General features: G+C 47.7%; 117 protein-coding genes, 1 tRNA gene and 1 other annotated feature (1 of these 119 running past the window's edge). Of the genes, 12 read left to right on the top strand and 106 right to left on the bottom strand.

Annotation, left to right across the window (positions count from 1 at the left end; genetic code table 11):
* From DWZ56_RS03000 to DWZ56_RS02935, 13 genes are all read right to left on the bottom strand, one after another.
* On the bottom strand, positions 1-262 hold the 5' end (the start) of the coding sequence (locus tag DWZ56_RS03000) for a PDDEXK nuclease domain-containing protein (RefSeq protein WP_118554916.1). It extends 794 nt beyond the left edge of the window; the window shows 262 of its 1,056 coding nt (coding positions 1-262); it begins with the start codon at positions 260-262; its stop codon lies beyond the left edge, outside the window.
* The gene (locus DWZ56_RS22655) at positions 259-1,395 is read right to left on the bottom strand and encodes a restriction endonuclease subunit S (protein ID WP_158584419.1); all 1,137 of its coding nucleotides are present in this window, start codon (positions 1,393-1,395) and stop codon (positions 259-261) included. The genes DWZ56_RS03000 and DWZ56_RS22655 overlap by 4 nt, the downstream gene beginning before the upstream one ends.
* 11 nt (positions 1,396-1,406) lie before the next feature.
* Positions 1,407-4,145, bottom strand: coding sequence for a type I restriction endonuclease subunit R (locus tag DWZ56_RS02990; protein WP_118554915.1), 2,739 nt, complete (start codon positions 4,143-4,145; stop codon positions 1,407-1,409).
* 1 nt (position 4,146) lies between these two features.
* Positions 4,147-4,359, bottom strand: coding sequence for a helix-turn-helix domain-containing protein (locus DWZ56_RS02985; RefSeq protein WP_118554914.1), 213 nt, complete (start codon positions 4,357-4,359; stop codon positions 4,147-4,149).
* 219 nt (positions 4,360-4,578) lie between these two features.
* A complete protein-coding gene (locus tag DWZ56_RS02980) occupies positions 4,579-5,046 on the bottom strand; it encodes a BRO-N domain-containing protein (RefSeq protein ID WP_118554913.1) in 468 nt (155 codons plus the stop codon).
* Between the two features lie 15 nt (positions 5,047-5,061).
* Entirely contained in the window at positions 5,062-5,439 is a 378-nt protein-coding gene (locus DWZ56_RS02975) for a TnpV protein (protein ID WP_118554912.1), read from the bottom strand.
* Positions 5,440-5,571: 132 nt separating this feature from the next.
* Positions 5,572-5,751, bottom strand: a complete 180-nt coding sequence (locus DWZ56_RS02970) for a hypothetical protein (RefSeq protein WP_118554911.1) — start codon at positions 5,749-5,751, stop codon at positions 5,572-5,574.
* A gap of 454 nt (positions 5,752-6,205) precedes the next feature.
* Entirely contained in the window at positions 6,206-7,741 is a 1,536-nt protein-coding gene (gene guaA, locus DWZ56_RS02960) for a glutamine-hydrolyzing GMP synthase (protein WP_118554910.1), read from the bottom strand.
* A 15-nt stretch (positions 7,742-7,756) separates the two neighbouring features.
* On the bottom strand, positions 7,757-8,275 hold the full coding sequence (locus tag DWZ56_RS02955) for a zinc ribbon domain-containing protein (protein WP_158584418.1): 519 nt from the start codon (positions 8,273-8,275) through the stop codon (positions 7,757-7,759).
* A 163-nt stretch (positions 8,276-8,438) separates the two neighbouring features.
* Positions 8,439-8,915, bottom strand: coding sequence for a methylglyoxal synthase (locus DWZ56_RS02950; RefSeq protein WP_118554908.1), 477 nt, complete (start codon positions 8,913-8,915; stop codon positions 8,439-8,441).
* A gap of 204 nt (positions 8,916-9,119) precedes the next feature.
* Positions 9,120-9,731 (bottom strand): hypothetical protein, encoded by a 612-nt coding sequence (locus tag DWZ56_RS02945; protein ID WP_118554907.1) that lies wholly within the window; start codon positions 9,729-9,731, stop codon positions 9,120-9,122.
* Positions 9,732-10,665: 934 nt separating this feature from the next.
* Positions 10,666-12,267 carry an O-antigen ligase family protein gene (locus DWZ56_RS02940; protein WP_118554906.1) on the bottom strand — a complete coding sequence of 534 codons (1,602 nt, stop codon included), beginning with the start codon at positions 12,265-12,267 and terminating at the stop codon, positions 10,666-10,668.
* 210 nt (positions 12,268-12,477) lie between these two features.
* Positions 12,478-12,786, bottom strand: coding sequence for a hypothetical protein (locus DWZ56_RS02935; protein ID WP_118554905.1), 309 nt, complete (start codon positions 12,784-12,786; stop codon positions 12,478-12,480).
* 467 nt (positions 12,787-13,253) lie between these two features.
* Here DWZ56_RS02935 and DWZ56_RS02930 point away from each other — a divergent pair, with 467 nt between their 5' ends.
* Positions 13,254-14,330, top strand: a complete 1,077-nt coding sequence (locus tag DWZ56_RS02930; RefSeq protein WP_158584417.1) for a helix-turn-helix domain-containing protein — start codon at positions 13,254-13,256, stop codon at positions 14,328-14,330.
* A gap of 90 nt (positions 14,331-14,420) precedes the next feature.
* Here the strand turns inward: DWZ56_RS02930 and DWZ56_RS02925 are convergent, their stop codons facing one another.
* The gene (locus DWZ56_RS02925; protein ID WP_118554903.1) at positions 14,421-14,951 is read right to left on the bottom strand and encodes a phosphatase PAP2 family protein; all 531 of its coding nucleotides are present in this window, start codon (positions 14,949-14,951) and stop codon (positions 14,421-14,423) included.
* Positions 14,952-15,151: 200 nt separating this feature from the next.
* Here DWZ56_RS02925 and truA point away from each other — a divergent pair, with 200 nt between their 5' ends.
* Positions 15,152-15,889, top strand: a complete 738-nt coding sequence (truA, locus tag DWZ56_RS02920; RefSeq protein ID WP_118554902.1) for a tRNA pseudouridine(38-40) synthase TruA — start codon at positions 15,152-15,154, stop codon at positions 15,887-15,889.
* Between the two features lie 7 nt (positions 15,890-15,896).
* Here truA and DWZ56_RS02915 read toward each other — a convergent pair whose 3' ends face one another.
* From DWZ56_RS02915 to DWZ56_RS02760, 29 genes are all read right to left on the bottom strand, one after another.
* A complete protein-coding gene (locus DWZ56_RS02915; RefSeq protein WP_118554901.1) occupies positions 15,897-16,148 on the bottom strand; it encodes a DUF6171 family protein in 252 nt (83 codons plus the stop codon).
* 1 nt (position 16,149) lies between these two features.
* Positions 16,150-17,118, bottom strand: coding sequence for a GTP 3',8-cyclase MoaA (moaA, locus tag DWZ56_RS02910; protein ID WP_118554900.1), 969 nt, complete (start codon positions 17,116-17,118; stop codon positions 16,150-16,152).
* 10 nt (positions 17,119-17,128) lie between these two features.
* Positions 17,129-17,626, bottom strand: a complete 498-nt coding sequence (gene ilvN / locus DWZ56_RS02905; RefSeq protein ID WP_118554899.1) for an acetolactate synthase small subunit — start codon at positions 17,624-17,626, stop codon at positions 17,129-17,131.
* A gap of 13 nt (positions 17,627-17,639) precedes the next feature.
* On the bottom strand, positions 17,640-19,364 hold the full coding sequence (gene ilvB / locus DWZ56_RS02900; protein WP_118554898.1) for a biosynthetic-type acetolactate synthase large subunit: 1,725 nt from the start codon (positions 19,362-19,364) through the stop codon (positions 17,640-17,642).
* 59 nt (positions 19,365-19,423) lie between these two features.
* Positions 19,424-19,739 (bottom strand) — a binding site (T-box leader).
* Between the two features lie 105 nt (positions 19,740-19,844).
* Positions 19,845-21,395, bottom strand: coding sequence for a BCCT family transporter (locus DWZ56_RS02890; RefSeq protein WP_118554896.1), 1,551 nt, complete (start codon positions 21,393-21,395; stop codon positions 19,845-19,847).
* Positions 21,396-21,476: 81 nt separating this feature from the next.
* Entirely contained in the window at positions 21,477-23,243 is a 1,767-nt protein-coding gene (locus DWZ56_RS02885) for an NTP transferase domain-containing protein (protein ID WP_118554895.1), read from the bottom strand.
* 117 nt (positions 23,244-23,360) lie between these two features.
* A complete protein-coding gene (locus DWZ56_RS02880) occupies positions 23,361-24,239 on the bottom strand; it encodes an NTP transferase domain-containing protein (RefSeq protein WP_118554894.1) in 879 nt (292 codons plus the stop codon).
* Between the two features lie 26 nt (positions 24,240-24,265).
* Complete coding sequence (locus DWZ56_RS02875; protein WP_158584416.1) at positions 24,266-25,198, bottom strand: acyltransferase family protein; 933 nt, start codon at positions 25,196-25,198, stop codon at positions 24,266-24,268.
* An 88-nt stretch (positions 25,199-25,286) separates the two neighbouring features.
* Complete coding sequence (locus DWZ56_RS02870; RefSeq protein WP_118554892.1) at positions 25,287-26,114, bottom strand: LicD family protein; 828 nt, start codon at positions 26,112-26,114, stop codon at positions 25,287-25,289.
* The gene (locus tag DWZ56_RS02865) at positions 26,107-27,219 is read right to left on the bottom strand and encodes a glycosyltransferase family 4 protein (protein WP_118554891.1); all 1,113 of its coding nucleotides are present in this window, start codon (positions 27,217-27,219) and stop codon (positions 26,107-26,109) included. The genes DWZ56_RS02870 and DWZ56_RS02865 overlap by 8 nt, the downstream gene beginning before the upstream one ends.
* Positions 27,220-27,426: 207 nt before the next feature.
* The gene (locus DWZ56_RS02860) at positions 27,427-29,169 is read right to left on the bottom strand and encodes an ABC transporter ATP-binding protein (RefSeq protein ID WP_118554890.1); all 1,743 of its coding nucleotides are present in this window, start codon (positions 29,167-29,169) and stop codon (positions 27,427-27,429) included.
* 2 nt (positions 29,170-29,171) lie between these two features.
* Positions 29,172-30,137 (bottom strand): hypothetical protein, encoded by a 966-nt coding sequence (locus tag DWZ56_RS02855; protein ID WP_118554889.1) that lies wholly within the window; start codon positions 30,135-30,137, stop codon positions 29,172-29,174.
* A complete protein-coding gene (locus DWZ56_RS02850) occupies positions 30,118-31,038 on the bottom strand; it encodes a glycosyltransferase family 4 protein (protein ID WP_147369376.1) in 921 nt (306 codons plus the stop codon). Before DWZ56_RS02850 ends, DWZ56_RS02855 begins: the two co-directional genes overlap by 20 nt.
* 272 nt (positions 31,039-31,310) lie before the next feature.
* Entirely contained in the window at positions 31,311-32,357 is a 1,047-nt protein-coding gene (locus DWZ56_RS02840; RefSeq protein WP_118554886.1) for a glycosyltransferase family 10 domain-containing protein, read from the bottom strand.
* A gap of 30 nt (positions 32,358-32,387) precedes the next feature.
* The gene (locus tag DWZ56_RS02835) at positions 32,388-33,536 is read right to left on the bottom strand and encodes a polysaccharide pyruvyl transferase family protein (RefSeq protein ID WP_158584415.1); all 1,149 of its coding nucleotides are present in this window, start codon (positions 33,534-33,536) and stop codon (positions 32,388-32,390) included.
* Entirely contained in the window at positions 33,533-34,519 is a 987-nt protein-coding gene (locus tag DWZ56_RS02830; protein ID WP_118554884.1) for a glycosyltransferase family 2 protein, read from the bottom strand. The genes DWZ56_RS02835 and DWZ56_RS02830 overlap by 4 nt, the downstream gene beginning before the upstream one ends.
* Positions 34,512-35,747, bottom strand: a complete 1,236-nt coding sequence (locus tag DWZ56_RS02825) for an O-antigen ligase family protein (RefSeq protein ID WP_118554883.1) — start codon at positions 35,745-35,747, stop codon at positions 34,512-34,514. The genes DWZ56_RS02830 and DWZ56_RS02825 overlap by 8 nt, the downstream gene beginning before the upstream one ends.
* Positions 35,744-36,937 carry a radical SAM protein gene (locus DWZ56_RS02820; RefSeq protein ID WP_118554882.1) on the bottom strand — a complete coding sequence of 398 codons (1,194 nt, stop codon included), beginning with the start codon at positions 36,935-36,937 and terminating at the stop codon, positions 35,744-35,746. The genes DWZ56_RS02825 and DWZ56_RS02820 overlap by 4 nt, the downstream gene beginning before the upstream one ends.
* A gap of 22 nt (positions 36,938-36,959) precedes the next feature.
* Positions 36,960-38,159, bottom strand: a complete 1,200-nt coding sequence (locus DWZ56_RS02815) for a glycosyltransferase (RefSeq protein WP_118554881.1) — start codon at positions 38,157-38,159, stop codon at positions 36,960-36,962.
* Between the two features lie 40 nt (positions 38,160-38,199).
* Positions 38,200-39,348 (bottom strand): glycosyltransferase family 4 protein, encoded by a 1,149-nt coding sequence (locus DWZ56_RS02810; RefSeq protein WP_243095038.1) that lies wholly within the window; start codon positions 39,346-39,348, stop codon positions 38,200-38,202.
* Entirely contained in the window at positions 39,332-40,180 is an 849-nt protein-coding gene (locus DWZ56_RS02805; RefSeq protein WP_118554880.1) for a tyrosine-type recombinase/integrase, read from the bottom strand. The genes DWZ56_RS02810 and DWZ56_RS02805 overlap by 17 nt, the downstream gene beginning before the upstream one ends.
* A 654-nt stretch (positions 40,181-40,834) precedes the next feature.
* Positions 40,835-41,461 (bottom strand): DUF4317 family protein, encoded by a 627-nt coding sequence (locus DWZ56_RS02795; protein ID WP_118554878.1) that lies wholly within the window; start codon positions 41,459-41,461, stop codon positions 40,835-40,837.
* Between the two features lie 119 nt (positions 41,462-41,580).
* On the bottom strand, positions 41,581-42,024 hold the full coding sequence (locus tag DWZ56_RS02790; protein ID WP_118554877.1) for a hypothetical protein: 444 nt from the start codon (positions 42,022-42,024) through the stop codon (positions 41,581-41,583).
* A 10-nt stretch (positions 42,025-42,034) separates the two neighbouring features.
* Positions 42,035-42,673, bottom strand: coding sequence for a flavin reductase (locus DWZ56_RS02785; RefSeq protein ID WP_158584414.1), 639 nt, complete (start codon positions 42,671-42,673; stop codon positions 42,035-42,037).
* Positions 42,674-42,767: 94 nt separating this feature from the next.
* Positions 42,768-43,187, bottom strand: coding sequence for a threonine/serine exporter family protein (locus DWZ56_RS02780; protein ID WP_118554875.1), 420 nt, complete (start codon positions 43,185-43,187; stop codon positions 42,768-42,770).
* Positions 43,187-43,957, bottom strand: a complete 771-nt coding sequence (locus tag DWZ56_RS02775; RefSeq protein ID WP_118554874.1) for a threonine/serine ThrE exporter family protein — start codon at positions 43,955-43,957, stop codon at positions 43,187-43,189. Before DWZ56_RS02775 ends, DWZ56_RS02780 begins: the two co-directional genes overlap by 1 nt.
* Before the next feature lie 139 nt (positions 43,958-44,096).
* A complete protein-coding gene (gene feoB / locus DWZ56_RS02770; protein WP_118554873.1) occupies positions 44,097-46,088 on the bottom strand; it encodes a ferrous iron transport protein B in 1,992 nt (663 codons plus the stop codon).
* Positions 46,078-46,317 (bottom strand): FeoA family protein, encoded by a 240-nt coding sequence (locus DWZ56_RS02765; RefSeq protein WP_118554872.1) that lies wholly within the window; start codon positions 46,315-46,317, stop codon positions 46,078-46,080. The genes feoB and DWZ56_RS02765 overlap by 11 nt, the downstream gene beginning before the upstream one ends.
* A gap of 207 nt (positions 46,318-46,524) precedes the next feature.
* On the bottom strand, positions 46,525-47,928 hold the full coding sequence (locus DWZ56_RS02760; RefSeq protein ID WP_118555209.1) for a spore germination protein: 1,404 nt from the start codon (positions 47,926-47,928) through the stop codon (positions 46,525-46,527).
* Positions 47,929-48,130: 202 nt separating this feature from the next.
* On the opposite strand from DWZ56_RS02760, the gene DWZ56_RS02755 reads away from it, so the two are divergent.
* On the top strand, positions 48,131-48,697 hold the full coding sequence (locus DWZ56_RS02755; protein ID WP_118554871.1) for a hydrolase: 567 nt from the start codon (positions 48,131-48,133) through the stop codon (positions 48,695-48,697).
* On the opposite strand, the gene DWZ56_RS02750 is transcribed toward DWZ56_RS02755, so the two are convergent.
* The 6 genes from DWZ56_RS02750 to DWZ56_RS02720 all read right to left on the bottom strand — a co-directional run bounded on the left by DWZ56_RS02750 (position 48,694) and on the right by DWZ56_RS02720 (position 54,930).
* Positions 48,694-49,428, bottom strand: a complete 735-nt coding sequence (locus tag DWZ56_RS02750) for a peptidoglycan recognition protein family protein (RefSeq protein WP_243095033.1) — start codon at positions 49,426-49,428, stop codon at positions 48,694-48,696. The genes DWZ56_RS02755 and DWZ56_RS02750 overlap by 4 nt on opposite strands.
* 229 nt (positions 49,429-49,657) lie before the next feature.
* Positions 49,658-51,112 (bottom strand): IMP dehydrogenase, encoded by a 1,455-nt coding sequence (gene guaB, locus DWZ56_RS02740; RefSeq protein WP_118554869.1) that lies wholly within the window; start codon positions 51,110-51,112, stop codon positions 49,658-49,660.
* Between the two features lie 80 nt (positions 51,113-51,192).
* Positions 51,193-51,693: a DUF6106 family protein gene (locus tag DWZ56_RS02735; RefSeq protein ID WP_118554868.1), complete on the bottom strand. Its 501-nt coding sequence runs from the start codon at positions 51,691-51,693 to the stop codon at positions 51,193-51,195.
* Positions 51,694-51,978: 285 nt separating this feature from the next.
* On the bottom strand, positions 51,979-53,598 hold the full coding sequence (gene groL / locus DWZ56_RS02730; protein ID WP_118554867.1) for a chaperonin GroEL: 1,620 nt from the start codon (positions 53,596-53,598) through the stop codon (positions 51,979-51,981).
* 49 nt (positions 53,599-53,647) lie between these two features.
* A complete protein-coding gene (locus DWZ56_RS02725; RefSeq protein WP_118554866.1) occupies positions 53,648-53,935 on the bottom strand; it encodes a co-chaperone GroES in 288 nt (95 codons plus the stop codon).
* 197 nt (positions 53,936-54,132) lie between these two features.
* Positions 54,133-54,930, bottom strand: a complete 798-nt coding sequence (locus DWZ56_RS02720) for a Cof-type HAD-IIB family hydrolase (RefSeq protein ID WP_158584413.1) — start codon at positions 54,928-54,930, stop codon at positions 54,133-54,135.
* A 201-nt stretch (positions 54,931-55,131) separates the two neighbouring features.
* On the opposite strand from DWZ56_RS02720, the gene DWZ56_RS22600 reads away from it, so the two are divergent.
* A complete protein-coding gene (locus tag DWZ56_RS22600; protein WP_147369374.1) occupies positions 55,132-55,500 on the top strand; it encodes a hypothetical protein in 369 nt (122 codons plus the stop codon).
* 62 nt (positions 55,501-55,562) lie between these two features.
* Here DWZ56_RS22600 and DWZ56_RS02710 read toward each other — a convergent pair whose 3' ends face one another.
* The 3 genes from DWZ56_RS02710 to DWZ56_RS02700 form a co-directional block, all read right to left on the bottom strand.
* Positions 55,563-56,288, bottom strand: coding sequence for a DUF6062 family protein (locus DWZ56_RS02710; protein WP_118554863.1), 726 nt, complete (start codon positions 56,286-56,288; stop codon positions 55,563-55,565).
* 63 nt (positions 56,289-56,351) lie between these two features.
* Positions 56,352-57,755, bottom strand: a complete 1,404-nt coding sequence (gene pdxR / locus DWZ56_RS02705) for a MocR-like pyridoxine biosynthesis transcription factor PdxR (RefSeq protein ID WP_118554862.1) — start codon at positions 57,753-57,755, stop codon at positions 56,352-56,354.
* A 100-nt stretch (positions 57,756-57,855) separates the two neighbouring features.
* Positions 57,856-59,514 (bottom strand): glutamine--tRNA ligase/YqeY domain fusion protein, encoded by a 1,659-nt coding sequence (locus DWZ56_RS02700; protein WP_118554861.1) that lies wholly within the window; start codon positions 59,512-59,514, stop codon positions 57,856-57,858.
* A gap of 289 nt (positions 59,515-59,803) precedes the next feature.
* On the opposite strand from DWZ56_RS02700, the gene DWZ56_RS02695 reads away from it, so the two are divergent.
* Together DWZ56_RS02695 and sigE are read left to right on the top strand one after the other, a co-directional pair.
* Positions 59,804-60,628, top strand: a complete 825-nt coding sequence (locus DWZ56_RS02695) for a sigma-E processing peptidase SpoIIGA (RefSeq protein WP_118554860.1) — start codon at positions 59,804-59,806, stop codon at positions 60,626-60,628.
* A gap of 86 nt (positions 60,629-60,714) precedes the next feature.
* Positions 60,715-61,455, top strand: a complete 741-nt coding sequence (sigE, locus tag DWZ56_RS02690; RefSeq protein ID WP_118554859.1) for an RNA polymerase sporulation sigma factor SigE — start codon at positions 60,715-60,717, stop codon at positions 61,453-61,455.
* Between the two features lie 38 nt (positions 61,456-61,493).
* On the opposite strand, the gene DWZ56_RS02685 is transcribed toward sigE, so the two are convergent.
* Together DWZ56_RS02685 and DWZ56_RS02680 are read right to left on the bottom strand one after the other, a co-directional pair.
* A complete protein-coding gene (locus DWZ56_RS02685) occupies positions 61,494-61,724 on the bottom strand; it encodes a hypothetical protein (protein ID WP_118554858.1) in 231 nt (76 codons plus the stop codon).
* A 39-nt stretch (positions 61,725-61,763) separates the two neighbouring features.
* Positions 61,764-62,369, bottom strand: coding sequence for a type IV toxin-antitoxin system AbiEi family antitoxin domain-containing protein (locus tag DWZ56_RS02680; protein ID WP_118554857.1), 606 nt, complete (start codon positions 62,367-62,369; stop codon positions 61,764-61,766).
* A 216-nt stretch (positions 62,370-62,585) separates the two neighbouring features.
* Here DWZ56_RS02680 and DWZ56_RS02675 point away from each other — a divergent pair.
* Positions 62,586-62,658, top strand: a tRNA-Thr gene (locus DWZ56_RS02675).
* A 41-nt stretch (positions 62,659-62,699) separates the two neighbouring features.
* Positions 62,700-63,305, top strand: coding sequence for a GNAT family N-acetyltransferase (locus DWZ56_RS02670; protein ID WP_147369373.1), 606 nt, complete (start codon positions 62,700-62,702; stop codon positions 63,303-63,305).
* Positions 63,306-63,436: 131 nt separating this feature from the next.
* On the opposite strand, the gene ftsZ is transcribed toward DWZ56_RS02670, so the two are convergent.
* From ftsZ to lgt, 13 genes are all read right to left on the bottom strand, one after another.
* On the bottom strand, positions 63,437-64,600 hold the full coding sequence (gene ftsZ, locus DWZ56_RS02665; protein ID WP_118554855.1) for a cell division protein FtsZ: 1,164 nt from the start codon (positions 64,598-64,600) through the stop codon (positions 63,437-63,439).
* Positions 64,601-64,730: 130 nt separating this feature from the next.
* Positions 64,731-65,480, bottom strand: coding sequence for a cell division protein FtsQ/DivIB (locus DWZ56_RS02660; protein WP_118554854.1), 750 nt, complete (start codon positions 65,478-65,480; stop codon positions 64,731-64,733).
* Positions 65,474-66,721 carry a UDP-N-acetylglucosamine 1-carboxyvinyltransferase gene (gene murA, locus DWZ56_RS02655; protein WP_118554853.1) on the bottom strand — a complete coding sequence of 416 codons (1,248 nt, stop codon included), beginning with the start codon at positions 66,719-66,721 and terminating at the stop codon, positions 65,474-65,476. Before murA ends, DWZ56_RS02660 begins: the two co-directional genes overlap by 7 nt.
* Positions 66,722-66,788: 67 nt before the next feature.
* A complete protein-coding gene (locus tag DWZ56_RS02650; protein WP_118554852.1) occupies positions 66,789-67,955 on the bottom strand; it encodes an FtsW/RodA/SpoVE family cell cycle protein in 1,167 nt (388 codons plus the stop codon).
* A 46-nt stretch (positions 67,956-68,001) separates the two neighbouring features.
* On the bottom strand, positions 68,002-69,354 hold the full coding sequence (gene murD / locus DWZ56_RS02645; RefSeq protein WP_118554851.1) for a UDP-N-acetylmuramoyl-L-alanine--D-glutamate ligase: 1,353 nt from the start codon (positions 69,352-69,354) through the stop codon (positions 68,002-68,004).
* Positions 69,355-69,458: 104 nt separating this feature from the next.
* Positions 69,459-70,415 (bottom strand): phospho-N-acetylmuramoyl-pentapeptide-transferase, encoded by a 957-nt coding sequence (gene mraY, locus DWZ56_RS02640; protein ID WP_118554850.1) that lies wholly within the window; start codon positions 70,413-70,415, stop codon positions 69,459-69,461.
* Positions 70,416-70,570: 155 nt separating this feature from the next.
* Positions 70,571-72,535, bottom strand: a complete 1,965-nt coding sequence (locus DWZ56_RS02635; RefSeq protein ID WP_118554849.1) for a penicillin-binding transpeptidase domain-containing protein — start codon at positions 72,533-72,535, stop codon at positions 70,571-70,573.
* A gap of 71 nt (positions 72,536-72,606) precedes the next feature.
* Positions 72,607-74,685, bottom strand: a complete 2,079-nt coding sequence (locus DWZ56_RS02630; RefSeq protein ID WP_158584412.1) for a peptidoglycan D,D-transpeptidase FtsI family protein — start codon at positions 74,683-74,685, stop codon at positions 72,607-72,609.
* Positions 74,654-75,109, bottom strand: coding sequence for a cell division protein FtsL (locus DWZ56_RS02625; protein WP_118554847.1), 456 nt, complete (start codon positions 75,107-75,109; stop codon positions 74,654-74,656). The genes DWZ56_RS02630 and DWZ56_RS02625 overlap by 32 nt, the downstream gene beginning before the upstream one ends.
* A 14-nt stretch (positions 75,110-75,123) precedes the next feature.
* Positions 75,124-76,059: a 16S rRNA (cytosine(1402)-N(4))-methyltransferase RsmH gene (gene rsmH / locus DWZ56_RS02620; protein ID WP_118554846.1), complete on the bottom strand. Its 936-nt coding sequence runs from the start codon at positions 76,057-76,059 to the stop codon at positions 75,124-75,126.
* On the bottom strand, positions 76,059-76,478 hold the full coding sequence (mraZ, locus tag DWZ56_RS02615; protein ID WP_243095064.1) for a division/cell wall cluster transcriptional repressor MraZ: 420 nt from the start codon (positions 76,476-76,478) through the stop codon (positions 76,059-76,061). Before mraZ ends, rsmH begins: the two co-directional genes overlap by 1 nt.
* A 276-nt stretch (positions 76,479-76,754) precedes the next feature.
* Positions 76,755-76,895, bottom strand: a complete 141-nt coding sequence (locus DWZ56_RS02610; RefSeq protein WP_158584411.1) for a Spo0E family sporulation regulatory protein-aspartic acid phosphatase — start codon at positions 76,893-76,895, stop codon at positions 76,755-76,757.
* Between the two features lie 21 nt (positions 76,896-76,916).
* Positions 76,917-77,777 (bottom strand): prolipoprotein diacylglyceryl transferase, encoded by an 861-nt coding sequence (gene lgt, locus DWZ56_RS02605; protein ID WP_243095029.1) that lies wholly within the window; start codon positions 77,775-77,777, stop codon positions 76,917-76,919.
* Positions 77,778-78,002: 225 nt separating this feature from the next.
* Here lgt and ychF point away from each other — a divergent pair, with 225 nt between their 5' ends.
* Complete coding sequence (gene ychF, locus DWZ56_RS02600; RefSeq protein ID WP_118554843.1) at positions 78,003-79,100, top strand: redox-regulated ATPase YchF; 1,098 nt, start codon at positions 78,003-78,005, stop codon at positions 79,098-79,100.
* A 210-nt stretch (positions 79,101-79,310) separates the two neighbouring features.
* Here the strand turns inward: ychF and DWZ56_RS02595 are convergent, their stop codons facing one another.
* From DWZ56_RS02595 to DWZ56_RS02585, 3 genes are all read right to left on the bottom strand, one after another.
* Positions 79,311-79,502, bottom strand: coding sequence for a heavy-metal-associated domain-containing protein (locus DWZ56_RS02595; protein WP_118554842.1), 192 nt, complete (start codon positions 79,500-79,502; stop codon positions 79,311-79,313).
* Between the two features lie 94 nt (positions 79,503-79,596).
* Positions 79,597-79,893, bottom strand: coding sequence for a metal-sensing transcriptional repressor (locus DWZ56_RS02590; RefSeq protein WP_118554841.1), 297 nt, complete (start codon positions 79,891-79,893; stop codon positions 79,597-79,599).
* 157 nt (positions 79,894-80,050) lie between these two features.
* Entirely contained in the window at positions 80,051-82,309 is a 2,259-nt protein-coding gene (locus DWZ56_RS02585) for a heavy metal translocating P-type ATPase (RefSeq protein WP_118554840.1), read from the bottom strand.
* Between the two features lie 600 nt (positions 82,310-82,909).
* Between DWZ56_RS02585 and DWZ56_RS02580 the strand changes: the two genes are divergently transcribed.
* Positions 82,910-83,257 carry a DUF1292 domain-containing protein gene (locus DWZ56_RS02580; RefSeq protein ID WP_118554839.1) on the top strand — a complete coding sequence of 116 codons (348 nt, stop codon included), beginning with the start codon at positions 82,910-82,912 and terminating at the stop codon, positions 83,255-83,257.
* A gap of 275 nt (positions 83,258-83,532) precedes the next feature.
* Here DWZ56_RS02580 and DWZ56_RS02575 read toward each other — a convergent pair whose 3' ends face one another.
* From DWZ56_RS02575 to DWZ56_RS02500, 16 genes are all read right to left on the bottom strand, one after another.
* Positions 83,533-85,356, bottom strand: a complete 1,824-nt coding sequence (locus DWZ56_RS02575) for an ATP-dependent helicase (RefSeq protein ID WP_199679540.1) — start codon at positions 85,354-85,356, stop codon at positions 83,533-83,535.
* 149 nt (positions 85,357-85,505) lie between these two features.
* A complete protein-coding gene (gene gltX / locus DWZ56_RS02570; RefSeq protein WP_118554837.1) occupies positions 85,506-86,960 on the bottom strand; it encodes a glutamate--tRNA ligase in 1,455 nt (484 codons plus the stop codon).
* A gap of 67 nt (positions 86,961-87,027) precedes the next feature.
* Positions 87,028-87,462 carry an RrF2 family transcriptional regulator gene (locus DWZ56_RS02565; RefSeq protein WP_118554836.1) on the bottom strand — a complete coding sequence of 145 codons (435 nt, stop codon included), beginning with the start codon at positions 87,460-87,462 and terminating at the stop codon, positions 87,028-87,030.
* A 39-nt stretch (positions 87,463-87,501) separates the two neighbouring features.
* Positions 87,502-88,428 carry a cysteine synthase A gene (gene cysK / locus DWZ56_RS02560; protein WP_118554835.1) on the bottom strand — a complete coding sequence of 309 codons (927 nt, stop codon included), beginning with the start codon at positions 88,426-88,428 and terminating at the stop codon, positions 87,502-87,504.
* Complete coding sequence (locus tag DWZ56_RS02555; RefSeq protein WP_118554834.1) at positions 88,428-89,726, bottom strand: O-acetylhomoserine aminocarboxypropyltransferase/cysteine synthase family protein; 1,299 nt, start codon at positions 89,724-89,726, stop codon at positions 88,428-88,430. Before DWZ56_RS02555 ends, cysK begins: the two co-directional genes overlap by 1 nt.
* 223 nt (positions 89,727-89,949) lie before the next feature.
* The gene (locus DWZ56_RS02550; RefSeq protein WP_118554833.1) at positions 89,950-90,501 is read right to left on the bottom strand and encodes a GNAT family N-acetyltransferase; all 552 of its coding nucleotides are present in this window, start codon (positions 90,499-90,501) and stop codon (positions 89,950-89,952) included.
* Between the two features lie 81 nt (positions 90,502-90,582).
* On the bottom strand, positions 90,583-90,792 hold the full coding sequence (locus DWZ56_RS02545) for a zinc ribbon domain-containing protein (RefSeq protein WP_118554832.1): 210 nt from the start codon (positions 90,790-90,792) through the stop codon (positions 90,583-90,585).
* Positions 90,793-90,851: 59 nt separating this feature from the next.
* A complete protein-coding gene (locus DWZ56_RS02540; RefSeq protein WP_118554831.1) occupies positions 90,852-91,979 on the bottom strand; it encodes a M20/M25/M40 family metallo-hydrolase in 1,128 nt (375 codons plus the stop codon).
* A 141-nt stretch (positions 91,980-92,120) separates the two neighbouring features.
* Positions 92,121-92,735, bottom strand: a complete 615-nt coding sequence (locus DWZ56_RS02535; RefSeq protein WP_118554830.1) for an ABC-2 transporter permease — start codon at positions 92,733-92,735, stop codon at positions 92,121-92,123.
* 49 nt (positions 92,736-92,784) lie between these two features.
* Entirely contained in the window at positions 92,785-93,633 is an 849-nt protein-coding gene (locus tag DWZ56_RS02530) for an ABC transporter ATP-binding protein (protein ID WP_118554829.1), read from the bottom strand.
* Between the two features lie 28 nt (positions 93,634-93,661).
* The gene (locus DWZ56_RS02525; protein WP_118554828.1) at positions 93,662-94,039 is read right to left on the bottom strand and encodes a GntR family transcriptional regulator; all 378 of its coding nucleotides are present in this window, start codon (positions 94,037-94,039) and stop codon (positions 93,662-93,664) included.
* 228 nt (positions 94,040-94,267) lie between these two features.
* Entirely contained in the window at positions 94,268-95,635 is a 1,368-nt protein-coding gene (locus DWZ56_RS02520; protein ID WP_118554827.1) for an MATE family efflux transporter, read from the bottom strand.
* Positions 95,636-95,823: 188 nt separating this feature from the next.
* Positions 95,824-96,153, bottom strand: a complete 330-nt coding sequence (locus DWZ56_RS02515) for a hypothetical protein (RefSeq protein ID WP_118554826.1) — start codon at positions 96,151-96,153, stop codon at positions 95,824-95,826.
* A 43-nt stretch (positions 96,154-96,196) separates the two neighbouring features.
* Positions 96,197-96,604: a hypothetical protein gene (locus tag DWZ56_RS02510; RefSeq protein WP_118554825.1), complete on the bottom strand. Its 408-nt coding sequence runs from the start codon at positions 96,602-96,604 to the stop codon at positions 96,197-96,199.
* Positions 96,605-96,659: 55 nt separating this feature from the next.
* A complete protein-coding gene (locus DWZ56_RS02505) occupies positions 96,660-96,986 on the bottom strand; it encodes an L-rhamnose mutarotase (RefSeq protein ID WP_118554824.1) in 327 nt (108 codons plus the stop codon).
* Positions 96,987-97,144: 158 nt separating this feature from the next.
* Positions 97,145-99,271, bottom strand: coding sequence for a DNA topoisomerase III (locus tag DWZ56_RS02500; protein ID WP_118554823.1), 2,127 nt, complete (start codon positions 99,269-99,271; stop codon positions 97,145-97,147).
* Between the two features lie 317 nt (positions 99,272-99,588).
* Here DWZ56_RS02500 and DWZ56_RS02495 point away from each other — a divergent pair, with 317 nt between their 5' ends.
* Positions 99,589-100,776, top strand: coding sequence for a ribose-phosphate pyrophosphokinase (locus DWZ56_RS02495; RefSeq protein ID WP_118554822.1), 1,188 nt, complete (start codon positions 99,589-99,591; stop codon positions 100,774-100,776).
* 18 nt (positions 100,777-100,794) lie between these two features.
* On the opposite strand, the gene DWZ56_RS02490 is transcribed toward DWZ56_RS02495, so the two are convergent.
* The 20 genes from DWZ56_RS02490 to DWZ56_RS02395 form a co-directional block, all read right to left on the bottom strand.
* Positions 100,795-101,304: a DUF1653 domain-containing protein gene (locus tag DWZ56_RS02490; RefSeq protein WP_118554821.1), complete on the bottom strand. Its 510-nt coding sequence runs from the start codon at positions 101,302-101,304 to the stop codon at positions 100,795-100,797.
* 82 nt (positions 101,305-101,386) lie between these two features.
* On the bottom strand, positions 101,387-102,244 hold the full coding sequence (pgeF, locus tag DWZ56_RS02485; RefSeq protein ID WP_118554820.1) for a peptidoglycan editing factor PgeF: 858 nt from the start codon (positions 102,242-102,244) through the stop codon (positions 101,387-101,389).
* A gap of 4 nt (positions 102,245-102,248) precedes the next feature.
* Positions 102,249-102,602 (bottom strand): YraN family protein, encoded by a 354-nt coding sequence (locus tag DWZ56_RS02480; protein WP_118554819.1) that lies wholly within the window; start codon positions 102,600-102,602, stop codon positions 102,249-102,251.
* On the bottom strand, positions 102,595-103,371 hold the full coding sequence (locus DWZ56_RS02475) for a ribonuclease HII (protein ID WP_118554818.1): 777 nt from the start codon (positions 103,369-103,371) through the stop codon (positions 102,595-102,597). The genes DWZ56_RS02480 and DWZ56_RS02475 overlap by 8 nt, the downstream gene beginning before the upstream one ends.
* A gap of 10 nt (positions 103,372-103,381) precedes the next feature.
* Positions 103,382-103,966, bottom strand: coding sequence for a signal peptidase I (lepB, locus tag DWZ56_RS02470; RefSeq protein WP_118554817.1), 585 nt, complete (start codon positions 103,964-103,966; stop codon positions 103,382-103,384).
* A 21-nt stretch (positions 103,967-103,987) separates the two neighbouring features.
* Positions 103,988-104,827 (bottom strand): ribosome biogenesis GTPase YlqF, encoded by an 840-nt coding sequence (gene ylqF / locus DWZ56_RS02465; protein ID WP_118554816.1) that lies wholly within the window; start codon positions 104,825-104,827, stop codon positions 103,988-103,990.
* A gap of 70 nt (positions 104,828-104,897) precedes the next feature.
* Positions 104,898-105,461, bottom strand: a complete 564-nt coding sequence (lepB, locus tag DWZ56_RS02460; RefSeq protein ID WP_243095028.1) for a signal peptidase I — start codon at positions 105,459-105,461, stop codon at positions 104,898-104,900.
* Between the two features lie 121 nt (positions 105,462-105,582).
* Entirely contained in the window at positions 105,583-105,930 is a 348-nt protein-coding gene (rplS, locus tag DWZ56_RS02455; protein WP_118554815.1) for a 50S ribosomal protein L19, read from the bottom strand.
* 97 nt (positions 105,931-106,027) lie between these two features.
* Complete coding sequence (trmD, locus tag DWZ56_RS02450; protein WP_118554814.1) at positions 106,028-106,765, bottom strand: tRNA (guanosine(37)-N1)-methyltransferase TrmD; 738 nt, start codon at positions 106,763-106,765, stop codon at positions 106,028-106,030.
* Positions 106,762-107,274, bottom strand: coding sequence for a ribosome maturation factor RimM (gene rimM, locus DWZ56_RS02445; RefSeq protein WP_118554813.1), 513 nt, complete (start codon positions 107,272-107,274; stop codon positions 106,762-106,764). The genes trmD and rimM overlap by 4 nt, the downstream gene beginning before the upstream one ends.
* A 130-nt stretch (positions 107,275-107,404) precedes the next feature.
* On the bottom strand, positions 107,405-107,632 hold the full coding sequence (locus DWZ56_RS02440) for a KH domain-containing protein (RefSeq protein ID WP_118554812.1): 228 nt from the start codon (positions 107,630-107,632) through the stop codon (positions 107,405-107,407).
* 17 nt (positions 107,633-107,649) lie between these two features.
* Positions 107,650-107,895 carry a 30S ribosomal protein S16 gene (gene rpsP, locus DWZ56_RS02435; RefSeq protein ID WP_118554811.1) on the bottom strand — a complete coding sequence of 82 codons (246 nt, stop codon included), beginning with the start codon at positions 107,893-107,895 and terminating at the stop codon, positions 107,650-107,652.
* Positions 107,896-107,933: 38 nt separating this feature from the next.
* Positions 107,934-109,277 carry a signal recognition particle protein gene (gene ffh, locus DWZ56_RS02430; protein WP_118554810.1) on the bottom strand — a complete coding sequence of 448 codons (1,344 nt, stop codon included), beginning with the start codon at positions 109,275-109,277 and terminating at the stop codon, positions 107,934-107,936.
* 23 nt (positions 109,278-109,300) lie between these two features.
* Entirely contained in the window at positions 109,301-109,642 is a 342-nt protein-coding gene (ylxM, locus tag DWZ56_RS02425) for a YlxM family DNA-binding protein (RefSeq protein ID WP_199679539.1), read from the bottom strand.
* A gap of 228 nt (positions 109,643-109,870) precedes the next feature.
* The gene (locus DWZ56_RS02420) at positions 109,871-110,683 is read right to left on the bottom strand and encodes a carbohydrate-binding protein (RefSeq protein ID WP_118554809.1); all 813 of its coding nucleotides are present in this window, start codon (positions 110,681-110,683) and stop codon (positions 109,871-109,873) included.
* 70 nt (positions 110,684-110,753) lie between these two features.
* Positions 110,754-111,581 (bottom strand): undecaprenyl-diphosphate phosphatase, encoded by an 828-nt coding sequence (locus DWZ56_RS02415; RefSeq protein ID WP_176928539.1) that lies wholly within the window; start codon positions 111,579-111,581, stop codon positions 110,754-110,756.
* A gap of 100 nt (positions 111,582-111,681) precedes the next feature.
* Positions 111,682-112,356: a uracil-DNA glycosylase gene (locus DWZ56_RS02410; RefSeq protein WP_118554808.1), complete on the bottom strand. Its 675-nt coding sequence runs from the start codon at positions 112,354-112,356 to the stop codon at positions 111,682-111,684.
* Positions 112,357-112,397: 41 nt separating this feature from the next.
* The gene (hisF, locus tag DWZ56_RS02405) at positions 112,398-113,159 is read right to left on the bottom strand and encodes an imidazole glycerol phosphate synthase subunit HisF (protein ID WP_118554807.1); all 762 of its coding nucleotides are present in this window, start codon (positions 113,157-113,159) and stop codon (positions 112,398-112,400) included.
* Positions 113,160-113,236: 77 nt separating this feature from the next.
* Positions 113,237-113,842 (bottom strand): imidazole glycerol phosphate synthase subunit HisH, encoded by a 606-nt coding sequence (gene hisH / locus DWZ56_RS02400; RefSeq protein WP_118554806.1) that lies wholly within the window; start codon positions 113,840-113,842, stop codon positions 113,237-113,239.
* A 29-nt stretch (positions 113,843-113,871) separates the two neighbouring features.
* On the bottom strand, positions 113,872-114,342 hold the full coding sequence (locus tag DWZ56_RS02395; protein WP_243095027.1) for a hypothetical protein: 471 nt from the start codon (positions 114,340-114,342) through the stop codon (positions 113,872-113,874).
* Positions 114,343-114,930: 588 nt separating this feature from the next.
* On the opposite strand from DWZ56_RS02395, the gene DWZ56_RS02390 reads away from it, so the two are divergent.
* A complete protein-coding gene (locus DWZ56_RS02390) occupies positions 114,931-115,326 on the top strand; it encodes a hypothetical protein (RefSeq protein WP_118554804.1) in 396 nt (131 codons plus the stop codon).
* Positions 115,327-115,343 lie beyond the last annotated feature (17 nt).

Genomic DNA, 115,343 nt, shown 5'->3' with positions numbered 1-115,343 from the left:
AGCGAGAAAAACCTTTCCCAAATTCTCTTGTCAACGTCTTTGAAAACTGACGCAATGTCTCTTCCCCATAAACTGCACGTATCTGTTCGTTCTGTTCATAACGGACAATAATCTCGCCAATACGCCAATAAGTAGACAGCAATTCCTGATTCACCTGTGTTGCTACATTCTGACGGGACTTATTCAGCAGTTCACGGATTTCTGATATGGCAGTGCTTAATATGGTTCCATCCGCCGAAAGTAGTTTAGACTGTTCACTCATGGATTCACTCCTCCTTCAAAGGCTTGTTTTAGTATGCTCTGTCGCATGGCATCAGCCTGTACCAATGCGGTGTCCACAATCTGCTCGATACTTTCGCAGACGGATAGACGGGATTCGATAATTTGTACTGCTTGATTCTGTTCATTTATGTCGGGAACTGGAATCAAGAATTTCTTTATATCGCCTACATTAATATGTGGTGATGCAGACCCACCAATATTTTCTGTAATGACACTGTTTAGATATGGTGAGTTCAAATAATGCATCAGAAATCTATTGTTCACATCTGTGCCAGTTCTTAACAGCATCATTCGTTGTCCCAAGCATACTTCAAGTCCTTTTGGAATGATACAAGCTATTCCTAATATGGCTCCCTCACGGCTATATAAAACATCTCCCGGCAAAGGGCGGAGACGTACTATTCGGCTTTCAAATGTACTATCGGAAACATAGTTTGGTTTGGACAAATCTAAAAATCCCTTACGGAAGTTCGTTGTTCGTAAGCAAAGTTTCCCTTCTTCTACCCATTTGGGAGTTGAATGCGGGCAATCCACAATACAATCGCATATATCATCAATATGTCTTTCGGGTATGCTTTTCCGTTTGAACGATTCAAACACCTCTTTCAGCACCGCCTGCCGATACACCGCCAACTGCTGCTTAGTAGTCTGCAAGGTTTCCACAGCCTTATCCAGTTCGGAGAATAGTTCCTCAATGCGGTCGACGATGCGTTCTTGTTCGGGCAACGGCGGAATAGCAACTTTTAGCTTGGAATACTGCTGAATCCAGTATCGTTTGTGTGTGCTGTGTTCAATATGAATGATCTGCATCCTGTAAAAAATGTACTTTGGCAATACCAATTCAATGTTTATGTTCAAAATCTTCATTGCCGAAGATTTTACCTTAAATTTGAAGTTGACATACTGCGTGGCAGTAGTAAAATCGTCAAATATTATGACGGGCAATTTATCAAATATTCCTTCGGTTTCATTTGTATATCCGAGAATAAATGATTTTCCTGCTGTCAATACAGGTGTTTTATAGGAGTCATTATAATCTGTTGTTTCTACAATATAAGCTGATGGCTGCTCGTATGGAAGCAATTCTCCCAATTCGTATTCTTTGAGTTCCACTTGAAACCTCCTTACGCTACCAATTCTGTGTTCATCTCATTTAATATCTCCTCGTACCCATCCCCAAAAGAATCGTAGAACCCCAGCAGACCACCTTTGCGGTCAAAGGGTGTCAAGTCCAAATCCTCCAACAGAATACTGAGAGATGTTGCAATGTGGTCTTTAATCAGACGCAGCCATTCCATCTGACTTTCGGTAAACTGAATATTTCCGGCGTTGCGCTTGAATGTCCATTGCATAAAGTTGTAATTCACCTTATCCGCAAAAGGGGTAAGGCTATCGTAATATCCTATTTCAAAGCGAATGATGGAAATCAAGTCGGTCAGCTGTGCCACCGTGCCGCGCTTTACCTTATCCGGCTTCTTGATGGCATAGCAGTCCCATAGGCGTACCACGGTGATGCCTTTGCCTTTTAGTTTTTCATAAAGTGCCTTTAGCTGCTCAATTGCCATTGGGCGGTCTTTGTAGCTTTCGTTATAGATGATACGCAAAGCAAGTATCTCGTCCTTGTTTTCTTCTATGAATTCATGGAAGGTGGCGATAATACGGTCTGCATTTTCCTCCTGCTTTGCATCAAAGCCTGCGAACACAACCGAGTCTATATTCACATTATCAATAATCTGGTCATGACTGCGGCGCACATTTTCGATGTAATCGCGGACATCCGGGTCATGGAACGGAGCAACGGCAGTCTGTACTAATTCTTTCTGCGCCTGCTTCAATTGTTCTTCCGTAACTTCTGCAGAGCCTGTATCCGCTTGCGCCTTTGCCCGCAGTACATCCTCGTCAAAAGCATTCAGCAGATTTTCCGCAACTGTTCCGGCAGCTGTGCCGACTGTGGCTTCAAACTGTTTGCGCTCTGCCGGAGACATCTGACTGTTCAAACGAATCACACGGTTTGCAAGCGAGGTCAGAGTATCCTCGTCCTTTGCACCAAGCGCCACATTCATCATGAGTTCTTTCATGCTGACGGTTGGTTTGCGTTCCAGCGGTCTGGTATCCGATTTCTTGGATTTCGTTACGCCAACGGCATCCACAATAACAAAATGGTCTTTATTTTCTGTGGCAGACGGGGTGACCTTCTGCAAGTCATCCTTGCTGAGTACACGAGTGCCTCTGCCTTTCATCTGCTCAAAATAGTTCTTGCTGCGTACATCACGCATGAAGATCAAGCACTCAATCGGCTTGACATCGGTACCGGTGGCAATCATATCCACAGTAACGGCAATACGAGGGTTGTAATCGTTACGGAAGGAACTTAAGACCGATTCCGGGTTATCCGCAGAATAGGTGATTTTTCGGCAGAAGTCATTGCCCTCGCCAAATTCCTCACGGACGATTTGAATAATGTCATCCGCATGGCTGTCTGTCTTTGCAAAAATCAGTGTTTTTGGCACTTCTTTTCTGCGTGGGAACAGTGTGGTAAACAAATTTTCCTTAAACGAGCGAATGACCGTGCGAATCTGGCTCGGGTTGACAATATCCCGGTCAAGCTGGGTCGGCTTGTAATCCACATCCTCATCAAGCTGTTTCCAGCGTTTGGCTCTGGACAAGCGATCACGGTATTCAATTAATTGCTTCATCAGATGTGCACCATTTTTTCCCACCCGTGTTTCGATAAGGAATATATCCTCACCAACATTCACGCCATCAATAATGGCTTGTTCACGGGGATACTCGCTGACGATATTCTCATTAAAAAACGCAAAGGTGCGATTATCCGGGGTAGCGGTCAAGCCAATAATAAACGCATCAAAATAAGTCAGCACTTGGCTCCACACATTATAAATGGAGCGGTGGCATTCATCGACTATGATGCAATCAAAGAATTCCGGCGGATATTTTTCGTTATAAACCACTTCTTTTGGCGCTTTGCTTTCCGCCGTTACAAATTCCGCAAAGGATTTTTCTTCGGTGGATTCATCCAGCTCCTCACCCTTTAAGATAGAGTACATTCTCTGAATGGTGCAGATGCAAATTTGAATATCATTGGGTATGTAGGAATTTTTCAATCTGCGAACGCCATAAAGCTGAGAAAAAGAGCGCGGATCATCATTAGGTGTGTAGGCCAGAAACTCACGTTCTGCCTGTTCACCAAGACCTCTGGTATCTACAAGAAAAAGAATGCGGTTCATTTTTCCGTATTTCAGTAAACGGTAGGCGGCAGTAATTGCAGTAAAAGTTTTTCCTGCGCCTGTTGCCATTTGCACCAGTGCTTTTGGACGGTTCTCTGCAAAAGAACGGTCTAAATTCTTGATAGCGTTCACCTGACATTTGCGAAATCCCGTTTCATCCAACACAGGAAAATGCTTCATATTATTACGAATGGTATCCGGCTGTTCCAAAAGTGCAAGCAGGGTTTCCGGTCGATGGAATGAGAATACGGTTCGGGAACGGTATTTAATATCGTTATAGTCGGTAAATCGAATCAGTTTGTCTGTTGCTTCATAGGCAAAGCGAATTTGATAATTATTCTTTATCCACTTGAATCTGCTGTTCGCATAACGTCCGGACTGTACCTCAACATCGGTAATGGATTCGCCTTTTTCTTCACGCTTTGCTTCGGCAACACCCACAGGCTTACTGTCAATAAAAAGAGCATAGTCTACTTCGCCTGTACTTGTAGGAAATTCACGGACAGCAACGCCAAGTGCAACAGAAAGATTCAACTTTTTCATGTCTTGAATAACCCAGCCGGACTGGCGAAGTTTCTCGTCAATCACAAGCCGCGCTTTTTCTTCGGGCGTCATATCACGTGTCCTCCTCATCAATGTATTCCACAATATCTCCAAAATCGCATTTCAGTGATTTGCAAATTCTGCTCAGTACTGCAAGCGTAACTTCTTCATCTTTTCGCATACGTGTTAATGTATTAGGAGCAATTTCTGCCGCCTTACGCATATCGGCCTGACTCATTTTTTTATCTATCAATAGTTTCCATAAACGATTATATGATACAGCCATGTGGCTCCTCCTTGATGAATACAGCAAACTCATCTATCCTTAAAAGACTTGTCTATAGAAACAATATCACACTTTTTATATTTAAACAATCATTATTCGCATCTCAATGCGAATCGCTCTCTTTACAATGCTACGTTTTATAAGTAGTTGAGCAGAGGCTCTGCTCCAAAAAAACCTGCAAAAACCCCTGCACTTGCAAGACTCTCCGAAGCAAAACCATTACATATGATCAGCTATTTCTCCCACAATTCTCTCCGCAATCTCATAAATCAATTCCGAATTTTCCTTCACCTCTTCCATCATCCGATCTGTCATATAACCTCCGTTCCTACGAATCGCCGGAATAACCTCATGAGTAATCCACCGTCTAAACCTTCTGACCATCTCCATCCGTTCCTCCACCTTTCCATTATCATGTGACACACCCTTCGCTTTCTGTGGTTGCATGGCAAAGAGCAGGGAATAAAGACCACTCTCATTAATTACGGTCACGGGTTGTTTCCCACCTGCCGTTTCTATTTGTGACACACCCTTTTTATCCGCATCCAGTCGTCCCAGAGATCGCCGATAATTGGTATCTCCAAAAGCAGCACACACATCCTTCCCGACAAACCACGGCTCACCCCCTATCGTTACTGTCCTGATTTTTCCAAACTGCTCATCATTGAAAATCTGCATTTTCTCCATCAAATACTTCCCCCTTCAAACATAAATCATCTCATGCAAGATGATCTCTTCTGCACGGTTTACGATGCTCTGCATAGAGCGCACCCACTCCAACCAGGAACGGCGCTTCAATTCCTCATTCACTTTTTCTGCTTCCGTCATCTGCTGAATAATCCTCTCATATCGCCTCTGTGCCTGCTCATTCAGGTCAGCAAGATAGGAATACAACCTGTCCGTCAGAATCAATTCGTTCAAAAGCAGCGTGTTGGTCTCCTTCAGGTACTCCCTGTGCATCCATCCCCACTTCCCAATAGGATGTTTTTCCGTCGAACACACGATGTCCGGGAGATAATAATCTCCGTGTAAAGTATAGTGAATGCCATTTTCAACGATCTCTTTTTTCAGTTCTGTCATGATAAAATGCTCCTCTCTTGTGTTGGTGTGTTTTTCTTTCTGACTGTCTTAGCAAGCAATGGAAAAATATATATTTTCCCTGCTTGCTGGTGATACCCCAGACCCCCTGACGTCCGTTTTTACGTCCGTCCATCATCGGTCAAGACCTCGATGCTTTTCTTTCTCTGCCCGGTTGAGTGCCGAGTCCAGATTCTGTTTGACCGCCTGCCAGTTTTGCATTTCTGTCCGCGTCTCTCTGTATTTCTGATACTGTTTTTTCTGCTCGGTCATCAGTTCCTGAATCAGGGAAGTCAGATCCTTTACCTTTGGCAAGGTCTTCAATCCGTATCCATCAAAACACCATCTTTCAAATGTTGGAGGACTGGCAAAACCAGAAAGCAAAGCTTCTCGCAGGGGAAATCTCCAAAGAAGAATATGATGAATGGAGATACCACTATCCCGCATCCGGCAGCACAGCTTTTCATTCCACCGGGAATGGTAACTTGGCAGATGCCATTGCTCATACTGCTGCGGACGAGCAGACGGAATAAATCTGCGAGCATGTTCGTTCGGCTCGTTGCACGCAAAAAAACGGCTTTACCGACTTCCAATCAGGAATCAGTAAAACCGTTTTCTTTTTGTTCTAAAAGTCATCCACCTGCAAACCACCGGAGCGGTTCACTAAAGTAAACAAATCTATTTAGAACTTCTGTTATCAAATTGTTATAAAATGCACCCACAGATGCTGAAAAATCCAGTAAATAAGTCACTTTCCATGCATCTTTACTTACTCGAATTCAATCGTCGCCGGCGGCTTCCCCGTACAGTCATACAGCACCCGGTTCACATGCTTCACTTCGTTCACAATCCTGTTGGACACCTTTCCCAGCAACTCCCAGGGAAGCTCCGCAAATTCCGCGGTCATGAAATCCGTTGTTGTAACTGCACGCAGCGCGATCGCGTAATCATAGGTTCTCTCATCCCCCATGACACCGACCGAGCGCATATTGGTCAGCGCGGCAAAATACTGGTTTACCTTTTTATCCAGGCCGGCGTTCGCTATCTCCTCGCGGAAGATCGCATCGGCATCCTGGAGCATCTGAATCTTTTCCTCCGTCACCTCACCGATGATGCGGATCGCGAGACCCGGACCCGGGAACGGCTGGCGTCTGACCAATTTTTCAGGTATGCCCAGCTCCAGGCCGGCTTTTCTCACCTCATCTTTAAACAGATCCCGCAAGGGTTCGATGATTTCTTTGAAATCCACATAGTCCGGAAGGCCGCCCACGTTGTGGTGGCTCTTGATCACGGCGGATTTGCCAAGGCCGCTCTCAATCACATCCGGATAGATGGTTCCCTGAACGAGATAATCCACGGCGCCGATCTTTTTGGCCTCCGCTTCAAAGACACGGATGAACTCTTCGCCGATGATCTTGCGTTTATCCTCCGGTTCCTCAGCACCGGCCAGCTTGTCGTAGAACTGTTTCTGAGCGTTTACACGGATGAAATTTAAGTCAAACTGTTTGGTAAAGACCTCTTCCACCTCATCGCCTTCGTTTTTGCGAAGCAGGCCATGATCCACGAAGATACAGGTCAGCTGCTTGCCTACAGCTTTGCTGATAAGCACGGCGGCCACGGAGGAATCCACGCCGCCGGACAGGGCACAGAGCACCTTTTTATCGCCGATCTTTTCGCGCAGAGCGCGGATGGAGGTTTCCACAAAGGAATCCATCTTCCAGTCGCCCTTGCAGCCGCAGACCTTAAATAAAAAGTTGCTTAACATCTTTGTGCCTTCCACGGTGTGGACTACCTCCGGATGGAACTGCACGGCATATAAATTCTTTTCAGGATTCTGCACGGCCGCGACCGGGCAGGACTTGGAATGGGCCGCGATCTCAAATCCCGGCGCCATCTCTGCGATATAATCGGTGTGGCTCATCCAGCAGACGGTATTGCCGTTCACTCCGTCGAACAGTTTACAGCTGTTGTTCACTTCCACTTCCGTCCTGCCGTATTCTCTGACAGGCGCTTGCTCCACGCGGCCTCCCAGCAGATATGTCATGAGCTGTGCTCCATAACAGATTCCTAAAACCGGCACCCCAAGCTGAAAGATTTCCTTCGGACACTTCGGTGAATCCTCTGCGTAAACGCTGGCCGGCCCCCCGGTAAAGATGATTCCCTTCGGATTTTTCCCCCTGATCTCCTCCAAACTGGTGAAATACGGAAGTACTTCACAGTAAACATTGCACTCTCTCACTCTTCTGGCAATAAGCTGATTATATTGTCCGCCAAAGTCCAGAACAATTACCGATTCTCTCTCCACTGAAGCTCCCCCTGATTATTCTGCTGTTTTTTCTGCTTCTGACGCGTCCTCTGCAGCTTCTGCGCCCGCTTCTTCGGAGTTCTCCGCAGCTGCCTCGTTTGCAGCTTCCTCTGCCATCTCTTCGTCAGTCTGAGGCTCCTTTACGCCTTCTTCCATATCATGTACGACTTCCGGATCCGCTTTCTCTATCTTCGCGCCGCAGCTTGCACAAAAGCTTGCGTCCGCAGGGACTTCCGCGCCGCAGTTGATGCAGACAGTGGTTCCTTTGATCTTATGGATATCGGATTTACATTTCTCAAGAGCCGCCTTTTCATTTGATACGGCTTCCATCAGCGGCACATACGCTTCCGCCACCTCTCCGTCCGCGTTTTCATAGAACAGACGGCCGATCTCCGTATAAGCATTCTTAATCTTGCCTTCATGTGCAGCGATTTCCGCTTTTAATCTGGTGATCTCCGCAACATCTTTGGCCTTGGAAGCTACATCTTTACCTGTAGAAGCAATTTTCTCACCTAATCCATCAAAAAATCCCATAGCTGATTCTCCTTTTCGCATGTATTATCTGGCTGATTTTTCTCCCGTCTGCCGGCAGAAAACCGCCTGGTTCCGTTGACTTTCTAACTACATTATACGGACTTGACGTAAAATGTCAATTGATTTGGGCCTGCGGACCGGTTCTTTCCCGGTTATTTAACATTTACTTCATATTTTCTATACGGTTTTCAATCACTTTTCCATAATTTACCACGTTGTGGTCATAGGTCTCATTCATATATTTCGAATTGAGAAGAAAATCCGCCGTGGCTTTATTGGTGGCAATCGGAATATCATAGACAACGGCAATGCGCAACAGGGCGCGCACATCCGGATCATGGGGCTGTGATGCCAGCGGATCCCAAAAAAACACGACAAAATCCACTTTCCCCTCCACGATTCGGGCGCCCACCTGCTGGTCACCGCCTAACGGGCCGCTGTTATAGCCTCTTACGGGAAGCCCTGTTTTCTCCGTAATCAGACGGGCCGTCGTGCCCGTTCCGCATAAAAAATGATTTTTCAATATTTCTTTGTTGGCTTCGGCCCACTCCATCATCTGCTGCTTTTTGCTGTCATGAGCAATTAAAGCGATATTTTTCTGTTTGCCAATCGTAAAGGTTACATAATCATCCTGCAGCATATTCCGCCTCCTGGTATATTATATGTATTTATTTTCACGTTTTTTCAGACAGATGTCAACCAGATTTTGCAAACAGGACACAGGAACCGTAAACAGCCTCTAACATATAAATGGACTCCCGCCCGGCAGTACCAATCACCTGCCGGGCGGGAATCCATATCATCTGCCAAAAACTGTTTTCCGATTTCCTGTTATAGCGTTTCATCAATCGCCTTCTGTTATCACGAAGTTATAATCTGCATATCCCTGCTCCCATTCCCCATGAATATTATAGATATATCCGCCCTCCGTCAAATCAATCCTGTAATTCCCGGAACTTACGTTTTCGCAATCTCCGTCATGCTCCAATGCCATTCCGGCATATTCCACCGGCCAGCGGCTGACCGAGTATTCTTTAGGCTCTGCCTGAAACTGCAATTCTACTGTAAGGATTCCGGTTTCCCATTGGATTTCCGGCACCTTGCCGATCAGATCCAGCGGATGAGGCGCGTCGGCTATACTGCCCTGCTTCGTACCGTCCCCATTGTCATACATCCAATTAAAGCTTCCGGACTTCAGTTCCAGCTTTCGTGCATTGCCGTCTTTCTCATATATAAGATACAGCAAGGGCGCCTCCCGCAGGTTTTCCAAACTTCCGGTTCCAGTTTCTTTTACCGCAGTTTCTCGTTCTGCGGTATCTCTTTCCATCGTTTCGTTCTCGTTAGATTCGTTTTCCCTGCTAATGCTTTCCTGCTTTTTGCAGCCTGCCAGTGCTGTCATGAGGATCACAAGGACTACGCAGACAACAAACATTCGTTTCTGTTTCTTTTCTTTCATCCGTTCCAACCTCCGTTTCTCCGCCGATGAATCATCTTTTGATTTTCTTACCTACTAAACGGAGCCGGATAAAGAAATGCTACAACACAGTTTGGCATCTTAACCATTTTTTCATTACATAGGAGAGTTCGAAGAACTTTCCTATGTAATGAAAAAGTGATTGAAAAATTATAAGTGCGACAGCCCCTCTTCCTGCGGCGTGTCGCCCTGGCGACAGAATACCTTCCCGCCGCGGTGCGATCCTAAGCGGAGCTTTTTTGTTCAATAGGGCATAATTTTCTATTGAATAAAACAAATAGGAAGGGACATCGACTTTTACTTTTCGATGTCCCTTCCTACACTACCTGATCCATTGGACTAGTCCTCTTTTCTATCCAATTTCTTTCCTCTGATCCTTAAACTCCACTCTCTACTAAGATTCTATTGTTTGAATTTGTAATACTTATTTCATCAGCCGAACATTTCATAAAATCTACTACTTACTTCCAAAGTTGATAACCTGTACTTTTTATTTATCCGATTGACATCTTTTAAATAACTTCCGTAACACTTTACTAACTTCTGATTTTCGTTTCTTTTATTAATTATTCTTTTATCTTCCGACCAACTTCATTAAGCTGTTATGAAATAAGCTGCCTCAAATTCCTCCAAATTCCCTCCTTTCGATCATTTTGTACATTCTCTTTTGGAAAGAAATTTTCAATTCTTTTTTTCCTGTTTCGGGTATACCGAAACTCAATTTAATTTGCTGGTGGTCTGTACCTCTCTTTCTTAAGATGGTTTTATCATACACCTTGTCCGCATATTTGTCAATACTTTTTCAAAATATTTTTCATTTTATCTATTTTAATTTGTTTAAATTGTATTAATTTTACGAATTAATCATATTATTTATTATTTTCAGACATTTATTTCAACAAACTCTTTAACAAAACTATACAGCATCCCCGGCAATCAGGTTTCTGCCGATTCCAAACAGAATAAATATCGTGGCGGTACAGATCACCTGCTGGTAGCAGAACAGGTTATGCCCCATATATGCCAGCGTACAAGCCCCTAGGGCGATCAGGAACGGCCGTTTTCTGCATTTACTAAAAAATGTGGCGGCCGCGGTGACAAAGGTTCCCATATAGGCAATAAACCCAAAGATACCCAGGTTTAAAAGACAGTTCAGCCATTCATTGTGGGCATTTGTCAGAGTGCTGTTTCCCCATTTCGATTTAAGCAGCTCAGCATGAAACTCATAGGAATACGCAGAAAAGCAGTCCGGCCCGCAGCCGAAGAGCTTATTTTTTAACGAATATTCCCCATACATGGAAGCCGCGTATTTCCAGGTAAAGCCTCTTCCGTTTCCCCATTGGTCATCAAAATTAAGGTACCCGATACTGTCCAGGAAACGGAGGCCTGCAGGCAGATGTCCAGTTGTCCGCAGGCAGATCAGCAGCAGAACAAGCGGTATTGCCGCGATCAGCAGGCCCATACAGACATTTCTCACCCTTTTTGCCTCTGTGATCCGCATACGCCCACGCCGGTTCTGCAGGTAAAGCGCCAGATATAACAGCAGCACAGCGGCAAATACTGCCCACAGAAACAGATTCTGTGATAAGAACAGGGACAGCGGCTCCAGGGGAACCGTCTGTTTCGGAAACAGCATCTGCAAAATTCCAACCACACGCATGGAGCCCAGGCACAGAAGAACCAGTTCCAGGAACCGCAGGAACCTTTCATTGGACCGGAACGAAAACCAGAAGTACACAAAGAAGGCCAGCCCCATTCCGATAAATGCGCTGTCGCTGTTCTGCGTACCAAGACTGGCAAAACCGACCATCAGATAGACCGCAAATATGGGAGTCTTCCAGCTTCTCCTGCCATACCAGTAAAAAAACATCGCAATCGGCAGCACCGTGCACAGAAAGCTGGAGTACCAGGTTGCCTGTCCCAGAGTGGATAAGAACAGTACCTTATAGCGCTCTGCGAGCCCGCTGTAAAATCCCAGCGGATCCACATTAAATCGGTTTAATACCCCCAGCAGAAACACCAGAAAGGAGGAGACTCCCAACGCCCACAGATATACTTTTCTAAACTTCAGAAATCTGGAGAGCAGAAAATAGACAGCAATAAAGAAAAGCTGCGGATACAGGCCCATATACCATCCTCCGGAGCCTTTGATTCCGGCTGCTTTATAATCGCTGAATGCAAAGGAAATGAGCAGGGAAACCATATAGGCCAGAACAAACAGATCCAGCAGCGATACTTTACGGGCAGCCGCTTTCAGATCCGGCGTGTTCTCCCTGGTCAGAATAAAGAATATAAGCACGATCAGGCTTACCGCGACAAATAAAAGTGTCGCTGTCCAGAAAAAAGAGAATTTCGCCGGCCCCATATCATAATATTTGTTATGATAATATAGAGGAAATATACCCAGCATGCAGATCAAGTACATGCCCGAAAGCATGTGCAGCATCCGTGCCGGGACGGTTCTCCACGGAAATTTTCCTTTAACCGCATCCTTTTTCTCATCCAAATGTAATTTCATCCTTCTATCCCCTGTATCCGTACCTGCTGATCCGAACGAAACCGGTCGGCCGGTCCCTTTTCCCCATATCGTCAGGTCAGTTTTTAATTTGATTATACCAATTCACCTTGTGATGTCAAGCGAACGTAGTCAAGGGGCGGCAGATTTGACTCTGCCGCCCCTTTGATCATCTGTACATTTTGTATTGTAATTGATCGCCGCGAAGTTCTATTATTTTGCTGCTGTCGTGGACTCGCCAGTGGTTTCTTCACCGGTTGCATCCTCTGTGCCTTCCGTACCTTCGGTCGTATCCTCTTCTGCACCGCTTGTGCTCTCCGCTTCGCTGGTCTCAGCATCGGATGCGTCCGCAGATCCTGTCTCCGGTTCTGTAACCGCTTCCGTAGTGGGAGCTGTCGCTTCAGTCGTTGTGGTAGGGGCGGTCGTAGTCGGCGCCTGGGTTTGTTTATCATCGCTGCCGCAGGCTGTCAGACCGAATACCAGTACTAATGCCAATGTAGCTACAAGAATCTTGTTTTTCATAATTTTCCTCTCCTTCATTATGTAGTAAGATTAGTTTACAGGTTGCACCAGCCGGCAGTTCGCTGCCTTCTGATCACTTATTTCTAAGTTGTGCATATTTTCTCACGGGCGCTATAAAATGTCAATTCAAATAAAATTACTTTTTTCTTACGCAAACTTTACCTGTTTCTGAAAGAAGTGTGAATATTATGTGTTTTTTATAAAGCATATAGATATTTTGTGCAACTATTTTTTCAGATAACTTCCATTTTCATCGTTTCGCCCATTGACTCACCCATGAATCTTGGCTTTGGGTTTTCCTTTCATGCAATCTGTCAGTCGGGCGTTCACAAAAGATTCACACTTAAGGCTAACCACAAGTTAATTTATCTTACCTATAATTAATAACTGCTCAATTGTATAAATACGGCGCCTCTGCTAGAATGTATTTACAGATACGTAATTTTATAGATCAGGAGATGAATTTTATGCCGATTAATCAAGTCATTCGTGAAAAGAGGAAGGAACACGGGTTTACTCAGGAACAGGTCGCGGATTATCTGGGTGTTTCCGCTCCTGCCGTAAACAAATGGGAAAGCGGCGCTTCCTTTCCGGATATCGCCCTGCTGTCCCCTTTGGCCCGGCTGCTTGGAACAGACTTAAATACACTGCTATGTTTCCGGGAAGGCCCCTCCCAACAGGAAATCCACGCCATGATAACCGACCTGGACACTAATGTAAAAGCCCATGGCATCGATGAAGGATTCGCCGCCGCAATCCGATATGTACATCAGTATCCGGCCAACGGACCGATGATCCACCAAATCGCGATGCTGCTGGATGCGAAACTGCTCATGTCCGGCATGAAACCGGAAGAAAAGCGGGCCTATGAGGACCGGGTTCTCGCCCTGTACAAACAGGCTTCCGAATGTGAAGACAGCCAGACACAGGTCAATGCACGCTTTATGCTGGCTTCGAAGTATATGCTGCGTACGGAATATGAAAAAGCACAGAACATGCTGGATCTGCTGCCGGAAAGAAATGAAATCGATAAGAAAAAGCTGCAGGCGGATCTCTATATCAGACAGGGCCGGCTGGAAGATGCCGCGCTGCTGTTAGAGAGAAAGCTGCAGACGGTTCTCTTTGAAATTCTGAATCTTTTGACCGGTCTGACAGACATTGAACTGAAAGAAGGTAATATAAATAACGCCGCTTATATCGCAGAGATTTCCGCTTCAGCGGCAAAGCTGTTTGACCAGTGGGACTACAGCGCTTATATCATCCCCCTCCAGGTAGCGGCAGCCCGGGAAGACCGCGAAGAAAGCCTGTCCATCATCAAATCTATCCTGCAGGCACTGATTACGCCGTGGGACGCGCAGTCCTCCCCTCTGTACAGCCGAATCCCCGCATCTAACGAGGTAAGCCGGGAACAGCTTCAGGAAACGCTGTCCAAAAAGGCTCTGCCGCCCCTCTTATCAGAGCTGGAACACAACCAAAAATACGCATTTCTCTGGCCGGACAAAGAATTTCAGCAGATTATCAAGCATTACCGTTCCCTTTGCTGACCGGTACGCCAATACCGGTGCGGCAATGCTTCACGGAGCGAGAGCGCGTCACTATGAGGACTGTACTCTGCCCCGCTATGCGCGGGGCGTTTACGACAGCCGCGAACAGTGACCTTTTCTCTCCATATGCAGCCAGAACCTGGTCACGCAGTAAGCGATGAGCAGTCCTAAAATCATGCCGGCCAGCACATCTGTCGGATAGTGCACATACAGATACATCCTTGAAAATCCGATCAGGCCGGCCAGGATCAGCGCGGCGGTTCCGATCCTGCGGTTCATAAACCACAGCACTCCGGCAGCCTCAAAGGAACACAGCGTATGCCCGGAGGGAAAAGAATAATCCCATGGCTGCTTTACGAGCAAAATCAGATCCGGACGCATCGTATAAGGCCTGGGCCTGGCGATCAGGTTTTTCAGCATCAGATTGCCGATCAGCAGCCCGCAGAGCAGCGATGCCCATATCATGAGACCGTATTTACGGTATTTCTCCATGCATACCAGAACCAGCCCCACCAGTATCCAAAATATCCCCGACTCTCCCAGCGCGGTTATCAGAACCATCATGCGGTCGAGAAGATCTGTATGAATAGTCTGAATCCAATCCAATATCTGCAGTTCCATCCGTTCCTCCTACTTCATTTTATTCAAATACGGTGCCGCCTGAAACAAAGACTTAGCCCACAGCCGCCCGCGGCAGAACCGCCATGCTCTTGACTCTTTGCGCAATACTGCCTATAATAAACTAAACCCGCGGCGCATCCGCTCCCGCCGGTACACCTGGCGGCCGCATGCCGCACGTCTAAGCAAAGGAAATCATGAGCATGAACTATAAAATCACCCTGCAGTACGACGGCACCCGTTATGACGGATGGCAGAAACAGGGCAACACCCATAACACCATCCAGGAAAAGCTGGAGACCATCCTAGGGAAAATGTGCCAGACCCCCATAGAGGTGCACGGAAGCGGGCGCACAGACGCCGGCGTCCATGCCCTGGCACAGACTGCCAATTTCCATCTGGAGCCCGGCTATGACGCCGCGGACATCATGTCCTGCCTGAACCGGTACCTTCCTGCCGATATCGCTGTAACGGATATCTGCGAGGTCCCCGAACGCTTTCACAGCCGTCTGAACGCTGTCCGCAAAACGTACCGGTACCGCATACATGCCGGCGCTGTAAAAAATGTATTCGGGCGCAATTACATTTATTCCATAGAAGAAATGCCGGATGCAGAGCTGATGCGTCAGGCCGCCGCCCATCTGGTGGGCGAACACGATTTTAAGAGCTTTTGCAGCAACCGTCATATGAAAAAATCCACGGTGCGGCATCTATACGAAATAACGATTAATCAATACGGCCCGGAACTTAGCATGGAATTCAGCGGAAACGGCTTTCTCTACAACATGGTCCGCATCCTGGCAGGCACCCTGTTGGAGGCCGGCCTGGGGCACATTGCGCCTGACCGTATGACGGATATTCTCTCAAAGCAGGACAGACAGGCCGCCGGTCCCACGCTTCCCGCACAGGGACTTTTTCTGGTAAAGGTGGATTACGGCTGATCCTCCTTTACCAGATCTCCTCCGATCTGGCGCAGTGATTCCTGCGCTTTAGGGCCCGCACCTCCACAAAACAGCCGCACAGGCCGCACATCCCGTTGATCAGGCTGTCACAGCCCCGGCATTTGGAAAGCCTTTCCTCATAAATTTCCTGTTCTGCCCGCTCTTCCCGGGGCAGATTCTGTATATAATCGTAGACACCCTTATAGTATTCGCTATCCGTCATGTCTTTTAAAAGGCAGCGTCTGCATACTGTGTCCATCTCATCCTCCGATCTGCACCATGGATCTGGTTTCTTTCCCGTCTTCGTCCTGAAAGCAGTGCGCTTTGGGCTTCTGTGCGATGGCATCTTCCATGATGCCGCGGATTTTTTCATCGTCCGCGCAGTTTCTTAACAGCGCCCGCAAATCATAGCCTCTCTCATAGGACAGGCACGGCTTTAGCATACCGTCACAGGTCAGCCGAACCCGGTTGCAGCGATCGCAGAAACGGTGGCTGATCGCATCGATAAAACCGATGCTTCCCCGGAAATCCGGAAATCTGCAGTATACGGCGGGCCCGTTTCCCCGGGCGCCTTCCACAGGCTGCTCCTCTCCATAAGCCGCCCTTAACGCCTCAAGGACTTCCTCCCCGCGCATCCCCACATAATCTGTTCCGTTTCCCAAAGGCATCAGCTCGATAAAACGTACGTCTACAGGAAACTGTCTGGCCAGTCCGGCCATCTTTATAAGCTCCGTATCATTCAGGCCGCGCAGGGATACACAGTTGATTTTGGTGCGGATGCCGCTGTCCACAGCAGCTTTCAGCCCCTCCATCACCTGTTCCAGACTGCCGCCCCGGGTAATCCTGGCATAGAGTCTGGGATCCAGCGTATCCAGACTGATATTGATTCCGTCTGTTCCCGCCGCCACAAGCTTCGGAAGCTGTCCGGCAAGCAGCTGGCCATTGGTGGTGACGGTCACAGACTGTGTCTGCGGCAGCGCTTTCAGCATCGCGATCAGACGGTCGCAGCCCCGGCGGACCAGGGGCTCTCCGCCGGTGATTTTATACTTGCGGATGCCCAGCTCCCCGGCGATCCTGCAGATTCTTACGATCTCTTCATAGCTTAGTACGTCTTCATGACACATCGGAGATACGCCCTCCGGCGGCATGCAGTACACGCAGCGAAGGTTGCATTTATCGGTGACGGACACGCGCAGGTAGTCTATCTTTCGTTTCTGGTTATCAAACACATCTCCACCTCTAACGGTCTCTCATGCTGATGGACTCAATGGCCACACTTCCGCCGCGCACCACTTCGATATATTTAAAACATTTGGAGGCCAGAGCGATCAGGTCATTATTTCTGTCCTCTGTCTGCACGCATTCCAGCAGCACGCTGTCAGGGCCGTAATCCACAATAGATACGCCGATTACCTGTGCCACGCGGAACGCCTCGGCTTTGTCCTCCGGCGTGCAGTTTTTGATTTTAATAAACAGAATCTCCTTCATGTGGATGGCGCTGTTGGTCAGGTCCACCACCTTAATCACTTCCACACAGCGGTTCAGCTGTTTCTTTATCTGTTCAAAGGTTGCGTCATCGCCCGCCAGCCCTATGGTAATTCTGGATACGGTGGGATCTTCGGTTGTGCCTACGGTGAGGCTCTCCAGGTTATAGCATTTCCCGGAAAAAAGGCCTGATATTTTGGCCAGAACACCCACATCGTTTTCCACATATAATGAAAGCCATCTTTTTTTCATCTTCCTCTACCTCCTAACAATCCAGAATCATATGATCCAGGGCCTGGCCGCTCTGTATCATGGGAAGCACGATCTCGCTGCTGTCTATGATAAACTCGATGATTGTAGGTCCGTCCTTATGTTCCATCGCCTGTTGGAAGGCCGGCCCGATCTCCTCTTTCTTCCATACCCTGATTCCCTGACCGCCGTAGCTTTCCGCCAGCTTCACAAAGTCCGGGGAATAGGGCGGGCAGCACTGGGAAGGATCGCTGCAGCGCTTCTCGCAGCTCTTCCTCCTGCGCAGGCATGTGCTGGAATAGCGTTTGTCATAGAACAGCTGCTGCCACTGCCTTACCATGCCCAGATAGCTGTTATTAAACACACAGAGAATCAAAGGCAGTTCCTGTGTTACCGCGGTTGCCATCTCCTGTATATTCATCTGCATGCCGCCGTCTCCGCTGATGCAGATGACCGGCACATCCGGATTGCCGATTTTAGCACCGATAGCCGCAGGGAATCCATAACCCATGGTGCCGAGACCGCCCGATGTCAGCAGCTTTTTCCTGCGGTCCATCTCCAGATACTGAGTGGTCCACATCTGATGCTGTCCTACGTCGGTCACCACAATGACTTCCGTAAACATCTCATTGATGGCGCCGATAATATTTTCCGGTGTCAGCCCTTCCTGATCCCCATGAGAAATCGGATGCTCCTCTTTCCAGGCATTAATCTGTGCCGTCCAGTCCTCTCTGCCATAGTTTCCTGCCTCATCCAGCATCCTGCCGATGGCCTTGGCCGCATCCCCGACGATGGGAATATCCACCTTGATATTTCTGGAAATAGCGGCGGAATCAATATCCACATGGATGATCTTCGCGTTCTTGGCAAACTCGCTGATCTTGCCCGTGATCCGATCGTTAAATCTGGTTCCGATGGAAAACAGCACATCGCAGTGATTCACCGCCATATTGGCCGCATAGCAGCCGTGCATGCCAACATTGCCCACATAGAGCGGATGGGCGGTGGGCAGAACGCCCCTTCCCATGATGGTTGTCACTACCGGCACCTGTGTCAGCTCCGCAAGCTTTGTCATATTTTCGCCAGCGCCCGCGATGTTCACACCTCCGCCGATCAAAAACAGCGGTCTCTTGGAACGTTTGAGCAGATCCATGGCTTTTCTTAGCTGGCCCACATGCACCTCGGTGTTGGGCTTATAGCCGCGGATCGATACATCCGCCGGATATATGTCATCCCCTTCTTCCAGCATCACATCCTTAGGAAGATCTATTACAACCGGACCCGGCTTGCCGCTGGACGCTATGTAAAATGCTTCCTTAATAATCCGGTTCAGGTCCTTTCGGTCGCGCACCGTCACGCTGTATTTACAGATGCTTCTGGTGATACCGACGATATCCACCTCCTGAAACGCATCGTTTCCGATCAGATTGGTGGGTACCTGGCCCGTGAAGCAGACCAACGGCACACTGTCATAATTTGCTGTGGCTATGCCGGTTACCAGATTGGTAGCTCCGGGACCGCTTGTAACCAGACAGACACCTGTCTTACCCGTGGATCTGGCGTAGCCGTCCGCCGCATGGATCAGCGCCTGCTCGTGTCTGGGCAGCACCACCTCTATCTTATCCTGTTTATAGAGCTCATCGAATAGATCGATGGCATAGCCGCCCGGATAACCGAATATGGTATCCACACCTTCCTCTGTCAGAGCCTTGACAAAAGCTTCTGTTCCTTTAATTTTCATGCTTTTCCCTCCATTCATAATACTGACTTTCTATTGAAAAAAGCCCTAAGCTTTTAAAAGCTTAGGGCGAATGTACAATCCGTGTTACCACCTAAATTCAGATAAAATTATCTGCACTCTGCCGATACGGAAACCGCCTGTATATATACAACATCCCACCGTGCACCGGCCATTTGATAACCGGCGGCATGGATCAGGCAGAGTCGATACCGCTTTCCCTGTAACGGCGGAAACATCCGTTGGAGCCTACTTAGATCCTCCTGTTCGGTCCACTGCTCGAAGGCTACTTCCATACTTCCTCCATGAAGATTCGCACCGTCCATCTTCTCTCTGGGATATTGGAGAGTATGTACTCCTCCTTGTCACTGCATTTTTACTAATATTGTATTATCTATAAGTATAGCAGGGCGGCGAATTGTTGTCAACTGATGAATTTAACCACTTTTTCACCAACACCACTTTTTCAGCGTTACACTCTTCTCATTTCTTCAGCATTCCCTTTTCCTTCATATATTTCTTAGCATCCTTGATGAAGCTCCATATCATCAGGATCATGATGATTCCTATCGGGAAGGCACTAATTATTGAGACGCTCTGGATGTTGTTCATCGAGCTCGCAGAGAATACCAAAGCAATCGGCAGCACAATCAGCAGAATGCACCACAGTAGTATGATCAATGTGTGGGGCTTTTCATTTTCATCCAGTTTCTTATAACTATAGCATGCCGCTGTGTATGCAATGGAGTCAAAGCTCGTGGCATAGAAAGCGATCATACAAAGCAGAATCCAGACAAGAAACAGACTACTCCCCGGCATGGTGTGTATGATGTTCATAATTAGCTCATACAAATCACCGCTTGCCTGATACTGCGCAATAAAGTCTTTAGCGCCCGCCGTCTGAAGACCCAAACTGTAGTTTCCAAGAACAATAAAGGAGCTGACAGTACTTCCAACACCAAAGATATAACCACCCAGAATGGTCTGTTTTACCGTTCTGCCTCTGGAAATGTTGCCAATAAAAAACGGAGCAGCGATACACCAAACCATCCAGTAAGCCCAGTAGTAAAACGTCCAATCCTGTGGGAAGTTATTCGTACGGCCCGGGTCTGAATATGTACTTAGTCCAATAAAGTTCTGAACCATCTTACCAAAGGACTCGACTCCGTTTTCAATGATAAAGCGGCCTTGACCGCCGATGAGAAGAACGGCGATTTGCAGACCGAAAAACAGGTAAATGCAGAGCTTGGCAAGGAAGCTGATTCCTTTGAATCCGTAGAGAACGGCGTAGGTATATACCGCACAAGTAAGCAGCAGAATGATAATTGTCACTGCGGTACGGGAAATAGAAATTTCAAACAGCGTCACAATAATCTCAGCTATCAGAGGAGTGGCAACGGAGAATGTTGTTGCAGTACCGGCCAGCAGTGCAAACAGCGCGAACAGATCGATGACACGTCCCAGGAAGCCATGCGCATGTTTTTCGCCAATCACCGGCAAGCAAGCTTCACTATATCTTTGCTTATCACGCTTCCTGCAATGGAGCATAAAGCCGAACGCAACGGCAAGGACAAGATAAAAGGACCAGGGGATGAAGCTCCAATGAAACAGTGGGAAAACACCTGCCCATTCTGTTATTGATCCGCCCATTTCAGCAATATGGGGATTCGCCGCATACATAACCCATTCCGCGAAGCTGTAGAACAGGATGTCGGCGGCAAGCCCGCAGGTGAACATCATACTGCCCCAAGTGAAAAAGTTATATTTGGGCTTCTCATTCGGTTCACCAAGAACGATATCTCCGTACTTTGAAAAGGAAAGGAAAATGGAAATGATCAGGACACCAAGTCCAATGATCAGGTAGTAGCTTCCCAGCGTGTCTCCGAAAAAGTAACGGACCTGGCTGATGACGCCATTCGCCTGCTCCGGGAAGATGAAAAGGTAAATGGCAAGTCCAATGATCAGCAAGAACGGCACCAGTGTGATCATCCAGTCTATTCTGCCCTTGTCCGCTGCATTTGATTTATTGTTCATTGGTATAATCCTCCGCCCTTTCTGCCGTTGCCGGCGATACTTTGACGCGTTTCACAATATATGTTTTCCACTGTCACTTCCTCACTCCTCCTCGCTCTCCATCAGTTCCTTCGCGTATCTATAATAGTCCTTTGCAAAGCGGTACTGGCACAAGCTGTATTCACCGAATTCCACGCTCAGCTTTCGCTTATACTCACACCAGTTCGACCAAAGAAGCCCACACACGGCAATGTAACAGTAGATTTTAGTTCTGGTGGTCTTGTCACAGGCTCCATCGAAATAGATATCAATCAGCCGGTCACATTGTCTCTTGCTGTATAGGCTGTAGATGCAGAACATAGCAATGTCTACATGGGGATCCTGCATTCCTGAGTATTCCCAATCAATCAGCTGCAGCTGCTCCTTTGTCGTTCCATCGGGCGTATAGAACAGGAAATTATCTGGCACGGCATCGATGTGTGTGAGACACCAACCTTTCTTCAGCCCGTCAATAAACGGTCGCAGACTTAGCACATTCGCTTTCGTTTTCCTGTAGTCTTTATATACGGAAGGCGAACCCTCCCACAATGTTTCATAGCGCTCAATTTGCCCGAAGATATCGAAGGTGTGGTCTACCCTCAGTTTCATCTCATGAAAAGCTTTTAGTTTCTCCATACACCTTTTCAGGTCAGGCACACTTTCTGCATCACACCTACGGATACCATCCAGATATTTAGTAATCTTATATCCGTTTTCCGGGTTGATATAAACCGGATCATCACAGAGGCCCAACCCACTGATTGTCCTGAATACCTCTGCCTCCTCTTTCCGATTGATCAGCCGGTCCGTTCCCTCGCCCGGAATACGCATAATGTAATTCTCACCATTCGCCCTGAATTGGAACGATCTATTGGTCATTCCCTGCTTCAGCACGCGGATATCTGTAACATCCGTATCCTTGCAGCCAAGTGCTGCTGCTATCGCATGGATTGCGTCAGACTTCAGATGATTGGAATCAAAATCCAGGTCACGGAGTTGCTCGTAGGTATTAATTTCTATTACATCTGAGCTTCTTGCTACCCTTGCCTGAACAATCATCCGGTCTTTCCTATACAGTGTCTTTTCCCAGAAATCCTCGGCATGCTTGTTATCATCCAACTGTTTCAGTCTTTCTCTTATAATTGCTGCTTCCGGTTCCAAAAGATAAGCAATACCTATCATCGCATTACCGGCATCTTTTTCCGGGATGGTTACCAATTCCATCTTGCGGTTGACTCGGACGCTGCTCTCTTCATCGACCAGATCCGAAACCATATACCAGCTATACAGTTCCGTACTGTTGAACGGATTTCTATCACACCAAATATCGCAAGGAACAATATAAGTATTGTGGATACGATCAGCAACGAGAGCAAGTGAGTGAAGATTATTCTTCTCCGCGTACTCTTCATTCACCACCAACTCGACACCCTTCTCATCAATCAGATACTCGAAAGACTCCTTCATAAACCCAACCACAACAGTGATGTCTATCACTCCGGCATCATTCAGCTGCGCTATAATGCGGTCTATCAGCTTTTCCTCATTTACCTCTAGCAGCGCTTTCGGTGTCGTAAGATTTATCGGTACCATTCTCATTCCAAAGCCAGCCGCAAGAATGATCGCATTTCGAGGGGCTTTCTCCTTGATTTCCTCTTTTGCCTTCTCTGTCAGCCGTGCCCGTTCATCGAGATAACCATCATCCATAAGCCGCTTCAAGCTCCGATTAACCACAGCAAGACTATGCCTGGATGTCTCGGCAAGAATCCGCTGATTGATGAACGGCTCGTATAGTAATGTTCTCAAGATGTCTGATTCCTGCAGATTCATGAACTTATCTCCTTTCCAATTTCGTGAACGCAAAGGCATCCGGAAAGGGAAGGGTTAATTCCCACAATGGGTGCATTGCTATGACGCAATAGGTACTGTTCTCTAATGAATCCATGTCTATTGTTTTTTCCTTTCCAGCTGCTTATTTTCATACCTGTAAATGTATCTGCAGTTTCGGCATGTAAAAGAAAAGCCTGCTGTGTGATTTGCAGCATCATGCTCCGGAATAATATGGATAATATCCTTTTCTAAGCAATGCAGGATATCTGCTATGCTTTGCAGTATCTCAGATCCGGAATGTTCCATATAGCTCCGGTCAAATTCCCGCAGTTCCTCCAGAGAATCAAATTCATATATTTCATGATCTGCAAACTTGCGCACCTTCAGCTTAAGAAGATCCAGATGCTCTATATAGAGCGCTTCCCACAGCTTATTCCTGGTTTCCTCTCTTTCATACTCTTCTTCCAATATCCGTCGAAATATTTTACTGAATTCCTCCGACCAGAAAACGTGTCCCAGCATATACCACTGCCCACTTCCGCCTATGCTTACTCCGGTGATCCAATCATCCTCATCCAATGTAAGGCACCATTCCTTTGTCTCACCCGATGCATACAATGCCGCATAATAAGCTTGTTCCACCTCTGATTCAAATGGATTGACCGTAAAATAGTTGTCCGCCGAACAAATATAGGTGTTATTCAACTGGTTTCGGACGGCATAGATAGAGGAATGATTATTCCTTACATTGTAAACAGGATTTTCTACTAACTGCACTGCATATTTATCCTGCAGATAATAAAAACACTCTTTCATATAGCCGATCACAATAATAATCCTGTCGATTCCGGCCTCCTTCAACTGTCGAATCTGCCGTTCTATCAGTACCTCACCCTTTACCTTCATCAAAGCTTTCGGACATTCATAGGAAATCGGTGCAAAACGGCTTGCATATCCCGCAGCCATGATGATTGCATTATCAACCTTATAAGCCATTTATTCTCTGCCTTTCATTTAAATGTTCACGACTGGACTTTAGATTTTATTATTTGCTTGTTACTTCTTATGTATAAATACACAACAGCCACTAAAAAAAATACTATTGCAGTAACTAAAAAGCTATCCAAACCGTATGTTTTTTGTTTGTAAACTAAACTGTAATAAAAAGTCCATATATACATATGAATAAAATAGACCACCATACTTATATTTCTGGCAACTACGTACCTGGGGCTGTCCTTCATATTTGATTGAATTAGGATTAAGAATAACGCTATCGCATAGACAGGTATCACAAAAGAAGCCGCTATTTCATTAGTAAGCAAACACTTAACTGAAAATCCTGCTGCCAAAAGAAGCCATGCTCCTTTATTTCTCAATCTTTCTATATTTTTATTTGCCAAAAGCAATCCCACTGATATATAGAAAATGCCTTTAAATAGCCCTCCTGTTAAAAAGGTTTTCTTTATAGCCCTTGCCAGCATCATAAAAATATCAGGAAGTGTATTCTGAAGAACCAACCAGTCCATGCTTACACCAATCATATAGAGTCCAGCGCTTAGCAAAACAATATTTTTTAACAGAACCTTTTTTCTCAGCAAAAAATATATAAGCAGAAGCGCATAGATTGTTGACAGCAGATACCAAAGCAACCACGAATTATAATGCTGTCCCTGTAAAAGCAGGCCTCGAAGATATAAGAAGATACACTTAATTGCTGAATCGCCCGAACGAATATAATCATATACTGCAAGGGGCATATATACGGCGCTCCAAATAATATACCATTTTAATATTTTTAATAGCTGATTTTTTATTACACTTAAATCTGATATACCGTTCGGATACACCATCTTTTTTCCCAAAAGGAAACCCGAGGTGAGAAAGAAAAAAGGAACTGCAGTGCTAGTCACAGCGTTAAATATATCCGTAAGAGGGGATTGGTACCCACTCAACGGATTAGTATTATTGATGCAAATAGTTTATATAAATCCAAGCTGTTATATTTTTTCATTCATCAATCCCCTGTTTCCTAAAGCCCATCTATATCTCATATTTTCCCAAATCTAATGAGAGAATATTGTGACATTCTCTCTTTTTTTCATCCGGTATTATCTGATAATCCCCATACACTTTAGTTAAATAATCTTTATATTTTTCGGGTACTTTATAGAGCCCATCTTCATATTGCATATCAATTAACGTCTCAAACCATTGCTTTGGAAATAACCATCTTGCGCCGCACTGCCCATCTCCAACGTATATTTCCTGAACCGCCTCTCCATAATGGCGTCTAAAAATCTTCATCATATCTTTTCTAATTCTCTTTACATCTGTAAAATGAGAGCAGATTCTTATGGGAAGGAACTTTAGAATTTTGCCGATTCCCTCACCAGCCCAAACCTCATATTTCATTTTACACAACAACAAATGAGTTAAAACTTTCAATTTTTTTGATTCCCAAGCTCTTTCCTTTGCGGTGGGCGCGCATGGATAATACGGAAAAACATCTATAAATATAGCTCTTCTAGCACTGCTTTTCCTATTTTTTTCTTCGACATACTCTGTTCCTTGCAGACATATTTTTGCATAAGGAAAGCCATAAAATGGATCCGTCTCCCAATCTTCCCAGAAGAAATCCTCCCCTAACTCGCCTTCTAAAACCAATGCCTTTAATCTTCTATAATCAGACTCTAATAATCCAATATCCAAATCGTCATCCCATGGAATAGCACCTTTATGCCGAACAGCTCCCAATAGGGTACCCGCATCAAGCCAATAGGGAATATTATTAGAGTCACATACTCTTTTCACTTCTTTTAATATTTTTAGCTGCAGCAGTTGAAGCTGTCTTAAACGTCTATTACTCACTTACTTCTCCCCATTTTTCATACAGTTTTTCTAATTGTTCGATAGTATTCTCAATAGAAAATCCTTGCGCGGTCACAGCAGCTTGCATACATACTGCATTTTTTGTTTCCTGATCCATATTAAAAATCCCATAAAGACAATTTACTAAAGATCTCGCATTACCGGTCCGAAACAAAAATCCATTTGTTTGATGATTAATAAGCTCTGGGATTCCTCCCGTATCTGATGCAACACAAAGCAATCCTTGCTGCATTGCCTCTACTATCGATATTCCAAATGCTTCTCTGCAAACAGACGGATACAGAAAGATATCAGCTAGTCCATAATATTTATCTTTATCCAAAGTCTCTTTCTCAAGAATAACTCTCTCTTCTAACCGTTCTTCCGCTATCACTCTTTCCAACACTTCTGTATAGGAGCCAGAACCTACAATAATAATTCTAAAACTATATAGCCCGTCCTTCTCCATAATTCCAGCTGCCTTCAGCAGTATGGCAAGTCCTTTTTCTTTCTCCAGCCTGCCGATATAGAGAAGGGTACGTCCATGTCCACGCTCCTGCTGCTTTAATAAGTTGTATTTCTTTATGGGTATGCCATTATATATGACTGCAATCCGCTCACTGTTGCATGGAAAACGCTTTGCAAAACTTACCTTCACATATTCCGATACCGCTACAATATGATCAGATACTCTGAAAATACGGTTCAGTGACCAGCAGATAAGCCTATCATGAAACCAGTTATTTTTATAGTAGAAACGCTCATCAAATACGGAATGCAGATATTTTATATAAATTTTTTCAGGAAACACAGCCTGTAAAAATAAATAGTATAGGAAAATACTTAATGTCCCATGATGTGCAATAATTACATCATACTGCTGTATTCGGACCAAGCGCATCAGGTAACCGATCCTTCGGATCCTGCCTTTCTTTAAATAAAGTCGATAAATATGCTGTCCTTCTCTTTCTAATTCATCTGTAATTTTCCCTCCGGAGAACAAAAAAACAAATTCATTCTCCTGTTTAGAATTATGCGCGATATCCCTGCACAGTATTTCTATGCCGCCAAGACCGCCTCCGCTTAACAAATGCAGTATTTTCATTTTTTATTATTTAACCTTTTTCTTTTTAGGATATATGTCAATTATCTGGACTCACTTATAGCAACTTCCAATTTACACGACCTAATTATAGATCACTCCAGATATAGCTATACAAAGTGGTAATTAAATATATAAACTTTGTTTTATAAGTACAGGAGCATTGTACCTACTGACGGATTTTCAATACAGCCAGCGCATCTTCCGACCTCATTTGAATGGACTTCTTTGCTGGCAAACTACATTTTTATTCTTTATTTCATATATAATATCGCAATTCCTGAGTGTAGATAACCTATGTGCGATAATTAAGAGGGTTTTCTTACCCCTTAATTCATCAACAGCTTCCATAACAGCAGATTCCGTCTCCGTATCCAATGCGGAAGTGGCTTCGTCTAGTATAATAACTGAAGGATTGGAATAAAGTGCTCTGGCAATTCCAATTCTCTGCCGTTGCCCTCCAGAAAGCCTCACTCCACTTTCACCAACAACGGTATTCAAACCATCGGGCAGTTCCTTTATAAATTCATCTAACTGAGCGTCTTTTAGAACTTTCCATATCTGATTATCATCTATCGCCTCTTCTTCTATACCAAATGCAATATTATTTCTTATAGTATCATCCGATAAATAAATGGATTGAGGTATATATCCCATATTTCGTGAGCAATACCGTCCGTAGTTTTTTATCTTTCGTCCATTCACCAATATCTCGCCCGAATATGGGTGAAGGAGGCCCAAAACAATATCTGCAAACGTCGATTTTCCTGATCCTGATGGTCCAACCAGAGCAGTTGCCGTATTTTCTTTCAGCACTGCTGATATATTTTCCAATACACTTTCTTCAGCATCCGGATATTTATACGAGATATTGCGAAGCTCTATATCACCGCTTTCTATTGTCTCTTTTTCGTCGTTCTCTTTTTCTTCCGGCTTATAATCCTTAAGGTCTCTATAAATCAAATCAACAGATGGATAATAGAAATTAATAGTATTAAAATATCCATTGATTCGGTTTGCAGCTGGCAGCAAACGAAAAGCGGCTACTGCAAAAACTGACAATTGGGGCAAGAAATTAGACATATCCTGTTTAAGTAACATTTTTATTAAAATTACCGCCAATATTCCAACAACAATGACTGTCTCTATCACATATTTGGGTATCTGGTTATAGATTGAGTACCTTCTCATTCCCTCCGCAAAGATCTGATAATTTGCTCTATATTTGTCTATATAATAGCTCTCATGCTTTGAAACCTTAGTTGCCTTTATTCCTCCAAAAGCCTGATTCAGCCACTGAATCATTTTTCCCATTGTACTTTGATTTTTCTTTCCTAATATCTTGGTTTTTTTCCGAACACTAACTTGCAGCAGAACAATACACAACAGAAGCAAAGCCACGACCAACATTGAGGTCAAGACATCCGTTATCAACAGGTAAAAGCTTAATACTATCACTACAAGCCCATCTGTTACCAGCAGCAACACATTTAATATCATTTGAACAAATTGGCTTACATCCGTGTTTATGCTTCTAAGCAATTCAGCTGAATTTGTTTTCAGGAAAAAACTATAATCCTCGTGCAGGTAGTTATCCAGCAATCTACAGGCTACATCCTTTTGCAGTGAGTATACAAATCCATATTCTTTGTTATACATATAGGCTAAAAAAGTATTCTTAAATACATAAATAAGTATTAGAATTATTATCATAACAGACATTAACTGCATCTTTGTATTCAGACCAAGTGTTTCATACAATATTAACAGAAATGAATTTGATATGGACTCGCCGCTTTCACTGATCAAGTTAATCAGTGGAAGAATTGCGGATACACCGATCAACTCAAAAAAAGCACCGATAATAACCAAAAAAGTCAGCACATAAAGCTGTTTCTTTTGTCGGCCCGATAAAATTCCTGCGATCTTCTTTATTAAATCCCTAATCTTCATTTTTATGTCTCCCTTTCACCATAATAACCAAGATTAAATATAAAGCAGTCCTTATAGTTACCCATTAAGCATGCCATTAATGAACCGCCATTTAATCCGGCAACTAAATACTGACATTGTGAAAGAAAGTATGTGTCCCTCAAATATTCCATTCCATTTTGACGCATATCGTTGCTTTCCTGCAGGACAGAAGTTATAAGTTGTTTTTTTTCAGTGTTATACCAACAGGATTCCGGCACTATAAGCGTATCACCAAATATATCTTTCATCTCCGCTAAAATGTTTGCATCTTCTGTTTGAAGGTATATTTTACTTAAACCATATTTTTTCAACATCAAATGAATCTGTGGGAGGGCCTCTGAAACTGTTGGCTGGATTGGATGATGCAACGGTTTAGTCATAATATAATCTGTTCCTCGCAGTTTAACTCCTAATACTTTATTCATATCCATATTTGCAAACAATCTCTTAAACTGCTTCTCTATCTCTGACATACATTCCTGATTTATTCGAATATACTTATTGTATATTTCACGCCATTCTTTAAATGCCCTATGGTCATATATAGAACGGGTATTAACAGTATATTTCAGTGGTCCGCCGTAGCTATAAATCACCGTATCCTCACTACCTATATCCTCCAGCCGGTATCCCATCGGCTGTTCATAAAAATACTCCCAGGCGTTTTCCTTACATAGGAGCGATCGGTCCAAATAGGTATTTTCATAATTTTTCATATCAATAATCGGAATAGCACCTATCTCAATCGCATGATAAATATGTCCCATAGCAACCGTTACATAAGAAAACAACCCAACATTTGCATGACCTCTTCGAATCACATAAAATGTTTTTCCTGTACCTTTTTTTGTTACCTCTCTCCATTTTTGATTCCATAGATAAGTATCAAAACGATCAACTGCTTTATGAATCCCACGCTTAGTCCGGCTAACAATTCTTATATTCATTTATACCTACCTGATTTATTTTTTCATTCAGTGTTTTTAATATTTCTTCCCAAGAAAAACGCATTAAAGTATGGCTGCTGATTTCTTCATAAAATGAAGCATCTTTATCTTGTAAGAATTTTATTGCTTTTTCTAGTTTCTCTGTACAATCTTTCACATCCCCGGATTTAATTATAAATCCCATTCCATCCCGATCCATTAGATCATCTTTAGATGTCACTCCATCAGAAAGAATTGCAAAATCTCCATTTCCCAGGGCTTCCAGGGCCGCCAAACTGAAGTTTTCTGTTTTAGAGGGGAGCACAAATATCTTCGCTTTCTCATATAAATTCATTAATTCATTTCGATTGATTATCTCACCTGTAAGAATGACTTTATCCGCAACATCCGGATAGTCAACACAGAATTTATCATATATCTGTTTAAAGCGCTTTCCATATGCGCCCGCCAGAATAAGTGTCCATTCATTGCCTATGGCCGGATCAATTCTTGTAAAAGCTTCCATCAAAACATCAATTTGCTTGATCGGCATTTCTAAATTTGCAGCACACATTATAATATTTTCTTTTAAATTGCCATCTACAGCTTTCCTGTTATATAGGCCATTAGGAATATACAAGACCTCCCGTTTCAGCAGATTAGCCACTAGTTCCACAAGTTCATGTGACTCCACGCTTACAATATCGCATTTTCTAGTATTCCCAGCGACCTTGCACGCAAATCTTGAACGAAAATGATAATGTGGAAATTTATGTTTTCCATAAAGGTATTCCTTATATTCTTCATACAAATACTTTGGAATATCCAACTTTAAATAAACTATCCCACGTGGATTCAACCATTTATAAGCTAAAATCCAAAATGGCATATGTGGATTGTGTATATGATAGATATTCAACACATCAATTCTCTTTGCATTTTTCAGAAGATATCTAACACCGCTATAGGTAGCATAATCTCCTAAAAACAATAATAGAACCGGTAAAAAATTAAAAAAATTTCGTTTATAACGTTTGAAACCCCTTTACCTCTTGTTTTAAATACTCACTTTCCACCTGGTATCCAGCTACAGCAGATTCATAACCGTATTTTTTATGGAGAACATATGGTATCTGTCCTACATCTTTTACATAATCAACACTCTTCATATTGATAGATAAAGTAACAAAACGTTTAATGCAACCCATTCAGTTTCCTTTTTCCCTCCGTCATTATAATTTTGAATATACTTTTCAGTCCTAGATGAAATGAACGTTGTTTCATTTTATCAACAACATGATATACTGTTTTACAGTATCCTGCAGCAGTAAACGGACTTATCCGATTAGAACCTATATAGTCTTTAATTGCGTTCATATACTGCAACCAAGTTTCTCTATCCATATTCTTCAGGAAAGTATGCAGTTCCTCCGGAGTCTTAAACGCACTGTAGTCAATAAAACACTCCTGTGGCACAAATTCGGCAATATTTACAGCGCCCTGGTAAACCGGTACCGTACCTGCCATGAAACAGTCAAATATTTTTTCAGATATATATCCGCGTACATTCTTCATATTTTCCAAGCACAATACAAATTTGAAGGTACGGAAAACTGCGAATTTGTCTTTACAGCTTCCCATATAATTATGGTAATTTAGGTTTTCCCATCCTCTTCCATATAATGCAAAGTCTTCACCTGAAATGCCTTCAAAATATTCAATTATACGTTTACGCTCTTGGTATAATCCTTTTACACTCTGCGAATTTTTGTTAGAAGAAATATTCACCAGCAATTTTCGATTATTAAAAGATACTGTTTCCCAACTCGGATGAAAATAATAGGTTGAAAAAATCTTAAATCTTGCAACATCATCTACTGCATCATCATTCCAGGTTAGTATAGCCTTATAATAATTAGACAGAGTGCTGAGTCCTGTAGTTGAATGCTCCGGAACTACAGTTTCGGGTTCGCAGGCATAGTATATGATTTTATCTTCATAACCTTTCAGAAGTAAATGAATCCATAATCTGGTTGCTTTTCGATAGAAGATAAAATAATCCACCTCTGAATAATCCTGATACATATCGTATGTTCTCAAATCATGACCATCTTTTTTCATATGGGAACGAATTTCATAGTATGGCATGAGCCTGTTATCAGCATTCAGAATGGGGTCGCTTATATCAAACAACCTGTCATGATCCCGGTCCGGGCTTGTGGGTATAATAGCAAAATTCACTTATTCTCCTCTTTCTTGCATTTTTCTTAGTTATATTATTTTTGAAATATGATTCGTATTCCTGTTTTCTTTATCCAAAATTATAAATTGCTCGTTCGCACTTTTATAGATTTCTTCCTTTAATAAAAGTTTTCCTTGATCATGTACCATAGAAGCAATTATCCTGTCGGAATCTATGTCTTTAATATCTTTAAGTCTTATATAATTAATATCTAAGTGGTTGTCTTGTATTACATTAATACCTTTTGTACTGTAGGCAATATAAAAAGTGGGACGATTTTGTACTGAACTCAGCACCATTCCATGAAAGCGAGCCGATATAACACCAACGCTGTCTGTAACCATCTGCTTGATTTCTTCAATATTTCCATCATATACAATGTATTCTGCCGTATCAGAATCACCAATAACATTTTTTATCTCATCCAGTGTTTTGTCATCATTTTCAAATTTACAAAATGCAACATATTTTATTCCAAGGCCATACTTTTGCGCACTTTTATGCATTTCTGCCATTTTTCTGATATATTCATTATGTACATTTAAATCAGCAGCGAAGTTGTTTGCCGGATAAACCACTGAAACAAAAACATATTTATCACTAACATTTTTTGTTCTTTTACATGTTTTCGTCAGAAATGCGATGTCATTTCCATATCTAACAGTTTTTATATGTGAGAACATATGAAATGAATATTGATCCCTAAAACAAACATCCTGACACTTTTTAAAAACTGATTGCATTGCATTTGTATATGAAGCACTTCGAAATGGTCCAAAATTAGCATCCAGAATGTATACTTTTTTATCACCATCAATTGCTTTTTTCCACCATTTACGCTCATAGGATACTTGATGAGCATCTTCCTTTTCAATAAAGATTGATCCACCGATATAGATAATACGTTTAAATGAATTTATGATAATATCTTCAAGACATTTTGGATAGTCTCTGTGCATAATTACCGAATAAGACGATACTAATTTATTAAAAATCTTATAAATAAAGCTATCCCGACATATTATTTTCAAATTACCATATTGATTAAAAATTTTTCTATAACATCCCGGAGCTGTCATAACAAATTCTGCCTCAGGATACCTGCAGAACAGTGTATCCATAAGAAGATCATCACCGAAGTTTACTTCCTTATATGCCACTACGTAGTATTTGTTCATCTTTGTCTCTTCCCTGCTAATTTCACAAATAACCGCCACATCCATGGACTTTTACATTTTATGAGTATCTTTTTATGCAAAGACATTCTTATATCCTTTATATGTATAATTGCATCGATAATTATATCTGCCCTTGAAAATCGATAAAACAAATTTTTCGCATTTTTATTTTGCAGCCTGCTATAAATAAAAATACAATTTATGTAATAGTCCTCCAGCAGGGTAAGCCAGTAATATTTCATATTGTTCCTATCATTGAATCCATAACGGCATAAGAACTCATAATATGTCTTATGTGCAATTAACAAGCTATCAATTTTAGCTTGTGTAATACTTCTCGTGAGGCTATCGTTACGAATCGAAATAAAATAATGAATTTGATTTAACAAGCAAATTCGGCGGCACCGTTCCATATAGTTAAGTACAAACAGCAGATCCTCGCCGAAGCATAATGTCTCATCAAACTCAATATTATGTTGCCGAATAATACTGCGCTTAAAAATTTTGCATACTGGTCCACGTGAAGCATATTCAGATGCGGAAATATACCATTCTTTGCAGTAATTCTTATCTAACCTGTAATACAATGGACCATCCTGCCCGTCTGTACGCTGAAAATGGTTTGTTTTACAGATCACCATATCGGTATCAGAATCCAAATAGCGTAACATTGATGATATATATGTCTCATCCACATAATCATCGCTGTCACAAAATGCTATATAATCCCCTGTCGATTCATTCAGTCCCCTGTTTCTTGTAAGAGATACCCCGGTATGCTTCTTTTTTATTAAGCGGACACGGTCATCTGATGCAGCAATCGCCATCACTTCATCTAACGTATCATCGGTCGAACCGTCATCCACTAATATTATTTCTATATTGTAGTAATCCTGACAAAGCAATGATTCAACAGCCCGCCTGATACTCTTTTCTGCATTATACATAGGTACAATAATGCTGACTTTATATTGCTCATCCATTTTTATCACTCTTCATATTTAAATTTAACACATAATTCCTATACACCCCTATTCCAATCGGCACCGCAAGCATCACCGCATAAGTATTAACAAATGCAGATTCCGCCAAACTTGCCACACATAGAAAGAGAAATGCGTACAAACTCATAAAATAATACTTCCGGTTCTGTTTTGCAATCTTCTGAATCAGGTAAAACAAAAGCAGAAGGGCTCCGGCATAGCATATAAGGCCCAGCGCTCCATTCTGGCCTGCTATCATCGGCCAAAATGTATCCGATATAAAGTGCCTTGTCTGCTCACCTAATTCCCTGTGTTTATCAATTCCGTATATTTTATATACTGGAGAATAATACAATCCAGAATAATACGATCCGAATGTTCCAAAACCAGTGCCAAACGGGAAGTATTCTTTCGCGATTTTTAAGCCGGTGCTCGTCAGCACGGAGCGAGCGGAATCACTGATATAAACAAAATAAAAATATATTTTATTCCATCCCACCGCTAATAACGCAACGCCCAGTCCGGCGATCACCCTAAAGTCCAGCTTTCGTTTCATCTTAACTAACCAGATATATAAAATGAGAAACAGCAAAGCGCTCCCTACTATCTTACTTCTGGTAGTCAGCATCATAAGTGTCAGCAGCCCGCTGACATATACTGTTTTTTCAGTTCCATCCTTCAGCCACCCAACGATCATGCATAGCATAAACGCACAGGCCGCGCCCAGATATGCGGGATGTTCATAAAACAGCTTCACTCCAAAGGAAAACGGATACCCCTCAATCAGTTTCCATAAATACATCCCCATCTCAGCAATAAAGCTTAGAAGAAAGACTGCCATGATCCCCCTCACAACGGGAAGCACTCTGCTTTCATCGGCCGGATACAGCGCAAACAATATAATTGTTGTGCCTATGCTTAGGAAAAATTTCACATTCAGATATGCGTCTATCAAAGCAATCCTAAGAGGCTGATATCCATATCTAATATTGGAATACAGTCCCGTCAGCAGAAACACCGCCAATAAAGCACTTATCCCGATAAGCAGTCTGCTTACAGGTTTACGCCGGATAAGCCATATACAAAACAAAGGAACTGCTGCTAATGCATAAAACTCGTCCCAATACTGAAACGGCGGGATCCATCTTTGTAAAAGGTTCTGAAAGCAAAATACGGTAATCAGAACGCCAAGATAATTATTTTTTACTACTGCAGATAAGCGGTTCATCGGTCCGTTCTCCCATCATATTCAAACTGCTTAGCCAGATCCGCTTCTACGATTTCCTCTCCGGACCTACCTTTAAGCTGCTCTCTGGAGGCTGTGCTGAGTCCGTCCTTGACAATTGCATTTCGTTCACAGGTACTGCATCTGTCCAGCTCTTCTCTGCTCACTTTTCCATCCCGATAATCTCTGGCGATCTTGTTTTCGTACATGCTGTATTTTTTCTTCTTCCAGAAAAACAAGAATTTGTGTTTTATCACCCACCATGCGGGAGACCAGATATATTTGTGCATTGCAGGTGAAACAGAGCCGATCATCCAGCAGTTGCGGTCACAGCAGCGCACCTTTTTACGTACCGCTTCCGCTTTTTCACTGTTCCACAGCTCCTCCCAGGTCTGTTCGTTTAAGTTACCCATTACCTCTTTGTCCTTTGTGCCGTTGCAGGGCATCACATCCCCATAGGGATCGATGAAAAAGGTGTCAAAGCTCATATCGCAGGGCAGCAGACGCTTCTGCCCATATATATAATTGATCAGCCCATGATTGAAATAGGCCCTGAACCATTTCTTCGGGCTGCGGGAACTTAAAAGTTCATTGATCAGCGTCTCCAGGTTTTGTGCTACCATGGGCCTGTCATGGATGATGTTTCCAGCCTCTACAAAATAAAAACTATTGTGCAGGCTGGCCGTGGCAAACTCCATCCCCATCCTGTCGGACAGCTTGTAGAGCGGCACCAGATCAGGCGCGTTTTTATCCTGTATGGTCATTCCAAACCCTACATCCTTCATCCCCATTCCGACCAGCTTCTCAAGCGTCGTATAGCCTTTGTTAAATCCATCCGGCAGTCCCCGGATCTCATTGTTGGTATTCTCCAGCCCCTCAATGGAGATGCGGATACCTATGTCAGGAAATTCCCTGCACAGATCAAGGATTCGGTCCGTAAAAAATCCGTTTGTTGATATTACGATCCGATCGCTCTTTTTATAGAGCTCGCGCACTATCTCCTTTAAATCCGTTCGGATAAACGGCTCTCCGCCCGTGATGTTGGTAAAATACATCTCCGGCAGTTTTCGGATCGTTTCGATGCTAAGCTCTTCTTCCGGTTTGGAAGGACATTTATATCGGCTGCACATCGAACATCGCGCGTTGCAGCGGTAAGTCACGATTACCGTTCCGTTCAGTTTCTTTGATGCCATAGTCTGCTCCTCACATTTTCACTCATCTATATAATTCAATCATACTATTACAATAGTCTTCGATGCTCATAAACTCCGCGGTTCTGCAATTCTGGTAAAAGTCTTCATCCGTCTTGACCGCCTTCCACATTCGGACAACCTTATCCTTTAGATCCGCTGCGTTTCCGCTTTCAAACAGTTCTCCGGTTTCCCCAGCTTTGATCAGTTCCGGTATTCCCCCGATTGCAGCGCCCAATACAGGGGTTCCGTATATCTGGCTCTCCATCACAGAAAACGGACAGTTTTCGTACCACTGTGAGGGGTATACGCTGAATCTGGCTTCCCGAATAAGCCGCTCTAATGCCTCTCCCTTTTGAAACCCGACATCTGTCACATTTGGCAAATCAGCCATTTGAGCTTTGAGAGGCCCTGAACCTGCGAATATAAACGGAATATCCGGCAGCTCTTTACAAACCTGTAAAAGCGTTTTGATTCCTTTTTCTTCACTGTATCTTCCAAAATAAAGCACATAGTCCTTTTTGGTACTCGCTCTGCCTTCTTTCGTTTCCACAAAATTATGCATGGCTATCGTTTTAGATGCAAAGCGTGGATTGCTGTCCATTTTTCTTTTCATAAATTCAGAACAGCAGACCATCACATCAATATACCGGTATACGCCTTTTAACTTCCAAAAATACGCTTCTGCCGCTCCAATCATCGATTTCGCTGCGGATCCGTGAATGCATCTGCCTTTTATGCAATTTGCGAACCGGCCGTTTATACATTTCACACAGTTTTCTCCGGTGTTTGGATTGCGCAGCATGTGGTTGGGGCAGATCAGCTGATAGTCATGAGCTGTAAACAGTATTTTACATTTATTTTTTGTTTGTTTCCGCCATTTCACAGTCTCCAGAATGATGGACGGCGTGAGCTGGTAGTTGAAATTGTTCAGATGCACAGCGTCCGGTTTAAAATCCTCCAGGACCCTTCTGATCTTTTTTCTGGCCTCTATGGAATAGATTGTTTTAAACGGGTAGGTCAGTGCAGCCAGTTTCGAACCGCCGTGGAAATCCATATCCGATGTATACATGCCGGCCCGGTTTCCCACACAGCGTCCTTCATGCTCCATTCCAAAATACTGGACGTCGTGGCCCATTTTCTTCAGATATTGTCCTAACTGAAAGATATATGTTTCAGAACCTCCGTTAGGAAAAAGAAATTTATTTACAATGAGAATTTTCACTGATTATCTCCATATTCGTTTCAACAGATATTTTTGCGGCTCAATGCTTCTGATAGAGACGGATTGTCTGCCTCACGGTCTGATCCCAGTTATAGCGCCTGCAGATGAAGTCAGCTGCTTTTTCTTTGTAACGGATGCACAGCGGTTCCGAATCACAGAGCTCCTGCAGCTTAAGCTGCAGATCTGCCGTATCTCCTTTTTTAAAGGTAACAGCATGGTCCTCTACCACTTTTGCACATTCTTCTATATCCGATACAAGGCAGCAGTTTCCATAACTCATCGCCTCAAGCAGGCTCAAAGGCATGCCTTCCAGATCGGAAGGCAGCGTATACAGATACGCGTTGCTGTATAACTCTTCCAGCATCTGTCCCTGTACAAAGCCGGTAAAAATCACTCGTTTATCCCCGGCAGCCAGGCTTCTTAGCTCATTTAAAAATGCTTCCGTATCGCTGGATCCCCCCGCAATTACAAGCTTTTTATCTGTTTTCACATTTTTAAAAGCATCGATCAGATACCGCAGGCCTTTCTCCGGCACAATTCTGCCCAGATACAACAGATAGCTGTCCTTTTGCAGTCCAAAGCATTCTTCGATCAGTGCAGCGGCTCTAAGCTCCGGCCGGGTCACACCGTTCGGTATAAGAACCGCGTTCCTGCCATATACCTCCATAAAATATTTCTGGATTCCGCTGCTTAAAACAATCATCTCATCGGCAAACTTTGCTGCTACTTTTTCTCCGAGCATGATATATGCTTTTGCAAAGCGGCTCCATTTCTGCCGTTTATGGTCCAGCCCGTGAATGGTGCATATGCACCTTTTTCCAAAAAGTTTCGGCAGCCACAGCATAGCACAAGGGCCTTCCGCATGATAATGGACTATGTCATATCTGCCAAAGGCCGCACAAAAGGACGCAGACACAGAAGAGGTCATCGCCGCAATTCCCTTTTTATCCAGCGTAAAGACTGTTTTCAGCTTGACCCCTTTATACTGCTTCATTTTATTGACATTTGCTCTGTCAAATTCTTTTCCGCTCACATGATGACCGCTTCTGTTATAACAAGTCACACTGTGTCCCATTTGGACCATACGGGTACTCAGTTCTTCTACAACAATCTCAACGCCGCCTTCACGGGAGGGAATGCGTTTATGTCCCAGCATCGCTATCCTAAGCTTCTTATCCGTCAATCTCATGATAGCCTCCTGATGACAAATTCTCTTTAAGCACGATCTGCGCATACCATTTCAGGCTATGTTTCAGAAAAAGCGGTGTAGCATCCTGTGTGATCCCGGTCAGTTCCTTATATTTCTGGAAGATGGCCACAAGGAATTTAACGCTGACCGGCGTCCCAAGCTTTGTCAAAAACAATACATCCCTATATGCGGCGTTGCGGTCCGCGAATTCCTGCCGCCCCTCCATCCACAGCAAAAGCTTGCGGTACAGTCTGTCAGAATAAATCCGTTCTGTCCGTATGAAACCTTTTTTATCCATTATCCGTATTGTCCGTTTTTCCGGATTAAAATCCTCTGTCCGCAGCGCAACCAGTTCCTGGATTTGAAGCCCGTGATAAAAAAGGAGTTCAAACATAATGCTGTCTCTTAAACTGATACGTTTCTTAAACTCCGTATCCGCATCCTCATACTCCTCATTCAGACTCTGTATCAGGCGGTCCACCTCTTCACGTTTTAAACGGCGGGGTTCTTTCAGGCGTTCTATTTTCCGCGTCTGAAAAGGGATTACAGCCTTTTGCAGATCCAGCCCCCGATCTGTAAGCCATTGCAGATATCGCCCTAAAGATATCTTTTTACGGTTCAGAGTGGAATCCCTGCTTTCTTTTTCGTTCATTAGGTATGTTAGATAGTCCGCAGCAGCTTGTCCGCTTATTTCAGCAGCCTGGTCATCCTTCTGTCCCATCCAGCGATAAAAATCCTTCAGATCGTTTTCATAACATGTAACCGTATGGATGTCATATTGATTCTGTTCAAGCTCCTGAAGATATTTTTTTAATAACGTTTCACTCGTCATCCAATTCAATCCCGGACACCCTCCTGCCTGATATTAAGACCAGTACTGCGGTGAACAGATACCTACGATCGTTCTGCAGCACCATAAAATGGAAAATGACCGCAAAAGGTACACCTTTTGACAGCTGACCGTTTTACCACTTTTAGCAGTTTTTTTGGCGCATGTTCTACCCAATATATGTAAAATAAGATATAGCATGGATACAAAATATGCTTTGGCAGGTTGCTTTTGATAGGATTCTGTGTTAAACTCTACAACAGAAAAAGCTGTCAAAAGGTGTACCCTTTGACAGCTTTTTTTGCAATATTACCCGGACAGAATAGCGTAATTATTGTTGACATGATAAGGACAAATCTTTTCCGACAGGGTTGCTGCCAAGACCGGACGAACTGCCGCAGGATATCTGAAAGCTCTCTAATATTTGGCGCTTACCATGAAAAAAGCACCTCGGATATTATTCCAAGATGCTTCTTTCGTTTATTTGATTATTCAGTTTTTCATTCTCTGTAGAATTCAGATAATTTGATTCTGTCGTAGGCGCCCTTCTTCTTATCCTCAGGATGTGGCTCCAAACCGATTATCGTAATTTCCTGCTGATCCGGTCCATAAACCCAGTACATCCTCATGCATCTAAAATTGAACCAGTAAGTGCTTTCAGAATAATATTCTCTCCACCAGTTCCCCATGCGGATGCAATGCATCCGCATCAAAAACCTCAATCCCATGAATATCCGTACTCCGGTCCTTAAAGGCGGGAAACAAAAATCCGCACTCCGGTTCTCCCGGCTCGTAATCGCCGTGCAGCGGACAGATTGCACAGATAAGAAATTTGTAGACTTCTTCGGATTCCCACAGGCTTTCCTTATCGCTTGCCTTGATCGGAACATCGTAGCTGCCGTAAAAGAAATAGACCGCATAATCGCCCACAGTGCGGTACCGTTCTCCGATCACCTCATAAAACACATCCAGCAGCGCATCGTTCTTCAGCTCGCATTCGCGCAGCGCCATCAGAAGCTGCCAGGTGCTCCCCGCTTTCTCGTTTTCCGGCGCGAAACGGTATTCCTTTAAATTCACATTCGTTTCAGAAAACGGAATGGCTTTAGCAATGGCAAGGTTGGCCTCGCGTTCCGGCGCGGAAAGCTTCTGAAAATGGGTATTAAAGGTTCCGTCCACATAGCCTTCCCCATCCATATACGCGCCCGCAATCCTGCTGAAGCAATTTCGCTTTAAAGTCATCCGCCTGGTAAGCTCCAGCATGTCCTCTCTATTAATTCTGATCATTTTATTCACCTGTTATACTGCATTCTTATACCGGCACATGTTCCGCCGTCAATTCATCCGTTATAGCACCCGCATCCGCTGATGATTCACCCATTATAACAGCCGCGTCTACCGCCGGTTCACCCATTATGGCAGCCACATTTACTTCCGTACTTCTCCAGATCCAGCTGATACAGCGCCTTTCCCGGACGCTTCGGGGGTTCTGCCGGCGTAAAACCGCAGCGCTCTAAAAAGCGGCGCGCACCCTCATCCGCCTCCGGGACAGCGGCCAAAAGCGTCTGAAAGACCGGCCGGCACAGATCGGCCATCACCTCCAGCATCATGGTTTCAAACCCTTTTTGACCTTCCTCTTCACATACCGTAAGAGCCTGCAAAATGCAGATATCTTCTGACTGGGGCAGGAGCGCTGCGGCCGCCTTAAAAGATCCGTTTTCCACCATCGCATATACCTCGCAGAGCGCAAGCGAATGAATCTCTTCCGTCTGCAGGAAAAGAGGCCCGCCGCACTGAAGCCTCTTAGCATAATCCTGTTTATCTTCTGCTATTTTATGAATCTCTATCATACCGTCTCCGTCATTCCTCAATCATCTGAAATATACTCTTTGGCTGTTTGCAGATCGGACAGACATAACTGTCCGGCAGATCTTCAAACGGGATATCGCCGTCATATACATAGTGGCAGATCGGGCAGACATATTTCTTCACGGTCTTCTTTTCGCTTTCTACGGGCATCTCCGATACTCTGCCGTTTTTAGCGGCGCGGTAATCCCCATAGGTCAGGGCCGCCTCGGCGCTCAAATTCTCCGCCTCCTCCACATCACAGATAAACAGCATATGGGTATCAAGATCAATGCTCTGCATTACCCGGCAGCTATAGTATGCGGTCACATGTTCAGCAATATAAGGATTTCCTTCGCCGTCCGTCCGATATGCTGTGTCCGCAAATTTATCCGTATCCCGTCCTGACTGAAACCCAAAATGACGGATCACTTCCGTTGGACAGCTGATGGCAAGAGCGGATACTGTCATGCTCTTCTTGCGCATCACAAGTTCCGTCGTATGGTTGCGCTTCTGCATCGTGACCAGTATCCTGCAAGGCGTATCCGTAGCCTGGGACGCCGTGTTGATAATACATCCGCAGCGCTCACCCTCATACTCCACCGCAGCCAGATACAGTCCGTATGTGATCTTAAATAATGCCGTCTTATCCATGTTATACCTCGATTCTGCCGCCGCTGCGGCCATTTGTTATTGTTCAGAACTACCTGTAAAGCAGCGTATGCCATCTGTGAATAGTACTGCTCATTTACTTTTTCTTAACCAGCCTAAATAACGTATCCACCAAAAAAACGGCCACCGCAATGGCCCCGGCAATCTGCAGCGTCTCGCTAAGATAATAGGAGGATAAACTGCCCTGATTCTGTATCAGATAATAGACCGACCTGTATATAGAGGCTCCGGGCACCAGCGGCAGTAAACCCGGCACCAGAAACACAGTCACCGGCGATTTCAGCACACGCGCAAACACATGGCTGAACAATGCAATTACCACAGCCGAAAAAAATGCAGCCATTAAAACCGCAAAGCCTCTCTCCAATATCAACAGATACACAAGCCAGCCCACCGCCCCGGTAATCCCGCAATGTGCCAGGTATTTGCCCGGCACCCGCAGAGGAAGAGAAAAACAGAAGGAGGCAAAAAAAGCCCCGATCACCTGCGCCGCCATCACATCACACCTCCCAGCCAATGAAAGAGGCTGATGCCGCAGCCCACGCCCACCGCAACAGCCGCCGCAATCAGTATCGCCTCCATAATGCGGGCACAGCCGGAGGTATAATCACCGTACAGAATATCCCTAAGCGCATTGGTAAATGCCATGCCGGGCACCAGCGGCATGATGCAGCCGATGATGACCAGATCCGTATTTAAAGCCGGCCAGATAAACTGACGCAGCGCCAGCGTGCCAACAGCAACGGCCAAAGCGGCCGCGGTGGTTTTCAGAATCGAGTTAAGCTCCGCTCTGCCCGCCGCATACATGAAAGCCGCCAGCAGCGCTCCCACTACAGCAGCGCCAAACACGTCCCATCCGTTTCCGCCCAATAGGAGGGTAAAAGAGGCCGTGATGCCCACCATCGCGATATTCACCATCCAGGGACGGTATTGGAGCTGTTTTTGCGTCTCATTTAACTGATCCCACGCTTCCTGCAGAGAGATCCTGCCCTCGCACAGATCCCGCGATATGCTGTTTACCCGGTAAACCCTGTTTAAATTAGTCTCCCGCTCATTTACTCTCTTCACCACGGTGATGGGCTTATTTTCCCCGCCGGAAAGCGTCGCGATGATCCCGGTGGATACCACAAAGGATTCCGCCGAGTGAAGGCTGGCAAGATGCAGAATATGATTCATCGTGTCTTCCACACGGTAAGTTTCCGCGCCGCTTTTTAACATGATCTCACCCGCGAGGACGGCCGTATTCATCAACAATTTATAGTCCATATATGCTCCGGTCGCTAAACGTATTTTTATGTAACCGCACAGACGGCGGGAAAATTGGTGTAAAAGCAGGCATTAAGCTTGCTTTATAAGGCCGCGTCTGAACTGTTGCATTGTTACAGCGCCGGGGGTTCTCATCCTGCTATACGAACAAACTGCCGATCTGATATACCAGCACCGCGCCCACCCAGGCAACTGCTAATTGAAATAATACCATACCGAGCGTAAATTTCCAAGAGTTCGTTTCCTTTTTTATTGTTCCTATGGTAGCCACACAGGGAGAGTACAGCAGGCAGAAAATCATCAACGCATACGCGTTGAGCGATGTAAAGCCGGCCTGGCCGAGAAGCCCCGAAAGCTCCGCCATCCCCGCCGCGGAATTAATGTTGTTAATCGCAAACAATACGGAAAAGCTGGACACCACCACTTCTTTCGCCGACAGCCCGCAAATTAACGCCACCGCGATCTGCCACATGCCGAGCCCCGCCGGCACTAAAAGCGGTGTCAGGAGCTTTCCTATGGAGGCCCCGAAGCTTAGTGAGACATCTCCCGCCACACCGTGGATATTATAATTGAGCAGGAACCACAGGACGATGGAAGCGATAAAGATAATTGTTCCCGCCTTGGTCAGATAGTCTTTTACCTTCTCCCATACATAGATGGCGATTGTACGGGCGTTGGGAGATTTATATTCCGGCAGCTCAATTAACAGGGCATTTTCGTTTTTAGAAGGATGCAGCTTCTCCACAATGAACGCAATCAGTATGGCCACCAGCACTCCGATAATATAGAGGGAGTACGCGGCCAGCATAGCGTAGTTTCCGAAAAACATATCCGCAAACAGCACATAAATCGGAAGCCTCGCGGAACAAGACATAAACGGAGTGATCAGTATTGCGCGCCTTCTGTCCCTGATGCTTTCCAGAGACCTGGTAGCCATCACAGCCGGCACTGTACAGCCAAATCCCAGCACCATCGGGAGAAATGCCTTGCCGGAGAGGCCGACTTTCCCCATGATCTCATTCATGACATATGCCACCCTGGCCATGTAACCGCTGTCTTCCAGAAAAGCCAGGGCCAGAAACAGGATGAAAATGTTCGGAAGGAACGTCAATATTCCCCCTACGCCGGCGATCACCCCATCCACCACCAGTGAGATCAGCCAGCCGGATACGCCAATACTGTGCAGAAGTGTGTTAGCACCGGATGACAGCACATCCAGCGCCACTTCAAAATATCCCTTCAGGAAATCTCCCACTGTAAACGTAAGGAAGAAAACCAGAGCCATGATCAGCAGAAATATAGGGACTCCCAGAACAGGATGCGTCAGGTAGCGGTCAATTTTTTCCGTCTTAACGGCCTTTGACTTCTGGTTGAACAGACACTCTTCAATCACTGCCTCTATGTAATCGTATTTCTCATTGATGATCTGCTTTTCATAATTCTGATCGATGATGCTCGTCAGGTCAACCGGATATTTCTCGCTGACCTCCTCATCATATTCTAACAGCTTAATCGCGGTCCATCTCGGATTCTCCACATCCTTGTAACGGGCCTGCAGCACTACCTGTATCTTTTCAATCTTCGCCTCCAGGCCGCGGCTGTAGGTGATCACTTTGCCGTGGGGTCCTTCCTCATAATGGTGGACCGCAGCATGGAGCAGCACCTCCAGGCCCGTCCGCTTTCTGGCGGAAACCGGCACAACCGGGATATGACCTAAAAGCTCCGGCAGCCGGTGCAGATCGATCTCCATACCCCGGTCCTTGACGATATCCATCATATTTAAAGCCAGTATTACCGGCTTGTTCAGCTCCAGCAGCTGCATGGTCAGATAAAGGTTTCTCTCCAGATTGGACGCATCCACCACGTTGATGATCACATCCACATCTTCTTCCATGATACACCTTCTGCTGACCTTCTCCTCAATGCTGTAGGAGGTCAGGCTGTAGATGCCCGGAAGGTCGATCAGCTTCAGTTTCTGTCCCCGATAGCTGGTCTCCCCTTCCACGCGTTCCACCGTAACGCCCGGCCAGTTGGCAACCTTTAAGTTGGCGCCGGTAAATGCGTTAAACAGCGTCGTCTTTCCGCAGTTGGGATTCCCCACAAACCCCAGTGTGATCGGTCTATTTTCCATCTTCCGGCACCTCCTTTATTGCAATTCCGTCCGCGATCCGGCGCCCGATGGCCAGACGCGTACCCCTCACTCTTATAATAAATGCACCACGATTTCTTTTATGATTCAAAATCTCAATTTTTGTGCCTTCATTCACTCCCAGCGCTTCCAGCCGGCGCGTAATCTGCGGAGTAATCTCCAGCTCCGCCACCTGATAGGCCTTTCCTGTTTCGCCCTCACATAAATACATAGTGTCCTCCGAATTCCCGGAATATCTCTTCCTGTTTTATCTTATGTCTGTGTTATCCGCAATGTTTGCCAAAATGAACCAATCATTCAGCGATGCCGCCGATACGGTTCAGCCATAGTTATTCTAGTATAACTGATAATGATTGTCAATCACAAAACACGCCTTAATTTACTTTCTTGGTTACTATACACAGCTACCGATAAATTACTACTTTTTTTCAAACGGAATTCTCGTCCGGACCAGACGCTGCCGTATCTCCTTCCATGAAAAGGGAATCAAGGGATAGATATAGCTCTTCCCGCTGATCGTTTTATTCATCACAATACACAGGACCGTAATCACAAAGCCCGCGATAAATCCCCAGAGATTAAACAGCGCGGTCAATATTAAGAGCAGCAGCCTCATAAACTTGAGGGCATATCCGAATTCAAAGCTGGCCTGAGTATAGTTTGCAATTACAACAAAGGCCATATACAGCATGGTTTCCGCATTGAACCAGCCGGAGCTGACCGAGAAATCACCGACCACCAGACCGGCTATCACGCTTAGCGGCGTAGAAAGCATGCTGGGTGTGCTCACCGATGCCAGCCGCAGCCCGTCGATCGCGAATTCCAGGATCAAAAGCTGAAGGATAATGGGTACATTCACAGCTTCCTTCACTCTGGTAAATTCAAGCCAGGACGGCAGCCACTCAGGGTTCTGCACAAAGAGCAGATAGACTGGTGTCAGAGTCAGCGTGACAAAGGATATAAGGAATCTGGAAATCCGCAGATACGTTCCTGTGAGGGGCGGGAAATAGTAATCGTCCGCTTCTTCCACGATATCAAATACTGAGGACGGCAAGATCATGGCTGCGGGCGAATTGTCCACCAGTATTACAATATTTCCTTCCAACAGATGGGCCGCAGCCGTATCGGGGCGCTCCGAAAATTTAAATTTCGGGAATGGATTATACCATTTGCTCTGGTAAAGGCACTCTGCTAAGCTTTCCTGGTTCATGGTCAGCGCATCCACCTTGATATTAGAAATCCTGTTTTTGATCTTGTCAAGCAGCTCCCGGTCCACACGGTCTTCCATATAGGAGATTACAATATCTGTTTTTGAACTTTCACCCACCTGAACGATCTCATTGATCAGCTTCGGATCCCGTATTCTGCGGCGGATCAGGGCGGTGTTAAACACCAGTGTCTCCACAAAACCGTCTCTGGAACCGCGCAGCACCCGGTCCTTTTCCGGCTCCTGCACGCCTCTGGCCGGATAGGTCCGGCAGTCGATGGCCATGCACTTGTCGTAGCCGTCCACAAACATCAGCGTAACGCCGGACAGCAGCTGCGTCAGCAGCGATTCCACCTGATTCTCCAGCCCAACCTCAATATAAGGAAGATATTTCTTGGCAAAACCGTGAGCGTCCTCCGGCAGATCCGCCGCTTTTATGGCGCAGAAGCCCTGAATCAGACGCAGCAGGGTCTCATCCTTCATAAATCCGTCGATCGCATACAGGCAGGCCTTGCGGTCTCCGATTGTAATTACCCTGTACACCACGTCGAAATTTTTGTCTATGTTCAAAATACCGTCAAACAATTTCTTATCCTGATCCAGGCAGCCAGTCATTTGTCCCTGCATATATCAATCACTCCTCATCGATTTATCTCTTAATGCAGTAATAGTTTGCCAGAAGCGGAAAATATTATGCTTGACCCGGTGTGAAAATGTGATTAAAATGAATTTCAGCAACTGATACAATAAAAAGTGGAAGCACACTGAAGTGTGCATAAATCATCAACCTTCGGTTGGTGACATAGGAGGTAAAGATATGAGCCGCATTCCTACATTGGAGCAGGCAGAAGCACTGCTGAAAGAGTACAACAAGGAAGATTTTCATCTAAGACATGCACAGATTGTTTCCGGTGTTCTCGGCTGGTTCGCTCAAAAATACGATCCAGAAAGAACCGAATACTGGAAAGCGGTCGGCATGCTGCATGATCTGGATTTTGAGCAATGGCCGGAGGAACACTGCATCAAGAGCCAGGAGCTCATGCGCGAACACGGTATTGACGAATCCGTCATACGCGCCACAGCCAGCCACGGATACGGGATCACCGTGGACATCCGTCCCGAACATGTGATGGAGAAGGTATTATATGCGGTGGATGAGCTCACCGGCCTGATCGGAGCGGTGGCTATCATGCGCCCCAGCAAAAGTGTGGACGATCTGGAGTTAAAATCGGTAAAAAAGAAATTTAAAACACCCAGCTTTGCAGCCGGGTGCTCAAGAGAGGTGATTCAAAAAGGGGCGGATATGCTGGGAATGCCTCTGGATGATTTAATTTCCGATACGATACTGGCCATGCGCAGCTTAAATCCCGGGATGGGACTTTAAAAGGGTTCGGCAAATACATCCTTGCGGAAAGCGGCCCATGCGTCCGGATGATCCACATAATACTTAGGACAGATCTTTCCGGTCACATCATGGTGACGGATGATATCCTCCTCTGTAAGTGAAAAGGTTTCTGCCAGCCAGCGCGTCAGCTTCACCAGGGAATCATAGGTTTCCTGTGTGAACTGGCCGCTTTCGTCGGGATGGCAGCACTCAATGGATATTGTGTCCGAATTGCGGTCATTCGAACAGTATGCCACTTCATTCAAAGGCATGCACTGGATGATCTCACCTTCCAGGCCGATAATGAAATTACTGCTGGCATAGGTGGCATGAGTTTCCGCCAGGCTGTTAAAATAGCTTTGGTTCTGTTTTGCAGTGGTTCCGGGATTTCCCACATAATGCACCACAACGCCGTTCACCTTTTTCAGTTCTTTCTGCGGCCTGGAATAAGGATTGGGCATCAGAAAATCCTGCGTGATCCAGGACGGGATTTCAATCTCCGCTATGGGCTGCCCGGGATGGAATATCGGGAGGCGGCTGATTGCACGCACACCGGCGGACAACAGGAACACCGCTCCGACCGCCATCCCTGCAAGCAGCAGATAGCGTTTCAGCATGCGCAACTGACGGCGGCGGCGGCGTTTTTTAAGATACTCCGCCTTCCTTTTCTGAAAACGCATTTCTTCCGCACTACTTTGTTCATCTATATGATTGTGATTGTTGTTCTTCATCTGATTTTCCTATATATGTTCCGGTCTGCAAGCTATGGCAGGAAAACCTGCACTGATTAACAGTATAACAGTTCCGCCGCATTTATACTTTAACTTTTCCTTAACTTTTAGCATCATATCCTGCGTGCTTGGTCCGGGTTTCTCCATAAAATAACAGAACAGCAAAAACAGCTCCCTGCCGAATCCGGGCAGTAGAGCTGTCTTTGCTGTCATTGCATATTTATTGTCATCATTCATCCACGCTGTAGTTCGGCGCTTCCTTCGTTATATGAATATCATGAGGATGGCTTTCTTTCAGAGATGCGGCTGATATCTTGATGAATTTCGCAGTTTCCATCAGAGTGGGGATATCCCTGGCGCCGCAGTAACCCATACCGGAGCGCAGCCCTCCGATCAGCTGGAACACCGTATCCTCCACAGTACCCTTATAGGCTACGCGGCCTTCCACGCCTTCGGGCACAAGTTTCTTGGCATCCTGCTGGAAATACCTGTCCTTGCTGCCGTTCTCCATAGCGGCGATACTGCCCATACCGCGGTATACTTTGTATTTCCTGCCCTGATACAGTTCAAAGGTTCCCGGGCTCTCGTCACAGCCAGCAAAGATGCTGCCCATCATGCAGACGCTGCCGCCCGCCGCGATCGCCTTCGTGATATCGCCGGAGTATTTTATACCGCCGTCGGCGATGATCGGGATACCCGCTTTCTTCGCCACCGCATAACAGTCCATAATCGCGGTCACCTGCGGAACGCCGATACCCGCTACCACTCTCGTCGTACAGATGGAACCCGGTCCGATCCCTACCTTAACTGCATCCACTCCGGCCTCAATCAGAGCATCTGTTGCTTCTCCGGTGGCCACGTTGCCGGCGATCACCTGCAGATCCGGATATTTCTCCTTGATCATGCGCACAGCGCCCAGAATGTTTTTGGAATGCCCATGGGCAGAGTCCAGAACCACCACATCCACCTTCACATTCACCAGCGCATCCACGCGCTCCATGATATTATTGGTAATGCCGACAGCGGCCCCGCAGAGCAGTCTGCCCTGCCCGTCCTTGGCGGACAGAGGGTACTTGATCTGTTTCTCGATATCCTTGATCGTGATCAGCCCTTTGAGATTAAAGTTCTCATCTACAATCGGAAGTTTCTCCTTCCTAGCCTTTGCAAGTATCTGTTTTGCCTCTTCGAGGGTAATGCCTTCCTTTGCTGTGATCAGCCCTTCGGAAGTCATGGATTCTTTTATCTTCTTTGAAAAATCAGTTTCAAAAAGCAAATCCCTGTTGGTGATGATACCTACCAGTTTTCTGCCTTCTGTAATGGGCACGCCGGAAATACGGAATTTTGCCATGAGATTGTTGGCATCCTCCAGAGTATGTTCAGGCGACAGATAAAAGGGATCCGTGATCACTCCGTTCTCCGAACGCTTTACCTTGTCCACTTCCTCCGCCTGCTCTTCTATGGACATATTCTTATGGATAATGCCGATGCCGCCCTGTCTGGCCATGGCAATCGCCATGCGGTGCTCTGTGACCGTATCCATGCCGGCACTCATCATGGGAATGTTGAGCTTTATCTTTTTAGTTAAATAAGTAGTCAGGTCAACCTGATTCGGAATCACCTCTGAATACTGCGGCACCAACAGCACATCGTCAAAGGTAATGCCCTCACCGATAATTGTACCCATTTTCAATTTCCTCACTTTCTCCGATTTGATTTTCTTTGTAGTCTAGCAGATATTTGTCCATATGTCAAATACACTTTTAACTAATAAATATTCACTTTTCTCGGAGCTGCCATGCGCATCATATTCAGCAGTTTTTCGTTGGGCTCAAACAAAACCTTCGTCATCTTGCCGTCCTGGTTGCAGACCATCACATAAACCCGTCTGTCGGGCATTTTGGAAGTAAAATCCTTCACCGTCATCTGCTTGTTCTGGAAGGAATCCATCGCATGGCTCGTAAGCGGCGCCACAATCTCTGTATGATCCATATCAAAGGTGCACATACGCTTTCTTCTGGATTGAGCCTGAATACGGTCAAAGGACAGGTCTCCGCCCACATACACATACTCATACTCCACCCTGGTGCTCCTGTAATAGAAATACACGCCCGCAGAAGCAGCAAGCGCAACCAGCATCAGGATAAAATTGCCGATAATCGCCATAAACCATAGCAGAACACATACAGTGATCATAATGGGGACTACCACATAGGAATATCCCGGCACCTTTCTCTTAACCATACATTCACAATACTGCTCGTTCATCATAATCCTCCTCAGAATTCGTTATTAATTCCCATTATATAAGATATTACGGCTATTTTCCACTAAAAGTTTTATTAAGTTGCAAAACCTTGAGTTACAAAAAATAATCACAAGAAAGAATCCCGCTGGCGGGATTCTCCGCCTGCGGCGGGTCGCCCTGGCGACAGTATACCTTCCCGCCGCAGTGCGATCCTAAGCGGAGCGTTTTTTTCAATAGGGCGCGCCCTATTGAAAAAAAAGGAGCGGATAAAATCCGCTCCCCAATAAATCCATATATAAATCTGATTACATCATTCCCATTCCAGGGTTTGCAGGCATAGCCGGTTCGGGCTCTTTGATGTTTGCCACTACAGACTCTGTGGTCAGAAGTGTGGAAGCAACGCTGGTTGCGTTCTGCAGAGCGCTTCTGGTAACCTTTGCAGGATCCAGGATGCCGGCTGTCAGCATATCCACATACTCTTCCTTCAGTGCATCGAAGCCCACGCCCACTTCGGACTCTCTCACCTTATTGATGATTACAGCGCCTTCCAGTCCGGCATTGGCGGCGATCTGGTTTAAAGGAGCCTCCAGAGCCTTCAGAACGATCTTAGCACCGATCTTCTCATCGCCTTCCAGGGAGTTCACCAGTTCAACCATCTCCTTGGTAGCATGGATATAAGCGGATCCGCCGCCTGCGATCACGCCCTCTTCCACAGCCGCTTTTGTAGCTGCCAGAGCGTCTTCCATACGCAGTTTCTGCTCCTTCATCTCTGTCTCGGTAGCAGCGCCCACGCGGATCACTGCTACGCCGCCGGATAACTTCGCCAGTCTTTCCTGCAGTTTCTCTCTGTCGAAATCAGAAGTGGTCTCTTCGATCTGAGCCTTGATCTGGCCGATCCTGGACTGGATTTCAGCAGATTCGCCACAGCCGTCCACGATCACAGTGTTCTCCTTCTGAACCTTTACAGATTTTGCACGGCCCAGCATATCCATTGTAGTTTCTTTCAGCTCATAGCCCAGTTCATCGGAAATCACTGTACCGCCTGTCAGAATCGCGATATCCTTCAGCATTTCTTTTCTTCTGTCGCCATAGCCGGGAGCCTTAACACCAACAACATTACAGGTTCCTCTTAATTTATTAACAATCAGGGTGGTCAGAGCTTCGCCTTCAATATCCTCTGCGATGATCAGCAGTCTGGAACCGCTCTTTACGATCTCTTCCAGCACGGGAAGGATATCCTGGATGTTGCTGATCTTCTTATCTGTGATCAGAATATACGGATCATCCAGATTTGCTTCCATCTTCTCCATATCCGTGCACATATAAGCGGAAACATATCCGCGGTCAAACTGCATACCTTCCACCAGATCCAGCTCTGTTAACATGCTCTTGGATTCTTCAATGGTGATAACGCCGTCCTTGGAAACTTTCTCCATAGCGTCGGATACGATCTCTCCCACGCTGTCATCGCCGGCGGAGATTGCGGCAACTCTTGCGATCTGATCCTTGCCTGTAACCGGCTTGGACATCTTAGCAATAGCTTCTACCGCTACATCCGTCGCTTTCTTCATGCCTTTTCTTAAGATGATCGGGTTCGCTCCTGCTGCCAGGTTCTTCATACCTTCATTAATCATCGCCTGTGCCAGTACAGTCGCTGTTGTTGTACCGTCACCAGCCACATCGTTGGTCTTGGAAGCAACTTCCTTCACCAGCTGTGCGCCCATATTTTCAAACGGATCCGCCAGCTCGATCTCCTTTGCGATCGTAACTCCGTCATTGGTGATTAACGGTGTTCCAAAAGATTTATCCAGTACTACATTTCTTCCCTTCGGTCCTAAGGTTACACTGACTGTATCCGCCAGCTGATTAACGCCGGATTCCAGAGCCGCTCTGGCTTCTGCACCGTATTTAATCTCTTTTGCCATGTTCAATTACCTCCTGATTATGTGAATTAATGAGCTATAAGCGCTATAATTATTTCTCAACGATTGCTACGATATCATTCTGCTTAACTACGATGTATTCCTCATCCTCAAGCTTTACTTCTGTTCCTGCATATTTGGAATAAATAACTACATCTCCCGGTTTTACCATCATGGTAACTTCTTTTCCGTCTACCATTCCACCAGGTCCCACTGCGATTACTTCCGCCTGCTGCGGTTTTTCTTTTGATGCTCCGGTCAATACCAGTCCGGACTTTGTTGTTACTTCTGCTTCAACCTGCTTTAAGATAACTTTGTCACCCAACGGTACTAATTTCATTTAAGATTCCTCCTTCTGCAATTATTAGCACTCATAATGGTTGAGTGCTAACGACTGGTTATATATTAGTAAAATTGCCGGCGAATTGCAACGCTCTTATTTTCTCTATTTTACCCGATTTTGTGCACTTTTTTCAATATTTCTCTCTTTTTTTGTTTTTACCTTGTTTTTTCCTATTATTTGAGTAAATGCTCTGTTCATCCGATCAGACCAAATCTTCGGCAGGCATTGTAAATGCCATCCTCTGTGAGGCAGTCCGTGCGGTACCTGCTGATCGAAAGAATTTCCTCCGAACTGTTGCCCATCGCAATCCCATATTCCACAAATGCCAGCATCTCTTTATCGTTGGCACTGTCGCCAAAGGCGTATGTATTCTCACGTTTAATGCCCAGCTGTTCAATCAGAAACGCTATGCCGGAAGCCTTGGAGAATCCTCTTGGCACGCACTCCAGCGCATGTCCGTGATCAATCACGTCCAGATCGGCCGCAATCTCCCTCATCAGCTGTTCCTTTTCCCCCATTCGGCCCTTCCGAAGCTGTATCGTCACCTTGCTGGCCTCCCACTCCTGCCCCCTGATCGGCCGCACGCGCTCAGCCACAAGTGTTTCATAATCCCGGCTGATCTGACGCGCCTCCGCGTCCTCTCCGGCCGGATCAAAATACACGTGATAGCGCCCTTCCAGAAAAGGCAGCGCATGATGTGCTCTCGAACTCTCCACCACCCGGCGGAATATCTCATTGTCCACGGTTTCATAAAACAGCTCTTTTTCTCTGTATTCTATATAGGTTCCGCAGCCGGATATGATGCCGTCAAATCGGATCTCACACAGCTCGGGCTCAAGCTCCGAAATAGTTCTTCCGGTACACAGCACCGCCAGATGACCGTTTTTCTGCATGCCGGAAATCGCGGCCCTGGTGCTCTCCGGCACCGGTATTCCGTTAGCAAGATCGTACAGCGTTCCGTCAATATCAAAAAAAACTATTTTTTTATCCATAACATTCCATGCTCCTTGATACAATATCCGTTTTCCATTAGACTTTATCATAGAATACCCAAATAATCTATGAATAGTTATGAAAAATTTAATATTCTAGGCCTTTTCTTTTTTATATGTGCGTATTACAATAGACAAAAGAGTAAAATACTATAGAGAGAAACCATAACCAACAGACCAATGGTGGAAGGAGATAATAACATGGCAAAAAAAATGGGCAAACTGGTAGCATTTATCGCCGGCGCTGCCGCTGCAACGGCAGGTATCACATACTTTTTAAAATCCAAACGTTTTAAAGAAGAGATGAACGATGATTTCGATGATTTCGAAGACGATTTTGAGGATTTCGCGGATGATGCGAAGGAAGCTGTAAAAGACGGCGCCAGCAAGGCTGCGAAGAAAGCAGAGGATCTCGCTGATACCGCAGCAAAAAAAGCTGAGGATGCCGCACATACCGTGGCAGAAAAAGCAGAAAATGCTGCAGAAGCAGCCGGTGAAAAAGCAGAGGATCTTGCTGAAAAAGCCAAGGATACCGTGGAAGATTTAGCCGACAGTATAAAAGAGCTGTAAAAACGAGCCGCAGCTTATGCCGAATCGCCGGCATAAGCTGCGGCATCTTTTTTTACCGAGCACTACTGCTTATCGAGGATGCTGTTTACCTTTGTTACCGCTCTCGGTATGGCGTCCTTGGCATTTTTCCATGGTTCATCTTTATAGCGGTAATCAAATTTATTGATAAACCAGTTGACATCCTCCTCCACACGTTCCATATTTCTGATGTAGAGTTCTCCGGCCAGCTGGCAGAACTCTTCCAGCTCCTTGCCCCTAAGTCTTTTATCCGCCGTCTTTAACAGACGGCTATAATGCTCCATGCAGAATCCCTTGCAGTTCTTGAAATTATCTCTGAATACGGGATCACTCTTCCACATGTAAAATACCGTATCAAAAAACTTCTCCAGAAACCCTTCGATCCGGCGGCAGATAAAGCAGGAATTTCCCACCTTATCCAGATAGGCCTCCAACGGGGATTCCTCATTTTTTTTAAACAGGCCGGATGCCTTAGGAGAATGTTTCTGCAGCGCCTTAATATCCTTGTTGGTCTTTTTTAAATGTGTGGACAGCATCAGCGCCAGCCCCAACTTGTTTTCCTGTGCCAGAAGCATGCGCATATGGGGCTTGCAGAATCCTGCCTCATCCGTCATAGCCCTCACATCGTCTTCCATATAGCTTGGCCCCAGCGTAAATGCGATCGCATCTTCCTCCAGCTTGCGCTCCATGGCGCAGAAGGGGCATTCCGAATCCTCCTGAAACGCATCGTTTACAGGGATCGTATATATCTTTTCTTTTCCAAATTCCATCTGTCTGCCTCCATATTCTCATTTCCGATTTTCTCCTCCTGCGGCGGGCCGCGCAAACGGCATTTACCGGCACCAGGCTTTTTTCAGCTCCTCCACACCGGCATAAATCTGCTCCGACTGCAGATTCACATATCCAAGCATCACCGTAGACGCATAGGCCCCCAGAGGTTCTCCGATAAAGAGATCTGACAGGCCGTACACCTTGACGCCGCGTTCTGCAGCCGATGCGATCAGCTGCGATTCCGGCACACCCCTTTTGGATCTTAGAAGCACATGCACACCCGCGTGCTCTCCGCTGATCCAGAATTCATCTTCCAATGCCTCCAGCGCTTCCAGCAGCGCATCGTGCTTGTTTTTATATATACTTCTCATCCGGTTTAAATGCCGTTCAAAGCCGCCTTCCGCCAGGAAACGTCCCAGCAGTTTCTGATCGATCCTGGACACGGTGGATGAAAAGAAGCCAAAATCCCTCTCATAAATATTCAGAAGGTTTTTGGGCAGCACCATATAGCTGATACGGATTGCGGGCGCGATGGAACGCGAAAAGGTCCCTATATATATGACATGATCTGACGGATCGGATCCCTGAAGGGAAGGAATTGGCTTTCCCCTGTAGCGGAACTCACTGTCGTAATCATCTTCAATCACATACCGCCCTTCACGGGCCGCCGCCCAGGCCAGCAGCTCCATCCGCCTCTTGATCGGCATGACGATACCGGTGGGATACTGATGGCTCGGCATCACATAGGCGATATCTGCGCCGCTTTTTTCCAGCCGGTCTACGGACAGCCCGCTCTTATCCATCTCCACCGGCACCACCGGATGGCCCAAGCTGCATAACACCTTAAATGCCTGGCGGTATGTCGGATTTTCCATCGCAACACACTTGTCCGAGCCCAGTATACGGCTTAACAGCATCAGCAGATATTCGCTTCCGGCCCCCACCAGAATTTGCTCCGACAGGCAGTTTACCCCTCTGGCCGCGTGCAGATAGCTGCTGATGGCACGCCTGAACTCTTCTTCTCCTTTTGGATCACCGGTTGCAAACAGATCCTTATTGTCATTCACGAGGATCTCTCTGTTTAATTTTCTCCAGATGCCAAAAGGAAATTTGTCCCAGTCGATGCCTCTGTAGGAAAAGTCATACCGGTAATGCTTTTCTTTATTTCCGGCCGGTTTTTGTCTTTGCTCTGTAACAGGCAGCAGTTCCACCAGGCCTTCCAGCGATGCTGCATAATATCCTTTGCAGGGCCGGGATTCCATATAACCTTCGGACAAAAGCTGCTCATACGCCAGCTGCGCGGTGCTCCTGCTTATGCCCAGCTGCGATGCCAATGCCCTTGTGGACGGCAGGCGGTCGCCGGCAGGTATCCGTTTTTCTTTGATCTCTCGTTTTATGTATTCATAGATCTGCTCATAGAGGGGAATCCGGCTGTCTTCTTTTATAGGTATCGCCAATTCATACATCTCATAGTCCTTTTTAAGAAAGAATTTTCCTATTGAATGAGGAAAACAGGACAGGGGGATAATCCCCCTGTCCTATGTTTCTGTTATATCTCACTCCCTGCTATTTCGGGTTGAAGGAGCTCTTCAGGGATACAATCCGGTTGTATACAGGATGCTCCGGCGAAGAATCCCGGCAATCCACACAGAAATAGCCGTTGCGCACAAACTGGAATCTGTCGAAAGCCTTTGCATCTTTCAGGGAGGGTTCAACGCAGCATTCCATCATGCGGATTAAAGAGTTGGGATTTAAATTCAGATTGCCTTCCTCATCATATACACCCTTCTCCTCATCCACGATATTTTCATACAGTCTCGCTTCCCCGCGGATGGCAAAAGGCGCAGCAACCCAATGGATGGTTCCCTTTACTTTCCTTCCGGTAAATCCGCTGCCGCTTCTGGTTTCCGGATCATAGGTGCAATGCAGCAGAGTCACATTGCCTTCTTCATCTTTTTCAAAACTATTGCAGGTCACAAAATATGCGTTCATCAGGCGCACTTCATTGCCCGGAAACATGCGGAAATATTTCTTAACGGGCTCTTCCATGAAATCTTCTCTTTCAATATAGAGCTCCCGGCAGAACGGCACCTTTCTGGAGCCCAGCGCCTCATTCTCGGGATTATTGGGCACATCGAAATACTCCACCTGATCCTCCGGATAATTGTCGATGATCATCTTCAGAGGATTGAGCACAGCCATCACTCTAGGCTCCTTGAGCTTTAAATCCTCTCTGATACAGTATTCCAGCATAGCATAATCACAGGTACTCTGCGCTTTGGATACGCCTGCCAGCTCCACAAACTTGCGGATGGATTCCGGAGTATAGCCGCGGCGGCGCAGACCGCTGATGGATACAAGGCGGGGATCATCCCAGCCGTCCACAATGCCGTCCTCCACCAGTTTCTTAATATACCGCTTGCCTGTAACCACATTTTTCAGATACATTTTGGCAAATTCAATCTGACGCGGCGGCTGCTCGAATTCACACTCTCTCACCACCCAGTCATAGAGCGGACGGTGATCCTCAAACTCCAGCGTACAGATGGAATGGGTGATATGCTCAATCGCATCCTCGATCGGATGGGCGAAATCGTACATAGGGTAAATGCACCATTTGTCTCCGGTATTGTGATGGGACATATGGGCAACACGGTAAATGACCGGATCTCTCATATTTATATTAGGAGAGGACATATCGATTTTTGCTCTCAAAACCTTGGAACCGTCCTCATACATGCCGTTCTTCATATTCTCGAACAGTTCCAGATTCTCCTCAATGCTGCGGCTGCGGTAAGGGCTCTCCTTGCCGGGCTCTGTAAGGGTGCCGCGGTATTCCCTGATCTGTTCTGCCGTCAGGTCACAGACAAAGGCCTTACCTTTTTTGATGAGTTTGACCGCACACTCATACATCTGGTCAAAATAATCAGAGGCAAAGAACAGACGGTCTTCATAATCCGCTCCCAGCCATTCGACATCCGCTTTAATAGAATCGACAAACTCAGACTTTTCTTTCGTCGGATTGGTATCATCAAATCTTAAGTTGAACTTGCCGCCGTATTCCTGTGAAAGGCCGTAGTTTAAAAGGATCGATTTGGCATGGCCGATATGCAGATAGCCGTTGGGTTCCGGAGGGAATCTGGTCTGTACATGGTCAAAACGGCCTTCCTCTAAATCTTTGTCGATGATTTGCTCGATAAAATTTTTGCTTTTTTCATTTTCCATGGAAATGGTTCTCCTTAAGTTTGATTTTCTATGGCAATTGTCTGCTCCGCAGACGAAAATCAGCGCGGGTTATCTGTCGATATTATACCATACTTTTCCTGATTGTAAACATCGGTTTTTCTGCTGGGTAACAGACCGCAGGGAACGAAGGAAGGCGTTTTATGTCGGAGGAGGACTGTTTTTGCGCCGAAAAAGACTGTCATGCTCCTCTTTTTTTACAAAAAATTATATTCAAATCCGCTATAATTATGTGCATGAACTTTGAAGGGGAGGTGAGGTCAGGGTTACGATACCGGTTCTGTACATAGATGTTTTATTTTTTGTAAATTTCCTGCTGGATCTGATCGTGCTTCTGCTCACGAAAAGGCTGCTCGGCAGACAGGCCTCTCTTAGGCGGCTCCTGACGGGCGCAGCCATAGGCGGGCTCTGGGCCTGCACGGCTGTTCTGCTGTCTCTTCCCTTTTGGTGGCTGGAAGCTCTGCTGTCATTTCTGGCGGCTATGCTCATGACTATGACGGCATTTCGGCTGAAAAAAATCCGGGAGATCTTGTCCGCTGCCGGCTGCTTTTATCTGTGCGCTTCGGCGGCCGGGGGACTGGTAAACGTCTTTTATTACCGCACACCGGCGGGACGTGCTATGCAGTCAGCGGTTATGCCCGCATACCAGCTGGCATTATTCCTGACAGCCGCTTTTCTGATCCTTTATACAGGATTGCGGCTGTTTCGCCGGTATCGCAGAGATGAGCAGATGATTTACGATGTTGAACTATGGCACCATGGCAAAAATGTCTGTCTGAAAGGGCTGATGGATACCGGGAACCGTCTCTATACTCCCGTTTCCCACGAACCCGTGCACATTCTGTCATATGATGCATGCCATTCGCTATTGTCCTCCCTGAACCTGGAGGAACAGAATCTGCGCATGATCCCTTTTCGCTCTCTTGGAAAAGATAACGGCATGATCATGGGCCTTGTAATAGAAAAGATGACCCTCCGGCAAAATGGATATGAACACACTGTTACATCCCCGGTAATCGGACTGTCTAAGGGCAGTCTATGCACAAATGGGCAGTACCAGATTATCCTGCATCCGGACATCCGGTCTTTGCTGTAATACCGGCGCTAAGGGTCAGCTGCCGGTGATTTTAAGACTTGCTTACATGCAACAAAACAGGAGAAAAACAACAGGAGGATTTATCCATGATTATTAAAGTTTCCGTACCCAGCCGCTTTCAATTTAAGATAAAACCCAGCTTCCGCAACCTGATTTTTGCCGAAAAGGGCGAAATTCATTATATCGGCGGGAGCGATGTACTGCCGGCACCTCTGGATATGGAGCAGGAAGCAGAAGAAATCGCAAAACTCGGCACCCAGGACGAGAAAGAGGCTAAATCCGTCCTGATCGAGCACAATTTAAGGCTGGTGGTCTACATCGCCAAAAAATTTGACAATACCGGCGTAGGGGTAGAAGATCTGATCTCCATAGGAACCATCGGACTCATCAAGGCCATCAATACCTTCAACAGCTCTAAGAACATCAAGCTGGCGACCTATGCCAGCAGATGCATTGAAAACGAAATCCTAATGTATCTGCGCAGAAATAACAAAACGAAAATGGAGGTCTCCATCGACGAACCCCTGAATGTGGACTGGGACGGCAACGAACTGCTGCTGTCGGACATCCTGGGCACCGATGAGGACGTCATCTACAAGGACATTGAAGATGAAATCGAAAAGAAGCTCCTCAACAACGCCATCAGCCTGCTGACCGCACGTGAAAAGAAGATTGTGGAGCTGCGCTTCGGCCTGCACTCCGAAGACGGGAAAGAAATGACCCAAAAAGAGGTAGCCGATCTGCTGGGAATCTCTCAATCTTACATATCGAGGCTTGAAAAGAAAATTATCAAGCGCCTGAAAAAGGAAATTGTACGGTTTGAATAGGCCGGCAGCCGTCCGGGCAGTCTAATGCCCGGGCGGTCTTAGGCGCACTCCCTCCATATCGCTGTGGCCTTTATAAAGCCTCCGAGAAAGCCCTGCTCTTCATAACAAGCCCCGTACCGCATGATCAGGCTCTCCAGATCGTCCTGTGCCTGTTCCGGAACAGTATCTCTCATCAGATCCTCTATCTTCTCCCAGGTTTCCATAATCTCCGCGCCATCCGTGGATTCACTCTCATTCCATATCAGATACAGCTTCTCCAATTCGCTCATATTGATCTCCTCCTAGTAGTATTCCCGAATGCGACAGCTTTATTTCAGGGCCTCCACATACGGTTCAATGTATCTGCGCACCCGAAGCCGCTGTGCATATGAAATCAGCCGTTTCAGATCACGGTTATTGTCCTCCATATATGTTTTCAGCACATCCATGGCATTCTCGCTGCCCGTTCTCTTTATATACCGGAAATAGTCGCATACCGTTCTCTCCGGCCCGGTGACCTTCACCTTGCCGTGAGGATACGGGTATTCCAGTACCCCCTCCATGTGGCTGGAGTCCGAAGTATAAAAGAGTTCAACCTGCAGGTCAGCTGGAAGCACCGGTTTCATGCGGCTGGCGGGAATCGTAACGGCCACCGTATCTTTCTTGGCAAAAGACAGCCGATGGATGGCGGCGGCTGAATGGATGCTGATCACGCCCTCCGGGATCAGCATCTGAACCAGCTCCAGCCTGTCCGGTCTCTCCTTATCCGCCGCCCAGATATAATAGCCGGTTCTTATCTTTCGGATCAGCCCCTCTTTCTGCAGCAAAATCAGATCACGGCTGCCGATCCCATGAAGTTTTAACTCTGACGCCTTTAGCACCGGACCGTTCTTTTGAAAAACAGCCAAAACCTCCTCCAGCGCAGATGCAGTCACTGCAACCCCTCCGTTTCTTTTCATAGATACTATTTTTATTATCAATGATTTTATACATAAGATTATATCCGAAACAACGGCAGAATGCAAGTAAAAGATGCAGTCATTTCATATGGCATTTCCACCAAAAAAATCGGTGATCTGAAAATTAATTTTGTTGTTGACAGCGACGGACACTTATGCTAGAATTATGACTTGTGAGATGTAAAACAAGTTGCTGACGTGGCACAGGCGGTAGCGCACTTCATTGGTAATGAAGAGGTCGGCGGTTCGAGTCCGCTCGTCAGCTCTCACTTGAAACCCTTGTATATCAAGGGTTTTTTTCATATCATGAAAAAGAATGACGACACCGCCGCCATAAGCCTTTATGAATCGATAGGTTTTGAAGACCGCTTATATGACTTTGTAGAAGACGAGGATATAAAAATGGCTGTTTACATAGAAACCGAACGCATGATGATTCGCAGCTTTACAGCAGATGACGCTGATGATTTGTACGAAATTCTTGGTGATGACCAAACAATGACTAACTGCGAACCGGCGTATGATTTTGAGAAAACCGAGCAGTTTCTATCCTCTTTCTGTATTGGTCGAAATGGCGCAGTCGCAGCGGTTCATAAGGATAGTGGCAAGGTGATTGGCTACATTCTGTTCCATGAAACGGACGAATGTGTATATGAAATAGGATGGATTTTCAATCGCAGATTTTGGCGGCAAGGTTATGCTTACGAATCCTGCAAGGCTGTGATTGACTATGCCTTCACCGAGATAAAAGCTCACAAAGTTTTTGCTGAGACGATAGATGCTGTTAAATCTGTCGGTCTGATGCAAAAATTGGGAATGCTGCTTGAAGGAATCCAACGAAGCCACACCAAGGATACTCACGGTCAATGGCTAGATTTGTATTTGTGCGGATTGGTTAATCCGAAAGCATAATCGCGGGGGAATATCATGGCATACACACCAAATCGGCTTCATCCCCGTAGATGTGCTGCTAAAAACAGAACAGGCATGACTGAAATCATGCCTGCTTTTGCACTATTTTTCCCGCCGTCTGAACTGTTACGTTACTTTCTGGTTTTCTGCAGGAACTCCGGTATCTTGATGGATTTCTCTCCGGCCACCTCAGGGGATTTCACATAAGGAGAGCCCTGATACGGCTGCGGTGTCGGCACGGAAAACGCAGGCGCATCGCTGCCCTGGGGCGTCGGTGTTTTCGCAGCTGCCTTAGATTTGAAATTAAAGCCTGCCATAGCGCTGGCCACCGGAGAATTTTCTCCGTAAATTTCCAGTCCTGTGGCGATAACTGTAATCGTAGCTTCATCCTGAGCGGAATCATCGAATCTGGCACCAAAAATAATATTGGCGGAATCCCCTGCCAGTTCCTGTACATAGCTGGCCGCTTCGTTGGCTTCCATGAGTCCGATATCGCCGGAAATATTGATGATAACATGGCTGGCGCCCTCGATGGTGGTCTCTAACAGCGGGCTGGATACAGCCTGCTTCACAGCCTCAATCGCCTTATCGTCTCCCTTGGCCTTTCCGATACCGATATGAGCCACACCCTTGTCCGTCATAACGGTCTGTACATCGGCAAAGTCCAGATTGATCAGTGCAGGAACGTTGATCAGGTCGGTTATACCCTGTACGGCCTGCTGCAGCACTTCATCCGCTTTCTTTAATGCATCGGGCATGGTTGTCCTTCTGTCCACGATCTCCAGCAGCTTATCGTTGGGAATCACAATCAGAGTATCCACGCTTTCCTTTAAACGGTCAATGCCATTTAAAGCGTTGGCCATGCGTGTCTTCGCTTCAAAACGAAACGGCTTGGTCACGACACCCACCGTAAGAATGCCCATGTGCTTAGCCAGGCCTGCGATTACAGGCGCAGCGCCGGTTCCTGTGCCGCCGCCCATACCACAGGTAACAAATACCATGTCCGCGCCCTTCATGGCGGCTTCCAGTTCCTGTGCGCTCTCTTCCGCCGCTTTCTGCCCGATTTCAGGCTTCGCACCGGCTCCCAATCCCTTGGTCAGCTTTTCGCCGATCTGAATGGCTGTAGGCGCTTTGCAGAGCTGCAGAGCCTGCTTGTCCGTATTTACACCGATGAACTCAACCCCCCCGATGTTTTCATCGATCATCCTGTTCACCGCATTGTTGCCGGCACCGCCCACACCGATCACGATAATCTTAGCGGCGCCCTCTGACTCATTTATTTTAATCTCAAGCACGGAAAATCCTCCTTTTTCCAACAGCGTTTCATACTGAATTATAATAGACAGCTTTACCTTCTTATTATCATATTTGATTTTAACAAAATAATCAACCTTTAGATTGCATTTTTTTTAGAAATTTCGCAAATTAATTACCATCTTTTTCAAATACGTAATTGCGGTCAATGGCCGATTCCGAATAGACATCCAGATACAGGGTGCCAGGCCCTTTATCCTGTATATGGGGCAGCATATCATGCAGTTCCGCAACCTTGCCCTCCAAAAGTGTATTGCTTCCCATGCGCACTCTGATCTCGCCAATATAGAGCACCACGTTTAAGCTGCTGTCAAAGTATACCTTGTCCACCTTCAGATCGTATTTTGTGAACAGCTGCGTAAGTGTCAGTATCTCATCAAAGACCTCTTTTTTCTTGACAGGCAGTTCCCGGTAGAGCACGATCCGGTCAAAATCCAGGCCGGTTACAAGAGGGATGCCCGCGGTAGGTTTACTGGAGCTCTCCACAATAATCCCGTCCCGGTCAAAATACATATAGCTTCCCATGTATTCGATATAGCCCACCACACTCTTTTCATAGATGATGACATCTACGCGGTTCAGGCCGGAGAATTCAATATCGTAGCGGTCTACAAAGGGGATATCCTTCGGTTCACCGAACTTCTGGTTCAAAAAGCAATACAGCGTGTTTCGCTCCTTCGCAGTACCGAATAGGATATCCCTGATTTCCTCTTTGGTGTAATGCTTGTTGCCCTCCACAGACATCTCGGTAATCGTGATGTTGCTCACCGCGGCCGCTGACGCGGCCAGCACCAGAAATGTGAGCAGCAAGGCTATCAGCAGTTTCTTCTTACTCTTTTTTCTCTTCTTTGATTTTACCACCGTATCCTGCCTCCCAGGAGCACCAAATCCCTGTCTATCGCTTCATATCCCCGCTGTATATATTCACAGCCGTCTATGCGTGATTCACCTTCCGCAGAGAGGGCAGCCACCACCAGCGCCGCACCGCCCCGCAGATCTTTCGCGGTCACATCCGCACCTTGGAGCCTCTTAACGCCTGTGATCACGGCCGTGCCGCCTTCCAGTCTGATATCAGCTCCCATCTTCTGCAGCTCAAAGGCCGTCTTAAACCGGTCTTCAAATATGGTTTCCTCCAGCACGCTGACACCTTCGGCACTGATGAGCGCCGCCATAAACTGTGACTGCATATCCGTGGGGAAGCCAGGATACGGTGCAGTCTTGATATACGGTATGGCCCGCAGCCTTTTCGGAGCGGATATGGTTATGCTGTCCATGCGCTGGCTCACGCTGCACCCGGCATATACCAGCTCTTTTACCATGCCGGACATGAACTCCGGAGATATCTCTGCAACCGTCACTTCTCCGCCGGCCGCAGCAGCTGCTGCCAGATAGGTTCCCGCCACAATGCGGTCACCCGAAACGCGGTAAACCACATCATGTAACGGCGCGCCTCCGAATACGGCCACCGTATCCGTACCGTCCCCCTGAATCTTTGCTCCCATGCGGCGAAGAAAACAGCACATCTCCACCACTTCCGGCTCTTTCGCAGCGCCATGGATCACAGTCATACCTTCTGCCTTAACTGCGGCAAGTATGATATTTTCCGTAGCTCCTACGCTGGGGAATATGAGACTGACTTCGGCTCCCGATAATCTGGCGGCGGATGCATGGATCTTTATTCCCTCCACCTCCACGCTGGCGCCCAGCTTTTCCAGACCGGATAAGTGCAGGTCGATGGGCCTTTTACCGATCGAACATCCTCCGGGATAATAGGTAACCGCTTCGTTTGCCCTTCCCAGCAGCGCTCCCAAAATCGTGATGGATGAGCGCATCTTCTGTACCGTTTTAAGAGGGATCGATGTGGTGCCAAGCTGCGAAGCATCAATGCTTAAGCAGTGCTGTTCCAGTTTCGTTTTCGCGCCCAGTTCCTCCAGTATCTCCCGCATACTGTGTACATCATCAATATACGGCACGTTCTCTATCACCGAAACCCCTTTATGCAAAAGAGATGCTGCCATGATGGGCAGCACCGCATTTTTGGAACCCTGCACCTTTATCTCGCCCCTCAAAGGATACCCGCCTTGAATTTGTAATGTAGACAACCTGCTACCTCCAAAAACTTTCCTATGTTATCCTATGTAGACTGCGATAAATGGTTTCGTGTTTTTCTCATTTTTCTATCTTTATTTGGTTGGACACGCTTAGAACCATTCCCATCTCTACCATAAGGAAAAGTACCGACGTGCCGCCGTAACTGATAAACGGCAGCGTGATGCCGGTATTGGGTATCGTATTGGTGATAACCGCTATGTTTAAAATGACCTGTATGGCAATATGCGCCATAACCCCCACAACAATCATCGATCCCAAGAGGTCGGGAGCATTGTTGGCAATCACCATGAAACGCCATATCATGAACAGGAAAAGCAGAATCAGACAGGCAGCCCCGAACAGCCCCAGTTCCTCACAAATGATGGAGAAAATCATATCGTTCTGGGCTTCCGGCACGAAGCTTAGCTTCTGGATGCTGTTGCCTAACCCTTTGCCGAATATGCCGCCCGATCCGATCGCATACAGACCCTGAAGCACCTGATATCCGCCCTCCAGAGGATAGCTCTCCGGGGACCTCCACACATGGATTCTGTCCAGCTGATAGCTTTCCAGCACTCCCATCTCCACCAGCTTATCCCCCAGCTGCAGGGCCGCTATGACCGCTACAACGCCCAGCCCCACTACAACTGCAAACCGAAGCTTCTTTCTGCTGGCCACAAACACCATCGTAAACCCTATGCCCAGGATAATGATTCCGGAGCTTAAGTTATTCATCAGTACAAGCAGTCCGGGTACGGCGGTCACAAAGACCATCAGAAAGATCGTGCCCCATTCGTCCATTTTCTTACGTTTGACATATAAGACGATCAGACAGGCAAGCGCCAGGATCACGGCAACTTTTACAAGCTCCGTTGGCTGAAAGCTCAATGACTCCGATACGCCCAGCCAGCGCTTCTGTCCGTTTCTCTCTATTCCGAGAGGTGTGAAATTAACCAGAATCATACAAAGCACCGCGGCGCCATAGCCCAGCACCGCAAATTTCGCAAAAAAATGATAGTTCATCTTGGAGATGACCAACATGACCACAAAACTGGCCGCTGAAATAAGTGCCTGGCGTTTCAGAAAATGAATGGAGCCGTCGCTGAATTTCATTTCCGCCACATAGGCGCTGCTGCTGTAGATCATAATCAAGCCGAAGCATGACAGAAATATAATGATAAAAAGCAGGCTGTAGTCATAATATCTTCTGGTTTTCTCTGTCCGTTTTCCCTGACGTCTTTCCATTCATTCCACTCCTCGTTTTTTGTTCCACAGGGTGTACTTTTGACAGTTACAGCGCTTTTACACACTCTTTGAATATGCGTCCCCTCTCCTCGTAGTTGGGGAACATCCCCCAGCTGGCGCAGGCGGGCGAAAGAAGGACCGCATCTCCCGGTACGGCGGCTCTTGACGCCATCGCAACCGCCTCTTCCATCGAAGAAGCGCGGACACAGTTTACAAATCCCAGCCTGGCTGCCGCCGCTTCAATCTTATCGGCGGTCTGCCCTAAGAGAATCATCTGTTTTACATTTCCGTTAAAGGACAGGATCCATTCATCGTACTCCGACTGCTTATCGTATCCTCCCGCAATCAGAACCGTCGGCCGTGTCATGGCTTTGATGCCCTGGATAGCCGCATCAGGATTGGTTCCTTTCGAATCGTTATAATAGCGGACACCGTCTCGTTCCGTCACGAACTCTATTCTGTGCTCCACCGGGGCGAACTGTTTGAGGACTGCCGCGATGATTTCAAACGGCACCGACAGCGCTCTGGCAATCAGCACCGCCGCCATAGCGTTTTCATAGTTGTGTCTCCCGATTATCCTCAGTTCCGAAACAGGGCAGACACGTATCTCTTCCCCATCCTCCCTGCAGATAATCTCCCCATCTCTAAGGAAAGCTCCTTCTTTGAGTTCTCTGGCGCTGCTGAAATAGCGCACCCTTGCCTTAAGCGCTCCGCCGAACTCCCTTAATATCTCATCTTCGTAATTAAGCACACAGGTATCGTTCTCACTCTGATTGACGGCGATGCTCTCTTTCACACGGATATATTCCTCCATCGTCTTATGCCGGTTCAAATGATCGGGGGTGATGTTTAATATAGCGCTCACATCCGGCTTTAACCGCCGGATGGTCTCCAGCTGAAAGCTGCTCACCTCCGCCACAGTCACAGAATCATCCGCGGTTTTAAGCGCCTGTGAGGTATAGGCTACGCCGATATTTCCAACTACAAAGGTATTCTCATTCCATGCCCTTACTATTTCACCCGTGAGAGCCGTCGTGGTGGTCTTGCCGTTCGTGCCTGTGATGGCCGCCAATTTTCCCTTCGCAAAGCGGTAAGCCAATTCGATCTCGCTCCATATGGGCAGGCCGCGGCTCTGCATCTTTTTCACAAATTCCGCATCCATGGAAATACCCGGGCTGATCACACAGACTTCAGCGCTTTCCATTATCTCATCCGTAAGCCCTCCCAGCACGATCTTAAGTCCGGGTTTACCCGATATCTTCTCTCTTATCGTGTCCGGGCTCTGATTCACATTGGAGTCGTACAGAATGACATCCGCACCTGTCTTTAGCAGAAGCTCTGCCGCCCCGATGCCGCTCTTGCCGGCCCCGGCCACAATCACGCTTTTTGTAAATTCCATTGTTATGCTCCCATCTGCACGCGGATTTTAATGCGCACATTTCTTTCCTATAATTTTAGATATTTGCAGCGGCGAAGTGCCGGACAGTCAAGGGACTCCTCTTCTTACAGGGCCAGATATGCAACCAGGCACAAGAGACCCGTCACGATGGAAAATACCGCCACCACCCGCGTTTCCGACCACCCGCACAGCTCAAAGTGGTGATGGATCGGGGCCATCCGAAACAGCCGTTTCCCTCCGGTGCGTTTGAAATAGGTCACCTGCAGCACGACGGAAAGGATCTCTATACAGTAGATAAATCCCACAATCAGTATAAACAGGGGCATCTTCAGCATGAATGCGGTTGCAGACACAAAACCGCCCAACGCCAGGGACCCGGTATCGCCCATAAACACTCTGGCCGGGTATACATTAAACAACAGAAATCCCAGCAGGCTTCCCACCACTGCCGCTGTAATCGGTTCCAGACCGCTGTGTTCACCTATGGCCACAACGGTGAAGAACACGGCTACCAGCATAGTTACACTGGAGCACAGACCGTCCAGTCCGTCCGTAAAGTTTACACCGTTATCCGTGGCCAGAACCCCGATAAAGACAAGGGGCACATACCACCAGCCGATATCCACCGTCTTACCGTGCATAAACGGTATCCGTATCTCGGTCCCAAGCCCCGGAGTCGTCATCAGATAATAGCAGAAAACCCCGGTAATCAGTATCTGGCACAGCAGTTTCTGCTTGGGATTAAGTCCCTCGGAACGCTTCATCACGATCTTGATGTAGTCATCCAGAAATCCGACCACCCCAAATCCCACCATTACAAACAGCACGGGAATGATGCGCGGATACTCTTTGACAAAAAAAAGAGAGGCCGCCGCAATTCCGCACAAGATTACAAGGCCGCCCATGGTGGGAGTCCCCGCCTTTTTCAGATGGTCCTTCGGACCGTCTTCCCGCACCTGCTGCCCAAATTTCAGCTTCTTAAGAAACGGAATCATGATCGGGCAAAGCAGCGCACTCACCGCAAAAGCTATCAATACTGCATAAATCACATCTTTTACCATAGGGCACCTCGTATCCTTGGCCGTAAACCGGCCTTACTTCATTTTAACTGTATTAGTATAATCCATTCTATTGGGAGCGTCAACCTTAGAAATCCTTGGTTTTTCGACGTATTTACCCATTTTATACCAGTTCGGACCGTGCAGTTTTTCACCTGTTATTTATTCCCAAGGTAGAATATAACTGTACTGTCTTTTTTTATCAGCTCGCCCTCCAGCGGAAACTGATCTGTAACATAATCGCCTTCACCGAGATAGATCGGCTCCAAGTCGGTTTCACTGATCTTTTTCTTCAGATCGGAAACCCCCATCCCCATATAGTTTTCCATCATAACATCGCCGATCTCATAGGCAGCGATCTCTTCCACGCTATAGTCTTCCTCTATGCCGAGATAGGGAAGGATGTTTTCAAAGATGGATTTTACAGCCGGGGCAGCGATCGTACCGCCGTAATAGATCCCTTCAGGCTCGTCGATGGTGATCAGCGCTATGACCTTGGGATCGGTGGCCGGAGCAAAGCCTAAAAACGACGAGATATAGTTCTTCAGGCTTCTGGGCAGCTTTTCTGAGGTGGCCGTCTTGCCTCCTACATGATATCCCGGGATATAGGCCCTTTTTCCGGAACCTTCCGCCACTACCTTCTCGAGTATGCTGCGCATGGTATCGGAAACATTTTTATCCACCGCCCCTTCCGTGACAGGATAGGTCAGCGTCTCCACCTTGCTGCCGTCCGCGCTTTCCACTCTTACTCCGAAATGAGGAGTGACCAGTGTGCCGCCGTTTATTACGGCGCTGGCCGTTGTGAGCAGCCGTATCGGAGTGATCTGGAAGGATTGCCCGAAGGAGATGGTCGCCAACTCCACTTCTCCCACATTATCCTGCTTATGCATGATGGTGGAGGCTTCTCCGGGCAGATCGATGCCGGTTTTACTTAGCAGCCCGAACTGGTTGAAATACTTATACATATTAGAGACGCCAAGACGCAGCCCCACTTCGATGAATACGGGATTACAGGAATTCATGGCTCCGTGTACAAAATCTTCCGCCCCATGGCCCGATACCTTGTGGCAACGGATGCGGCGGTCCTCAACGATCTTATAGCCCGGGCAGTAAAATTGGTCATTGACCGAAACCACGCCTTCGGATAAACCTGCGGAAGCGGTCACGATCTTAAAGGTGGAGCCCGGTTCATAGGTGTCGTTAATGCAGCGGTTTCTCCACATCATATTAAGCAGATTCTGCTTCTCTTCGGCGCTCACGTCTTCCGTAAGTTCATAATTGAGCGTAAAAGGGTCATTTAAAGAAAATTCAGGAACGTTAACCATGGCCATAATCTCGCCGTTCTGCGGGTTCATCACGATGATGGACACCGCTTTGGCATTTTTCTGCTCCATCACCTGCATAGCGGCCTGTTCAGCATATTTCTGAATATTGACATCCAGACTCAGATAGAGATTGTTGCCTGCGACCGGTTCAATCCTGCCTTCGGCCGCGCCGTCAATCTCAATGCCCTTGGCATCGGTCAGCGTCAGGATCTGTCCGTCGATGCCCTTTAAGACATCCTCATATTTGACCTCCAGGCCGATAATACCCTGGTTGTCGCTTCCGGTGAAGCCGAGCACTTTGGAGGCCAGCGTGTCAAAGGGGTAATACCGTTTATAATCCTCATCCACCTTCACTCCGTTAAGCGCATACTGCCTTATGCTGTCTCCTACCGATTTGTCCACATTGGATTTGATTACCTCTCTGGAAGTATATTTTTCTACGCTGGTGCGGACTTTATCCTCGTCCATGCCCAATTCTTTTGAAAGCACCTCCACCACCCGGTCCGGGTCCGTGATCTGATTATGTATGACGGATATGGTGCAGACCGTGCGGTTTGTAGCGATTACGGTGCCGTTTGCATCGTATATTTCACCTCTGGCGGCCTTGATAGCCCTCTCTCTTTCGTGAAGTTCATCCGCCTTCTCACTGTAATAAGCCGACCGAAATATCATGAGGTACGTCAGCCGTCCGATCAGCAGCACCGAGAGCACAGCCGAAATAGCAAAGATCAGCATGATCCGCTTCCGGTTATTTGTGGTTGTCCGGCGCACCTCTGTATCCGCTTCCGTTTTTTTCATAGAGCTCCTGATGATCCGTGTTTATTACAATGTATTACGGCCCAGGGGCATGTATGACTTCCAGCCGGCAATTACGGCTGACCGCTGCCGCTGTCACCGCCGTTATCTTCCGGGGCCTGGTTTCCGGAAACCTCGTCATAGAATACGCTGTTATCATAATTTTCTTCCGAATCAATGATGGTGATCGGATTTGTTTCCGGTTCTTCCGGATTCTCTCCATCCGGATTTTCCCCGTCAGGATTGTCGGGATTGTTGTCTTCCGGCTGTGTTTCTTCCGGCGGCTGTTCCTCTGCAGGAATTTCCCGCGTGGGATATATATTGAAATAAGGAAGGAGATCCACCAATATATCCCTGCACAGATCTGTCACATATTTGCTCTCGGACTGTTTGGGGATATTGGGCTCGTCGATCAGCGTATAGATGAAAAGCTCCGGATTGTGCGCCGGAATGCAGGCCACAAAGGATATAATATACTTCTCGTCGCCTCGCGGATACTTCTCACCGGTTCCGGTTTTTCCACCCATCTCATAACCGGGGATCGCGGCCTTTTGTCCTGTTCCGCCTTCCACCACCTGAAACAGGGCTTCTTTTATAAATTCAGAGGTGTGTTCGCTGATCGTACGCCTTACCAGCACCGGATCCAGATTTTTCACCACATTGCCGTCTTCATCCAGGATCTGCTTTACCATGCGGGGTTCATAGTAATAACCGCCGTTTAGAAGGGAACAGTACGCGGCCGCCATCTGGATCATCGTGACGTTAAAGTTCTGTCCAAAGGAGTTTGTAGCCAGGTCAGTACTTCCCATGGTCTCTTCAGCATGAAGAATACCTTCCGCCTCACCCGGCAGATCAATGCCCGTGGACTGACCCAGCCCAAAAATCTTCTGATATCTGCAGAACACATCGGGTTTAATATAATCTCTGGCCATCTGCATCAACGCATCGTTGCAGGAGCTCATGAGCGCCTGTGTCACTGTCAGCCACCCGTGTCCCCGTGTGTTATGGCATCCGATCTTGTATCCACCTACCTCCTCATAGCCGTCACAGAGGAAGCTTTCATTTCCCTTAAGTCTCGCTTCTTCAATACCCGCGGCGATCGTCAGGGATTTGGCGGTGGATCCCGGCTCATAGGTATCGCTGATACAGAAATTTCTCCACAGGTTATTCAGAAATTCCGTTTTTTCTTCCTGCGTCATCGCGGCAATCTGATCTTCCGAAAAGTACGGCGTCAGATCCGCGGGCTGATTCAGATTGAAGCTGTCACTGGCCGCCATAGCCAGCACTTCAGCCGTATTCGGCTTCATTACGATACATGCGACATTCTTCGCCCCGATCGTGGCGTTGAAATTGGCGATGTGTTCTTCCACGATCTGCTGTGCGGTGGCGTCTATCGTGGATACCAGCGTGTATCCGTTCTGCGGCTTAACCGTTACCCGCTCCAGATTGGAATCATCGTTCAGATAGCCGTATTCACGGCCGTTGGTTCCGGCCAGCTCATCGTTATAGTACTGTTCCATTCCCCAGTTACCCTGGGTGCCGTCTCCAGAAGAAAAGCCGATCAGCTCGCAAGCCAGGTTATTATAGGGATAAATCCGTTTGTATTCGTCTTCAAACCATACGCCCTTCACCCTCGCTTTGCTTTTCTCTTTCTTCATCCGGTCATTGAATTCTTCCTGATAGGAAAGAAATGCTTCCTTCTGTTCGCCGCTTAACTGCCTGGCGTACCGCACATAGCTGCTCTCCGGCTTTTCTTCCAGTATGTCTTCCAGTTCAGCCCGGTCATAGCCAAATACGGAAACAAGCGCATCCAGCGTGGCGTCCCTGTAATTTTTCTCCTCACCTGAGAGCATGACCTTGGGGTCCAGTATCAGGTTATATACCTTTTCATTCATGGCAAGCCTGGTACCGTTGCGGTCCCAAATCTCGCCTCTGGACGCCATGATCACACGGCTGTCGTAGGACTGCTGGGAAAGGACGATCCTTTTGTAGTCTTCACCGTCTTCCTTGGCAATTCCTACCAATACAAATCCAAGTGCAAACAAAGCCAGCGCCACGGTAAAAAACACGAACGCCAGCTTTCTCTGCATATATTTTGCAAATGGTATTTTCCTTTTTGGTTTATTCCGGGATGTCTTCATTCTGCCGTACATACTCCCTCTCTGATTTCTCGTAATGCACAATCTGGTCCTCGCTGGCGTAAACCATGCCCAATTCGTTTGTCGCCACATCATAGATGTGGTTCAAATCAATACTCTTATTGATTTCCCCCTCGATTGTGTCATTGCTGTCCTTCAGATCCAGCAATTCGCTCTGCATATTTGCCACTTCTTTCATCGTTGTATTGATGGAAGAGCGCACCTGCAGATAATTTACAGCCATCCCAACCACACAGATACAGGTGGCCGCCAGAACAATCACATACGGCAGCGTCATCTGCAGGGCTTTATCACGGTTGCGCCTCGCGCGGTAGCTCTTTCTCGCTTCTCTTTGGTGGATCGGATAATATTCATGTTCGACTGTTTTGCGTACGGTATTTCCCGCAATATATGCTGATGTCTTTCTTCTATCCGCCATGCTATAATTCCTCCCTAAACTCTCTCAAACACTCTTAGTTTCGCACTTTTTGATCTTTTGTTGGCCTCCATTTCCTGCCCGCTTGGCAGAATCGGTTTTCTCGTAAGTATTTTCCCCCTGCTCACCTTGCCGCAGACACAAACCGGAAATTCCGGAGGACAGGTACAGGGATTTTCATTTTTGCGGAACCCGTTTTTTACGATACGGTCTTCCAGCGAATGAAACGTGATGATACACAGCCTTCCTTTCGGATTTAACAGCTCAATCATCCGGTCGATCGAATTATCCAGCACCGTGAGCTCTCTGTTGAGCTCTATCCGGATCGCCTGAAATGTCTTTTTAGCCGGGTGTCCGCCGGCAAACCGTACCCTGGCGGGTATTGCAGTCTTTATGACCTCCACCAGCTCACCCGTAGTTTCAATCTCTTTGCTCTGTCTCGCCTGCACGATGTGCTTGGCAATATTCTTTGCAAATTTATCTTCTCCGTAATCTCTGATGATACGGTACAGCTCCATCTCGCTGTAAGTATTGACAATATCCCTGGCGGTGACTGCATTTCTCTGATCCATGCGCATATCCAGAGGAGCGTCTTCTTTATAGGAAAAACCTCTCTGCGCCGTATCCAGCTGATACGAGGATACACCCAGATCCAGCATGATGCCGTCCACCTTTTGGATATCCAGTTCCTTTAATACCTGATCCATGTTCTCGTAGTTGCTTCTTACGATGGTCACGCGGTTTGCATAGGGCGACAGTCTCTCACCCGCAGCTCTTATTGCGTCCTCATCCTGGTCTATGCCGATCAACCGGCCTCTTTCCCCCAGCCTTCTGCATACTTCAGAGGCATGTCCGCCTCCTCCCAGTGTGCCGTCCACATAAATCCCGTCCGGCCGGATGTTCAGGTTATCCACCGTTTCTAAAAGTAGTACGGAAGTGTGCTCAAACTCCATCAGATTCCCAGTCCCTCCATATTTTCTGCGACTTCTTCCATGTCGTCATATACGCTGGCATTGGTCCAGGTATCCTTGTCCCATATCTCAACGCGGGAGCCAACGCCGACCAGCACAACATCCTTATCCAGTTTTGCAAACTCTCTTAAATGAGCCGGCAGCAGTATTCTTCCCTGCTTGTCCACCTCGCAGACGGTGGCGCTTCCCAGCAGGAAACGGGTGAATTTACGCGCATTGGGGTTCGTAAGGGGCAGGCTTTTAAGTTTCTCCGCCAGCTGTTCCCAGCCTTCATCGGTATAAACAAACAGACAGTGATCCAGTCCCTGGGATACTACAAAGGATTCTCCCAGACATTCACGGAATTTGGATGGCATGATCAGTCTGCCCTTCGGATCAATCGAATGGGTATACTGTCCCATGAATGTGTTCACCGCTGTCACCTGCCTTTCTTTTGAATCATTTCCACCACTTTCCCCCACTTTGACACACAAATCACTACTTTCCTCCATTTTAGAATAATTCTTAAGAAATAGCAAGAGAAAATTCATGATTATTAAATAAAAAACAAAACCCGTAACAAATAGGTCAGAAATTCGACATAATGTTACGGGTTTTGCCCAGGACGCGGCGGTTTCCGTGACGGGCTCCGCCATATCTATTCAGTTGTGGTCTCTGCGGCTTAAGGCGTTTAAAGCCTACTCCGCTAGCTCATAGTACTCCTCAATCAGCAGATCGAGTTCCTTGCTTAGTGCCAGTATCTCAGCACTCTTATGCAGGGTAAGGATCGCTTTATCCAGCTCTTTGCGCTTTTTCTCAATTTTACACTTGATATCCATAATTTTTTTATCTTTGTGCATCTAGTTTTCTTTCACCTTTGCTGTGATTTTTCTGTTGACGATTATTATGAGAAGTGCAGCCACTGCCATAATCAGTGACAGCAGCTGCGAAACGGCCATGCCGGTCGCAAATAATTTCAGCTGATCGGTCCTAAGCGCCTCTATCCAGAACCGCCCGATGCCATAACCGACGAAATAGAGCCAAAACAACTCCCCTTCAAATCGCTTATGTTTCCGGTACAGGTACAGCAATATTAATACACCCGCATTCCATATGGATTCATACAAAAAAGTCGGATGCACCTGAATATAAGTCACACCGCCCTCTATGATCCGGCGCTCCAACAGTTCCTGTGTGATCATCGACGGATTTACCAGTGACATCCGAATTCTCATGGCAAACAGATTATCCGTGTAACCGCCGAATGCTTCGCAGTTAAAAAAATTACCCCATCTGCCAATCATCTGACCCAACAGCAGCCCAAGCACAGCGCTGTCGGCTATCCGGAAAAAAGGGACCTTCTTTACTCTGGCAAACACAATCAGAGTCAGCGCCGCCCCAATGATCCCGCCGTATATTGCCATGCCGCCCTTCCTTATATTGAAGATCTCCCACAGATTATTGCGGTAGCTGTCCCAGGCGAATATCACATAATAAAGCCTGGCGCCGACAATGGCAAACAGTATGGCGAAAATCATATAATCCACAAGTATCCCGGGATCCTGCCCGCGGGACTTAAAATCCCGGCAGGAAAGCATCAATCCGAGAATCGCTCCCATACCGATGATGATACCGTATAAAGCGATATCAAATCCAAAAACTGTAATGTGGTTCGGCAAATGCTGTATACCGATACCCAAGTTCACAAATAATATATCCACTAAGCGAAACCTCCGCTTTGCCGGCAACTTGCGGTTTCCTGCCTCCCCGCTGACGACAGGTTCCTCTGCTGCTAATGACATTTTACTCCGATATTCCCCAAAAATCAAATAAAACGACCCTTCCAATTTCGATATAATTCGACAGCGGGGCAAGAATCCCTTTTATTTTCGGGGAAAATATGCTACACTACTTTCTGATTAAGAATCTCAAGGAGGAATCCAATCATGAAGTTAGGTATCGTGGGGCTCCCTAATGTCGGAAAAAGCACCCTGTTCAATGCGTTAACCAAGGCAGGCGCAGAATCCGCCAACTACCCTTTTTGTACAATTGATCCCAATGTAGGTATCGTGCCAGTTCCGGACTTTCGTCTCGGGCTTCTGACCGATATGTATCATTCCAGAAAAACCACTCCGGCTGTTATAGAATTTGTGGACATCGCCGGTCTTGTAAAAGGCGCTTCCAAAGGGGAAGGGCTCGGCAACCAGTTTTTATCCAATATCCGCGAGGTGGATGCGATCGTCCATGTAGTCAGATGCTTTGAAGATGACAATGTTGTTCATGTGGACGGCAGTGTCAATCCGTTAAGGGATATTGAGACGATCAATCTCGAGCTGATCTTTTCCGATCTGGAAATACTGGAACGCCGCATCGCAAAGACCTCCAAGGGCGCAAAAAACGATAAAGCGCTGGCAAAGGAGCTTGAGACCTTAAGCCGCCTCAAATATCATCTGGAAGACGGCAGGCCGGTTAAGAGCCTCGCTCACGCAGACGAGGAGGAGGCCGCTTTCATCCAGTCACTGAATATGTTAACCGGAAAGCCCGTCATTTATGCAGCCAATGTGTCTGAGGATGATCTGGCCGACGATGCATCCGGCAATCCTTATGTGGAAAGCGTCAGGAATTATGCCCGTGAGGAAGGCAGCGAAGTGTTCGTGATCTGTGCACAGATTGAACAGGAGATCGCAGAACTGGAGGAGGATGAGAAAAAGATGTTCCTGGAGGATCTGGGGCTTTCGGAATCCGGACTGGATAAACTGATCGCCGCCAGCTACCGGATCCTGGGTCTGATCAGTTATCTCACCGCAGGCGAGCAGGAAACACGCGCCTGGACCATCAAAAAGGGGACGAAAGCGCCTCAGGCCGCGGGCAAGATCCATACGGACTTTGAAAGAGGATTTATCCGCGCGGAAGTAGTCAATTATCAGGAGCTGCTTAACGCGGGTACCTACGCGGCAGCCAGGGATAAAGGATTGGTGCGGCTGGAAGGCAAGGACTATGTGGTGCAGGACGGCGATGTGGTGCTGTTCCGGTTCAATGTGTAATCCTGATTAGCTTAACTAATTAGCCTAAAATAGCGGCAGACAGAGAGCGCGCCTGGGGCGGACCCGGTGGAGGAGGCGGCTGCGGCTGTGTCGTGTTTCGAACGGTTTCCGCCCTTAAGAACATCTAATAATATACAATTTCGTTAAATACAAGCCCTGCCGGAAGAACTCGCGCTACGCGCTCAAACATACTTCCGGCAGGGCTTGACTCTACTCTGCCGTAAAGCCCAGGTCGTCCAGGAGCTCTACGGTTTCTTTGACCGTGGACTCCGTATCATCGGTTATGGTGACTGTTTTTTTGTCCAGGTCTACCTCGTGGGAGATGCCGGCGCCTTCCAGGGCTTTGTTGATGCGGGCTACGCAGTGTTCACAGTGCATTTCGGGTACTTTGAATGTTTTCATGTCTTTTTTCCTTCCTTTCGGATCTTTTATTTTAATATGGTATCCGGTGTGCTGAATGTTATCTGATCAGCACACTTACGTTTTTCCCGGCGGTTTACTTCATCAGCTTCTGGATGACGGCGCAGAGCTCGTCTACGGTCTCTTCATCGCCGTTTTTGATGTTTTCTACCACGCAGGTCTTGATGTGAGTGGCCAGAAGCACTTTGTTGAAGCTGTTTAAGGCTGATCCCACCGCCTGGACCTGGGTCAGGATATCCACGCAGTAACGTTCGGATTCCACCATAGCTTTTATGCCTCTGATCTGGCCTTCAATGCGGTTTAATCGGTTCATCAGATCTTTATACTCCGGTTCCTCCCGGTGTTTGTGTTTGCAGCAGCTGCATTCTTCCATAGGTTCCCCCTTTTGTGACTCCCTGCCCGCCTGTTCTCAGGCAGCGGGGATATGATGTTTAGTTGCAGACGGCGTACTTGTTACAGTTAGCGTAAACTTCATGCACATGAAAGAGTTGGGTATAGCCCTCATTGGGACGAGCTCTCCTATCATCCGGTCAGTGCAGCTTCAGGCCGCGCAGACGCAGGGCGTTGCTGACTACGCAGACGGAGCTTAGGGACATAGCCAGACCGCCGATCATCGGGTTGAGCAGCGGGCCGCCGAACAGGTAGAGTATGCCGGCCGCCACCGGTATGCCCAATGTGTTATAGAAAAAGGCCCAGAACAGATTCTGCTTAATATTGCGGATCGTTGCCTTGCTTAAACGAATGGCGCGGTAGACATCGTTCAGATCGTCCCTCATCAGCACCAGGTCCGCTGATTCTATAGCAATATCGCTTCCGTTTCCGATGGCTGTGCCGATCTGCGCCTGAGCGAGCGCCGGCGCATCGTTGATGCCGTCGCCTACCATCATAACCGTTTTTCCTTCTTTCTGCAACTTTTCTACAATGCCTGCCTTATCTCCCGGCAGCACTTCCGCGTAAATCTCCGTGACATCCACCTGTTTTGCGATATGGGACGCTGTCAGACGGTTGTCTCCGGTCAGCATCGCCACCTCTATGCCCAGCGCTTTCAGTTTACGGATCGCTTCCCGGCTGGTCGTTTTAACCGGGTCGGCAACACTGATCATCCCGGCTATGACATGGTCTGCCACCAATAACATCGGGGTCTCTCCCCTTGCAGCCGACTGGGTGATCCTGCCTTTTATCTCCTCATCCGCCTCTATGTCCAGCGATGAGAGCAGCTTTTGGTTGCCGATGGATATCTCCCTGCCGCCGAGCACGGCGGTGATGCCCTTTCCGGTTATGCTTTCAAATGCTTCCGGTTTCTCCAATGTAAGGCCCTGCTCTTTCGCTTTTTCCACGATGGCCGAAGCGAGCGGATGTTCGGAACCCTGTTCGCAGGATGCGGCCAGCCGCAGGCATTCCCGCTCGTCCATATCCTCAAAGAAGCTGCAAACCGCCGTTACTTTCGGCTTTCCTTCCGTAATGGTGCCTGTTTTATCCAGCACAATGGCATCCACCTTGTGGGTGGTCTCCAGCGCTTCACCGCTCTTAATCAATATGCCATGTCTGGCTCCCACTCCGGTTCCCACCATGATCGCCGTGGGAGTTGCGAGGCCCAGAGCACAGGGGCAGGCGATGACCAGAACGGATACAAACACGGTCAGCACAAAATTCAGATCTTTTCCGCCAATCAGGGCCCACATAAGGGCTGCAACCAGCGCGATGAGGATGACGGCCGGGACAAAATATCCGGCTACCGTATCCGCCAGCTTAGAGATCGGGGCCTTCCTCCCCTGAGCATCCTCCACCAGTTTCACTATCTTGGATAATGTGGTGTCGGCGCCGGTATGGCTGACTTCTATTTCCATGAGTCCGTTGTAATTCATGCTTCCGCCGATGACGGAATCACCGGTCTTCTTTTCAACCGGGATGCTCTCTCCGGTCAGCATGGATTCATCCACGCTGCTTTCGCCCGATACCACAAGGCCGTCGAGAGGGACCCGGCTGCCCGGTTTAACGAGGATATGCTCTCCCACCGCCACTTCCTGCGTAGGGACTGTAACCTCTTCCCCGTTTCTGATCAGGAGCGCCGTATCCGGCGCCAGCTCCATCAGCTTTCGGATCGCTTCGGAAGTCTTGCCCTTGCTGCGGCTCTCCATATACTTGCCCAGCATGACAAGTGTTACCACAACGGCCGCGGATTCGTAATACAGGCTGTGCACCGCCATGTGGTCCGACGGAATTTTAACCGTCATATAAAGGCTGTAAAAAAATGCGCTGCCGGTACCGATAGCCACCAGGGAATCCATATTGGGATGGCCTTTCAATAACGTCTTGAAACCGACTATATAAAAACGGCTGCCGCAGATCAGAACCGGTAACGTGAAAATCAGCTGCGCCAGCGCAAATGCAAGCGGGTGGGAATCCATTTCGAGAAACTTTGGGAGGGGCAGGGTAAAGGGCAGCATATGTCCCATGGACAGATATAAAAGAGGCAGGGCAAAAAGGATGCTGACAATCACCCGGATGCGGGTGCGGGACAGATTCTCTTCCTGCTGCTCAAACATCTCCCGGTCGCTCTCCTGTTCCTTCTTCGCCTCGATCAGCGATGCCTGAAAGCCGGCCCGTTCCACCTTGCTCTCAATCAGTTCACGCGTTACCTTGCTCTCATCATAGGTGATGGTCATCTTTCCGGTAGTCAGATTCACTTCGCTGTGCTCGACACCGTCTATCTTATTGGTCACTCTCTCCACCGCGCTGGAACACGCGGCGCAGGACATGCCGTCAATGCGGTAAGCTTCCGTAATCATGTCTATCCCTCTTTTCTTTAAATACATAGCTGCTCGTTATACAGTTATGAATGCTCGTTATACCCCCATGGGGTATATTATAACTCATTAACTGCTGTTGTCAATATATTTTTTTACCATATTCCTTATTTATATGTAACCTTACGTTACAAACTGGCGGTTGGTGACAATCTGCGCGCTTCACGGAGCGAGAGTGTGTCCCAATGAGGAATATACCCTGCCCTGCCTTGCACGGGAACTTTACGGGAGCTGTGATAGTAACGCAATTGTTACTGTTCACACGCTGCCGATCAAGCAGCGTATGAGAGGGCAGGGTATGGTCCTCATAGGGATCCCTTGAAGCCCGCCGGTACTTATTGCTGTGTATTTTACAGCATTAGTACCGCTGCGCGCTTCACGGAGCGAGAGCGGGTCCCAATGAGGACCATACCCTGCCCTCTCATACGCGGGAATTTTTCGATAACTGTGAACACTAACACGCAATTTTTAAAAATCCAATTTTTTTCCATATAACACCTTGCTTTTTTCCGTATCTTTTGCTAGAGTGTGTCTATAGCTAATTTACTATCATACTGAAAACTTTAGAAAAGAGGTAAATCTATGGAACACAACCATGAATGTGGCTGCGGATGCGGACATGACCACGGAAACGAAGAAGAAATGACAGTTACGCTGACTCTGGATGACGGAAGTGAACTGGAATGCGTTGTACTGACAATTTTCCCTGCCGGCGGTAAGGACTACATCGCGCTTCTGCCCATCGAGCAGACCGAAGAGGAAGAAGGGGAAGTGTACTTATACCGTTATTCCGAAACAGAAGACGGCCAGCCGAATCTTGAGAATATAGAGGATGACGATGAATATGAAGTCGTTGCCGATGCATTTGATGAGCTGCTGGATTCGGAAGAATTTGACGAACTCACGGACGGCGATGAGGACGAGGAATAACTTATGCAAAACAAAGGGGCATACGCACAGCGCGTAGCCCCTTTTTGTTTTGTATAGGTTACGTTACTGTTCACACGCTGCCGATAAAACAGCGTAAGAGAGGGCAGGGTATGGTCCTCATAGGGATCCCGCAAAGCCCGCCGGTACTTATTGCTGTGTATTTTACAGCATTAGTACCGCTGCGCGCTTCCCGGAGCGAGAGCGGGTCCCAATGAGGACCATACCCTGCCCTCTCTTACGCGGGAATTTTTCGCTAACTGTGAACAGTAACTAGGTTACTGGTATTCCTCCAGGAATCTAGACGGTTCCTGCTTTTTATGATACCGCTCTCCTGTATAGTAAACATGCAGATGTTCCTTCGCTCTGGTCATGGCCACATAAAACAGGCGGCGCTCCTCCTCCAGATCCGCCTCCAAAGCTGCTTTCCTATGAGGCGTAATCCCTTCGTTGGCATCGATGATAAATACTATCTTATATTCCAGCCCCTTGGAGCTGTGCATGGTCGCCAGTGTGATGCCTTCCTTCTTCCTGTCACGGTTTGAAAACTGTTCTTTCAGTTCCTGATTGTATTCGGCGATTTTGGAAAACCATTCCGCATAGGTATGGCATCCGTTCGTGCTCTCCTGCAGCTCATCCAGCACTTCGATCAGTTCTCCCGGCTTCATTCTCCGAAAAGCAGCATATTCCGTCAGATAGTCCTCATATCCGATCCCATGCCGTATGTAATTGACAGCCGCATATGGCGCCATCTTTTTCAGCTGGTTAATATCATGTTCAAACTGTTCAATCCGTTCCAGCATCCATTCCTTATCCTCATAATAGCGGTAGAGCTGCTCAAACTCCACTTCTGCTTCCGTAAAACAGTCACGGCGCAGATAGCGGTTGGGCCGGTTTGCGACGGCCAGGAAGTCCTTCCGGCTGCGGCTGCCCATAGCCAGATGCATATAGGCATAGAGATTGCCCGCTATCCAGTGATCATAGAGATTCGGCACCATATCCCGCATACAGAAGGGCAGATTGTATTCCATCAGCATGGAAACCAACTGCCTCGGGCAGGAATTGGTGCGGTACAGCACCGCGATATCCTCCGCAAGATACCCCGCAGCGAGGTATGCCTTGATATCCTGCACGATGCGAAGATTTTCATCACGGATGGTGGGAAATGAACGGGTGAGGACAGGGGCGCCGGCCGGGTTTGCCGCCCGTATCTCCTTGGGAAAACGGGTCTGATTATGCCCGATGAGGCGCAGCGCAGCTGAAAGAACATTGGCGTCACAGCGGTAATTCGTCCCCAGAAGGATCCTCTTAGCCTCCGGATAATCCTTTTCAAATCCGAGCATGATCTCCGGCTTCGCTCCCCTAAAACGGTAGATGGACTGATCGTCATCCCCGACAATAAACAGATTGTTCTCCGGGGCTGCCAGCATGCGCACAATGGCATACTGTGTTTTGCAGATATCCTGGAATTCATCGATCAGTATGTACTGATATTTTTTCTGCCACGCCGCCAGGATATCCGGCCTGGCCTTCAGAAGTTCATAGCACATCACCAGCATATCGTCAAAATCTATGCGCCGGCTGCGCCTTAGAAAACCGTCGTATTCCTCATAGATCTGCTTAAAAACCGTCTCCGGACAGTTTTTGGCATAATAGTGATCCAGTGAAAGCATCTCCCCCTTTACCAGGCTGATCTCGCTGATGATGGAGGAGATAAAGTCCGCCTCATCCTCGATCTCTAAGTCAATGCCTCTGACAATTTCCCGGATGCAGGCGTGCTTCTGATCCTCTCTGATAATATTCTCCGCCTGATAGTGATAGGCGAGCTTCAATATCTTAAAAAAAACGGCATGAAACGTGCCGAAGGTCACCGGCAGACTGCGGCCTCCCATCAGCTTCTTAAACCGTTCCTGCATCTCTGACGCCGCCGCTTTGGTAAAGGTGATGACCAGAATATTGGACGGATTTACACCGTAATCTTCTATCAGTATCTTGGTCCTTTGGGTGATGACAAAGGTCTTTCCAGACCCCGGCCCTGCCAAAACCATCATGGGGCCGTCTTTATGTTTTATCGCTTCCTTCTGCGCATCATTCGCGTACAAACTTTTTCCTCCTGCGGAAACTGTCATCAACCGACAGGTTGATGACTTGCGCACACCGCAGTGTGCAACTGCCGCCACAGGCCATCAGGCTGACCATGGGCGGCAGTTTCCTCATCATATTTCACAGATGCTTTCAATACTAAAAGCAGTTACGCTTCCAGCAGCTCAATTCCCTTTTTTATCCGAATCAGGGACTCTTCCCTGCCCAGCACTTCCATAATCTCCGTGGCGCCGGCCGGAGTCATCTGCCTGCCGGATACAGCGGTGCGGACGGGCCAGAGCACATAACCGTTTTTATAACCCTTCTCTGCCGCATATCCCTGAAGCACACCGTAGAGCGCGTCATTGCTGTAATCCTCCTGCGCTTCCAACAGAGGCAGCAGATCCTTTAATACGGCCAGCGAGGTTTCCTTTGTGGTCTTCATCTTTTTATGGGCATACATCGCGGTATCGTATTCCGGCAGTTCCTGAAAGAAATCAACGTGCTCCGCGATATCCGGAAATACCTCTATGCGGGTTTTTACCATAGAGGCAATTTTACGAAGATCCAGATCCTTCGTGATCACTTCTTTCAAATACGGCTCGGCCAGACTGTAAAAGCGGTCAAACTCCATGGACTTCAGATATTCTCCGTTCATCCATTTCAGCTTTGTATAGTCAAATACGGCGGGGGACTTGGAGATGTGATGATAGTCAAAAGCATCCACCAGTTCCTCAAGTGTAAAAATTTCCCTATTATCCTCTGGGCTCCATCCAAGCAGCGCCACGAAATTCACGATCACTTCCGGCAGAAATCCCTGGTCCAGCAGATCCTCGAAGCTGGAATGGCCGCTTCTCTTGGACAGCTTATGGTGCTCCTCATCGGTGATCAGCGGACAGTGCACATACACAGGGACCTCCCAGCCAAATGCGTCATACAGCCGGTTATATTTCGGGGAAGAAGAAAGATACTCATTGCCGCGCACCACATGGGTGATTCCCATCAGATGGTCATCCACCACATTGGCGAAATTATAGGTGGGATATCCGTCGGATTTGATCAGGATCATATCGTCCAGTTCGGCATTATCCACCGTGATATCGCCGTAAATCTCATCTTCAAAGGTTGTGGTTCCCTCCGTCGGGTTATTCTGGCGGATTACGTAGGGCACGCCCGCCGCCAGCTTTTCTTCCACCTCTTCTTTGGTCAGATGCAGGCAGTGCTTGTCGTATACCATGATTTCCTTGCCCGCCACCTCTTGTTTCAGGGACTCCAGGCGCTCCTTATCACAGAAACAGTAATAGGCCTCCCCCCTGTCGATCAACTTTTTAGCATATTCTAAATAGATGCCGGCCGCCTGTCTCTCGCTCTGCACATAGGGGCCGCAGCCTCCGTCCTTGTCCGGCCCTTCGTCATGGGTCAGACCGGCCTTTTTAAGCGTGCGGTAGATAATCTCCAGCGCGCCTTCCACAAAACGTTCCTGATCGGTATCTTCTATGCGCAGAAGGAAATCTCCGCCTTCATGCTTAGCAATCAGATATGCGTATAACGCCGTTCTTAAATTTCCCACATGCATGCGCCCTGTAGGGCTTGGAGCGAATCTCGTTCTGATTTTCTTATCCATAAATAATCTCCTTTAACAGGACAGGCATGCCGCCTGTCCGAACTCTGGAGATTATTATATTGCATTTTTACGGATTAATCAAGCCGCTTTTATCCCGATGAATGGCCGCCAGGTCCGCCAGTGTCATGGTATCCACCACTGAATTGACCGCCTGCTGCAGGCGCTTCCAGACCTCTACTGTGGCACACTGTTGGAATCTGGGGCACTGATTTACCTCATCCTCCAGACAGGCCACCGGAGCCAGACTCCCTTCGGTCAGGCGCAGGATCATCCCCACGGTATAATCGGCGGGAGATCTGGTCAGGCGGTAACCGCCTGACGCTCCCCGTACGCTTTTGACATAGCCCGCTTTTCCAAGCACCGCTATGATCTGTTCCAGATATTTATCCGATATTTCCTGCCGGGCCGCTATATCTTTTACTTTAATATATTCTCCGGATGGGCATAGCGCCAGATCCAGCATCAAGCGCAGCGCATATCTGCCCTTTGTAGATATCTTCATCGCGTTCACATTCCTTAGTTACTATTCAGAAGTAATAGTTCAGAATAAATCCATCGACAGATAGTGTTCTCCCGTATCCGGCAAAATTACAGCGATCGTCTTTCCCGCATTTTCCGGAAGCTTTGACAGATACAGCGCAGCCCAGACAGCGGCGCCGGCGGAGATGCCGGCCAGAAAGCCCTCCGCAGAGGCAATCTTTCTGCAGGTATCCATCGCATCCTCATCTTTTACGGTCAGAATCTGATCGCAGATTTCCCGGTTGAATATTTCCGGCACAAAGTTGGCACCGATGCCCTGTATCTTATGTGCCCCCGCCTTGCCCGCCGTCAGCAGCGGGGAACCGGCCGGCTCCACTCCCACCACACAAACGGCAGGATTCCTGCTTTTTAAATACTCGCCGGTTCCGGTTATTGTACCGCCGGTTCCGATTCCGGCCACCAGGATATCGATCCTGCCCCCGGTATCCTCCCACAGCTCCGGCCCCGTAGTGCAGTAATGGGCCGCAGGATTGGACGGATTGACAAACTGCCCCATGATCACCGCCCCTTTTGTCTCTTCTGCCAATTGGGCAGCCGTCTCCAACGCTCCTGTCATTCCCTTCGAACCTTCCGAGAGCACCACTTCTGCGCCGTAAGCCTTCATAAGGCTGCGTCGTTCTGCGCTCATGGTATCGGGCATAACAATGATTACCCGGTACCCCCTGGCTGTCCCCACCGCCGCCAGGCCGATGCCGGTATTGCCGCTGGTAGGCTCGATGATCACTGAACCCGGTGCCAGTTTTCCGGATGCTTCCGCATCCTCAATCATCTTTTTAGCCACACGGTCCTTCACACTGCCCGCCGGATTAAAGGATTCCAGCTTTCCGAGGATTTTTGCCCCCGCGCCTTGTGCTTCGGCCAGGCGCGAGAGTTCCATCAGGGGCGTGTGTCCGATCAATTCCGTTATATCTTGATATATCTTTCCCATTAAATACCTCCAGACAATGCTTCTTCGAGATCATAAATCAGATCGTCAATATGCTCCGTACCTATAGACAGACGTACCGTATTGGGGCGGATTCCGGAATCCAGAAGCTCTCTTTCTGTCATCTGGGAATGAGTCGTGCTGGCCGGATGGATGACCAGTGATTTCACATCCGCTACATTGGCCAGCAGAGAAAATACCTGCAGCCTGTCGATAAATTCCTGCGCCTGTTTGGCGCCGCCTTTCACCTCTACCGTAAAGATGGACCCAACACCCTTTGGAAAATACTTCTTATACAGCTTATGATAAGGGCTGTCCGGCAATGCGGGATAATTCACTTTCTCGATTTTCGGATGCCTGCTTAAATACTGTGCGATCCTTGCCGCATTCTCCACATGGCGCTCCACCCTAAGAGACAGGGTCTCTAGCCCCTGCAGAAATAAAAATGCGTGAAACGGCGCCAGCACCGCTCCCGTATCGCGCAGTATGACCGCACGGATTCTGGTCACAAATGCCGCCGGCCCCGCCGCGTCCGCAAAGCACAGGCCATGATAGCTGGGACTCGGCTCAGTGAGAGACGGAAATTTGCCGGATGCCTTCCAGTCAAACCTTCCACTATCCACAATCACTCCTCCAATGGCCGTCCCGTGCCCACCGATAAACTTGGTGGCGGAATGTACAACGATATCCGCTCCGTATTCCATGGGACGAAGCAGATAGGGAGTCGCGAAGGTATTGTCCACCACCAGCGGAATGCGGTGTCTGTGAGCCACATCGGCCACCGAGCGGATGTCGGTCAGGCTGGCATTAGGATTTCCGATACTTTCTATAAATATGGCCTTGGTGTTCTCCTCAATGGCCTCCTCAAAACTGCCCGGCACATCCGGATCCACGAAGGTGCAGGTAACGCCGTATTCCGTCAGTGTGTGAGCAAGTAGGTTATAGGAACCACCGTATATGGTCTTGGCGGAAACGATATGATCGCCTGCTTTTGCAAGATTCTGGAATGTATAAGTGATCGCCGCCGCACCGGAAGCTACGGCCAGCGCCGCAGCGCCTCCTTCCAGAGCTGCAATGCGTTTTTCAAAGATCTCTTGGGTGGGGTTGGTCAGCCTTCCGTAAATATTTCCCGCATCCGTCAGATTAAATCTGGCTGCCGCATGGGCTGAATCATGAAAAACATAGGATGTCGTCTGATAAATTGGCACGGCCCTGGCATCGGTCGCCGGATCCGCGCTCTCCTGTCCGACATGCAGCTGTTTCGTCTCAAACCTCAATTTTCTCTCAGTTAACCGGCTCATAATCGTTCCTCCTCATATCATATATTTCCTATAGAAATAGTATGAAATGAATTGTAATGTAAAATCTTCCATTTGTCAATCATAAATTTGGAACTGGCACGCAGATATGGAGCATCGGTTACTGTTCACAGTTACCGAAAAATTCCCGCGTATGAGAGGGCAGGGTATGGTCCTCTCATACGCTGCTTTATCGGCAGCTTTGAACAGACAGTAACTCCGATATTCAGCGTTCTGATTTTAGCAGTGCATAATAGCAGGCATCACAAATTCCCTGATTATTCCAATCAGAACTCCGTAAAGTCCCTTCATACTTCATATCGCATTTTTTCATGACATTTCCCGAATTCGGATTTTCTGGGTCATGCCGTGCTTCAATCCGCTTTACATTGACCGCATCAAAAAGAAAATCCATAACTGCTTTACATGCTTCAGATGTGATTCCCTGATGCCACCACTTTCTTCCAATGCAGTACCCAATATGTACCTTTGAGGTCTTTTCATCCATGCCTACTACGGCAATGTCTCCGATCGGTTCATCCCCATTGTCTTTGAGCACAATCGCCCAGTGATAATAGCTCTCGTTGGAATATTCATTCAACCAGTCTTTTATCACTCCCTGGGTGACTTCCTGACTTGAATGAGCCGGCCACGTCAAATACTTTGTGACCTCTTTATCTGACGCCCAGTTTTTATACATAGCGGCAGCATCTTCATACACATATTTTCTTAAGACCAGCCGTTCTGTCTCTAATCTTTGCGTTCCGCAATGATTCATGACCTGCCTTGCCTTTCCACTCAGGAAATATCAAAAACGCTTTTTCCGGTCCGCTTCGCGGACCGGCTGGCTGCTTCAGCGTCAGTTTGTAAGGAAATCCAGTATATTCCATCCGTCTGTGGTATTTCCCCGATAAAGTTCCGTATAGCCGCATCTGGTACAGCTTACAGTTATGAATTTCTTATTCTGCACATCAAAAATCTTGGCGAAATTCCCGCCGGTTGCCTGAAACTGATCCGTTTCATATGAATTACATCCGCATTTCGGGCAGACATACTGCACTTTTTCCATGTATTTTTCCTCCGTCTTTTTATAATCTATTTATACTTTATATTCCTGACTCATGTACATCATAGAATCAGACTTTCCATGCAGGCAAACGCAATTCTCATTCCGGTTTCCATGCTGCCGATATCAATCCACTCTTCCCTGGTATGAGCGCCTTTACCGCGCACTGTTCCCAAAGTTACAGCCGGGATTCCCATGGACAGCGGAATATTTGCATCGGTAGAGGCGGCCGCCAGATCAGGCTCCTCGCCGGTGCAGGACCGGATAATCCTGCCATAGCGTTTAACCATATCATCCATCCGTCCGTCATCCGCAACCCTGCCGCAGGGACGGATGCCAACCGTTTCCACCTCTATATCCAGCCCCCTGTTTCTGTAAGCTGTTATGAGCTTTTCAAAATTCTGCTCCATGCGTTTGAGGCATCCGTGATCCACAGACCGGAATTCATACAGCATATGAGCTTCCTGTGCGATGGAGTTGACCGTTGTGCCGCCCTCAATGCACCCCACGTTGTATGTGGTTTTGGCTTCTGTGGGCACTTCTGTCTCATACAAATCCCGGACCATACAGCACAGCCAGTGGATCGCATTTCGCCGGCCGAAATCTCCAAAGGAATGTCCCCCTTCCGTCCGCACCGTAACCTTATAGCGCTGTGATCCCACAGCCGCATTCACCAGCGCAGGGATACCGCAGTCAAAGGAAACCACTTCTTTGATACGGCTGCCGTAGGTCTCCATAAGCTTTCTGCAGCCCTTCAAGTTGCCCAGACCTTCCTCACAGGAATCGGCGACGAACAGGATGCCTGCTGATGTCTCCGGACGGTGCTTTGCCATATAGCGTGCCGCCAGCAGAAGGTTGACCAGATTTGCCGTATCGTCGCCAATGCCGGGCGCATACAGCCGGTCTTCCTCCTGCCGCACCGTGAAGGGCTCTGTATCAGGAAAGACCACATCCGTATGAGCCATGAATACTACGATCTCTTTTTTCTCCTCACATCGGTAAGGATAAATCACATTTTTCGCATCATCGATGAATACCGGTTCCGCCCCCTGCGCTGTCAGCCATCGCCTGCAGAACTCCGCTCTAAGATCCTCTTTATGGGAAGGGGCCGGAATCGCTCCCAATTCCTTTAAGAGCGCCAGCGCCTCTCCAGGCATTTGCTCCAGAGGCCCGCATTTACTCTTTTCCATATATATAACCGCTCCTGCCTAATACACCTGCTCCGATTTTTGATATACCGAAGCGTTGCTGTCAATGTGTTACGCTATCATTTTACAACAGATCGGATGGCGCCGCAAGCGGAAGATGCCGGACATACACCGGACCATACATTAGAGCTCCTTCTTCTGATAAATTCCGATAGATATGATTATGGACATGATGATCCAGAGGATTCCGATAACCACCGCTCCCGCCAGCAGCACCGCAATATTATCCGGACGCGGATGCGGCAGCTGCAGGTTCAGCTTCCGGAATGCGATAAACAGGATCGCCGGTATCATGACAACCGCCACCAAAGCCAACCTTCCTTTTTCCACACCAAGTTTAAATACCAGCGGCAGCACAGCCGATGCCAGCACCAGGATACCAAACCCACTGGATGCCCCCACAACAAACGCCTCCCTCACATCCTGGCCGCAGAGCGCACCCACAATAACATTGAGCACCAATGTAATGCAGGATATAATGAAGGCCAGCAGATATTTGCTAAGCACAATATTCCTGCGTGATACCGGCATTGTCAACGCGAACTTATCCCATTTGCACGCCTCGTCATAACTTAAGGTTGTCAGGGGCAGCATCAGCGCAAACACGCTGATCATTGCCGGAAACATCGAGACATTTTTAGTCGCCACTCCAAATATAGCATAGAACGCAATCAGAATCAGATATACCCTTCCCTGTTTTTTAATGATTGAAAAATCCTTATACAGCAGACCGCTCATATTCTTTCTCCTCCTTATTTGCCATAAGCTGTGTTTGATAACCTGCGCTTTAATATGCTTCCGATTTCACCATAAAGAGCATCACATCTTCTATTCCCGCGTGATCGACGATAAATCTTCCCTTTACATCCTTTTTGCGCACCAGCGCCTCCACTCCAAAGGCGTTTTTGCGGTATCCCAGCACCATGCCTTTGTCCAACCGCTCAAATTCCTGCTGTGTGCACTTGAGTATACCGTAGTTTTCCAGCATTTCATCCTTTTCCTGGCACAGCAGTATCCGCCCCTTATGGATAAAGGTGATGTAATCACAAATCTTCTCCAGATCGCTGATAATATGGGATGATAAGAATATGGAATGATCCTCCTCCTGTATGAATTCCTGAAACACATCCAGTATTTCATCCCTCACGACCGGATCCAGGCCACTGGTGGCCTCATCCAACAGCAGCAGTTTTGCCTTATGGGACAGCGCCACTGCAATGGACAGCTTCATCTTCATTCCTCTGGAATAATCTTTGATGATCTTATCCGCCGGCAGGCCGAAACGCTTTCCCCAGTCTAGAAATACGGCCGGCTGCCAGTTTTTGTACATATGTTTCAGCATTTGGTTGATATCCGACAGACACAGACATTCGGCAAAGCAGTTTTCATCCATCACAACGCCGATCTGTTCCTTGACTTCCTCCAACTGGGTGAGATTATCCTTTCCCAGCACTTTGATCTCACCGCTGTCCCTGTGTATTAAATCCATGATCAGCTTGATTGTGGTGCTCTTTCCGGCACCGTTTTCACCGATAAATCCCATAATGCAGCCCTGGGGCAGCGCGATATTCACATCCTTTAAGGCAAATCCGTCATATTGCTTGCAGACATTTTTCAGTTCCAGTGCATAGTTCATAATTTTCCTCCAATCCTCGGCATGCTGTTCATGCTTCACCCTGATAGAGTAAAACCAGCAGTTCATTGAGCTCGCCTAAGCCAATTCCGCTTGTTTTAGCGGCATCGACCGCTTCCGACAGCAGAAGTTCAATCTTTCTAAGCTGTTCTTCCTTAATAAAATCCGGATTTGTACCGGCCACAAAGCTGCCTTTTCCGGTGATAGAGACGATAAATCCTTCCCGCTCCAGCTCCTCATACGCTCTCTTTGTGGTAATGACACTGATCCTAAGTTCCTTGGCCAAAAGCCGCATGGACGGAAGGGCGTCCCCTTCTTTCAGCTCCCCGGAGATGATCATCGCTTTGATCTGCGAGATTATCTGCTCGTAAATCGGCTGGCCGCTGGAATTACTGATAATGATATTCATAGGCACCTCTTATCATATATTGTATATATCCATTATATACAATATGCATTATATGTCAATATAAAATTTACAAATTCATATTTTTCATTGAAAAAAGAATCCTGAAATTTGCTGGGCGTACCCTATTGAAAAATAAAAACGGATTTACAATGCTTCAGACACTGTAAATCCGTACTATGAATCCGGTCTTCTTTTCAAAAAGTCATTCCAACCAAAAAATCTAATGCTTTAAACACCCTTCGTCGGCTTAAAATCCACTTTTCTAAACAGATATGCGGCATAGAACAGGATCAGCACATTGCTGATGACCATCGCATACCAGATTCCCTCTCTTCCGATTTCCGTAAATGTTTTGAAAAACAGAATCAGAGGCAGGCGGATCAGCCACAGCCGCACCGTAGCTACCAGGAATGAATAGCGCGTATTGCCGGAACCGTTAAATACGCCCAGATAATTCTGAAACAGCGCCATCAGAGGCTGGGTTGCCAGCACCCAGAAACCGTACTCTACGGCTACTGCCAGCGTATCCGCATTGTTGGTGAGCAGCCCCATCATGGTCCGCCTCACCGGAAGCAGCAGACCGCAGCCTGCTATGGAAAGCCCCACCGCCAGATTTCTGCTGACAAGGTAGGAGGTTCTGGCCCGCTTTGGATTGTCCGCCCCGATGTTCTGCCCTACAAAGGCGGCCAGCACGGACCCCAGAGCCATTATCGGCATCAGCAGCAGATTTGAAACCTTGTTGCCTATGCTGAAAGCTGCGGACACTACCTCGCCGTAATCCAGAATAACCGCCTGCAGAATCAGAAAACCCAGCGAGCTTAACGCCTGGCTGCCTGCCGAAGGCAGCGCCAGACGCCCCAGAAGCCGGAACCGCTTGGGATCAAAGCGCAGATCCTGCCGCCCGACCGGCATTGCTCCGCGTTTCCAAAATAGGAGCACAAGACATATGGGAGCGATGGCAAACTGCCCGAGAAAGGTGGCGAATGCCGCCCCGAAAATCCCCATGCCAAATCCTTCCACAAACAGGCCGGTTAAAACGATATTGATCACTATCGCGGCGGTGGAGAGAATTACCGGTGTCACCGTGTCCCCCTGCGCCTGCCGGACCGCCTGGAAAGCCGTAAAAATAAACATAAACGTCATTTCAAAGGATCTCACCCGCAGATAAGTTACGCCTTGCTGCAGCACAGCATCCTTTGCTCCCATCAGATGAAGCACAAAGGGCGAACAGGTATAGAGAAACAGGTTGATCACCACGCCGATCAGTACCGACAGGGTAAGCAGAAGACCCGCATATTTTTTAGCGTGTTCTTCCCTTCCTGCCCCCAGATTCTGGCTGATCACAGATACCCCCGCGATCGCAAATCCGGTGCTGAACGCCATGCAGATATTCAGCAGAGGCCAGCTGATCGCCATAGCCGCCTGTGCGGACACCGAGTTCTCCATCCTGCCTATAAAGAATGTATCCACAAAGTCATGAAAGGATTTCAGCAGATTGGACAGCAGCACCGGTGCAGCCAGTATGGCAAAGGCCCGATACAGATTTTGCTCTTCCAACAGCAGATAACTCTTGTCCCTCTTCTTTTTCGTCTTCATACACCCTCCTGTTTGCCGGTAAAAAACAGGCATCCTCCGGCCAGTTGTGTCAGAGGATACCTGTTACTTTATTCCTGTTTTCATTTTCTCTGGTACAGCGTTGCGTAGATAACATGCACTATATCGCAGGAATTTACGCAACACTGTACTAGCTGCACCCGGCAGTTTCCACCGGCTCCAGCGCCGAATCACACTTGCGGCTCGGAAACCGGCGAATCATCCGTTTCGGGAGCCGGTTCCGACGGCACGGCAGCAGTTTCAGATCCCGGTTCGGATTCCTTTTCCTGCTTACTGACCGTTTCGGCGGATGAAGTTTTTTTATGCTCTTTCAGTTTATGAACAGCGGATTTTGCGCCTTTCCTAGCCAGTATTCTCGCCGCCTCAATCAGTATTGCGATCAGCAGCGCCGGCAGCACGGTCTGAAGAAACAGCTTCCATTTCAAACGCTGTTTTTTCTTTTTCAGGCGCAGAAGGTCTTTTTGAAAATTCTGTTCAATCTCATTTAGTTTCTTTCGCATCTTTTACTCCCTTCACGGGCATACTCCACGGTTGTATTTCAGATCAGTTCTGATCCTGGTTTGCGAATCCGAAGGCCCAGTCAGAAAATTTGGATAACAGCGGCAGTCTCGCATCCTGTCCCTTCATGACGCGGATGATCGCCGCGATGGCAAAGAGCAGCACGATCAGGGCGACAATGCCGTTAACCAGCCCGAACAGCCAGCTAAATACCACACCGAGGAACGGGATCGCCTCAAAAATATCCAGAATGGACAGCACCGAATGCACGACGCTGGATACAATTGTGAGCAAAAATGCCTGTATCATCTGCTTGGTGAGCCAGTCATTCTTCTCAACTAAAATTACAAACCCGAGCAGCAGTCCGCATAAAAAAGTCTGTCCTAAAAACGCCAGTATAAATCCTAATACCGCATAAAAGCTAAGCTTCAATCCAAATCTTCCTGTTTCCATACTCAATTGTCCTCCTAAGTGTGTTTATAGCGCGTACGTTTTTCTCCCGCTGAGCTTATTTCAGGTAAAATACTTCCGGCATAAATTTAATCGGCTCTTCCTCATTGAAATCAAAGGATCCCACCACCATCTTGGATGTGATCGCGTTCCATCTCTGGCAGGCCTCGCTCTTTGCAATGTACTCATTGGCAAAGTCGATATCATCACATTCAAAGCAGTAGAAAAACTGATTGCCGTTCTGGAAAATGCTGTAGTTGCGGTACCCTGCCTTCGTATGCTCTTCTAAAATCTCTGGCCAGGGATTCAGATGCATTTTCACATATTCATCCAGATACTCTTCCTTCACAAACCATGTCCATGCGTATTTATTGCTTTTTTCCATTTCTGTTCTCCTTTCATGCCATCAACAGCAGATTGATGACCTGCGCACTTTTGTGCACTTTTTTTGTTCATAATCCGGATACTGCTCCGGAGCATCTCATTCTTATTATCCAATGATTTCCGATGCCTGTCAACCTTATTTTATGAATGATGCAGCTTCTACAGCTTCCACTTTGCCAGCGCGTCCGCAAGCGCGAAATTGGCGGATTCTTTTTCTTCCTGCTTCTGGCGGTTTAAGTAGGACGCCACATCCTTTTTGGACACACCGGCGCCCTCCTTTTTGCGCCTTTCCTGGAATGCCGACAGCTTTTCCTTATAGCCGCAGGCACAGACAAAGATCTGTCCGTCACCCGTGCCGTTTAAATTCATTTTTTTGTGACATACCGGACATCTGGCATTGCTGGTTCTGGAAACAGTCTCCCGATGCCCGCATTCACGGTCTTGACATACCAGCATCTCGGAATTTTTCCCTTTCACCTGCAGCATGCGTTTTCCACACTTCGGGCATTTACGGCTGGTCAGATTATCATGGCGGAAACTGCCTTCACCTGCCCGGATCTGGCTGGTCAGCTCCAGGGCGTAACCGCGTATATCCTCCATGAACTCCTGCCGCTTGAGCCTGCCTTCGGATATGCTCAAAAGCTTTTTCTCCCAGCCCGCTGTCAGCTCCGGTTTTTTAAGATCCTCCGGCACCAGTTCTAACAGCTGCTTCGCTTTGGAAGTGACATGCAGCTCTTTATCCCTCTTTTCAATCAGAAAGCTTTTAAACAGCTTTTCTATGATATCCGCCCTCGTAGCCACTGTGCCCAGCCCTTTGTCCTCCATGGCGGATAAAAGCGTTGCCTCCGAAAACGGGGCGGGGGGCTTCGTCTTTCCCTCAGTAAGCGTGACCGTAAGGTGATCAAGCACCGTGCCTTCCTTCAGATCAGGCAGCTGCCCCTGTGCCTCCGCGTCCTCTTCCTCCTGGAACTGATTGTCATAGACCGCCTTCCAGCCGCTGGCCTTCATCACAGTCCCTCTGGCCGTAAAATTTTCAGTCCCGATCCGTGCGCGGACCGTGGTCTGCTCGTATTCGCAGGGCGGATACATCACAGCCAGAAACCTCCGCACCACCAGATCGTATATTTTCCGCTCTTCATTGGTCATGTGGTCCAGCTGCACATACTGTTCTGTGGGAATGATTGCATGATGGTCTGTCACTTTGCTGTTATTTACAAACGGCACATTTTCGGTAAATTTCAGTCGGAACAGCGGTCCTGCAAGCGCCCGGTAGGGACCGGTACCGCAGGCTTTCAGCCGGTCACCAAGCGTATCCAGCACATCTGTGGGAAGATATCTGGAATCGGTCCTGGGGTAGGTCAGAACTTTGTGGTTTTCATAGAGGCGTTGCATAATATCCAGCGTTTCTTTTGCGGAAAAACCGAATCTGCGGTTGGCATCCCGCTGCAGCTCATTTAAATCATAAAGCAAAGGCGCTCCTGTCTTTTTCGGCGCTCTGCGCACCTCAATAATTCGGGCGGCTTCACCGGAACAGCGATCCACGATGTTCTGCAGCTTTTCCCGATCGAAGCTGTGGCTGCTGCCTTTTTCCCCGTCCTGCCAGGTGAACAGAATGGAGGGAGAACTGCATTTTGCCGCCGCTCCATAATAGGGTTTCGGCTGAAACTTATGAATCTGTTCTTCTCTTTCCGCGATCATGGCCAGTGTCGGAGTCTGAACCCTGCCGCAGGAAAGCTGCGCATTATATCTGCAGGTCAGCGCTCTGGTGGCGTTGATGCCCACCAGCCAGTCAGCTTCGGCTCTGGAGACCGCCGCATAATACAGATTATCATAAGCGTGACCGTCCTTTAAGCCTGCAAACCCTTCCCGGATGGCTTTATCCGTAACGGATGAAATCCACAAGCGCTTTATCGGTTTTTGGCTTCCGGCCTTATCCAGTATCCAGCGCGCCACCAGCTCTCCCTCCCGGCCCGCATCCGTGGCGATTATAATCTCACCCACATCCCCCCGGTGTATCAGATTTTTGACGGTCTGATACTGTTTGCCGGTCTGACGGATCACAGTAAGCTTCATCTTTCCGGGCATCATCGGCAGATCTTCCATCTTCCATTCCTTATACTTGGGATCGTAATCCTCCGGATCGGCCAGCGTGACCAGATGCCCTAATCCCCAGGTGACGATATAGCGGCCGCCTTCCAGGTATCCGCCGCCTTTCTGTCCGCATTTTAAAACTCTCGCGATATCCCGCCCTACCGAGGGCTTTTCTGCAATTACAAGTGATTTCATCGTTGCTCCTTATACGAAAAAATTGTGATATTGCTATTCATAAAACTCCTCCCTCTGCGGCATGAGTCTCCTTCATTATGCCCCTGCCATAATAATTATTTTGTGAAATCATGGCAGAATATGCCGGCGCTGCAATATACAGCAGAGAAAAGCAGAAAAAAATCAGACTGTTATCATCATTATAGACACCGATCCGAAAAATCTCAATACCTATTATGAACTGTTATCGCAAATTATGACATAAAAGCCTTGACTCCACCCTCATGGCTGGTGTATAAATTAGATTGTTAATACCGAAATCATTCTGGAGGTTTCCAATGACAAAAGATTATACGTATCAAAATAACATCCCCATCGCACCGTTAAAAATCGCACCGTTAGACAGCTGCCTGGATTTAGCGCAGAAGGTGGATGAATATATTGTAAAATTCCGCCGCAATGATATGGAAGTGCTGGAAGCGAAAAGAAAAAGCCTGGAATACCGCGGCTATGACTGCGATTCCTATCTGGTGAAAAGCCACTGTTCCCGCTTCGGCAGCGGGGAAGCCAAGGGCGTGATGGATCAGTCCGTCCGCGGTTCCGACCTGTATATCATGGTAGACGTTTCCAATTACAGCCTTAGCTATACGGTCTGCGGCCATGTCAACCACATGTCGCCCGACGATCATTTCCAGGACTTAAAGCGGGTGATCGCAACCTCCATGGCGCCTGCCCACCGTGTCAATGTGGTCATGCCGTTTTTGTATGAAAGCCGGCAGCATAAGCGCACAAAAAGAGAATCCCTCGACTGTGCGATAGGGTTGGAAGAACTGGTCAATATGGGGGTGGATAACATCATCACCTTTGACGCCCACGATCCGCGCGTCCAGAACGCGATCCCGCTCCACGGCTTTGACAATTTCACCCCGCCCTATCAGTTTATGAAGGCGCTGTTTACAAAGGAGCGTGATCTGAAGATCGACAGCGATCACATCATGGTAGTGAGTCCCGATGAAGGAGCCATGAACCGCGCCGTTTATTTTGCCAACAACTTAAGCGTGGATATGGGCATGTTCTACAAACGCCGCGATTATTCCACCGTTGTTAACGGACGCAACCCCATCGTAGCGCACGAATTTCTCGGAAGCGATGTGGCGGGAAAGACCGTCATCATCATCGATGACATGATTTCCTCCGGCGAGAGCATGCTGGACACTGCCAGAGAACTGAAGGAGCGCAAAGCCTCCAAGGTCATCGTCTGCTGCACCTTCGGACTGTTCACCGACGGATTCGATAAATTTGACGATTTCTATAGCAAAGGCTATCTGGACTATGTAATCACCACCAATCTCAACTACCGCGATCCCGAGCTTCTTACTAAGCCCTGGTATCTGGAGGCGGATATGAGCAAATATCTGGCAGTGATCATCAATACTCTGAATCATGAGGTTTCCCTCGGCGAGTACATCAATACCACCGAAAAGATTCAGGCTTTTATAAAGAAATATAATCAGGGCATTTTTTAACCGTAGAGTTTCCGTTTCCTACTCCCGGTGCCCCTCATACTGCCGCATCATCTGCAGCGTGCGTTTCAGAGCCATAAAGCGTTCATACACCTGCCCCTCCGGCAGATTTATGTCCATGGAAACCGCCATGGAATCCAGCATGGAATTCGTTACCGTGTCTTCCAGCGAATCCAGGACCTCTATTTTTTCTTTATAGGTGCCTGCATCAAAAAACCGTTCCAGATCTTCCGTCCGCGATGCCCTGGAACGGTTCTCTTCGTTTCTCTTCAGGGCAGGTTCAGGCGAATCCTGACCGTCACTAACGTTCACTTTTTCAAATCGGTATTTCGCGGCGGCATCCGGGTATTTATCCCTGTCCACTTCACTCATAAACATGGCAAGCGGCCTGACATACAGCTTAAAATCGCCGTACAGAGCCTGATAAACCACCATCTTTTCCTCTGTTTCCGTATGCTGCGCCACTCCTACGATCTGATACAGCCGATCTTTAAAGTGGCGGTAGATCTCGCCCGGTCTGGGTTCCTGCATAGAATTACCTCCGTCTGTCATTTTATTTCTATTGCGCCTGTCCGTGGAAGCTGTACATCCCGCAAGCCCCGCCCTGCGGCCGTCAGCATAAGCTTAAAAACGCTCCCAGGTTGCCTCTCCTGCCCGCGGTCGCCCGATGGGAGAACAAAAGATCCGGATTGCAGCAGGTACAGATATCCGTCACGGCCACGTGGTCTTTTAAAATCCCCGCCTCACTTAGGATAACGCGGTTCGCCTCCCACAAATCCAGCTGGTACTTTCCGTCTGGCCTTTCTTTCAGGATCCCGGGCAGAGAATCGGAAGAAAATGCTTTTTCAAATTCCATAGCCACATCGCTGCCTATCTCATAACAGTCACGGCAGATGCTCGGGCCGATACATGCCAGGATATCCGCAGGGTCGCTGCCGTAAACTTCCTGCATTTTCCGAACCGTTACTTCTCCCATCCGGTTCACCGTGCCCTTCCATCCGGAGTGGGACAGAGCGATCACCTTTTTTACCGGGTCAAAAAAATACAGCGGCACGCAGTCGGCATAAAAGGTCACGAGCACCAGCCCCGGCACGTCCGTCATAAGGCCGTCCACATCCCCATAGGGCCTGGCTTTCGTGATCCCCATCCCCCGGTCCGCCTCCGTGCAGATCCGTATATTGGTGGTATGAGTCTGCCAGGACAGCACCATATCCTTCTCGTTCACGCCGATCGCTGCCGCAAATCTGCGGTAATTCTCTGCCACCGCCTCCGGATCATCGCCTCTGGTGGAGGTGAAGTTGAGTGTGGCGAACTCTCCCCTGCTGACGCCTCCCAGCTTTGTGGAAAATCCGTGCCGCACCGCGCCGGTGCGTTCCAGCAGCGGGAAATACAGATAAGGAACCGGCCCCTCATCCCGGCATTCGATCGCATGTGTATTGATTCCGTCTTTTCGCTTAAATTCCAGTTTCATTCTGTTAAAAACCTCCGAATGCATTTTGGATCCATTCCACCCTGGCTCCTTCTACGGTAACCACATCGAATCTGCAGGGGAAATCCTGCGGTATCTGCCGTATCAGCATGTAATAAGCGGCAGTTTTACAGATCGCCCGCTGCTTGCTAAGTGTCACAGCTTCCGCCGGAAAGCCGCTTTGATGGTCCTGTCTGTATTTTACCTCCAGAAAGACGAGCGTATCCTCATCTCTGGCGATAATATCGATCTCTCCCGACCGGCACCAAAAATTTCTCTCCAGGATCTTAAGTCCCCTGCTTTCTAAATAAGCAGCCGCAAGTTGTTCGTAGCGGCTGCCCAGTTCTCTTTTGTTAAGCATCTGATCCCTCATATCTGCAAAAGTTATGTATAAACGATCTGCGGTGTATCGGACAGGGGCCAAACTCCTTTAAGGCAGCGATATGGCTCTCGCAGCCATAGCCCTTATGCTTTGCAAATCCGTACTCCGGAAACATCTTATCATACTCCCTCATCATCCTGTCCCTGGTCACCTTAGCGATGATACTTGCCGCGGCTATGGTCAGGCTCTTGGCATCTCCGCCGATAATCGGCACCTGCTTTACGGATATGCCCGATATCTTCACAGCGTCATTAAGCAGCAGATCCGGCTGCGGATCAAGCTGCTGCACCGCCTGGCGCATGGCCAGATAGGTTGCCTGCAGTATGTTGATATCATCGATTACATCCGGCCCCACAATGCCCACGCCCACGGACAGGGCCTGCTCCATAACCGTGTCGTACAGCTCTTCCCGTTTCTTTTCCGTAAGCTTCTTAGAGTCGTTGACATAGAGTATCCGGCAGCCCTTCGGTAGAATGACGGCCGAAGCCACCACAGGTCCTGCAAGGGGACCTCTCCCGGCCTCATCTATACCGCAGATATTGGAAAAATCACTGTACTTCTCTTCAAAAAAGCGCATCTCTTCAATCCGGATTTTTTCCTGTTCCAGCTTTTCAATCTTCTTAACAGCTGAAACCATAAGCTTCTTGACGCCGTCCCTGGGATCGTCCAGATATCCGCTGATCCCCGCCTTAAGTTCCTCTGCGGGCAGCGCGTCCAGCTCCTTTTTGATTTCTCCGATTGTTTTCATATACCACCGCCTACTGATGTTTGAGGATGCAGATCCGGTTAAAGGGATAGATTCTGACAAATGCCTTGCCGACAATCTGGCTCTTCTTCACATTGCCCACCAGGTCGGACCGGCTGTCAGAGCTGTCATTGCGGTTATCCCCCAGCACAAAGTACTCGTCTTCGCCCAATGTGACGGGCTCCGCAGCTCTTTTAGCGTCCCTCATAGTTTCATAACCGTAATTCTCATCGAGCACTTCTCCGTTGATGTAGATCTTTCCGTCCACGATCTGGACAGTTTCCCCCGGAAGGCCGATCACCCGCTTGATGTAATGGGTATCCTTGTCATGGGGATACTCAAACACAATGATATCAAACCGCTCAATCGGCTTAAATCTGTAGCTAAGCTTATCTACCAGCAGATTATCCCCATTATACAGAGTCGGATACATGGAGTTCCCATCCACCATCGTACGCTGCCCCACAAATGTCAGAATCAGCCAGGTCAGCCCGATAATCACTCCGGTATAAATCAATATGCTTAAGATCTCCCTGCCGATGCTGTTTTTCTCGACCTTGGGTTCTTCGTCAAATAAATCCTGTTCGTCAATCTGCATAGCGCACCTCCGCCTTTAAAGTTACGGGATTTCCAATGTTATCCTGCCCAGCCTTCCGCTGCGGAAGTCATCCAGCACAAAGCCGGCAGCCTTATTCGTATCCGCTTCATTTCCCTTCATCAGACATCCCCTGGCTCTCGCTACCTTAGCCAGCGTCTGAAAGCTGTCTTCCAATTCTTCCACACCGTATCTCTGCGCTATGGCTCCCGGATACTTCACGGCAAGGTATGCGATAAGCTCCGCCGCTAGTTCCTCTGCATTTAGAATATCATCCCTGATCGAACCGATCCACGCCAGATGCAGTCCCACCCTCTGATCCTCAAATTTGGGCCAGAGTATGCCCGGCGTATCCAGAAGTTCCACATTTTTATTCAGGCGTATCCACTGATTTCCTTTGGTCACCCCCGGTTTATTGCCTGTTTTGGCAGCGGCCTTTCCTGCAAAGGAATTGATAAAGGTGGACTTTCCCACATTCGGGATTCCCACAACCATGGCTCTGACCGGCCGGTTTAATATTCCCCGCCTTCTGTCCCGTTCAATCTTTTCGCGGCAGGCTTCCTGTATCACGGCATGCACGGCCTTCAGCCCGCTGTTGTTTCTCGCGTTCACCGGCAGGACAAAACAGCCTTTTTCCTTCAGCCTGGCTGTCCACTGATCCGTATACTTTGGATCCGCCAGGTCCGCTTTATTCAAGAGGATCAGCCTGGCTTTATTTCTCCCCAGCTCATCGATATCCGGGTTCCTGCTGGAGTCCGGCACTCTGGCATCCGCCAGTTCGATCACCAGATCCACCAGCTTGATATCCTCCTGCATCGCCCTTTTGGCCTTTGTCATATGGCCCGGGTACCATTGAAAATTCATCTTTTCTCCTTATTGCTGTCATCAGGCGCAGGTTTAACACCCGCGCACACTTCAGTATGCTTCCACTATATCACTGTATCAGCCCAAGCTCGCTAAGCGGCGATACCCTAAGCCAGATTTTTCCTACTATCTGGCTGCGGTTAACCTTGCCCACATTCACAAAGCGGCTGTCCTCACTGCTGTCGCGGTTATCGCCCAACATGAAATATTCGTTTTCTTCCAGCGTGACCGGGTCTTTCGCAAGCCCCGGAATCGCCGCCAGATCAAGGCCGTCCGGCAGGCTGGCCGCCTCACCGTCAATAAGGACAGCACCGTCCACGATCTGGACCGTCTCGCCCGGCAAACCAATAATCCGTTTCACAAAGGTTCTGGACTCATCATCCGCCGATTCAAACAGAACCACATCCAGGCGCGCGGGCTCTAAAAAATTATAGCATAATTCATTTATGAACACAACGTTTCCATTTTCCAGCACCGGGCTCATGGAATTGCCCATAATCGTATAACGGTTTCCTAAAAAATGCACGACGAATAGCGCCAGCGCCAACACGATGGCGACATCCGATATCCATCTGGTAATCTCCCTCAGCCGTTTGTGCTCTTCCTCTACCGTATTAAAAAAATCCAATGCCATACCGTCACCTGCAGCAAAAATACCGTCCCGCTGAATTCAAAAACGGGGGAACTAAAATCCAGCTCCCCCGAAAAAGTCATAAAGGGGCAACATACCCATATAAGTACTTGCCCCTCTCCGATTACTGAACCAGCTCTTTTACCTTCGCCTTCTTACCGACTCTGTTTCTTAAGTAATTCAGTTTCGCTCTTCTTACCTTACCTCTTCTTACCACTTCCACACGCTCAACGTTAGGGGAGTGTACCGGCCAGGTTTTTTCAACACCAACACCGTTGGATGCTTTTCTTACGGTAAAGGTCTCCCTTATGCCGCCGTTCTGTCTCTTTAAAACAGTTCCCTCGAATACCTGGATTCTCTCACGGTTGCCTTCCTTGATCTTCGCATATACCTTAACGGTATCGCCGACCTTGAACTCCGGAGCATTCTCTTTTAACTGAGCAGTTTCGATATTTTTGATAATGTCGTTCATGTGTACCTCCTATTATTCGGATGTTCTTAATACAGTCTGTAACAGAGGACCATCTCTCTTCTACACAACGCGTTATATTTTACCATATTTGGCCTGACTATGCAAGCGTTTTCTTAAGTTCTGCCAGATACTTTTTCTCTTTTTCGGAGAGGTTTGCATCCTCCAGCAGATCCGGACGCCGAAGCAGAGTCCTTAAGATGGACTGCTCCCTGCGCCATTTTTCAATATTGGCATGATGGCCGGACAGCAGCACCTCCGGCACCCTTTTATCCATAAATACTTCCGGCCGGGTATACTGGGGATATTCCAGCAGATTGTCATGGAAGGATTCAAATTCCGCGGATACTTCATTGTTAAGGACGCCCGGCACCAGCCGTGAGATACAGTCAATCATCACCATAGCCGGCAGTTCCCCGCCGGTCAGCACATAATCTCCGATGGACAGGCAGTCCGTCACGATCAGTTCCAGCGCGCGCTCATCCACGCCCTCATAATGGCCGCATAAAAATACCAGATCCTCTTCTTTTGCCAGCTCCTCCGCGATCTTCTGGCTGAATACCCGGCCCTGCGGCGTCAGATAGATCACCCGGGGCGCTCTCCCGATCTGCTCCTCAATGCTCTGATATGCCCGGCAGATCGGTCCCGGCTGCATCACCATGCCGGCGCCTCCTCCATAGGGATAATCATCCACATGCAGATGTTTATCCTGCGAAAAATCGCGGATATTTACGGTGTTTAAACAGATACAGCCATTATCCATGGCCCGTCCCGTTATGCTGGTTTTCAGGCCGTTCTCTATCATATCCGGAAACAGTGTCATCACATGAAATCTCATAAGTCCAGCAGCCCCTCCATCAGATGCACCAGGATTCTCCCCTCTTCGGGATTCACTTCCAGGATACACTGTTTGATCGCCGGCAGGAGCAGTTCCTTTTTCTCCGGCGTCTCAACCACATACACATCGTTGGCCCCGGTCTGCAGCACATCGGACAGGGTGCCCAGCACGGTACCCTCATCGGTGGTCACCGTAAGCCCGATCAGATCCGCGATGAAATTTTCATCCTTGCCAAGTTTTACAGCGTCCTTTCTGTGCACCCACAGCGTACAGCCCTTATAGCCTTCCACCTGGTTAATATCGTCATAGCCTTTAAACTTTAAAATCACGAACTGCTTAAAAAATTTAACGCCTTCTATCTCAAGCGTCAGTTTTTCCCGGCGGCCCTCCAGAATCACCTGCTTTAAACTGCGAAATCTTGCCGGATCATCGGTGGTGGGAAAAACCTTTACCTCACCCTTGATGCCGTGGGTGGAGGCAATGGCGCCTACCTGCAGATATTCTACCATAGCTTTCCTCTCTTCCTGCGCAGACCGTGGCCGCACAGTGATACGGGATGAACAAAGGACGGATAAAACGGCCATTTCCGCTTTTTCCGTCCTCCGACAGCCTCGTTTTGGTTTCCCATTGTCTGCAATTCTATTGAATTTCCAGAACTACTTTTTTCTCTTCTTTAGATGCAGCAGCTTTTACGACGGCACGAATCGCCTTGGCAATACGCCCCTGCTTTCCAATCACTTTGCCTACATCAGAGGGAGCAACTTTCAGCTCTAAAATCGTTTCATCGCCATCCTGCTTTTCCGTTACCGTAACTTCTTCGGGATGCTCTACCAGGGACTGTGCAATGGCCATTACTAACTCTTTCATTACCATCTACCTCCCGATTATTTCTCGATGCCGGCGATTTTCAACAGTTTTGCTACAGTTTCCGTAGGCTGTGCTCCGGTAGCTAACCATTTTTTAGCTTTTTCTTCATCGATCTTGATTACGCTGGGTTCCTTGGTAGGATCGTAGTAACCAACTTCTTCGATGAATCTTCCATCTCTCGGGGATCTGGAATCCGCAACGATCACTCTATAGAAAGGAGCTTTTTTCTGTCCCATTCTTCTTAATCTCATCTTTACTGCCATTTTCGTTCACCTCCTTAACGTTCTATGCTAAAGTATATTTAGAAAGGAAAATTAAACTTCCCTTTTCTACCCTTCTTGCCGCCCATCATGCCGGACATCTGTTTCATCATCTTCCGGCTCTGGTCAAACTGCTTTACCAGCCGGTTGACTTCGGATATATCCACCCCCGCGCCTTTGGCGATCCTTCTCTTTCTCGAAGGATTCAGTATATCGGGATTGCTTCTTTCCTTGGGTGTCATGGACAGTATGATGGACTTGGGCCGTTCAAGCGCCTTGTCATCGATCTCCGGCATATCCTTCATCTTGCCGGAGAGACCCGGGATCATGCCCATGATCTGGGTAAAACCGCCCATTTTTTTCATCTGTTCCATCTGATCCAGGAAATCGTTGAAGTCGAATTCGGCCTTGCGGAGTTTTCTCTCCATCTCCTTGGCCTTATCCAGATCCACTTCCGCCTCCGCTTTTTCAATCAGAGTCAGAATATCTCCCATGCCCAGTATCCTGGATGCCATGCGGTCCGGATAGAACTGCTCCAGATCGGAGAGCTTCTCCCCCATACCAACATACAGGATCGGCCTGCCTGTCACTGCCCGTATGGACAGGGCGGCACCGCCTCTGGTATCGCCGTCCAGTTTCGTCAGGATCACGCCGTCCACACCGATCTTCTCGTTGAACATGCCGGCCACATTGACCGCATCCTGGCCGGTCATGGCGTCTACCACCAGAACGGTCTGATCCACTTCTACATTTTCCTTTATTTCAACCAGCTCGGCCATCATGTCCTCATCGATATGAAGGCGGCCGGCGGTATCCAGTATTACGACATTATTGTTATTCTTATGCGCATGCTCGATCGCCGCTTTGGCGATATTTACAGGCTTATGGCTGTCCCCCATCGTAAACACAGGCACGCCCTGCCTCTCGCCATTGACCTGCAGCTGCTGTATCGCGGCCGGACGGTAAATATCGCATGCCACCAGAAGGGGACGCTTGCCCTTTTCCTTGAGCTTGCCGGCGATCTTGGCTGCCGTCGTGGTCTTGCCGGCGCCCTGGAGTCCAACCATCATGATCACGGTTACCGCCATGCCCGGCTTAATGGCAAGCTCCGTGGTCTCGGAGCCCATCAGCCTGACCATCTCTTCATTTACAATCTTGATCACCATCTGGCCCGGCGTCAGGCTGTTCATCACATCCTGGCCAACAGCTCTTTCCTCAACGGATTTGATGAACTGTTTTACGATTTTAAAGCTGACGTCCGCTTCCAGCAGAGCCATCTTCACTTCCTTCATCGCAGCCTTTACATCCGCTTCCGAAAGCCGTCCTTTTCCGCGCAGGCTCTTAAACACATTCTGCAGTTTATCGGTTAAGCTCTCAAATGCCATATGAACCTCATTTCCACACTTTACTACAGGGAACTGATCTCGCCGGCGATCTGTTCTATCCGGCTGATGCATCCCATATCCGTTGTCCTGCGGTACTCCCCTGCGAGGGATTTGATCTCTTCCACCATGGATTTGGTCTGCATGAATTTTTCTATCAGATGAAGCTTTTCTTCATACCCCGTCAGGATCTTGTCGCAGCGCCTGATCAGATCGTGGACTCCCTGTCTCGTAATCCCTCTGTCTCCGGCCACCTCACTTAAAGAAAGGTCGTTCAATACCACGTCCTCATAGATGGCCTTCTGATGTTCTGTCAGCAGTTCACCGTAAAAATCGTATAACAGGGTCTGTTCTACTATGCGTTCCATTTTCTTCACCTGTGTTATCATACACGAATGCGGGCAGTCTGTCAAGTATTTTTTCTTGACAGACTGCCCGCACATGGCGGGGCGGAGTATAATCCTCATTGGGACGCGCTCTCGCCCCGCCATGTGCTGCTTTATCGGCAGCCACGAGAAGTAACAACGTTGTCGCTTTCATGCAGTTTTGACCGCAAAGTAAATCCTACCCTCCCGAGTGACTGACGAACAAAAATGTCAAATGCAGTGGTCAGGTTCAACGGCATCCTTCCCATATACTTCAATCTGCGTCAGAGCGGGGAACGGTGACGGATCGTCGGCCTTAATCAGTTCACCCAGCTTCAGCCATTCAATCTTTTTCGGTGGGAAGGAAAATACATGGGGCTTATCGCTCTTTTTCATGCTGACCGTCTCAGCGGATCCGTCCGAAAAATGAAAGGTCGCCTTCTCCCACCAGTTATCATGAGGAAAATCCGCCCTGATGCAGAGCACGATCTTATCGATCTCCACGGTTCTGCCGAACTCCAGAGTGAGCTGTGCATCATCCTGCCGGTTGATTCCCCAGGATTCAAAAGGCCAGGCTCCGTGGGAACGGTTGGCTTTGACACCGTCGATCGCGTTTCTGGCGGCGAACACGGACTCACCTCTGGTCTCCACATTGGCCGAAGCATGGGGATAGCATCCTGGATCTCCGTGCTGGTCCATCACGTTTAACGCCAGGTTGCGGTAGCAGCTTACCTGCTCCTCTCCGGCCGTGCGGGCAGTCAGCAGATGCCCGCTTCCGCTGAAGACTTTCGGTGAATATGAAATCCGTTTTTCTCCGAAGGGGATCCGATACACCACTTCCGGTCTTGTGACATACACAAGCGCCTCTCCTAACGCGTCATCCGCCTGCAGCACATAGTGGCGGCCCGGCTGTGACGTTTCGAAACAGACCGTATCCCCCTCCTGATACTCTTTATGGTAATCCAGGCAGATCTCGTCCTCTCCAAAAGACTCCGCCAGAATTTCACCCGCCTTGTTTTTGATTCTGATTCTAAGCTCTGCCATGATTTCATCCTTTCTTTATGACCCGCCGGAGCGGATATCTGTGCGCACCACGGCGCGCCCTCCCCTTCATTTACAGCAGCAGAAAATACGCCAGAACAATTATGCCCAGAATAATTCTGTAATAGCCGAACACCTTGAAATCGTGCTTTTTCACATATCCCATCAGGAAACGGATCGCAAGCACGGATACGCCAAATGCCACCGCGGTCCCGATGAGCAGCACGCCGACTTCGGTGCCGGTCATGGATACGCCGTTTTTCATGAATTTAACTACCTTTAACAGGCTGGCCCCGAACATCACAGGAGCGGAAAGGAAAAACGAGAACTCCGCCGCAGGGGTACGGGCTACGCCGATCAGCATCGCACCCAGTATCGTCGCACCGGAACGGGAGGTTCCCGGAACCAGCGCCAGTGTCTGAAAGCAGCCGATTGCAAATGCCATGGGGTAGGTCAGCTGAGTCGTGTTCTTTACCTTGAAAGTGCGTTTCCTGTTCCGGTTTTCCAGGAGGATGAACAGGATGCCGTAGGCGATGAGCGTGGCGGCCACCACATAAACATTATTCATATGTTCCTCAAACCAGTCGTTAAAGAGCACACCGATCACGCCTGCCGGTATGCAGCCCACTATGATCTTGCCCCACAGCTGAAAGGTTTCGTATTTCACCTTGGCATTTTTCCTGCCGTACCAGGGATTCAGCTTGCTGAAAAATTCGATGCATACGGCGAGGATCGCGCCCAGCTGTATCACCACCAGAAACATGTTGTAAAACTCTTTGGATACATTCAGCGGCATCAGACTCTCCACCAGAATCATATGGCCGGTGCTGCTGATGGGCAGCCATTCGGTGACGCCCTCCACAATGCCCAATATAATCGCTTTGATAATTTCAATAATCATAATGTCTGATCTCCCTCACATAACTTGCTCTCTCAATATTCGTAACAGTTCAGACGGCGGGAAAAATAGTGCAAAAGCAGGCGTAGTTACCACTATTCACTCAGATATTCTCTATCTGCCAGTCAATCGGCTCCTCACCGTTCTTCACCAAATATTCATTTGCCTTGCTGAAAGGCCTGCTGCCAAAAAAGCCTCTGGATGCGGACAGCGGGCTTGGATGCGGGGCTTCCAGTATCAGGTGCTTCGGATTGTTCAGCATCACCTTTTTGCTGCGCGCCGGGGTTCCCCACAATATGTAAACCACCGGCCGGTCCAGTTCATTGGTCGCCCTGATCGCCGCATCGGTAAATTCCTCCCAGCCGATCCCACGGTGGGAATTAGCCTGATGCGCGCGCACGGTCAGCACGGTATTAAGAAGCAGCACGCCCTGGTCCGCCCATTTTTTCAGATATCCGTTGTTGGGTATATAACAGCCCAGATCATCGTGCAGCTCCTGATAGATATTGACCAGGGACGGAGGGATCTCCACATCCGGTTTTACGGAAAAGCAGAGTCCGTGCGCCTGGCCTGCATTGTGATATGGATCCTGCCCCAGGATCACCACCTTCACTTTGGACAGCGGCGTAAACTCAAAGGCATTGAAAATATCCCCCGCATCCGGATAAATCACTCTGCGGCCGTATTCCTCTTTTATAGTCTGATATAATTTCGCGTAGTACGGTTTCCTGAATTCCGCTTCAAGCGGCTGAAGCCAGTCATTTGTAATTGCTCCCATTCTTTTGCTGCTCTCCCTTAATTCATGTGTGTATCGTCCGGTTACAGGCGGACCGGTATGCCGCGCCCCGCCAGATATTTCTTAAGCTCTCTTATTTCAAGTTCCTTATAGTGGAACAGGGATGCGGCCAGCGCCGCGTCTGCGCCGCCCTCTGTCAGCGCGTCATAAAAATGCTCCATCGTGCCGGCGCCGCCGGAGGCGATCACCGGAATGGATACGTTGGCGGCCACAGCCGCGGTCAGTTCATTGTCGTAGCCCGTCCTGCTGCCGTCGCAGTCCATGCTTGTAAGAAGGATCTCGCCGGCTCCCAGGCGGTCCGCCTTCATCGCCCATTCAACCGCATCAATGCCCATATCGACGCGGCCGCCGTTTTTATAGATATTCCATCCGTTTCCGTCTGGTCTGCGCTTGGCGTCAATGGCAACCACCACGCACTGGCGGCCAAATTTGTCCGCCGCCTCACTGATCAGTTCCGGGCGGCTGATCGCGGACGAGTTTACGGAAATCTTATCCGCGCCTTCTCTAAGCAGGGCTTTAAAATCATCCACCGTGCGGATGCCCCCTCCTACGGTAAACGGAATAAATACGGTTTCCGCCACCCGCCTCACCATATCCACAGCCGTCCTGCGGTCATCGCTGGAGGCCGTGATATCCAAAAATACCAGCTCATCCGCGCCGGCTTTATCGTAGGCGGCGGCGATCTCCACAGGATCGCCGGCATCCCTTAAATTGACAAAATTAACACCCTTTACCACCCGCCCGTTGTTCACATCCAGACAGGGTATGATTCTCTTTGTAAACATCCGCAGCCCTCCTTTACAGTCGCCAACCGGAGGTTGATGACCCGGTACACTTCCGTGTGTTTCCTACTTTGCTCCCGCTACAGCGATGCAAAATTCTTCAGTATCTTAAGCCCTGTCTCACCGCTTTTTTCCGGATGAAACTGACAGGCATATATATGACCGTATTCTACCGACGCGTGAATTTCCGTGCCGTATTCTGTCTTAGCCGCCACAATAGCATCCTCTTCGGCCTTCAGATAATAGGAATGGACAAAATACACATAAGAGGAATCCGCAATCCCTTCAAACAGCCTGGTATGAGGCCGGATCTCAAGCGAGTTCCATCCCATATGCGGAATCTTAAGCCCCGGACGTTCCGGAATCTTCAAAATCCTTCCCTTAAGCAGCCCTAAGCCCTCCACTCCGGGACTCTCCTCGCTGCTCTCAAACAATAGCTGCAGCCCCAGACAGATGCCGAGAAACGGCTTATTCAGGGAAACTGCTTCCCGGATCACTTCGGTCAGCCCATACCGGTGCAGATTATCCATCGCATCTTTAAAGGCGCCTACGCCGGGCAGTATCACCTTATCCGCCCCCAGGATCACATCCCTGTCCCGGGAAATCACCGTTTCTTCACCAAAATACTGCAAGGCCTTCTCCACGCTCCGAAGATTTCCCGCGTCATAATCAATAATCGCTATCATCCGCTTCCCTCCTGCCGTTTTCCATCATTTTAACACAATTGCGCGGCGGCCACAATAAAGTCAACCGAATTTTCCGGGACGGAAAACGCTTTGCCGTGAATCTCTTCAGGTATCTGGGCATATTTCGCGTTTACGCGCACCAATACCGCTTTCTGATTGATATAAACGGTCTTTTCAAAGGGCCAGCGCATCAGCGCCGGATTGCTGTAGTTTTCTCCCAGCTCCAGCACCAGAAGCTCCCTGTTTAAGGTCCCCTGGATCCAGTTCATATAGGATTCCCAGTTTTCGTACTCACCGCTTTCAGCGTTGGGCCAGGTGATCTTCTCACGGTCTAAGCCGGAGCTTATGACCGTGCCGTCATCGTTGGAAGTGATTATAAAGAAATCTTTCCCTTCCAGAAGTTTCAGCAGCGCCGCACAGCCCTCGGTCCGATTTTTCCACTCTCTTCCGATGCCCACAAGTATTTTCTCTTTTTCCTTTAAAAGCTCTGTTAATTCCAATCCGATTCCTCCTGTACATAAGGCCGGTGCGGCAGCCAGTATTTGGTATACGAGGTACTAGACCGCACCGGGTAACATTTTATCATTATGACATCTATTGAAGAAGATTGCAATACGGAATTTGCCGGTTGCCCTTTCAGCAAAAGGTTACTGTTCACAGTTGTCCAAAACCTCCCGCGTATGCCAGGGCAGAGTATGGTCTTCATAGGGACGCGCTCTCGCTCCGTGAAGCGCGCAGCGGTTCTAACGCTGCAAACTACGCAGCATAAGAACCGGCGGGCTTCAAGGGATCCCTATGAGGACCATACTCTGCCCTGGCATACGCTGCTTTATCGGCATCTCTGTACAGTAACGATAAAAGTATAGTAAGGAGTTATTCTGTCTTTTTGGAGCAGTATTCTCTGTATTAAAGCACTTTTTATACACAAAACGCCGTTCTTTTGCGGTTGAGATTGCGGATTGACAGCAATAAACCGGCATAAGAACCGCACGAATCTCGGCAGTTTTATCGGCTGCCCTCTTGCTTCATATTCACAATTCATGTAAAATAAAAAGGAGATAATTAACATCGGCCGCAATCAGGAGTTAATGGAACACTGCCATAAACTGAAGGAATATGCACAGTTTGTCGGCGAAGTGAGAAAGAGACTCGATAGGGGAGCGCGTTTGGAAGAAGCGGCAGATGAAGCCGTAACCCATTGCATCAAAGAGGGGATTCTCGCGGAATTTCTGATCGCCCACAGAGCGGAGGTGAATGAAGTGATTCTTACTGAATATGATGAACAGTTTCATATAGCCAGTGAAAAGGAGCTTAGCAGACTAGAGGGATTAGAGCAGGGAATAAAGGCTTTGATCGAAGCCTATGCGGAGTTAGGTATCCCGAGGAACAAAATAGTGGAAAAGTTGGAAGAAAAGTTCTCGCTTTCGAAGGAAGCATCCGAAGAGCATGGGGAGTGTAAAATAAAGTGTGTAAGTTACCGGTAACCAAACTTACGCACTTT

The sequence above is a fragment of the Lachnotalea sp. AF33-28 genome (assembly GCF_003477885.1).
Lineage (GTDB): Bacteria > Bacillota > Clostridia > Lachnospirales > Lachnospiraceae > AF33-28.
The sequence above is the reverse complement of the archived record's forward strand: the minus strand, read 5'-3'. Positions and strand labels throughout refer to the sequence as shown.

What these genes read in the sequence shown, in the direction of transcription:
- DWZ56_RS02735 (WP_118554868.1), bottom strand. Translation starts at nt 51,693, where the DNA reads ATGAACGAGCAGTATTGTGAATGTATGGTTAAGAGAAAGGTGCCGGGA.
- cysK (WP_118554835.1), bottom strand. Translation starts at nt 88,428, where the DNA reads ATGGGAAAGATATATCAAGATATAACGGAATTGATCGGACACACGCCC.
- DWZ56_RS02540 (WP_118554831.1), bottom strand. Translation starts at nt 91,979, where the DNA reads ATGGAAAAGAGTAAATGCGGGCCTCTGGAGCAAATGCCTGGAGAGGCG.
- DWZ56_RS02980 (WP_118554913.1), bottom strand. Translation starts at nt 5,046, where the DNA reads ATGGAGAAAATGCAGATTTTCAATGATGAGCAGTTTGGAAAAATCAGG.
- DWZ56_RS22600 (WP_147369374.1), top strand. Translation starts at nt 55,132, where the DNA reads ATGGCAAAAAAAATGGGCAAACTGGTAGCATTTATCGCCGGCGCTGCC.
- mraY (WP_118554850.1), bottom strand. Translation starts at nt 70,415, where the DNA reads ATGGTAAAAGATGTGATTTATGCAGTATTGATAGCTTTTGCGGTGAGT.
- DWZ56_RS02420 (WP_118554809.1), bottom strand. Translation starts at nt 110,683, where the DNA reads ATGGCAGAGCTTAGAATCAGAATCAAAAACAAGGCGGGTGAAATTCTG.
- guaB (WP_118554869.1), bottom strand. Translation starts at nt 51,112, where the DNA reads ATGGGTACAATTATCGGTGAGGGCATTACCTTTGACGATGTGCTGTTG.
- hisH (WP_118554806.1), bottom strand. Translation starts at nt 113,842, where the DNA reads ATGATAGCGATTATTGATTATGACGCGGGAAATCTTCGGAGCGTGGAG.
- DWZ56_RS02685 (WP_118554858.1), bottom strand. Translation starts at nt 61,724, where the DNA reads ATGAGCGAATTGGAGAAGCTGTATCTGATATGGAATGAGAGTGAATCC.
- DWZ56_RS02525 (WP_118554828.1), bottom strand. Translation starts at nt 94,039, where the DNA reads ATGAATATCATTATCAGTAATTCCAGCGGCCAGCCGATTTACGAGCAG.
- rplS (WP_118554815.1), bottom strand. Translation starts at nt 105,930, where the DNA reads ATGAACGACATTATCAAAAATATCGAAACTGCTCAGTTAAAAGAGAAT.
- DWZ56_RS02500 (WP_118554823.1), bottom strand. Translation starts at nt 99,271, where the DNA reads ATGAAATCACTTGTAATTGCAGAAAAGCCCTCGGTAGGGCGGGATATC.
- lepB (WP_243095028.1), bottom strand. Translation starts at nt 105,461, where the DNA reads ATGGCATTGGATTTTTTTAATACGGTAGAGGAAGAGCACAAACGGCTG.
- DWZ56_RS02945 (WP_118554907.1), bottom strand. Translation starts at nt 9,731, where the DNA reads ATGAAAGAAAAGAAACAGAAACGAATGTTTGTTGTCTGCGTAGTCCTT.
- DWZ56_RS02475 (WP_118554818.1), bottom strand. Translation starts at nt 103,371, where the DNA reads ATGAAAACAATCGGAGAAATCAAAAAGGAGCTGGACGCGCTGCCCGCA.
- DWZ56_RS02785 (WP_158584414.1), bottom strand. Translation starts at nt 42,673, where the DNA reads ATGGATAAGACGGCATTATTTAAGATCACATACGGACTGTATCTGGCT.
- DWZ56_RS02985 (WP_118554914.1), bottom strand. Translation starts at nt 4,359, where the DNA reads ATGGCTGTATCATATAATCGTTTATGGAAACTATTGATAGATAAAAAA.
- DWZ56_RS02955 (WP_158584418.1), bottom strand. Translation starts at nt 8,275, where the DNA reads ATGGGATTTTTTGATGGATTAGGTGAGAAAATTGCTTCTACAGGTAAA.
- hisF (WP_118554807.1), bottom strand. Translation starts at nt 113,159, where the DNA reads ATGTTTACAAAGAGAATCATACCCTGTCTGGATGTGAACAACGGGCGG.
- truA (WP_118554902.1), top strand. Translation starts at nt 15,152, where the DNA reads ATGAACTATAAAATCACCCTGCAGTACGACGGCACCCGTTATGACGGA.
- DWZ56_RS02565 (WP_118554836.1), bottom strand. Translation starts at nt 87,462, where the DNA reads ATGAAGATATCTACAAAGGGCAGATATGCGCTGCGCTTGATGCTGGAT.
- DWZ56_RS02810 (WP_243095038.1), bottom strand. Translation starts at nt 39,348, where the DNA reads ATGAGATTGACGGATAAGAAGCTTAGGATAGCGATGCTGGGACATAAA.
- DWZ56_RS02825 (WP_118554883.1), bottom strand. Translation starts at nt 35,747, where the DNA reads ATGAACCGCTTATCTGCAGTAGTAAAAAATAATTATCTTGGCGTTCTG.
- DWZ56_RS02780 (WP_118554875.1), bottom strand. Translation starts at nt 43,187, where the DNA reads ATGGCGGCGCAGGTGATCGGGGCTTTTTTTGCCTCCTTCTGTTTTTCT.
- DWZ56_RS02520 (WP_118554827.1), bottom strand. Translation starts at nt 95,635, where the DNA reads ATGAAGACGAAAAAGAAGAGGGACAAGAGTTATCTGCTGTTGGAAGAG.
- DWZ56_RS02990 (WP_118554915.1), bottom strand. Translation starts at nt 4,145, where the DNA reads ATGACGCCCGAAGAAAAAGCGCGGCTTGTGATTGACGAGAAACTTCGC.
- DWZ56_RS02610 (WP_158584411.1), bottom strand. Translation starts at nt 76,895, where the DNA reads ATGGATATCAAGTGTAAAATTGAGAAAAAGCGCAAAGAGCTGGATAAA.
- DWZ56_RS02930 (WP_158584417.1), top strand. Translation starts at nt 13,254, where the DNA reads ATGCCGATTAATCAAGTCATTCGTGAAAAGAGGAAGGAACACGGGTTT.
- ychF (WP_118554843.1), top strand. Translation starts at nt 78,003, where the DNA reads ATGAAGTTAGGTATCGTGGGGCTCCCTAATGTCGGAAAAAGCACCCTG.
- DWZ56_RS02480 (WP_118554819.1), bottom strand. Translation starts at nt 102,602, where the DNA reads ATGCTTAACAAAAGAGAACTGGGCAGCCGCTACGAACAACTTGCGGCT.
- pdxR (WP_118554862.1), bottom strand. Translation starts at nt 57,755, where the DNA reads ATGTATGAATTGGCGATACCTATAAAAGAAGACAGCCGGATTCCCCTC.
- DWZ56_RS02860 (WP_118554890.1), bottom strand. Translation starts at nt 29,169, where the DNA reads ATGAAGATTAGGGATTTAATAAAGAAGATCGCAGGAATTTTATCGGGC.
- ylxM (WP_199679539.1), bottom strand. Translation starts at nt 109,642, where the DNA reads ATGGAACGCATAGTAGAACAGACCCTGTTATACGATTTTTACGGTGAA.
- DWZ56_RS02915 (WP_118554901.1), bottom strand. Translation starts at nt 16,148, where the DNA reads ATGGACACAGTATGCAGACGCTGCCTTTTAAAAGACATGACGGATAGC.
- DWZ56_RS02830 (WP_118554884.1), bottom strand. Translation starts at nt 34,519, where the DNA reads ATGGATGAGCAATATAAAGTCAGCATTATTGTACCTATGTATAATGCA.
- DWZ56_RS02820 (WP_118554882.1), bottom strand. Translation starts at nt 36,937, where the DNA reads ATGGCATCAAAGAAACTGAACGGAACGGTAATCGTGACTTACCGCTGC.
- DWZ56_RS02925 (WP_118554903.1), bottom strand. Translation starts at nt 14,951, where the DNA reads ATGGAACTGCAGATATTGGATTGGATTCAGACTATTCATACAGATCTT.
- lepB (WP_118554817.1), bottom strand. Translation starts at nt 103,966, where the DNA reads ATGCAGATTGACGAACAGGATTTATTTGACGAAGAACCCAAGGTCGAG.
- DWZ56_RS02415 (WP_176928539.1), bottom strand. Translation starts at nt 111,581, where the DNA reads ATGATTATTGAAATTATCAAAGCGATTATATTGGGCATTGTGGAGGGC.
- DWZ56_RS02725 (WP_118554866.1), bottom strand. Translation starts at nt 53,935, where the DNA reads ATGAAATTAGTACCGTTGGGTGACAAAGTTATCTTAAAGCAGGTTGAA.
- mraZ (WP_243095064.1), bottom strand. Translation starts at nt 76,478, where the DNA reads ATGGGACAGTATACCCATTCGATTGATCCGAAGGGCAGACTGATCATG.
- DWZ56_RS02535 (WP_118554830.1), bottom strand. Translation starts at nt 92,735, where the DNA reads ATGAGCGGTCTGCTGTATAAGGATTTTTCAATCATTAAAAAACAGGGA.
- DWZ56_RS02390 (WP_118554804.1), top strand. Translation starts at nt 114,931, where the DNA reads ATGGAACACTGCCATAAACTGAAGGAATATGCACAGTTTGTCGGCGAA.
- DWZ56_RS02635 (WP_118554849.1), bottom strand. Translation starts at nt 72,535, where the DNA reads ATGAAAAAAACGGAAGCGGATACAGAGGTGCGCCGGACAACCACAAAT.
- rpsP (WP_118554811.1), bottom strand. Translation starts at nt 107,895, where the DNA reads ATGGCAGTAAAGATGAGATTAAGAAGAATGGGACAGAAAAAAGCTCCT.
- ffh (WP_118554810.1), bottom strand. Translation starts at nt 109,277, where the DNA reads ATGGCATTTGAGAGCTTAACCGATAAACTGCAGAATGTGTTTAAGAGC.
- DWZ56_RS02700 (WP_118554861.1), bottom strand. Translation starts at nt 59,514, where the DNA reads ATGGAAAATGAAAAAAGCAAAAATTTTATCGAGCAAATCATCGACAAA.
- DWZ56_RS02670 (WP_147369373.1), top strand. Translation starts at nt 62,700, where the DNA reads ATGAAAAAGAATGACGACACCGCCGCCATAAGCCTTTATGAATCGATA.
- pgeF (WP_118554820.1), bottom strand. Translation starts at nt 102,244, where the DNA reads ATGAAACTGGAATTTAAGCGAAAAGACGGAATCAATACACATGCGATC.
- DWZ56_RS02505 (WP_118554824.1), bottom strand. Translation starts at nt 96,986, where the DNA reads ATGGAAAAAAGCAATAAATACGCATGGACATGGTTTGTGAAGGAAGAG.
- DWZ56_RS02750 (WP_243095033.1), bottom strand. Translation starts at nt 49,428, where the DNA reads ATGAAGAACAACAATCACAATCATATAGATGAACAAAGTAGTGCGGAA.
- DWZ56_RS02935 (WP_118554905.1), bottom strand. Translation starts at nt 12,786, where the DNA reads ATGAAAAACAAGATTCTTGTAGCTACATTGGCATTAGTACTGGTATTC.
- DWZ56_RS02710 (WP_118554863.1), bottom strand. Translation starts at nt 56,288, where the DNA reads ATGGAATTTGGAAAAGAAAAGATATATACGATCCCTGTAAACGATGCG.
- DWZ56_RS02880 (WP_118554894.1), bottom strand. Translation starts at nt 24,239, where the DNA reads ATGGCTTATAAGGTTGATAATGCAATCATCATGGCTGCGGGATATGCA.
- DWZ56_RS02805 (WP_118554880.1), bottom strand. Translation starts at nt 40,180, where the DNA reads ATGACGAGTGAAACGTTATTAAAAAAATATCTTCAGGAGCTTGAACAG.
- DWZ56_RS02545 (WP_118554832.1), bottom strand. Translation starts at nt 90,792, where the DNA reads ATGGAAAAAGTGCAGTATGTCTGCCCGAAATGCGGATGTAATTCATAT.
- DWZ56_RS02950 (WP_118554908.1), bottom strand. Translation starts at nt 8,915, where the DNA reads ATGCTGCAGGATGATTATGTAACCTTTACGATTGGCAAACAGAAAAAT.
- DWZ56_RS02410 (WP_118554808.1), bottom strand. Translation starts at nt 112,356, where the DNA reads ATGGGAGCAATTACAAATGACTGGCTTCAGCCGCTTGAAGCGGAATTC.
- DWZ56_RS02650 (WP_118554852.1), bottom strand. Translation starts at nt 67,955, where the DNA reads ATGGAAAGACGTCAGGGAAAACGGACAGAGAAAACCAGAAGATATTAT.
- DWZ56_RS02890 (WP_118554896.1), bottom strand. Translation starts at nt 21,395, where the DNA reads ATGAACAATAAATCAAATGCAGCGGACAAGGGCAGAATAGACTGGATG.
- DWZ56_RS02550 (WP_118554833.1), bottom strand. Translation starts at nt 90,501, where the DNA reads ATGAATCATTGCGGAACGCAAAGATTAGAGACAGAACGGCTGGTCTTA.
- DWZ56_RS02765 (WP_118554872.1), bottom strand. Translation starts at nt 46,317, where the DNA reads ATGTATTTATGTGAGGGCGAAACAGGAAAGGCCTATCAGGTGGCGGAG.
- DWZ56_RS02795 (WP_118554878.1), bottom strand. Translation starts at nt 41,461, where the DNA reads ATGATCAGAATTAATAGAGAGGACATGCTGGAGCTTACCAGGCGGATG.
- DWZ56_RS02515 (WP_118554826.1), bottom strand. Translation starts at nt 96,153, where the DNA reads ATGCGAAAGAAACTAAATGAGATTGAACAGAATTTTCAAAAAGACCTT.
- DWZ56_RS02580 (WP_118554839.1), top strand. Translation starts at nt 82,910, where the DNA reads ATGGAACACAACCATGAATGTGGCTGCGGATGCGGACATGACCACGGA.
- DWZ56_RS02790 (WP_118554877.1), bottom strand. Translation starts at nt 42,024, where the DNA reads ATGATAGAGATTCATAAAATAGCAGAAGATAAACAGGATTATGCTAAG.
- rsmH (WP_118554846.1), bottom strand. Translation starts at nt 76,059, where the DNA reads ATGGAGTTTGAGCACACTTCCGTACTACTTTTAGAAACGGTGGATAAC.
- DWZ56_RS02630 (WP_158584412.1), bottom strand. Translation starts at nt 74,685, where the DNA reads ATGTACGGCAGAATGAAGACATCCCGGAATAAACCAAAAAGGAAAATA.
- ilvB (WP_118554898.1), bottom strand. Translation starts at nt 19,364, where the DNA reads ATGAAAATTAAAGGAACAGAAGCTTTTGTCAAGGCTCTGACAGAGGAA.
- sigE (WP_118554859.1), top strand. Translation starts at nt 60,715, where the DNA reads ATGATTATTAAAGTTTCCGTACCCAGCCGCTTTCAATTTAAGATAAAA.
- DWZ56_RS02760 (WP_118555209.1), bottom strand. Translation starts at nt 47,928, where the DNA reads ATGACTGGCTGCCTGGATCAGGATAAGAAATTGTTTGACGGTATTTTG.
- DWZ56_RS02530 (WP_118554829.1), bottom strand. Translation starts at nt 93,633, where the DNA reads ATGAACTATGCACTGGAACTGAAAAATGTCTGCAAGCAATATGACGGA.
- ylqF (WP_118554816.1), bottom strand. Translation starts at nt 104,827, where the DNA reads ATGAATTTTCAATGGTACCCGGGCCATATGACAAAGGCCAAAAGGGCG.
- DWZ56_RS02595 (WP_118554842.1), bottom strand. Translation starts at nt 79,502, where the DNA reads ATGAAAACATTCAAAGTACCCGAAATGCACTGTGAACACTGCGTAGCC.
- gltX (WP_118554837.1), bottom strand. Translation starts at nt 86,960, where the DNA reads ATGGATAAGAAAATCAGAACGAGATTCGCTCCAAGCCCTACAGGGCGC.
- ilvN (WP_118554899.1), bottom strand. Translation starts at nt 17,626, where the DNA reads ATGAAAAAAAGATGGCTTTCATTATATGTGGAAAACGATGTGGGTGTT.
- DWZ56_RS02585 (WP_118554840.1), bottom strand. Translation starts at nt 82,309, where the DNA reads ATGATTACGGAAGCTTACCGCATTGACGGCATGTCCTGCGCCGCGTGT.
- DWZ56_RS02975 (WP_118554912.1), bottom strand. Translation starts at nt 5,439, where the DNA reads ATGACAGAACTGAAAAAAGAGATCGTTGAAAATGGCATTCACTATACT.
- DWZ56_RS02940 (WP_118554906.1), bottom strand. Translation starts at nt 12,267, where the DNA reads ATGAAATTACATTTGGATGAGAAAAAGGATGCGGTTAAAGGAAAATTT.
- DWZ56_RS02755 (WP_118554871.1), top strand. Translation starts at nt 48,131, where the DNA reads ATGAGCCGCATTCCTACATTGGAGCAGGCAGAAGCACTGCTGAAAGAG.
- DWZ56_RS02510 (WP_118554825.1), bottom strand. Translation starts at nt 96,604, where the DNA reads ATGGAAACAGGAAGATTTGGATTGAAGCTTAGCTTTTATGCGGTATTA.
- DWZ56_RS02495 (WP_118554822.1), top strand. Translation starts at nt 99,589, where the DNA reads ATGACAAAAGATTATACGTATCAAAATAACATCCCCATCGCACCGTTA.
- DWZ56_RS02885 (WP_118554895.1), bottom strand. Translation starts at nt 23,243, where the DNA reads ATGAATCTGCAGGAATCAGACATCTTGAGAACATTACTATACGAGCCG.
- murD (WP_118554851.1), bottom strand. Translation starts at nt 69,354, where the DNA reads ATGGAATTTACAAAAAGCGTGATTGTGGCCGGGGCCGGCAAGAGCGGC.
- DWZ56_RS02590 (WP_118554841.1), bottom strand. Translation starts at nt 79,893, where the DNA reads ATGGAAGAATGCAGCTGCTGCAAACACAAACACCGGGAGGAACCGGAG.
- DWZ56_RS02835 (WP_158584415.1), bottom strand. Translation starts at nt 33,536, where the DNA reads ATGAACAAATACTACGTAGTGGCATATAAGGAAGTAAACTTCGGTGAT.
- trmD (WP_118554814.1), bottom strand. Translation starts at nt 106,765, where the DNA reads ATGAGATTTCATGTGATGACACTGTTTCCGGATATGATAGAGAACGGC.
- DWZ56_RS02720 (WP_158584413.1), bottom strand. Translation starts at nt 54,930, where the DNA reads ATGGATAAAAAAATAGTTTTTTTTGATATTGACGGAACGCTGTACGAT.
- rimM (WP_118554813.1), bottom strand. Translation starts at nt 107,274, where the DNA reads ATGGTAGAATATCTGCAGGTAGGCGCCATTGCCTCCACCCACGGCATC.
- DWZ56_RS02490 (WP_118554821.1), bottom strand. Translation starts at nt 101,304, where the DNA reads ATGCAGGAACCCAGACCGGGCGAGATCTACCGCCACTTTAAAGATCGG.
- DWZ56_RS02855 (WP_118554889.1), bottom strand. Translation starts at nt 30,137, where the DNA reads ATGAATATAAGAATTGTTAGCCGGACTAAGCGTGGGATTCATAAAGCA.
- groL (WP_118554867.1), bottom strand. Translation starts at nt 53,598, where the DNA reads ATGGCAAAAGAGATTAAATACGGTGCAGAAGCCAGAGCGGCTCTGGAA.
- DWZ56_RS02440 (WP_118554812.1), bottom strand. Translation starts at nt 107,632, where the DNA reads ATGAAAGAGTTAGTAATGGCCATTGCACAGTCCCTGGTAGAGCATCCC.
- DWZ56_RS02555 (WP_118554834.1), bottom strand. Translation starts at nt 89,726, where the DNA reads ATGAGCCGGTTAACTGAGAGAAAATTGAGGTTTGAGACGAAACAGCTG.
- feoB (WP_118554873.1), bottom strand. Translation starts at nt 46,088, where the DNA reads ATGGAAAATAGACCGATCACACTGGGGTTTGTGGGGAATCCCAACTGC.
- DWZ56_RS02865 (WP_118554891.1), bottom strand. Translation starts at nt 27,219, where the DNA reads ATGAAAATACTGCATTTGTTAAGCGGAGGCGGTCTTGGCGGCATAGAA.
- DWZ56_RS02625 (WP_118554847.1), bottom strand. Translation starts at nt 75,109, where the DNA reads ATGGCGGATAGAAGAAAGACATCAGCATATATTGCGGGAAATACCGTA.
- DWZ56_RS02775 (WP_118554874.1), bottom strand. Translation starts at nt 43,957, where the DNA reads ATGGACTATAAATTGTTGATGAATACGGCCGTCCTCGCGGGTGAGATC.